The organism is Acidovorax sacchari, from assembly GCF_042847045.1.
Classification (GTDB): domain Bacteria; phylum Pseudomonadota; class Gammaproteobacteria; order Burkholderiales; family Burkholderiaceae_C; genus Paracidovorax; species Paracidovorax sacchari.
Window position 1 is genome coordinate 4197520 of the sequence record NZ_AP035783.1, and the last position, 113387, is coordinate 4310906.

At 68.2% G+C, this 113387-nt stretch carries 98 protein-coding genes and 2 tRNA genes (2 of these 100 only partly in view); 43 read left to right on the forward strand and 57 right to left on the reverse strand.

All coding sequences use genetic code 11. The features are described from left to right. The 5 genes from ACGHC0_RS18635 to ACGHC0_RS18655 form a co-directional block, all read right to left on the reverse strand. Window positions 1-512: the 5' portion of an EamA family transporter gene (locus tag ACGHC0_RS18635; RefSeq protein ID WP_368352386.1), read on the reverse strand. Its footprint begins 370 nt before the window's first position; only the first 512 of its 882 coding nucleotides appear in the window; the start codon lies at window positions 510-512; its stop codon lies beyond the left edge, outside the window. Window positions 513-587: 75 nt separating this feature from the next. Continuing rightward, complete coding sequence (locus ACGHC0_RS18640) at window positions 588-1010, reverse strand: BLUF domain-containing protein (RefSeq protein WP_368352387.1); 423 nt, start codon at window positions 1008-1010, stop codon at window positions 588-590. Window position 1011: 1 nt separating this feature from the next. Then, window positions 1012-1737: a GTP cyclohydrolase I gene (gene folE / locus ACGHC0_RS18645; protein ID WP_368352388.1), complete on the reverse strand. Its 726-nt coding sequence runs from the start codon at window positions 1735-1737 to the stop codon at window positions 1012-1014. A 122-nt stretch (window positions 1738-1859) separates the two neighbouring features. Next, a complete protein-coding gene (gene clsB, locus ACGHC0_RS18650; RefSeq protein WP_415268436.1) occupies window positions 1860-3113 on the reverse strand; it encodes a cardiolipin synthase ClsB in 1254 nt (417 codons plus the stop codon). 71 nt (window positions 3114-3184) lie between these two features. Beyond that, entirely contained in the window at window positions 3185-3943 is a 759-nt protein-coding gene (locus ACGHC0_RS18655) for an endonuclease/exonuclease/phosphatase family protein (protein WP_415266424.1), read from the reverse strand. A gap of 119 nt (window positions 3944-4062) precedes the next feature. Between ACGHC0_RS18655 and ACGHC0_RS18660 the strand changes: the two genes are divergently transcribed. Further along, the gene (locus ACGHC0_RS18660; RefSeq protein WP_415266425.1) at window positions 4063-5817 is read left to right on the forward strand and encodes a response regulator; all 1755 of its coding nucleotides are present in this window, start codon (window positions 4063-4065) and stop codon (window positions 5815-5817) included. Between the two features lie 16 nt (window positions 5818-5833). On the opposite strand, the gene nudB is transcribed toward ACGHC0_RS18660, so the two are convergent. The 11 genes from nudB to ACGHC0_RS18715 all read right to left on the reverse strand — a co-directional run bounded on the left by nudB (window position 5834) and on the right by ACGHC0_RS18715 (window position 16353). Further along, window positions 5834-6325 (reverse strand): dihydroneopterin triphosphate diphosphatase, encoded by a 492-nt coding sequence (gene nudB / locus ACGHC0_RS18665; protein ID WP_415266426.1) that lies wholly within the window; start codon window positions 6323-6325, stop codon window positions 5834-5836. A gap of 8 nt (window positions 6326-6333) precedes the next feature. Then, window positions 6334-7146: a CsgG/HfaB family protein gene (locus ACGHC0_RS18670; RefSeq protein WP_415266427.1), complete on the reverse strand. Its 813-nt coding sequence runs from the start codon at window positions 7144-7146 to the stop codon at window positions 6334-6336. Window positions 7147-7226: 80 nt separating this feature from the next. Next, on the reverse strand, window positions 7227-9041 hold the full coding sequence (gene aspS / locus ACGHC0_RS18675; RefSeq protein ID WP_368352394.1) for an aspartate--tRNA ligase: 1815 nt from the start codon (window positions 9039-9041) through the stop codon (window positions 7227-7229). 88 nt (window positions 9042-9129) lie between these two features. Further along, window positions 9130-9750 (reverse strand): DUF502 domain-containing protein, encoded by a 621-nt coding sequence (locus ACGHC0_RS18680; protein ID WP_019702129.1) that lies wholly within the window; start codon window positions 9748-9750, stop codon window positions 9130-9132. A 10-nt stretch (window positions 9751-9760) separates the two neighbouring features. Continuing rightward, window positions 9761-10078: an FmdB family zinc ribbon protein gene (locus ACGHC0_RS18685; RefSeq protein ID WP_415266428.1), complete on the reverse strand. Its 318-nt coding sequence runs from the start codon at window positions 10076-10078 to the stop codon at window positions 9761-9763. Between the two features lie 104 nt (window positions 10079-10182). Continuing rightward, window positions 10183-11628, reverse strand: a complete 1446-nt coding sequence (locus ACGHC0_RS18690; protein ID WP_368352396.1) for a sodium:solute symporter family protein — start codon at window positions 11626-11628, stop codon at window positions 10183-10185. Between the two features lie 68 nt (window positions 11629-11696). Then, complete coding sequence (gene ubiB, locus ACGHC0_RS18695; RefSeq protein WP_368352397.1) at window positions 11697-13265, reverse strand: ubiquinone biosynthesis regulatory protein kinase UbiB; 1569 nt, start codon at window positions 13263-13265, stop codon at window positions 11697-11699. Further along, window positions 13262-13852 carry a hypothetical protein gene (locus ACGHC0_RS18700; protein WP_415266429.1) on the reverse strand — a complete coding sequence of 197 codons (591 nt, stop codon included), beginning with the start codon at window positions 13850-13852 and terminating at the stop codon, window positions 13262-13264. Before ACGHC0_RS18700 ends, ubiB begins: the two co-directional genes overlap by 4 nt. Before the next feature lie 107 nt (window positions 13853-13959). Next, window positions 13960-14991 carry a Tim44 domain-containing protein gene (locus tag ACGHC0_RS18705; RefSeq protein ID WP_368352399.1) on the reverse strand — a complete coding sequence of 344 codons (1032 nt, stop codon included), beginning with the start codon at window positions 14989-14991 and terminating at the stop codon, window positions 13960-13962. A gap of 47 nt (window positions 14992-15038) precedes the next feature. Next, complete coding sequence (gene ubiE / locus ACGHC0_RS18710; protein WP_368352400.1) at window positions 15039-15770, reverse strand: bifunctional demethylmenaquinone methyltransferase/2-methoxy-6-polyprenyl-1,4-benzoquinol methylase UbiE; 732 nt, start codon at window positions 15768-15770, stop codon at window positions 15039-15041. Window positions 15771-15927: 157 nt separating this feature from the next. Next, the gene (locus ACGHC0_RS18715; RefSeq protein WP_368352401.1) at window positions 15928-16353 is read right to left on the reverse strand and encodes a gamma-butyrobetaine hydroxylase-like domain-containing protein; all 426 of its coding nucleotides are present in this window, start codon (window positions 16351-16353) and stop codon (window positions 15928-15930) included. A gap of 105 nt (window positions 16354-16458) precedes the next feature. Here ACGHC0_RS18715 and ACGHC0_RS18720 point away from each other — a divergent pair, with 105 nt between their 5' ends. Next, a complete protein-coding gene (locus ACGHC0_RS18720; protein WP_368352402.1) occupies window positions 16459-17532 on the forward strand; it encodes a GGDEF domain-containing protein in 1074 nt (357 codons plus the stop codon). A 35-nt stretch (window positions 17533-17567) separates the two neighbouring features. Here the strand turns inward: ACGHC0_RS18720 and ACGHC0_RS18725 are convergent, their stop codons facing one another. From ACGHC0_RS18725 to serA, 4 genes are all read right to left on the reverse strand, one after another. Then, a complete protein-coding gene (locus ACGHC0_RS18725) occupies window positions 17568-18014 on the reverse strand; it encodes an HIT family protein (RefSeq protein WP_368352403.1) in 447 nt (148 codons plus the stop codon). Beyond that, complete coding sequence (locus ACGHC0_RS18730) at window positions 18014-21925, reverse strand: DUF3683 domain-containing protein (RefSeq protein WP_415266430.1); 3912 nt, start codon at window positions 21923-21925, stop codon at window positions 18014-18016. Before ACGHC0_RS18730 ends, ACGHC0_RS18725 begins: the two co-directional genes overlap by 1 nt. A 120-nt stretch (window positions 21926-22045) precedes the next feature. Then, window positions 22046-23833, reverse strand: coding sequence for a methyl-accepting chemotaxis protein (locus ACGHC0_RS18735; protein WP_415266431.1), 1788 nt, complete (start codon window positions 23831-23833; stop codon window positions 22046-22048). Window positions 23834-23965: 132 nt separating this feature from the next. Next, window positions 23966-25195: a phosphoglycerate dehydrogenase gene (gene serA, locus ACGHC0_RS18740; protein WP_368352406.1), complete on the reverse strand. Its 1230-nt coding sequence runs from the start codon at window positions 25193-25195 to the stop codon at window positions 23966-23968. 313 nt (window positions 25196-25508) lie between these two features. On the opposite strand from serA, the gene ugpB reads away from it, so the two are divergent. The 7 genes from ugpB (at window position 25509) to ACGHC0_RS18775 (ending at window position 33560) form a co-directional block, all read left to right on the forward strand. Next, window positions 25509-26819, forward strand: a complete 1311-nt coding sequence (gene ugpB, locus ACGHC0_RS18745; protein ID WP_415266432.1) for a sn-glycerol-3-phosphate ABC transporter substrate-binding protein UgpB — start codon at window positions 25509-25511, stop codon at window positions 26817-26819. Window positions 26820-26964: 145 nt separating this feature from the next. Continuing rightward, window positions 26965-27846 carry a sn-glycerol-3-phosphate ABC transporter permease UgpA gene (gene ugpA / locus ACGHC0_RS18750; protein WP_208943004.1) on the forward strand — a complete coding sequence of 294 codons (882 nt, stop codon included), beginning with the start codon at window positions 26965-26967 and terminating at the stop codon, window positions 27844-27846. Window position 27847: 1 nt separating this feature from the next. Continuing rightward, window positions 27848-28699, forward strand: coding sequence for a sn-glycerol-3-phosphate ABC transporter permease UgpE (ugpE, locus tag ACGHC0_RS18755; protein ID WP_208943005.1), 852 nt, complete (start codon window positions 27848-27850; stop codon window positions 28697-28699). Between the two features lie 60 nt (window positions 28700-28759). Beyond that, a complete protein-coding gene (locus tag ACGHC0_RS18760; protein ID WP_415266433.1) occupies window positions 28760-29776 on the forward strand; it encodes a sn-glycerol-3-phosphate import ATP-binding protein UgpC in 1017 nt (338 codons plus the stop codon). Window positions 29777-29796: 20 nt separating this feature from the next. Further along, entirely contained in the window at window positions 29797-30156 is a 360-nt protein-coding gene (locus ACGHC0_RS18765; RefSeq protein WP_368352409.1) for a bleomycin resistance protein, read from the forward strand. A 40-nt stretch (window positions 30157-30196) separates the two neighbouring features. After that, a complete protein-coding gene (ugpQ, locus tag ACGHC0_RS18770; protein WP_415266434.1) occupies window positions 30197-30961 on the forward strand; it encodes a glycerophosphodiester phosphodiesterase in 765 nt (254 codons plus the stop codon). Between the two features lie 19 nt (window positions 30962-30980). Beyond that, on the forward strand, window positions 30981-33560 hold the full coding sequence (locus ACGHC0_RS18775; protein ID WP_415266435.1) for a DUF3772 domain-containing protein: 2580 nt from the start codon (window positions 30981-30983) through the stop codon (window positions 33558-33560). 36 nt (window positions 33561-33596) lie between these two features. On the opposite strand, the gene ACGHC0_RS18780 is transcribed toward ACGHC0_RS18775, so the two are convergent. Further along, window positions 33597-34565 carry a Bug family tripartite tricarboxylate transporter substrate binding protein gene (locus ACGHC0_RS18780; RefSeq protein ID WP_415266436.1) on the reverse strand — a complete coding sequence of 323 codons (969 nt, stop codon included), beginning with the start codon at window positions 34563-34565 and terminating at the stop codon, window positions 33597-33599. A gap of 91 nt (window positions 34566-34656) precedes the next feature. Continuing rightward, entirely contained in the window at window positions 34657-35562 is a 906-nt protein-coding gene (locus tag ACGHC0_RS18785; protein WP_415266437.1) for a LysR family transcriptional regulator, read from the reverse strand. A gap of 119 nt (window positions 35563-35681) precedes the next feature. On the opposite strand from ACGHC0_RS18785, the gene ACGHC0_RS18790 reads away from it, so the two are divergent. Continuing rightward, window positions 35682-37244 carry an MFS transporter gene (locus tag ACGHC0_RS18790; protein WP_415266438.1) on the forward strand — a complete coding sequence of 521 codons (1563 nt, stop codon included), beginning with the start codon at window positions 35682-35684 and terminating at the stop codon, window positions 37242-37244. Between the two features lie 7 nt (window positions 37245-37251). Here ACGHC0_RS18790 and ACGHC0_RS18795 read toward each other — a convergent pair whose 3' ends face one another. Next, a complete protein-coding gene (locus tag ACGHC0_RS18795; protein WP_368352415.1) occupies window positions 37252-37527 on the reverse strand; it encodes a hypothetical protein in 276 nt (91 codons plus the stop codon). 80 nt (window positions 37528-37607) lie between these two features. On the opposite strand from ACGHC0_RS18795, the gene hemA reads away from it, so the two are divergent. The 4 genes from hemA to grxD all read left to right on the forward strand — a co-directional run bounded on the left by hemA (window position 37608) and on the right by grxD (window position 41379). Beyond that, window positions 37608-38906 (forward strand): glutamyl-tRNA reductase, encoded by a 1299-nt coding sequence (gene hemA, locus ACGHC0_RS18800; protein WP_415266439.1) that lies wholly within the window; start codon window positions 37608-37610, stop codon window positions 38904-38906. Window positions 38907-39020: 114 nt separating this feature from the next. After that, window positions 39021-40103 (forward strand): peptide chain release factor 1, encoded by a 1083-nt coding sequence (gene prfA, locus ACGHC0_RS18805; RefSeq protein WP_368352417.1) that lies wholly within the window; start codon window positions 39021-39023, stop codon window positions 40101-40103. Beyond that, window positions 40100-40987, forward strand: a complete 888-nt coding sequence (gene prmC / locus ACGHC0_RS18810) for a peptide chain release factor N(5)-glutamine methyltransferase (protein ID WP_368352418.1) — start codon at window positions 40100-40102, stop codon at window positions 40985-40987. Before prfA ends, prmC begins: the two co-directional genes overlap by 4 nt. Window positions 40988-41055: 68 nt before the next feature. Further along, complete coding sequence (gene grxD, locus ACGHC0_RS18815) at window positions 41056-41379, forward strand: Grx4 family monothiol glutaredoxin (RefSeq protein WP_107178506.1); 324 nt, start codon at window positions 41056-41058, stop codon at window positions 41377-41379. A gap of 77 nt (window positions 41380-41456) precedes the next feature. On the opposite strand, the gene ACGHC0_RS18820 is transcribed toward grxD, so the two are convergent. Continuing rightward, window positions 41457-42428: a helix-turn-helix domain-containing protein gene (locus ACGHC0_RS18820; protein ID WP_368352419.1), complete on the reverse strand. Its 972-nt coding sequence runs from the start codon at window positions 42426-42428 to the stop codon at window positions 41457-41459. Window positions 42429-42890: 462 nt separating this feature from the next. Between ACGHC0_RS18820 and ACGHC0_RS18825 the strand changes: the two genes are divergently transcribed. The 4 genes from ACGHC0_RS18825 to ACGHC0_RS18840 all read left to right on the forward strand — a co-directional run bounded on the left by ACGHC0_RS18825 (window position 42891) and on the right by ACGHC0_RS18840 (window position 47811). Continuing rightward, window positions 42891-44138 carry an acyl-CoA dehydrogenase family protein gene (locus tag ACGHC0_RS18825; RefSeq protein ID WP_415266440.1) on the forward strand — a complete coding sequence of 416 codons (1248 nt, stop codon included), beginning with the start codon at window positions 42891-42893 and terminating at the stop codon, window positions 44136-44138. A gap of 20 nt (window positions 44139-44158) precedes the next feature. After that, window positions 44159-45070, forward strand: a complete 912-nt coding sequence (locus ACGHC0_RS18830; RefSeq protein ID WP_415266441.1) for a transporter — start codon at window positions 44159-44161, stop codon at window positions 45068-45070. Window positions 45071-45275: 205 nt separating this feature from the next. After that, entirely contained in the window at window positions 45276-46286 is a 1011-nt protein-coding gene (locus ACGHC0_RS18835) for an AAA family ATPase (protein WP_013595968.1), read from the forward strand. Between the two features lie 187 nt (window positions 46287-46473). After that, on the forward strand, window positions 46474-47811 hold the full coding sequence (locus ACGHC0_RS18840; RefSeq protein ID WP_368352422.1) for a hemolysin family protein: 1338 nt from the start codon (window positions 46474-46476) through the stop codon (window positions 47809-47811). 18 nt (window positions 47812-47829) lie between these two features. Here the strand turns inward: ACGHC0_RS18840 and ACGHC0_RS18845 are convergent, their stop codons facing one another. Continuing rightward, window positions 47830-48510 (reverse strand): lytic transglycosylase domain-containing protein, encoded by a 681-nt coding sequence (locus ACGHC0_RS18845; protein WP_368352423.1) that lies wholly within the window; start codon window positions 48508-48510, stop codon window positions 47830-47832. Then, window positions 48507-50252 carry a proline--tRNA ligase gene (locus ACGHC0_RS18850; RefSeq protein WP_368352424.1) on the reverse strand — a complete coding sequence of 582 codons (1746 nt, stop codon included), beginning with the start codon at window positions 50250-50252 and terminating at the stop codon, window positions 48507-48509. The genes ACGHC0_RS18845 and ACGHC0_RS18850 overlap by 4 nt, the downstream gene beginning before the upstream one ends. A 92-nt stretch (window positions 50253-50344) precedes the next feature. Between ACGHC0_RS18850 and ACGHC0_RS18855 the strand changes: the two genes are divergently transcribed. Further along, complete coding sequence (locus ACGHC0_RS18855; RefSeq protein ID WP_368352425.1) at window positions 50345-51025, forward strand: RNA pyrophosphohydrolase; 681 nt, start codon at window positions 50345-50347, stop codon at window positions 51023-51025. A 65-nt stretch (window positions 51026-51090) separates the two neighbouring features. Here the strand turns inward: ACGHC0_RS18855 and proB are convergent, their stop codons facing one another. From proB to rplU, 4 genes are all read right to left on the reverse strand, one after another. Continuing rightward, complete coding sequence (gene proB / locus ACGHC0_RS18860; RefSeq protein ID WP_368352426.1) at window positions 51091-52230, reverse strand: glutamate 5-kinase; 1140 nt, start codon at window positions 52228-52230, stop codon at window positions 51091-51093. A 78-nt stretch (window positions 52231-52308) separates the two neighbouring features. Then, the gene (gene cgtA, locus ACGHC0_RS18865; RefSeq protein WP_368352427.1) at window positions 52309-53382 is read right to left on the reverse strand and encodes an Obg family GTPase CgtA; all 1074 of its coding nucleotides are present in this window, start codon (window positions 53380-53382) and stop codon (window positions 52309-52311) included. Window positions 53383-53478: 96 nt separating this feature from the next. Beyond that, window positions 53479-53736, reverse strand: coding sequence for a 50S ribosomal protein L27 (gene rpmA / locus ACGHC0_RS18870; RefSeq protein WP_011796716.1), 258 nt, complete (start codon window positions 53734-53736; stop codon window positions 53479-53481). 12 nt (window positions 53737-53748) lie between these two features. Next, the gene (gene rplU / locus ACGHC0_RS18875) at window positions 53749-54060 is read right to left on the reverse strand and encodes a 50S ribosomal protein L21 (RefSeq protein ID WP_011796717.1); all 312 of its coding nucleotides are present in this window, start codon (window positions 54058-54060) and stop codon (window positions 53749-53751) included. 185 nt (window positions 54061-54245) lie between these two features. On the opposite strand from rplU, the gene ACGHC0_RS18880 reads away from it, so the two are divergent. The 8 genes from ACGHC0_RS18880 to ACGHC0_RS18915 all read left to right on the forward strand — a co-directional run bounded on the left by ACGHC0_RS18880 (window position 54246) and on the right by ACGHC0_RS18915 (window position 61281). Beyond that, window positions 54246-55226: a polyprenyl synthetase family protein gene (locus ACGHC0_RS18880; protein WP_368352428.1), complete on the forward strand. Its 981-nt coding sequence runs from the start codon at window positions 54246-54248 to the stop codon at window positions 55224-55226. Between the two features lie 29 nt (window positions 55227-55255). Next, a tRNA-Pro gene (locus ACGHC0_RS18885) sits at window positions 55256-55332 on the forward strand. 304 nt (window positions 55333-55636) lie between these two features. Beyond that, window positions 55637-57373 carry a type IV-A pilus assembly ATPase PilB gene (gene pilB, locus ACGHC0_RS18890; RefSeq protein ID WP_368352429.1) on the forward strand — a complete coding sequence of 579 codons (1737 nt, stop codon included), beginning with the start codon at window positions 55637-55639 and terminating at the stop codon, window positions 57371-57373. A 31-nt stretch (window positions 57374-57404) separates the two neighbouring features. Further along, window positions 57405-58622 carry a type II secretion system F family protein gene (locus ACGHC0_RS18895; RefSeq protein WP_415266442.1) on the forward strand — a complete coding sequence of 406 codons (1218 nt, stop codon included), beginning with the start codon at window positions 57405-57407 and terminating at the stop codon, window positions 58620-58622. Continuing rightward, on the forward strand, window positions 58622-59554 hold the full coding sequence (locus ACGHC0_RS18900; RefSeq protein WP_415266443.1) for a prepilin peptidase: 933 nt from the start codon (window positions 58622-58624) through the stop codon (window positions 59552-59554). Before ACGHC0_RS18895 ends, ACGHC0_RS18900 begins: the two co-directional genes overlap by 1 nt. Beyond that, complete coding sequence (gene coaE, locus ACGHC0_RS18905) at window positions 59551-60177, forward strand: dephospho-CoA kinase (protein WP_415266444.1); 627 nt, start codon at window positions 59551-59553, stop codon at window positions 60175-60177. The genes ACGHC0_RS18900 and coaE overlap by 4 nt, the downstream gene beginning before the upstream one ends. Before the next feature lie 64 nt (window positions 60178-60241). Continuing rightward, complete coding sequence (zapD, locus tag ACGHC0_RS18910) at window positions 60242-60997, forward strand: cell division protein ZapD (RefSeq protein ID WP_368352433.1); 756 nt, start codon at window positions 60242-60244, stop codon at window positions 60995-60997. A gap of 26 nt (window positions 60998-61023) precedes the next feature. Continuing rightward, window positions 61024-61281 carry a DNA gyrase inhibitor YacG gene (locus ACGHC0_RS18915; protein WP_368352434.1) on the forward strand — a complete coding sequence of 86 codons (258 nt, stop codon included), beginning with the start codon at window positions 61024-61026 and terminating at the stop codon, window positions 61279-61281. 25 nt (window positions 61282-61306) lie between these two features. Here the strand turns inward: ACGHC0_RS18915 and ACGHC0_RS18920 are convergent, their stop codons facing one another. From ACGHC0_RS18920 to ACGHC0_RS18940, 5 genes are all read right to left on the reverse strand, one after another. Then, complete coding sequence (locus tag ACGHC0_RS18920; protein WP_368352435.1) at window positions 61307-61762, reverse strand: NUDIX domain-containing protein; 456 nt, start codon at window positions 61760-61762, stop codon at window positions 61307-61309. Continuing rightward, the gene (locus ACGHC0_RS18925; protein WP_368352436.1) at window positions 61755-62627 is read right to left on the reverse strand and encodes an ATP-binding protein; all 873 of its coding nucleotides are present in this window, start codon (window positions 62625-62627) and stop codon (window positions 61755-61757) included. The genes ACGHC0_RS18920 and ACGHC0_RS18925 overlap by 8 nt, the downstream gene beginning before the upstream one ends. 14 nt (window positions 62628-62641) lie before the next feature. Next, entirely contained in the window at window positions 62642-63871 is a 1230-nt protein-coding gene (gene argJ, locus ACGHC0_RS18930; protein ID WP_415266445.1) for a bifunctional glutamate N-acetyltransferase/amino-acid acetyltransferase ArgJ, read from the reverse strand. 82 nt (window positions 63872-63953) lie between these two features. Then, window positions 63954-66722, reverse strand: a complete 2769-nt coding sequence (gene secA, locus ACGHC0_RS18935) for a preprotein translocase subunit SecA (protein WP_368352438.1) — start codon at window positions 66720-66722, stop codon at window positions 63954-63956. A 133-nt stretch (window positions 66723-66855) separates the two neighbouring features. Then, entirely contained in the window at window positions 66856-67842 is a 987-nt protein-coding gene (locus ACGHC0_RS18940; protein ID WP_415266446.1) for a M23 family metallopeptidase, read from the reverse strand. Between the two features lie 6 nt (window positions 67843-67848). Between ACGHC0_RS18940 and ACGHC0_RS18945 the strand changes: the two genes are divergently transcribed. Beyond that, window positions 67849-68148, forward strand: coding sequence for a hypothetical protein (locus ACGHC0_RS18945; protein WP_011796733.1), 300 nt, complete (start codon window positions 67849-67851; stop codon window positions 68146-68148). A gap of 49 nt (window positions 68149-68197) precedes the next feature. Here the strand turns inward: ACGHC0_RS18945 and ACGHC0_RS18950 are convergent. The 6 genes from ACGHC0_RS18950 to petA form a co-directional block, all read right to left on the reverse strand. Beyond that, window positions 68198-68273: transfer RNA gene (locus tag ACGHC0_RS18950), tRNA-Thr, on the reverse strand. A gap of 71 nt (window positions 68274-68344) precedes the next feature. Further along, window positions 68345-68875: a ClpXP protease specificity-enhancing factor gene (locus ACGHC0_RS18955; RefSeq protein ID WP_415268437.1), complete on the reverse strand. Its 531-nt coding sequence runs from the start codon at window positions 68873-68875 to the stop codon at window positions 68345-68347. 67 nt (window positions 68876-68942) lie between these two features. Then, window positions 68943-69554, reverse strand: a complete 612-nt coding sequence (locus ACGHC0_RS18960) for a glutathione S-transferase N-terminal domain-containing protein (protein ID WP_011796735.1) — start codon at window positions 69552-69554, stop codon at window positions 68943-68945. Window positions 69555-69659: 105 nt separating this feature from the next. Beyond that, a complete protein-coding gene (locus ACGHC0_RS18965) occupies window positions 69660-70415 on the reverse strand; it encodes a cytochrome c1 (RefSeq protein ID WP_013595990.1) in 756 nt (251 codons plus the stop codon). Between the two features lie 20 nt (window positions 70416-70435). After that, window positions 70436-71854, reverse strand: a complete 1419-nt coding sequence (locus tag ACGHC0_RS18970; protein ID WP_368352440.1) for a cytochrome b — start codon at window positions 71852-71854, stop codon at window positions 70436-70438. Between the two features lie 11 nt (window positions 71855-71865). After that, window positions 71866-72465: a ubiquinol-cytochrome c reductase iron-sulfur subunit gene (gene petA, locus ACGHC0_RS18975; RefSeq protein WP_013595992.1), complete on the reverse strand. Its 600-nt coding sequence runs from the start codon at window positions 72463-72465 to the stop codon at window positions 71866-71868. Window positions 72466-72599: 134 nt separating this feature from the next. On the opposite strand from petA, the gene mscL reads away from it, so the two are divergent. Then, window positions 72600-73031 (forward strand): large conductance mechanosensitive channel protein MscL, encoded by a 432-nt coding sequence (gene mscL, locus ACGHC0_RS18980; protein ID WP_107178517.1) that lies wholly within the window; start codon window positions 72600-72602, stop codon window positions 73029-73031. Here mscL and pdxA read toward each other — a convergent pair. The 3 genes from pdxA to ACGHC0_RS18995 all read right to left on the reverse strand — a co-directional run bounded on the left by pdxA (window position 73021) and on the right by ACGHC0_RS18995 (window position 76163). Next, window positions 73021-74100, reverse strand: coding sequence for a 4-hydroxythreonine-4-phosphate dehydrogenase PdxA (gene pdxA / locus ACGHC0_RS18985; RefSeq protein ID WP_415266447.1), 1080 nt, complete (start codon window positions 74098-74100; stop codon window positions 73021-73023). The genes mscL and pdxA overlap by 11 nt on opposite strands. A 44-nt stretch (window positions 74101-74144) precedes the next feature. Further along, on the reverse strand, window positions 74145-74837 hold the full coding sequence (locus ACGHC0_RS18990; protein WP_368352442.1) for an ABC transporter ATP-binding protein: 693 nt from the start codon (window positions 74835-74837) through the stop codon (window positions 74145-74147). A gap of 72 nt (window positions 74838-74909) precedes the next feature. Next, the gene (locus ACGHC0_RS18995; protein WP_368352443.1) at window positions 74910-76163 is read right to left on the reverse strand and encodes a lipoprotein-releasing ABC transporter permease subunit; all 1254 of its coding nucleotides are present in this window, start codon (window positions 76161-76163) and stop codon (window positions 74910-74912) included. An 84-nt stretch (window positions 76164-76247) separates the two neighbouring features. Here ACGHC0_RS18995 and ACGHC0_RS19000 point away from each other — a divergent pair, with 84 nt between their 5' ends. The 4 genes from ACGHC0_RS19000 to ACGHC0_RS19015 all read left to right on the forward strand — a co-directional run bounded on the left by ACGHC0_RS19000 (window position 76248) and on the right by ACGHC0_RS19015 (window position 80558). Continuing rightward, window positions 76248-77204: a phosphoglycerate mutase gene (locus tag ACGHC0_RS19000; protein WP_415266448.1), complete on the forward strand. Its 957-nt coding sequence runs from the start codon at window positions 76248-76250 to the stop codon at window positions 77202-77204. After that, window positions 77201-78916 (forward strand): single-stranded-DNA-specific exonuclease RecJ, encoded by a 1716-nt coding sequence (gene recJ, locus ACGHC0_RS19005; protein WP_415266449.1) that lies wholly within the window; start codon window positions 77201-77203, stop codon window positions 78914-78916. The genes ACGHC0_RS19000 and recJ overlap by 4 nt, the downstream gene beginning before the upstream one ends. Before the next feature lie 135 nt (window positions 78917-79051). Then, window positions 79052-79915, forward strand: coding sequence for a 3',5'-nucleoside bisphosphate phosphatase (locus ACGHC0_RS19010; RefSeq protein WP_415266450.1), 864 nt, complete (start codon window positions 79052-79054; stop codon window positions 79913-79915). Window positions 79916-79922: 7 nt separating this feature from the next. After that, window positions 79923-80558 (forward strand): L-threonylcarbamoyladenylate synthase, encoded by a 636-nt coding sequence (locus ACGHC0_RS19015; protein ID WP_011796750.1) that lies wholly within the window; start codon window positions 79923-79925, stop codon window positions 80556-80558. A gap of 8 nt (window positions 80559-80566) precedes the next feature. Here the strand turns inward: ACGHC0_RS19015 and ACGHC0_RS19020 are convergent, their stop codons facing one another. Continuing rightward, window positions 80567-81769 (reverse strand): methyl-accepting chemotaxis protein, encoded by a 1203-nt coding sequence (locus tag ACGHC0_RS19020; protein WP_415266451.1) that lies wholly within the window; start codon window positions 81767-81769, stop codon window positions 80567-80569. A 139-nt stretch (window positions 81770-81908) separates the two neighbouring features. Between ACGHC0_RS19020 and ACGHC0_RS19025 the strand changes: the two genes are divergently transcribed. Next, complete coding sequence (locus ACGHC0_RS19025) at window positions 81909-82577, forward strand: site-2 protease family protein (RefSeq protein WP_415266452.1); 669 nt, start codon at window positions 81909-81911, stop codon at window positions 82575-82577. Window positions 82578-82662: 85 nt separating this feature from the next. Next, complete coding sequence (locus ACGHC0_RS19030) at window positions 82663-83970, forward strand: tryptophan--tRNA ligase (protein ID WP_415266453.1); 1308 nt, start codon at window positions 82663-82665, stop codon at window positions 83968-83970. Between the two features lie 49 nt (window positions 83971-84019). Here ACGHC0_RS19030 and arsH read toward each other — a convergent pair whose 3' ends face one another. Genes arsH through ACGHC0_RS19050 form a run of 4 tightly spaced genes read right to left on the reverse strand, consistent with a single transcriptional unit; the run spans window position 84020 to window position 86801 of the window. After that, entirely contained in the window at window positions 84020-84739 is a 720-nt protein-coding gene (arsH, locus tag ACGHC0_RS19035) for an arsenical resistance protein ArsH (RefSeq protein ID WP_415266454.1), read from the reverse strand. Continuing rightward, the gene (gene arsC, locus ACGHC0_RS19040; RefSeq protein WP_415266455.1) at window positions 84723-85154 is read right to left on the reverse strand and encodes an arsenate reductase (glutaredoxin); all 432 of its coding nucleotides are present in this window, start codon (window positions 85152-85154) and stop codon (window positions 84723-84725) included. The genes arsH and arsC overlap by 17 nt, the downstream gene beginning before the upstream one ends. A 46-nt stretch (window positions 85155-85200) precedes the next feature. Further along, window positions 85201-86487 (reverse strand): arsenic transporter, encoded by a 1287-nt coding sequence (locus ACGHC0_RS19045; protein WP_415266456.1) that lies wholly within the window; start codon window positions 86485-86487, stop codon window positions 85201-85203. Continuing rightward, on the reverse strand, window positions 86469-86801 hold the full coding sequence (locus ACGHC0_RS19050; RefSeq protein WP_415266457.1) for an ArsR/SmtB family transcription factor: 333 nt from the start codon (window positions 86799-86801) through the stop codon (window positions 86469-86471). The genes ACGHC0_RS19045 and ACGHC0_RS19050 overlap by 19 nt, the downstream gene beginning before the upstream one ends. Window positions 86802-87074: 273 nt before the next feature. Between ACGHC0_RS19050 and ACGHC0_RS19055 the strand changes: the two genes are divergently transcribed. The 4 genes from ACGHC0_RS19055 (at window position 87075) to ACGHC0_RS19070 (ending at window position 92613) form a co-directional block, all read left to right on the forward strand. Continuing rightward, the gene (locus tag ACGHC0_RS19055; protein ID WP_415266458.1) at window positions 87075-91445 is read left to right on the forward strand and encodes an RHS repeat-associated core domain-containing protein; all 4371 of its coding nucleotides are present in this window, start codon (window positions 87075-87077) and stop codon (window positions 91443-91445) included. Continuing rightward, a complete protein-coding gene (locus tag ACGHC0_RS19060) occupies window positions 91446-91745 on the forward strand; it encodes a hypothetical protein (RefSeq protein ID WP_368352455.1) in 300 nt (99 codons plus the stop codon). Continuing rightward, window positions 91723-92139 carry a hypothetical protein gene (locus ACGHC0_RS19065; RefSeq protein ID WP_368352456.1) on the forward strand — a complete coding sequence of 139 codons (417 nt, stop codon included), beginning with the start codon at window positions 91723-91725 and terminating at the stop codon, window positions 92137-92139. The genes ACGHC0_RS19060 and ACGHC0_RS19065 overlap by 23 nt, the downstream gene beginning before the upstream one ends. Window positions 92140-92208: 69 nt before the next feature. Further along, window positions 92209-92613, forward strand: coding sequence for an Imm58 family immunity protein (locus ACGHC0_RS19070; protein ID WP_368352457.1), 405 nt, complete (start codon window positions 92209-92211; stop codon window positions 92611-92613). Between the two features lie 345 nt (window positions 92614-92958). Here ACGHC0_RS19070 and avs3b read toward each other — a convergent pair whose 3' ends face one another. From avs3b to ACGHC0_RS19105, 7 genes are all read right to left on the reverse strand, one after another. Next, window positions 92959-93642 (reverse strand): AVAST type 3 anti-phage proein Avs3b, encoded by a 684-nt coding sequence (gene avs3b, locus ACGHC0_RS19075; protein WP_368352458.1) that lies wholly within the window; start codon window positions 93640-93642, stop codon window positions 92959-92961. After that, window positions 93617-99871, reverse strand: a complete 6255-nt coding sequence (gene avs3a / locus ACGHC0_RS19080; RefSeq protein ID WP_368352459.1) for an AVAST type 3 anti-phage nuclease/ATPase Avs3a — start codon at window positions 99869-99871, stop codon at window positions 93617-93619. The genes avs3b and avs3a overlap by 26 nt, the downstream gene beginning before the upstream one ends. 370 nt (window positions 99872-100241) lie before the next feature. Continuing rightward, window positions 100242-100790, reverse strand: coding sequence for a hypothetical protein (locus tag ACGHC0_RS19085; RefSeq protein WP_368352460.1), 549 nt, complete (start codon window positions 100788-100790; stop codon window positions 100242-100244). Window positions 100791-100860: 70 nt separating this feature from the next. After that, on the reverse strand, window positions 100861-101106 hold the full coding sequence (locus tag ACGHC0_RS19090; RefSeq protein ID WP_368352461.1) for a hypothetical protein: 246 nt from the start codon (window positions 101104-101106) through the stop codon (window positions 100861-100863). 127 nt (window positions 101107-101233) lie between these two features. Beyond that, on the reverse strand, window positions 101234-101836 hold the full coding sequence (locus ACGHC0_RS19095) for a 4'-phosphopantetheinyl transferase family protein (RefSeq protein ID WP_415266459.1): 603 nt from the start codon (window positions 101834-101836) through the stop codon (window positions 101234-101236). 204 nt (window positions 101837-102040) lie between these two features. Further along, the gene (locus ACGHC0_RS19100) at window positions 102041-103399 is read right to left on the reverse strand and encodes a lysine N(6)-hydroxylase/L-ornithine N(5)-oxygenase family protein (RefSeq protein WP_368352463.1); all 1359 of its coding nucleotides are present in this window, start codon (window positions 103397-103399) and stop codon (window positions 102041-102043) included. Window positions 103400-103465: 66 nt separating this feature from the next. Further along, the gene (locus ACGHC0_RS19105) at window positions 103466-105160 is read right to left on the reverse strand and encodes a cyclic peptide export ABC transporter (protein WP_415266460.1); all 1695 of its coding nucleotides are present in this window, start codon (window positions 105158-105160) and stop codon (window positions 103466-103468) included. A gap of 202 nt (window positions 105161-105362) precedes the next feature. Here ACGHC0_RS19105 and fhuF point away from each other — a divergent pair, with 202 nt between their 5' ends. The 4 genes from fhuF to ACGHC0_RS19125 all read left to right on the forward strand — a co-directional run bounded on the left by fhuF (window position 105363) and on the right by ACGHC0_RS19125 (window position 110561). Further along, window positions 105363-106178, forward strand: coding sequence for a siderophore-iron reductase FhuF (gene fhuF, locus ACGHC0_RS19110; RefSeq protein WP_415266461.1), 816 nt, complete (start codon window positions 105363-105365; stop codon window positions 106176-106178). A gap of 85 nt (window positions 106179-106263) precedes the next feature. After that, complete coding sequence (locus ACGHC0_RS19115; RefSeq protein WP_415266462.1) at window positions 106264-107127, forward strand: formyltransferase family protein; 864 nt, start codon at window positions 106264-106266, stop codon at window positions 107125-107127. Between the two features lie 20 nt (window positions 107128-107147). Next, the gene (locus tag ACGHC0_RS19120; RefSeq protein WP_415266463.1) at window positions 107148-108248 is read left to right on the forward strand and encodes a GNAT family N-acetyltransferase; all 1101 of its coding nucleotides are present in this window, start codon (window positions 107148-107150) and stop codon (window positions 108246-108248) included. 111 nt (window positions 108249-108359) lie between these two features. Further along, window positions 108360-110561 (forward strand): TonB-dependent siderophore receptor, encoded by a 2202-nt coding sequence (locus ACGHC0_RS19125; RefSeq protein WP_368352468.1) that lies wholly within the window; start codon window positions 108360-108362, stop codon window positions 110559-110561. 78 nt (window positions 110562-110639) lie between these two features. Here ACGHC0_RS19125 and ACGHC0_RS19130 read toward each other — a convergent pair whose 3' ends face one another. Then, window positions 110640-113387, reverse strand: the 3' portion of a protein-coding gene (locus ACGHC0_RS19130; RefSeq protein WP_415266464.1) for an amino acid adenylation domain-containing protein. The gene runs 1347 nt beyond the window's last position; 2748 of the gene's 4095 nt are visible here — the last part of the coding sequence; the start codon falls outside the window, past its right edge — the gene reads right to left on this strand; it ends in the stop codon at window positions 110640-110642.

A 113387-nucleotide genomic window follows, 5' to 3' on the forward strand; every position in this document is an offset into this window, starting at 1 on the left:
TAGCTCGCGATGAAGGCGCCCGTGAGCAGCCCGTAGGCGATGCCCTTGTGCACGCGGGCGCGCGCGGCGGGATCGTGCGATGCCCGCAGCAGAGCCGGTCCGCCGGCGATGAGGAACACCCCGCCCACCACGCCCGCGATGCCGGCCAGGCCCAGCGCGCTGATGTGCTCGCCCAGGAAGGCGATGGCCACGAACGAGGACAGCAGCGGCCCCGAGCCCCGCGCCACGGGATACACCACTGTGAGGTCCGCCTTGCGGTAGCCGCGCAGCAGGATCACGTAGTAGGCGACGTGCAGCAGGCCGCTGGCGGCCACGAAGCCCCACTCCACGGCGCCCCAGAGCGGTACGGCCTCCCGGCCCAGCCATGCGCCGACCGGGGCCCAGACAACCATCATCACCACCGAGGTGAAAAAGGCGAAGCGCGCATCGCCCCCCGCCTTCTTGGCGACGATGTTCCAGCCCGCGTGGATGAGGCCGGCCAGCAGGATGAGGGCAAAGGCGGAAAGGGGCATGCGGGGCCCTGCGGCGGCAGGGCGGTAGCGGATCGGGAAGCGCCCGGCGGCCCGGGAGGCTGCAGGCGCGCCGCGTCAGGTGCGGCCGATGACCGACGCCGTGGCCATGAGCTCTTCCAGCAGCGCCAGGGAGACCCGGCCGGACACCAGGTACGGATCCAGTTCCGGCTTTTCGGAATACTTCAGCAGGGTCGAATGGTTGATGCGGCCGAGGTTCACCTGGCCCATGGTCCAGCCGCCGAAGCGGCGCTCCTCGATCTCCTCGAAATGCAGGAGCTCGACGTCCTTGTGGCGGGCGTCGCGCAGGATGTGGCCATAGAGCTCGTTCACGGCGGAGCGGCCGCCCTCGATGGCCTGCAGGAACACGCCGCCGCCATAGCACAGCACCCCGGTGATGCCGCTGCCCGGGTTGTGCTGGCGCGACCGGGCCAGGATGTCTTCGATGGCCGCGCTGGAGGTGTCCACCGCGCGGCTCGCATAGAGCAGGCGTACGAGCATGTCAGGTCCTTCCGGGGATGAGCGAGAGGAATTCCCGGCGCAGCGCAGCGTCCTTCAGGAAGACGCCGCGCATCACCGAGTTCAGCATTTTGCTGTCCATCTCGCGCACGCCCCGCCAGGACATGCAGAAGTGGCTGGCCTCCATCACGATCGCGAGGCCGTCGGGCTGGGTCTTTTCCATGATGAGGTCGGCCAGCTGCACCACAGCCTCCTCCTGGATCTGAGGGCGCCCCATCACCCAGTCCACGAGGCGCGCGTACTTCGACAGGCCGATGACGTTGGTGTGCTCGTTGGGCAGCACGCCGATCCACAGCTTGCCGATCACGGGGCAGAAATGGTGGCTGCAGGCGCTGCGCACGGTGATCGGCCCGACGATCATGAGCTCGTTCAGGTGCTCGGCATTGGGGAACTCGGTGATCGCGGGCTGCTTGACGTAGCGGCCCCGGAACACCTCGCCCAGGTACATCTTCGCCACGCGGCGGGCGGTGTCCTGGGTGTTGTGGTCGCCGGCCGTGTCGATGACCATGCTGTCGAGCACGCCCTGCATCTTGGCCTCGACCTCGTCGAGCAGCTGCTCGAGTTCGCCGGGCTCGAGGAAGTCGGCGATGTTGTCGTTGGCATGGAACCGCTTGCGGGCCGCGAGCAGGCGCTCACGGATCTTGGCCGAGACAGGCGCGCCTTCGGGCGGGGGCACACTGTTCGGATCGTCGGCGAGGTGTGTGAACATGCAAGCGATGGTACCAGCGATGCGCCAACCCGGCTCGACCAGGGTTTCGCCGTCTCCGGCAGCGCCGGACGGCCTCATCAAGCTACCAAATAAATAGCAACCACCCGTTAGCGAAGGCCGCCTCAATACCGGCTGCCGGTCACCCACAAGGCCAGGCGCATGAGCGCGAACGCCACCCGGTCGCGCAGCCGCTGCCCCCAGGGGCGCGCCCCGTAGGCCTGCGGGTCCAACTGCCGGCCGGCGTGCTCCATGGCGTCCACCAGCCGCGCGCGCAGCTCCCGCGCGAATCCCGCGTCCTCCACGACCACGTTCGCCTCGCGCGCCAGCAGCATGGACAGCGGATCGAGGTTGGACGAACCGACGGTCGCCCAGGGATGCTCGCCCTGCGCGTCGATCACCGCCACCTTGGCGTGCAGGAAGCTCGGCGCGTACTCGTGGATTTCCACCCCGGCCGCCAGCAGCGCGCCATAGACCGGGCGTGCCGCGTGGTACTGCATGAAATATTCGTAGCGCCCCTGCAGCAGCAGCCGCACGCGCACGCCGCGGCGCGCGGCCAGCACGAGCGCGTGCCGCAGCTTGCGCCCCGGCAGGAAGTAGGCGTTGGCGATGATGACTTCGTGGCGGGCGTTGCCGATGGCGCGGCGGTAGGCGCGCTCGATGCGGCTGCGGTTGCGCAGGTTGTCGCGCAGCAGCAGCCCGGCGCGCAGCCCGTGCGCCGCCGCGGCCCCGCCGGGCTCGGTCTCCCGGGCCATGCGCTCCGCCTGGCGCGCCTGCGCGGCGGCGCGCAGATCGCGCATCAGCTCGGCCAGCCGGCGCTGCCGCGCGTCGCGCGTGGCCTGCAGGCGCCACCAGACCTGCTCCATGGCTTCGCCGGCCTCTTCCACGAGGCGGCCTTCCACCCGCACGGCGAAATCGAACCGCGGGGACTCCAGTGCGCCATGGTTGGGGTCGTGCAGGTCGTCCAGCACATTGATGCCGCCGCAGTACAGCACGTAGCCGTCCACCACGCACAGCTTGCGGTGCAGCCGCCGCCAGCGCCTGGGCAGCAAGAGGCCCAGCGGGCCCAGCGGCGAGTACACCTGCATGCGCACGCCCGCCTCCTCGAAGCGCTCGGGCCACGGCGAGCACAGGCGGCCCGTGCCCACCCCGTCCACCACGAGGTGCACGCGCACGCCCCGGCAGGCCGCGCGGATCAGCGCCTCCGCGATGTCGGCGCCGGAGCCGGTGCAATCGAAGATGTAGGTTTCGAACTGGATGTCCGAGATTGCCGCATCCATGTCGGCCACCAGGGCGGAGAACAGCTCCGCCGAGCCCTGCAGCAACGCCACGCGGTGCCCGCCGGACAAGGCCGCCGGTGCCACGCGGCGCCGGCGCAGGGTGAAGCGCGGTACGCCCCGCTGCGGTGCAGGGGCGGCCGCCGGCGCGGCGGAACGCGGGGCCGGCGGCGTCACAGCCGGAATTCCGCGATCAGCGGCAGGTGGTCGGACATGCGCCACCAGATGCGGCCGCGCGGCACGTGCAGGCCCATGGGCTCCATGCCGCGCACGTACACGTGGTCCAGTTGCACCAGCGGCAGGCGTGCGGGATAGGTCAGCGCGCGCGGCTCCCCGTCGTATTCGCGCAGGCCGAACGCCGCCAGCGCGTGCTTGACCTGCTGGCCCCAGTCGTTGAAGTCCCCCGCCACGACCAGCGGCGCGCCGGGCGGTACTTCCCGCGCCACGAAACGCTGCAGCTGCGCCACCTGCCGCACCCGGCTGCCCGGGATCAGGCCCAGGTGGACCACGATGGCGTGCACGCGGCGGCCCTGCACCTCGACCTCCACATGCAGCAGTCCCCGCTGCTCGAACCGATGGTCCGACATGTCCTCGTGCTGGTGGCCGATCACCGGCCAGCGCGTGAGCAGCGCATTGCCGTGCTCGCCATGGCGCGTGAACGCATTGGTGCGATAGACGGCTTCATAGCCCTCCGGGGCGAGGAATTCGGCCTGGGACAACTCCGGCCAGCGCGGGAAGTGCAGTGCACCGCGCCGGTGCACCTTGCGCACCTCCTGCAGGCAGACGATGTCGGCGTCCAGCTGTTCGACCGCATGGCCGAGGTTGTGGATCTCGAGCCGGCGGGCGGGGCCCAGGCCCTGCACGCCCTTGTGGATGTTGTAGGTGGCAATCCGGAGAATGCCTGCGCCGTCGGAGACGTCCCATGGTTCCATGGCGCGATTGTGGCGCAGCCGCACGGCCTCTCGCACTTTCCCTCTCCCGCTTCCGGCCGCCAGGCCCTACACTGGTACGTCGCCTCTCCCACTCCTCCGACGCCGCGCCGCGGCCTTCCATGTCCAGCGCCAAAGCCGCCCACCTCGCCGAATCGCAGGCCCTGGTCATCGATGGCAATGCCACTTCGCGCAGCATCCTGGTGGCGCAGCTGCGGGAGTACGGCATCGCGCGCGTGGTGCAGTGCAGCAGGGTACAGGACGCACGCGCGCGGCTGGAGCACAACCTGTTCGACTACGTGCTGTGCGAGCAGTACTTCCCGGAGGCGGGGCAGTCCGGGCAGACGCTGCTCGACGACCTGCGCCGGGCGCAGTTGCTGCCTTTTTCCACGGTCTTCTTCATGGTGACGGCCGAGGCATCGTACGCAGCGGTGGCCGAAGCGGCCGAATCCGCCCTCGACGGCTACCTGCTCAAGCCGTTCACGCCCAGCGCCCTGTTCGAACGGCTGTCGCTGGCGCGGCTGCGCAAGAACCACCTCAGGCCCATCTTCGACGCGATCGGCGAAGAAGACTTCGAGGGTGCGGCAAAGCTCTGCGTGCAGCGCTTCGAGACGCGCCAGCCCTACTGGCTCTATGCCGCGCGCATCGGCAGCGAACTGCTGCTGCGGCTGGGCCGGCACGACGAGGCCCGCACGCTGTTCGAGGCCGTGATCGAGGCACGCGCCCTGCCCTGGGCCAAGCTGGGCGTGGCACGCTCGCAGATCGAGGCCGGCCAGGCGCCGCGGGCGGTCACCACCCTGCAGGGCATCATCAGCGACGATGCATCGTTCGCCGACGCCTACGATGTCCTCGGGCGCGCGCAGGTCGAGATGGGCCAGTTCGAGGAGGCGCTGGGCACCTACCGCACCGCGGCGCAGCTCACGCCCGACTCCGTCGTGAGGCTGCAGAAGCTGGGCATGATGGCCTATTACCTCGGAGACCACGATACCGCCACGAAGATGCTCTCCCGTGCTGCCGTGCTCGGCCTGGACTCCAAGCTCTTCGACTACCAGTCGGTGGTGCTGCTCGCGTTCAATTACTTCGACACGACCGACCGCAAGGGGCTGGAGCGCTGCATGGCGGATTTCGCCCGCATCCGCGAGCGCCATCCGGCCAGCCACCGCCTGCTGCGCTTCGAGAACGTGGTCCGCACCCTGCAGCTGATCCTGCAGCGGCAGTTCGCGCAGGCGGTGGCCGGCGTGCGCGGAATGGCCGCGGAGGCCGCGGCCCCGGATTTCGACTTCGAGGCCGCGTGCAACCTGGTGGGGCTGCTGGCCGTGCTGACACGCACCTCCATCGACCTGCAGGACGCCCCCGGATGGGTCGAATCGCTGGGCATGCGCTACTCCAACACGCGCAGCCTCTGCGAACTGCTGGCACGCGCGGGCAGCCTCTGCCCGGAGTACGCGGAAGCCCTTCGGGCCTGCCTGCCACGGGTGAACCGGGCAGCCGAGGAAGCCATCGCCCGCAGCCTGGGTGGCGATCCCGCGGGCGCGGTGGACCAGCTCCTCGTACATGCGGAAGCCACGCTGAACACCAAGCTGCTGGACCTCGCGCAGCAGGTGCTCACGCGCTACGCCGCCCGGCTGGACGCCGCCGTGGCCTCCGATCGCCAGGAACGCATCGACGCATTGCGCGCACGCTGCGGCCATGCCCCTGCCCGGGCCATGCTCGGCCAGGGAACGGAACGCAAGCCCGGGGAACTGGTGCTGCGCTCCGGCCGGGCCCCTGCCCCTGCGGCGGCCAGGGCGGACACGGCCACCCCGGCCCGGGAGTCCGGCGCGGACGAGGGTGGCGCGGAGGATGCCGCCGGCATGCTGCGCCTGCGCCCGGTCTGAGTCCCCGGCCGCACACTCACCCGGCGCTGCCCGGCCCGTGGCGCCCGGCGAACCGGGGCAGCCACAGGCAGGCCTCCGCATTCGATGGCGAGAAGCAGGCCAGCGCGGCCTGGCGCCAGGGCAGCCACTGCCAGGCATCGTGCTCCCGCGGGCTCAGCACGACCGGCGTACCCGCCGGCACGCACAGCCCGAACAGCCGCTCGCGGTTGCGCACCACGCCCGGCGCATAGCGGTGCAGCCACTGGGGCCAGATGTCGTACTCGTTTTCCAGGAACCAGTCGGTCAGCACATGCCCCGGTGCGCGCGCGTCGATGCCGGTCTCCTCGAACACCTCCCGGACCGCTGCGGCTTCGAAGGTTTCCTCCGGCCAGTCCTTGCTGCCCGTGACGGACTGCCAGTGCGGCTCGCCACCACCAGCGCGGCGGATCATCAGCACCTCGAGCGCGGGCGTATGGATCACCACCAGCACCGACTCGGGCAGCTTGAAGGTGGCGGGCAGCACCTCCATCGACCGCCTCAGCCGCCGACCGGGCGCGTGCGCACGGGCACCGCCGGCGGCAACTCCTTCGCCTGCAGCGCGCGCACCTGCGCCACGAGCTGGTTGTGCGCATCGAGGAATGCCGCGGCGATCACCTTGCCCTCGTTGGTATTGCTCCAGCCGGCCCCTGCGCCGCCGCCCAGGCGGCCCAGCACCAGCCCGCCCACGCCCAGGTCGGTGGTGCGGGCAGAGCCCGTGGCGGCGGCCACCTGCTCCGTCGTCTCGTTGTCCGACAGCAGCAGGGCCGTCTGGGCCTCCTTGAACTTGACCTGCTCCGCGAGGCCGATGAGGCCGGCCATGTCTCGCAGACCGGGGATCATCGCGAGGATCCCGCCCAGGCCCCGCCCGGCGTCCTGCTCGCTGAAAGTGACGCTCGGGGTCAGCGTGTACTGCGCCTCGTAGCCCCGGCCCTTGTGCACCGTGGTGTCCTTGCGCAGCACGCCCGCCTCGCGCAGGTCCTGCTCCTGCACCGTACCGCGCAGGCCGGCGGAGCGGTCCACCACGCGGAAACACCCGCTCTGCTGGGCGAGCAGCTTGACCAGCGGCACGGGCGAGGCCGGCAACTGGTAGGCCGAGCCCATCACGTAGCCGTTCGGGTTCTCGGCCAGCGCCAGCGTGGCGACCGGCGCGTCGCAGCGCACCAGTTCATGCGCCGCATTGCGCGCGCCCTGCGGGCCGGCCGAACCGCTGACCACGGAACCGCCCTCGCCCAGTTCCGTCTTCTTCTCGCCGCAGGCCGCGAGGGCCAGCACCGCCGCCAGGGCCGCGGCGCCCTTCGAGAAATTCCGCATGTGACAGGTTCCTCGCATAAAAAAATGGCAGAAGCCGCGAGGCCCCTGCCATGTCGGGTCCAACCGTTGCCGGCCTCCGGTCAGGCGGCCCTGGCGGCGTCCGGGTTGCGCAGGCGGATGTGCAGCTCGCGCAACTGCTTTTCGTCCACCGGGCTCGGCGCCTGCGTGAGCAGGTCCTGCGCGCGCTGCGTCTTGGGAAAGGCGATCACGTCGCGGATCGACTCGGCGCCCGTCATCAGCGTGATGAGGCGGTCCAGGCCGAAAGCCAGCCCGCCGTGCGGGGGCGCACCGTACTGAAGCGCGTCCAGCAGGTAGCCGAACTTGGCGCGGGCGTCCTCGGGCGTGAGCTTGAGGGCCGCGAACACCTTGCTCTGCACCTCGGCACGGTGGATCCGCACCGAACCGCCGCCCAGTTCCCAGCCGTTCAGCACCATGTCGTAGGCCTTGGCGAGGCACTTGCCCGGGTCCGTGTCCATCAGGTCTTCATGGCCGTCCTTGGGCGCCGTGAAGGGATGGTGCACTGCCACCCAGCGCGCGTCGTCCTCGTCGTATTCGAACATGGGGAAGTCCACCACCCACAGCGGCGCCCAGACGTTCTCGAACAGGCCGTTCTTCCTGCCGAACTCGCTGTGGCCGATCTTCAGGCGCAGCGCGCCGATCGCGTCGTTGACCACCTTGGTCTTGTCGGCTCCGAAGAACAGCAGGTCGCCGTCCTGCGCGCCGGTGCGCTTCAGGATCTCGGCGATGGCCGCGTCGTGGATGTTCTTCACGATCGGCGATTGCAGGCCGTCGCGGCCCTTCGCCAGTTCGTTGACCTTGATGTAGGCCAGGCCCTTGGCGCCGTAGATCTTCACGAACTCGGTGTACGCATCGATCTCGCCGCGCGACAGGCCGCCGTTCTCGCGTGCGCCGCCAGGCACGCGCAGGGCCACCACCCGGCCGCCCTGCATGTTGGCCGCGCCGGAGAACACCTTGAAGTCCACGTCCTTCATGACCTCGGTGAGTTCGGTGAATTCGAGCTTCACGCGCAGGTCCGGCTTGTCGGAGCCGAAGCGGAACGCCGCGTCCTGGTACGTCATGATCGGGAACTCGCCCAGGTCCACGCCCAGCTGGGTCTTGAATACCTCGGTGACCATGCGCTGGAAGATCGCGCGGATCTCTTCCTCGTCCAGGAACGAGGTCTCGCAGTCGATCTGCGTGAATTCGGGCTGGCGGTCGGCGCGCAGGTCCTCGTCGCGGAAGCACTTGGTGATCTGGTAGTAGCGGTCATAGCCGGCCACCATCAGCATCTGCTTGTAGAGCTGCGGCGACTGCGGCAGCGCGAAGAACTGCCCGTCGTGCACGCGGCTGGGCACGAGGTAGTCGCGCGCGCCCTCGGGCGTGCTCTTGCCCAGCATGGGCGTCTCGATGTCGATGAAGCCTTCCTTGTCCAGGAAGTTGCGCACCTGGATCGCCGTCTTGTAGCGCAGCATCAGGTTGCGCTGCATGTAGGGGCGGCGCAGGTCCAGCACGCGGTGCGTGAGGCGCGTGGTCTCCGACAGGTTCTCGTCGTCCATCTGGAACGGAGGCGTCACGGAGGGGTTGAGCACGTTCAGCTCGTGGCACAGCACCTCGATCTTGCCGCTCTTGAGGCTGTCGTTGGTCGTGCCCTCGGGGCGCGCGCGCACCAGGCCCTTGACCTGCACGCAGAACTCGTTGCGCACGCCTTCGGCCGTCTTGAACATGTCGGCACGGTCGGGGTCGCACACCACCTGCACGTTGCCTTCGCGGTCGCGCAGGTCGATGAAGATCACGCCGCCATGGTCGCGGCGGCGGTTCACCCAGCCCGCGAGGGTGACGGTTTGGCCCATCAGGGCTTCGGTGACGAGACCGCAATAGTGGGAACGCATGGCCATGGGTGCTTCTTCCTGCGCCCGCGAAGGGCGCCCAAACTGGAGGGAGGTATCGAGCGCGACCGTGCGGGACGCGCCGAAAGGGAAAGGGTTACTTGGAATCGGGGAGCGTGAGGTCCGGAGGCGCCACCACGCCCATCGACACGATGTACTTCAGCGCGGCATCCACGCTCATGTCGAGCTCGACGCAGTCGCTCTTGCGCAGGATCACGAAATAGCCGCCGGTCGGATTGGGCGTCGTCGGCACGTACACGCTGACGTAGCCGTCACGCAGGTAGGCGGCCACTTCGCCGCTGGGCGTGCCGGTGATGAACGCGACGGTCCAGACACCCTCGCGCGGCCACTGCACGAGCACCGCCGTGCGGAAGGCGTTGCCGCTTTCGGAAAACAGCGTGTCCGAGACCTGCTTGACGCTCGAGTAGATCGAGCGCACCACCGGGATGCGGCTCACGAGCGCGTCGCCCCACTCCACCAGCTTGCGGCCCGCGAAATTGCTGGCCAGCGCGCCCACCGTGAGCAGGATCGCGAGCGTGAGCAGCACGCCGAAGCCGGGGATGTGGAAGCCCAGCAGCCGGTCGGGCTGCCAGTTCTCGGGAAGGATCTGCAGCGTCTGGTCGAGCGTGCTGATGATCCAGTGCAGGACCCAGGCGGTGATCACGCCGGGCACGATCACCAGCAGGCCCGTGAACAGCCATTTGCGCAAAGCGGACATCGATGGGCGTTCAGCTCTTGGAGGTGGGTGCGGCAGGCGCCGCGGCGGAGGCTGCCGGCGCTGGAGCAGGTGCAGCCGCGGGGACGGGAGCGGGTGCCGCGGCACCTTCGGCGGCCGGCGCGGGGGCGCTGGTGCCGCCGCCGCTGCCGCCGCGGAAATCGGTCACGTACCAGCCCGAGCCCTTGAGCTGGAAGCCGGCGGCCGTGACCTGCTTGGAGAACGTCTCGGCGCCACAGGCGGGGCAGACCGTGAGCGGGGCATCGGAGATCTTCTGCAGCACATCCTTGGCATGGCCACAGGAGCCGCATTTATAGGCATAGATAGGCATTTTTTACCGTGCTATTGAAGGCGCGAAGGAGGGTTTGCAAAACCTTCAATTATAGGCAGGCGCTCCGGCGGACCTGCCGGCCCTCTTTTCGCGGCCCGCGCGGCTCACTCCGCTCCCACCACGCGGTGGTGGGATGCGTGGCGGTTGCCCACCCACTGGGGTGCCAGCGAACCGGCGAGCATGCCGGCGACGGCGGCCAGCAGGCCGGCCAGCTGCGCCGGAAACACCTCGCCCACCGGCAGCGCCATGAAGGCCAGCCAGAAGCCCAGGCCCAGCACGATGGCCCACAGCGCGCCCTGGGTGGTGGCACGCTTCCAGTACAGGCCGAACACCAGCGGCACGAAGGCGCCGACCAGGGGCACCTGGTAGGCGCCGGACACCAGTTCGTAGATGGACGTGCCCTGCATGCGGATCGAATAGGCCAGCACCAGCAGGCTGAACACCAGGGTGCTGATGCGCATGGTGCGCAGGTGCTCGCGGTCGGTCACGGAGGGGCGGAACTGGCGCCAGATGTTCTCGGTGAACGTGACGCTGGGCGCCAGCAGCGTGGCCGAGGCGGTGGACTTGAGCGCCGACAGCAGCGCACCAAAGAAGAGCACCTGCATCACGAAGGGCATCTTCTCGAGCACCAGGGTGGGGAGCACCTTCTGCGGATCGTCCTGCAGCAGCGCCGCCGTCTCGGTCGGCATGATGATGAGCGCGCTGGCCACGAGGAACATGGGCACGAAGGCGAACAGGATGTAGCAGATGCCGCCGATCACGGGCCCGCGCGTGGCGGCCTTCAGGTTGTTGGCGGACATCACGCGCTGGAACACGTCCTGCTGCGGGATCGAACCGAACATCATGGTGATGCCGGCCGCGATGAAGAACACCACGTCGTGGAATTTCGGCTCCGGCAGGAAACGGAACAGGTCGCGGCTCGCGGCGAAGTCGATCACCTTGCCGGCCCCGCCCGCCATTTCGCCCGCGAAGACCGCGATGATGGCCAGGCCCGCCACCAGGATGATCATCTGGATGAAGTCGGTCACCGCCACCGACCACATCCCGCCGAAGAGCGTGTAAGCGAGGATGGACACCACGCCGATCGCCATGCCCACCGGGACGCTGATGGCGCCGCCCGAGAGCAGGTTGAACACCAGCCCCAGCGCCGTCACCTGCGCCGCGACCCAGCCCAGGTAGCTCAGCATGATGATGAGCGAGCAGATGATCTCCACCGCCCGGCCGTAGCGCTCGCGGTAGTAGTCGCTGATCGTGAGCAGCGTCATGCGGTAGAGCTTCGCGGCGAAGAAGATGCCCACCAGGATCAGGCAGAAGCCGGCCCCGAAAGGGTCTTCCACCACGTTGCCCAGGCCGCCCTGGATGAACTTGGCGGGTATGCCCAGCACCGTCTCCGAACCGAACCAGGTCGCGAAGGTGGTGGTGATGATCATGTAGAGCGGCAGGTGGCGCCCGGCGATGGCGAAATCCGCCGTGTTCTTGACGCGCTTGGCCGCCACCAGCCCGATGGCGATGGTGATCAGCAGATAGACGATGACCAGGGTCAGCAGCACGGCATGCTCCTCGATGTCGCGAAGTGAGGTTGTGGATGGGGAGGATGTGCAGGCGGCGCTGCGGGGGCCTAGTGGAAGAACCGGATGCGGATCAGGAACTGCAACGCCAGCAGTCCCAATACAAAACCCATGCCACCGTAGATGATGCTTTGCAGCAGCCGGTTGGTGCGGCGCTGCTCCGCGAGCAATTCCTGCATCTCGCGCCGGTGATCGTGCGGCTTGTGGCGCAGGTAGTCGTGCAGCAGGCGCGGCAGCTCGGGCAGCATCTTCGCGAAATGCGGCGACTCGGCCTTCACTTCGCGCCAGAGCCGCTGCGGCCCCATCTGGTCGAGCATCCACTTCTCCAGGAACGGCTTGGCCGTGCTCCAGAGATCCAGCTCCGGGTCGAGCTGGCGGCCCAGGCCTTCGATGTTGAGCAGCGTCTTCTGCAGCAGCACGAGCTGCGGCTGGATCTCCACGTGGAAGCGGCGGGAGGTCTGGAACAGCCGCATCAGCACCATGCCCAGGGAGATCTCCTTGAGCGGACGGTCGAAGTACGGCTCGCACACGGCGCGGATGGCCGACTCCAGTTCGTTGATGCGCGTGTCGGCCGGCACCCAGCCGCTCTCCACATGCAATTCCGCCACGCGCTTGTAGTCGCGGCGGAAGAAGGCGGTGAAGTTCTGCGCGAGGTATTCCTTGTCGAACTCGGTGAGCGAGCCCACGATGCCGAAATCCAGCGAGATGTAGCGGCCGAACGAACCCGGCTCCAGGCTCACCTGGATGTTGCCCGGGTGCATGTCCGCGTGGAAGAAGCCGTCGCGGAAGACCTGGGTGAAGAAGATGGTGACGCCGTCGCGCGCCAGCTGGCGGATGTCCACTCCGGCCGCACGCAGCCGCTCGATCTGGCTGATCGGCACGCCCTTCATGCGCTCCATCACCAGCACTTCAGGGTGGCAGAAATCCCAGAGGATTTCCGGGATGCGCACCAGGCCCAGGCCCTCCATGTTGCGGCGCAACTGCGCCGCATTGGCAGCCTCGCGGATCAGGTCCAGCTCGTCGTGCAGGTAATTGTCGAACTCCGCCACCACCTGCCGCGGCTTCAGGCGCTTGCCGTCGGCCGACAGGCTCTCCACCCAGCCGGCCATGGCGCGCATGAGCCCCAGGTCGTTGTCGATCACGGGCAGCATGCCGGGCCGCAGCACCTTCACGGCCACCTCGCGCTCGACGCCGTGGCGGTCGCGCACGACGGCGAAATGCACCTGTGCGATGGAGGCGCTCGCCACCGGCACGCGCTCGAACGAAACGAACACTTCGCCCACGGGCCGGCGGAAGGCGCGCTCGATGGTGGCCACGGCCACGTCCGGGTCGAAGGGGGGCACGCGGTCCTGCAGCAGCGCGAGTTCGTTGGCGATGTCCGGCGGCAGCAGGTCGCGCCGCGTGGACAGCACCTGCCCGAATTTCACGAAGATGGGCCCCAGCCGCTCCAGCGCCTCGCGCAGGCGTTGCCCGCGCGGCGCATCCAGCTTGCGGCCGAAGGAGACGATGCGCGCCAGCAGCCGAAGCCAGGGCTTCTGGAAGCTCGTCAGTACCAGTTCATCCAGTCCATAGCGCAGCACCACCCAGACGATGGTGGCGCCGCGGAAAAGCCGGCTCATGGAACGCCGCGGTCGGAACCGGGAGCCGCCGCCTGGGCGGAGCCGTCCGCGGGAGGACGCCCTCCCATGCGCATGCCCACGAACTGCCTGAGCGCCTGCGCGGCGCGCCGCGCGGCCGTGCAGATCGCATGCGCCGGCGTGTCGCCCACCAGGCGCGACAGGTCTTCCTCGAGATCCCAGCGCACATGGTCCACCAGCCACTGGATCTCGGCCGCCAGCTGCACGTCGCCCTCGATGCGGATGGCCGGCTTGTCGCCGCGCAGGGCGGCCTGGGCGAGCGACAGCGGCGAGGTGTCGGTGATCTCCATGCGCAGGTCGGGCACGGCCGCCTCGCCTGCCAGGTCGAACAGACCGGCCGGGGTCACGCGCAGGGACATGGAATAGACGCGCCACTGCACGCGCGCCACCCTGCCGCTCTGGCGCACGAGCCGTTCCATGGCCTCGGGTTCCTGCATGAGCACGTGGTTGACGAGCAGCACCAGGCGGTGCTGCACCTCATGCACCAGCCATTGCGGGGGCTGGGGGCCGCTGGCCAGGCGCTCGAAGAGGCCGTCCAGGAACGAAAAAGGGGACTGTGGTGCTGCCATAGTCCCCGATTATTCCCCGAACTCGCCCGGATGCCCGAAAGCTTGCCCGTACACGGCCCGTGCCATTGGAGCCCGGCCCGCCGCGCGGCGGACCGGCCCCGCAGGTTTCACTGCAGCGCCTGCACGCCCGCCACCAGCCATCCGCTGGTGCCGCTCTTGGGCTTGGTCATGTTCCAGACCTCGCGGAACGGGCTCGGGCCTGCGGAGGGCTCCTCGCGGATCATGCCGGAGAACTCCACGCTGGCCATGTAGCCGTCGCCCAGGTCCTCGATGCCCAGCAGTTGCGCTTCCAGCATCACCACGTCGGTGTGGTTGGGCTGGCTGGCACCGCGCAGGGATTCGCGCTCGCCGAGCTGCGCGCGGATTTCATCGACCATGCTGTCGGTCATCATCGAGCGCAGCGTGGCGATGTCCGAGCGGTCCCAGGCGGCCTGCAGCGTCACGAAGTTGCGCTTGGCGGCGTCCAGGAAGCCCTGCGTGTCGAAGTCGGCCGGGATGCCCCAGTTCTGCGAACCGGACAGCGCGGAGCCGATCACCACGCCGCTGCCGGCGCCGGCGGCACGGGACGTGTCGAACGCCATGCCGCTGCGCTCGAAGGGGCGCGCGGAGGCATCGTTGCCCACGTTCTGCGGGCTGTACTGGCGCGGCACGGCCGCATCGGACGGCGATGCGGCGCCGGCACCCTGGAAGGCGAAGGGCGCGCCGCCGGCCGCTGCCGCGGAAGCCGGCCTGCGCGAGCGCATGACCATGCCGATCACCGCGAATGCCACGAGCGCGAGCAGCGCGATCAGCAGGAAATTGCCGAAGGCCGCGCCCAGCCCGAGGGAATGGGCCAGCCATGCCAGGCCCAGGCCCGCGGCAAGGCCGCCCAGCATCGCGCCCCACGGCTTCTTGGGGGCAGCGGCGGGCGCCGCGTTCGGTGCGGCCGCCGGCTTCGCCGCGGCTGCGTTGGCGGGGCTGGTGCCCACCGCGTTCTGTGCGGGAGCCGCCGGCGTGGCCGGCGGGGTCGCGGCCTCGCGCTGCGTCACGTTGCTCGACTGCTTGCCGACCGACTTGCCGCCGCCCATGCGGCGCGCGTCGGCGTCCAGGTGCACCACCGCGAGCATCGCCACCAAAGCCACAGACCAGAATTTCATCATGTCATCTCCATCCGTTTAGTTATCCGAAACGCGTGCTTCGTCCCAGTTCAGCACTTGATTCCAACATGCAGGGCCACGATGCCGCCAGTCATGTTGTGATAGTCCACATGCCCAAAGCCATTTTTCTGCATGAGGGATTTGAGTTCTTCCTGGCCCGGATGCATGCGGATCGACTCGGCCAGGTAGCGGTAGCTCGCGTCGTCGCCGGCCACGAGCTTGCCCAGCCGCGGCAGCACCTTGAAGGAGTACCAGTCGTAGGGTTTGCGCAGCGGCTTGGCCACCTGCGAGAACTCCAGCACCAGCAGCCGGCCGCGCGGCTTGAGCACGCGGCACATCTCGGCGATGGCCACGTCCTTGTGGGTCATGTTGCGCAGGCCGAAGGCCACGCTCACCACGTCGAAATGGTTGTCGGGGAACGGCAGCCGCTCGGCATCGCAGACCAGCGTGGGGAGCACGGTGCCTTCGTCGATGAGGCGGTCGCGCCCCACGCGCAGCATGGATTCGTTGATGTCGGTGTGCACCACCGTGCCGCTCGCGCCCACCTTCTTCGCGAAGGCGCGCGCCAGGTCGCCCGTGCCGCCGGCGATGTCCAGCACGCGCTGGCCCTCGCGCAGGTTGGCGACCATCACGGTGTAGGCCTTCCACGCACGGTGCAGGCCGCCCGACATCAGGTCGTTCATGACGTCGTACCTGGAGGCGACGGAATCGAAAACCCCGCGCACGCGGCGCGCCTTGTCGTTTTCGTCCACGGTCTGGAAACCGAAATGGGTGGTGCTCATGGTGGGGATGCTAAGAGCGCAGGGGCCGCGCAGACAGCGACAACCCCGCAAAGGGTTGGGGCATGTGTCGCGCGGCGGGTACGCGGGGCTTGAAGGAAAAGCCGGCGCCAGCGCTTTTGCGCATGGCCTCCGGCGCTATCAATATTAGAGCATACGATCAGTGCGTGCCGCATGCCCCGCCGCTGCCGCCGCCGCGTGCTGGCGGCATGGGCGCATCGCGATCGAGCCCGGCATCCGCCAGGCGCTGCAGGTACTGCTGCCAGAGCGATTCCTGCTCCCGCCCGAGCCGGTACAGGTACGGCCAGGTGAAGAGCCCGCTCTGGTGGCCGTCGGAGAACACGGGCTTGATCGCGTAGTGGCCCACGGGCTCGATGGCGGTGATCTGCACATCGCGCTTGCCCGTCTGCAGCACCTCCTGGCCCGGGCCATGGCCCTGCACTTCCGCGGAGGGCGAATACACCCGCAGCAGTTCGAAAGGAATGCGGAAGCTCGCGCCATCGTCGAAAGCGATCTCGAGCACGCGCGATGCGCCGTGCACGGTGAGCGATTGCGGCGCGGCGGCGGCCGCGTGCTGGTCTGCCATGGGAGGTCCTCTCATCCTGCCGCCGCACCTGGAACGCCGCGGTAGCAACTCTTACATTCGTGGACGAGAATTGTCCCACCAGCCGCCGTCCGATACAGGCTCCCCATGCCACGCAACGATGCCTCCGCCATCCCCGCTCTCCATCCCGCCCAGGAGGGGCGTCTGGCGCGCAAGGCCTTCTGGGTGATGACGCAGCGCGTGACGGTGATGGCCGCGGCGGTGGACGCGGCCTTCATTCCGCTCTTCCTGCTGCTCGGGTCGCCGCTGTTGACGTGGATCAATGTGGCGAGCATCGCCATGTATGCGGCGGCCTACGCGCTGCTGGGGCGGCGCCGCAACGTCGCCGCGCTGTTGCTGATCTGGATCGAGGTGGTGGGCCATTCATTCCTCGGGACCTGGCTGGTCGGCTGGAACAGCGGCTTCCACTACTACCTGCTGATGTTCATTCCCGCCATCGTGGTGGGCCGGGGCCGGCGCAGGATCACCCCGGTGATGCTGCTCGCGCTGTTCGCCTTCTACATCGGCATGTACGAGCTGTCGCGCCGCCACGGCGCGCAGGCGCCGCTCGACGACTTCGGGCTCTCGATCACGCATGCATTCAACGTGGCCGTGGTGTTCGCCATGGCGGCCTACACCGCGCGCTACTACTACGGTTCGGTCCTGCGCGCCGAGCGCCGGCTGGAAGCCCAGGCGGCCACCGATCCGCTCACGGGGCTGTCCAACCGGCGGCGCCTGGCCAGCCTCGCGCAGGAACGCATCGCGCAGGCGCGGCAGGCCGGGCAGCCGACGGCGGTGGTGATCGCGGACATCGATCACTTCAAGCGTATCAACGACACCCACGGCCACGAGGCCGGAGACCAGGTCCTGATGCACGTGGCGGAACTGCTGGCGCGCAGCAGCCGCGCGCGCGACCTGCTGGCGCGCTGGGGTGGCGAGGAATTCCTGCTGGTGATGCCCACGTGCGGCCTGGCGGACGCGCAGGCGCTGGCCGAGCGCATGCGCGCCACCGTGGCCGAACGCCCAGCCCGCTACCGGGCGCATGCCATCCCCGCGAGCCTTTCGCTGGGCGTGGCGCAACTGCGCAGCGGCGAATCGCTGGAGGCCGCGATCGCCCGCGCCGACGGGGCGCTGTATGCCAGCAAGCATGCGGGCCGCAACCGCGTGACGGCGGCGGATTGAGCGCGCGCCGCAAGCGTGCGGGCCGGCGCGCGGGTTCAGTCCAGCCCGGCCTGGGCCAGCCGCTCGCGCAGCAGTTGCGCGATGGCTTCGCTGCGTGCCTGCACGGCGGCTTCCTGCGCCAGGTCGCGCTCGCGCTGGGCCGGCGCCCAGACGGGTGCGGGAAAGTGGCTGTCCCACCCGAAGCGGGCGATCACGTGCCAGTGCAGGTGGGGCACCATGTTGCCCAGGGCCGCGAGATTGACCTTCGCGGGCTGCAGTTGCTCTCGCAGCACCTGCTCCACCACGGCCACGGCCGCCATGCAACGCTCGCGCTCGGTGTCGGACAGGTCCGAGAACTCCGCCACGTGCGTGTTCCAGATGACGCGGTAGAACGCCGGGAAGCCGCGCGCGGCCTCCTCGCCGGCATGCACGACGCGCATCAGCCGGCCACGCCAGACCAGCGTGCCGCCGTCGCCGCTGCACAGGGGACAGGTGGAAGCCATCACACCAGTACCCGCTCGATGCCGCCCGCGTTGGCGCGCTGCACGTACTCGGGCATCCAGTTCTCGCCCAGGATCTCGCGCGCCATCTCGACGACGATGTAGTCGGCTTCGAGCAGGCCGTTCTGCAGATCGTCCTGGTAGCGGTTCAGGCCCTGCAGGCAGCTGGGGCAGCTGGTGAGGATCTTCACGTTCTCCTGCGGGGCGACAGCGCCACTGGCGCGCAGCGCGGCCTCGCCCTTCCTGATCTCCTGCTCCTTGCGGAAGCGCACCTGGGTGGAAATGTCGGGCCGGGTCACGCCCAGCGTGCCGGACTCGCCGCAGCAGCGCTCGCTCTTCACCACCTGGTCGCCCACCAGCGCCTTCACGGTCTTCATCGCGTCCTGCTGCTTCATGGGGCTGTGGCAGGGCTCGTGGTAGAGGTAGGCGCCCTTGCCCTGCAGCTGGATGCCCTTTTCGAGCAGGTATTCGTGGATGTCGATGATGCGGCAGCCCGGGAAGATCTTGTCGAACTGGTAGCCCTGCAGCTGGTCGTAGCAGGTGCCGCAGCTCACCACCACGGTCTTGATGTCCAGGTAGTTCAGCGTGTTGGCCACGCGGTGGAACAGCACCCGGTTGTCGGTGATCATCTTCTCGGCCTTGTCGAACTGGCCGCTGCCGCGCTGGGGATAGCCGCAGCAGAGATACCCGGGTGGCAGCACGGTCTGCACGCCGGCATGCCAGAGCATGGCCTGGGTCGCCAGGCCGACCTGCGAGAACAGGCGCTCGGAGCCGCATCCGGGGAAATAGAACACCGCTTCCGTCTCGGCCGTGGTGGCGGCCGGGTTGCGGATGATGGGCACGTAGTCCTTGTCCTCGATGTCCAGCAGCGCGCGCGCCGTCTTCTTGGGCAGGCCCCCGGGCAGCTTCTTGTTGACGAAGTGGATCACCTGCTCCTTGACCGGCGCCGTACCCACCGTGGCGGGGGGATGCGCGGTCTGCTTGCGGCCGAAGCCGCGCAGCAGATCGACGGCCATGCGCTGCGCCTTGAAGCCCACGTCCACCATGGCCGAGCGCATCAGCTTGATGGTGTCCGGATTGGTGGCGTTGAGCATGCCCATGGCCAGCGCATTGCCCGGGCGGAAGGTCTTCTTGCCCATCTTGCGCAGCAGGTTGCGCATGTTCATCGTCACATCGCCGAAGTCGATCTTGACCGGGCACGGCGTGTAGCACTTGTGGCAGACGGTGCAGTGGTCGGCCACGTCCTCGAATTCCTGCCAGTGCTTGATCGAGACACCTCGGCGCGTCTGCTCCTCGTACAGGAAAGCCTCGACCAGCAGCGAGGTGGCCAGGATCTTGTTGCGAGGGCTGTAGAGCAGGCTGGCGCGCGGCACATGGGTGGCGCACACGGGCTTGCACTTGCCGCAGCGCAGGCAGTCCTTCACCGAATCGGCGATGGCGCCGATGTCGCTTTGCTGCATGATGAGCGACTCGTGCCCCATCAGCCCGAAGCTGGGCGTGTAGGCGTTGGTCAGGTCCGAGAACATCAGCGACTCGCGGGCCGCGGCGGCCGCCGGCGCCTGCTCCGTCCAGGCCGCGGGCTCCTGGCTCCGCAGCAGCTTGCCCTTGTTGAAGCGGCCTTGCGGGTCCACGCGGCGCTTGTAGTCGGCGAAGGGCCGCAGTTCGTCGTCGGTCAGGAATTCGAGCTTGGTGATGCCGATGCCGTGCTCGCCCGAGATCACACCGTCCAGGCTGCGCGCGAGCACCATGATGCGGGCCACGGCCTCGTGGGCCGTCTGCAGCATCTGGTAGTCGTCGCTGTTGACGGGGATGTTGGTGTGGACGTTGCCGTCGCCCGCATGCATGTGCAGCGCCACCCACACGCGGCCCTTGAGCACGCGCTGGTGGATGGCCTGCGCCTCGTCCATGATGGGCTTGAAGGACGCGCCGGGGAAGATCTTGGCGAGCGGCTCGCGCAGTTGCGTCTTCCAGCTCGCGCGCAGCGTGTGGTCCTGCAACTGCGGGAAGAGCGCTTCCACGCCCTGCAGCCAGCCGCTCCAGAGCGACCGCACTTCGCCGATCAGTGCCACGGCCTGGGCCACGCGGTCTTCCAGCAGTTCAGCCGAGGGAATCTCGTGCGCGTCGTCCTGGCGGCCCAGGGGCAGGTCACCGCGCTGGAAGAACGCCTCCAGCGCATCGCACAGCTGCAGCTTGTTGCGCAGCGACAGTTCGATGTTGATGCGCTCGATGCCGTCGGTGTATTCGGCCATGCGCGGTAGCGGGATCACCACGTCTTCGTTGATCTTGAAGGCGTTGGTGTGGCGGCTGATGGCGGCCGTGCGCTTGCGGTCCAGCCAGAACTTCTTGCGCGCCTCGGGGCTGATGGCGATGAAGCCCTCGCCCGCGCGCGAGTTGGCGATGCGAACGACTTCGCTGGTCACGCGCGCCACGGCATCGGCGTCGTCGCCCGCGATGTCGCCGAACAGCACCATCTTGGGCAGGCCGCCGCCGTGCTTGCGGCTCTTGGTGGCGTAGCCCACGGCCTTGAGATACCGGTCGTCCAGGTGTTCCAGGCCGGCGAGCAGTACGCCCGAGCGCTTCTGCTCGGCGAACATGAAGTCCTTGATTTCCACGATGCTGGGCACCGCGTCCTTGGCATTGCCGAAGAACTCCAGGCACACGGTGCGCGTGTGCGCCGGCATGCGGTGCACCACCCAGCGCGCGCTGGTGATGAGGCCGTCGCAGCCTTCCTTCTGGATGCCGGGCAGGCCGGAGAGGAACTTGTCCGTCACGTCCTTGCCCAGGCCTTCCTTGCGGAAGGTGCGGCCGGGGATGGCCAGCCGCTCGGTGCGGACCGGGGTCTTTCCGTCGGCCTCGAAATACTGCAGCTCGAAGGTGGCCGTCTCCACGTCGTGGATCTTGCCCATGTTGTGGTCCAGGCGTGTGACCTCCAGCCACTGCGCCTCGGGCGTCACCATGCGCCAGCTGACCAGGTTGTCCAGCGCCGTGCCCCAGAGCACGGCCTTCTTGCCGCCCGCATTCATGGCGATGTTGCCGCCGATGCAGGACGCCTCCGCGCTGGTCGGATCGACCGCGAAGACGAAGCCCGCGCGCTCGGCCGCATCGGCCACGCGCTGGGTGACCACGCCGGCCTCGGTCCAGATGGTGCCCACCTCGCGGTCCATGCCCGGCAGGCGGCGCATCTCCACCTCGGTCATGGCCTCGAGCTTCTCGGTATTGATGACCACGCTGCGCCAGGTCAGCGGGATGGCGCCACCGGTATAGCCGGTGCCGCCGCCGCGCGGGATGATGGTCAGTTCCAGCTCGATGCAGGCCTTGACCAGCGCAGCCATCTCGGCCTCGGTGTCGGGCGTGAGCACCACGAACGGGTACTCGACGCGCCAGTCGGTGGCATCGGTCACGTGCGACACGCGCGAGAGGCCGTCGAACTTGATGTTGTCCCTGGCGGTGTGGCGGCCCAGGCGCTTTTGCACCTGGCGGCGCAGCTGGGCGGCCTCCACGAAGGTGGCGTCGAACTGCGCGATGGCGCGGCGGGCGGCCTCCACCAGCTGTCCCACCAGGCGGTCGCGCTCGGCGTCCTCGCCGGGCGTGCGGCGCTTGCCGATCTCCGACAGCCGGTGCTGCAGCGCGTCCACCAGCATCTTGCGGCGGCCCGCGTTGTCCAGCAGGTCGTCCTGCAGGTAGGGGTTGCGCTGCACGACCCAGATGTCGCCCAGCACCTCGTACAGCATGCGGGCGGATCGCCCGGTGCGCCGCTCGCGGCGCAACTGGTCCAGCACGTCCCAGGAGTCGGAGCCCAGCAGCCGGATGACGATTTCCCGGTCGGAAAACGAGGTGTAGTTGTACGGAATCTCGCGCAGGCGAGTGGGCTCGGCGGCCTGCGTCAGGGCTGCCAACTCAGTGGGTGCATTCATCGGGGGGATCACCTGGGGAGCGCGGACGCTCCCAACCTTGGGAGGGGCCGCGATTTTAAGCCAGCGGCCCCGGGCGTGCCCGGGCCCGGAACCGCGGCCGGCCGCCCGGGCAGGCCGGCGTCAGAAACTCTCCCACTCGTCCTCTTTGGCGGCGGCGCGGGGAGCCGGCACGGGCGCGGCCGGAACCGCCGGGCCGGTGGAGGCGCCGATCCGGGCCTTCGGGACCGCGGCGCGGGCCGGGACACGGGGCTTCGCGGCAGGCACGGGCACTGGTGCCGGTGCGGCCCGCGCAGGCACGGGGACCGCCACCGTCGCCCGGGGGGCCACCGGTGCGCTGCGGGCCACCTCGGCCCCGGGGGCCGTGCGGAAGAACGACACGGCCTGCACCAGCTGTTCCGCCTGGGTGTTGAGGCTGCCGGCCGCCGCCGCGGACTCTTCCACCAGCGCGGCGTTCTGCTGCGTGGCCTGGTCCATCTGCGTCACCGCCGCGCCCACCTGGGCCACGCCTTCGCTCTGCTCGCTGCTCGCCGCGCTGATCTCCGCCACGATGTCGGTCACGCGCCGGATCGAGGTGACGACCTCGGTCATCGTGGCGCCCGCCTTGTCCACCAGCGCCGTGCCCTGCTCCACCCGTTCGACGCTGTTGCCGATCAGGTTCTTGATTTCCTTGGCGGCCTCGGCGCTGCGCTGCGCCAGGCTGCGCACCTCGCCCGCCACCACAGCGAAGCCGCGGCCCTGCTCACCGGCGCGCGCAGCCTCCACTGCCGCGTTGAGCGCCAGGATGTTCGTCTGGAAGGCGATGCCGTCGATGGTGCCGATGATGTCGCCGATGCGCCGCGAGGCCTCGTTGATGCCTTTCATGGTCTCGACCACCTCGCCGACCACCTCGCCGCCCTGGCTCGCGATGCCCGACGCGCTGACCGCCAGCTGGCTGGCCTGGCGCGCGTTCTCGGCATTCTGGCGCACGGTGGAGCCCAGTTGCTCCATCGACGCCGCCGCCTGCTGGAGCGAGGCCGCCTGCTGTTCCGTGCGCGCGGACAGGTCCCCGTTGCCCTGCGCGATCTGGGCGCTGGCCGTGGCCACGCTCTCCGCGTTGCGGCGGACCTCGCCGGTGATGCGCGCCAGCGTGTCGCGCATGCCCACGAGGGTGCGCAGCAGCCGGGACACCTCGTCGCGGCCATCGGCGTGCAGTTCGACGGCCAGATTGCCCTCCGCCACCTGCTGGGCCGCGTCGATGGCGCGGTTGAGGGGGTGGACGATGCTGCGGACGATGACCACGGCCAGCAGCGCGGCGATGGCGGCGGCAGCCACCATGGTCACCACGAGCCAGTTGCGGCCGTTGCCCAGGATCTTCATCGCCAGGGTCGAGGCATCCTTGGCCTGCTCCACGTTGTACTGGATCACCTTGTCGAGCTGGTCGCTGGTGGTGAAGTACAGGCCACGCGTGGTGTTCAGCATGTGGTTCAGCAGTTCCGCATGCTGGGCCGGATCCTGCGCGGAGGCGCGGATGCGCGACGCGGCGGCAATATAGGCCGCAAGGTCCTTCTTGAAGGCAGCGGCCAGCACGGCCTCGCCGGGACTGCCGATCAGCGTGGGCTCGACATAGGTGCGGTTGAGTTCCTCGAACCTGGCAGCCGTCTTGTCGAACGAGTCGCGGTACTCACCCTGCTCCTTGGCGGGCGTTTCCAGCAGCAGGAGGGCTTCCACGCGCCGCATCAGGTCGAGATTGCGGCGGTATTCCGACAGGATCATCACCGACGGCAGGTTGTTGTCCACCACGGTGCTGGTCTGCTCCTGCAGCTGCGACATCTGCCGCAGGCTGAAAAGCCCCAGGAAGACAGAGAGAACGACCATGGCGGCGAAGGCGAAGCCCAGCCGCGGAGCGAGCTTGATGTGGGAGAAATTCATGTTGTCTGGAGATGGCCCGGATGCAGATTCCGCTGGTCACCAAATGTATCAATTGATTCAAAAAGCTATTGTCAGCCATCTTCCCGTCCATACCCGCCATGGCCGGAGAAGCTGCGCCGCCCCGGCCAACACTCAGAACAGGACGCGGCTGCGGATGGTGCCCGGCACGCTCGCGAGCTTGTCCTGCGCCAGTTCGGACGACTGCGCGTCGATGTCGATCACCACGTAGCCCACCTTTTCGTTGGTCTGCAGGTACTGGGCGGCGATGTTGATCTGGTTGTCGGCGAACACCTGGTTGATGGCCGACAGCACCCCCGGCACGTTGCGGTGGATGTGCAGGATGCGGTGCTTGCCCGGGTGCGCGGGCAGCGCCACCTCGGGGAAGTTCACCGACGAGGTCGAGGTGCCGTTGTCGCTGTACTTCACGAGCTTCTCGGCCACCTCCAGCCCGATGTTGGCCTGCGCCTCCATGGTGGAGCCGCCGATGTGCGGCGTGAGGATGACGTTGTCCAGGCCGCGCAGGGGCGAGGTGAACTCGTCCTTGTTGCTGCGCGGCTCCACCGGGAACACGTCGATGGCCGCGCCGAGCAGTTTCTTGGCGCGGATCGCCTCGGCCAGCGCCTCGATGCGCACTACGGTGCCGCGCGCCGCATTGATCAGAATCGCGCCCGGCTTCATGGCCGCGATCTCTTCCGGCCCGATCATCCACTGCGTGGAGGGCAGTTCGGGCACGTGCAGGGTCACGATATCGCTCTGCGCCAGCAGGGCCTGCAGCGACGGCGCCTGCCGCGCGTTGCCCAGCGGCAGCTTGCTCACCACGTCGTGGAAGACGACGTGCATGCCCAGCGCCTCGGCCAGCACCGACAGCTGCGTGCCGATGGAGCCGTAGCCGACAATGCCCAGCGTCTTGCCGCGGATCTCGTAGGCGTTCTCGGCGCTCTTGAGCCAGCCACCGCGGTGCGCCACTGCGTTTTTCTCGGGCACGCCGCGCAGCAGCAGGATGGCCTCGGCCAGCACCAGTTCCGCCACGGAGCGGGTGTTGGAGTACGGCGCATTGAAGACGGCGATGCCACGCTCGCGCGCCGCTTCCAGGTCGATCTGGTTGGTGCCGATGCAGAAGGCTCCCACGGCCACGAGCTTGTGGGCGTGCGCGAACACCTCGGCCGTGAGCTGGGTGCGCGAACGGATGCCCAGGAAATGCGCATCGGCGATCTTGCGGTGCAGCTCTTCGCCTTCCAGCGCCCCCGGCAATGCCTCGATCTGGGTGTAGCCCGCGCCGCGCAGCACGTCGAGCGCGGAGGGGTGCACCCCCTCCAGCAGAAGGAACTTGATCTTGCTCTTGTCCAGCGATGTCTTGGTCATGGAACTACGGGAAGGAGAAGTAAGGAAGGGAAGGATGCATGGCGGACGCCTTGCAGGCAGCCGACCATTGTGCAATGAGAAGAAACCCTGTACCTGCCGGGTTTTTCGATCCGCGCCGCGGAATCCCGGTCACACAGGCGACGGACGAGCCCGGAAAACCGTCACAAAACAGACACAATTCCGCCACGCAGAGTCCTTCATCCAGGGAAGTTCCCGATCCGCGGAAATCCCTGTCCATGCGACAACGACATACCGATGACATGTAGCGCGCATACCATGCGCCGCTTTCGCATCGCCACTTTGAGGAGTTTTCATGCAGCCCAAGCACCTGGCCCTGGCAGCCGCCATCGCCGCATCCGCCTGCATTTCGGCCCAGGCACAGACCGAGATCCAGTGGTGGCACTCGATGACGGCCGTGAACGGCGAATGGGTGAACGACCTGGCCCGCCAGTTCAACGAGAGCCAGAAGGACTACAAGATCGTGCCCACCTACAAGGGCACGTATGACGAATCCATGACGGCCTCGATCGCTGCCTTCCGTGCCGGCAACGCGCCGCACATCCTGCAGGTGTTCGAAGTGGGCACCGCCACCATGATGGCCAGCAAGGGCGCGGTCGTGCCCGTGGGCAAGGTGATGCAGGACGCCGGCGCGCCCTTCGACCCCAAGGCCTACATCCCTGCCGTGGCCGGCTACTACACGGCCCCCAACGGCCAGATGCTGAGCTTCCCGTTCAACAGCTCCACCACCATCTTCTATTTCAACAAGGACGCCTTCAAGGCGGCCGGCCTGCCCACCGACAAGGCGCCCGCCACCTGGCCCGAAGTGGTCAACGCCGCCGCCAAGCTCAAGGCCTCCGGCCACAAGTGCCCGTTCACCACGGCATGGCAGAACTGGACGCAGGTGGAGAGTTTCTCGGCCTGGCACAACGTGGAGTTCGCGAGCAAGGCCAACGGCCTGCAGGGCCTCGATGCGCGCCTGAAGGTGGATTCGCCCCTGCATGTACGCCACATCGAGAACCTCGCGAACATGGCCAAGCAGGGCCTGTTCGTGTACAAGGGCCGCGGCAACGTGCCCGAGGCGAGCTTCGTCTCCGGCGAGTGCGCCATGATCAACACGTCGTCGGGCTTCTACGGCAACGTGGCCAAGAACGCCAAGTTCGCCTACGGCCTCGCTCCCCTGCCCTACTACCCGGACGTGCCCGGCGCGCCGCAGAACACCGTCATCGGCGGTGCCAGCCTCTGGGTGATGGCCGGCAAGAAGCCTGCCGAGTACAAGGGCGTGGCCGAATTCTTCAAGTTCATCTCGACGCCTGAAGTGCAGTCGGCCAGCCACAAGCGCACCGGCTACCTGCCCGTGACGACCGCCGCCTACGAACTGACCGAGAAGTCCGGCTTCTACAAGGAGCATCCCGGCACCGACGTCGCCGTGACGCAGATGATCCGCAAGGTGACCGACAAGAGCCGCGGCATCCGCCTGGGCAACTATGTGCAGATCCGCGCCATCGAGGACGAGGAACTCGAGCAGGTGTGGTCCGGCAAGAAGACCGCCAAGGAAGCGCTCGACGCCATCGTGAAGCGCGGCAACGAACAGCTGGAGCGCTTCCAGAAGGCCAACAAGGGCTGATTACCGGCGCCCCGGGACGGCCCACGGGCCCGGCCCGTCCGGCTTCCGCCCTCCCCCACCGGCCCTCCCCGCACCCGCGGAGAGGGTCTTTTCGTCATTCGACAGCCCGGCGGCGCACGCCGGGCACAAGGTAACTGCATCCGCCATGGAAAAACGCGTCCGATTCCAGTCCGCCTGGCTGCCCTGGCTGCTCATCGCGCCGCAGATGGCCATCATCGTGGTCTTCTTCTTCTGGCCCGCCAGCCAGGCGCTGGTGCAGTCGCTGCAGATGCAGGATGCCTTCGGCACCTCCACCGAATGGGTGGGGCTGGAGAACTTCCGGCGGCTGTTCGACGATCCCGGCTACATCGAGTCGTTCAAGACCACCGCGTTCTTCTCGGTGCTGGTGGCGGCCAGCGGCATCGTGCTGTCGCTGCTGCTGGCGGTGTTCGCCGACCGGGTGGTCAAGGGCGCCATGTTCTACAAGACCCTGCTGATCCTGCCCTACGCCGTGGCGCCGGCCGTGGCCGCCGTGCTGTGGGTCTTCATGTTCTCGCCCTCGCTGGGCGTGGTCTCGTACGCGCTGGGCCGATTCGGCATCGACTGGAACCACCTGCTCAACTCCGGACAGGCCATGGCGCTGATCGTGATGGCCTCGGTCTGGAAGCAGATCTCCTACAACTTCCTCTTCTTCCTCGCGGGGCTGCAGTCGATTCCCAAATCGCTGATCGAGGCCGCCGCCATCGACGGCGCCGGCCCGTGGCGGCGTTTCTGGAGCGTGCAGTTCCCGCTGCTCTCGCCCACCACCTTCTTCCTGCTGGTCATCAACGTGGTCTATGCATTCTTCGACACCTTCGCCATCGTCGATGCCGCCACGCAGGGCGGCCCGGGCAAGGACACGGCCATCCTGGTCTACAAGGTCTATTACGATGGCTTCAAGGCCATGGACCTGGGCGGCTCCGCGGCGCAATCCGTGGTGCTGATGCTGATCGTGGTCGCGCTCACCGTCGTGCAGTTCCGCTACGTTGAAAAGAAAGTCCAGTACTGAAATGGTCGAACGCAGCCTCACGCGCGGCATCCTCGCGCACTTCATCATGATCCTGGGCATCGCCATCGTGGCGTTCCCGCTCTACCTGGCGTTCGTCGCCTCCACCCACACCGCCCAGGAAATCGTGCAGGCGCCCATGCCCCTGCTGCCCGGCTCCAACTTCTGGGACACCTACAAGGCGGCCCTGTTCGGGCGCGACCAGGGGGCCGGTTCCACCGCGCCGGTGGCCCGCATGATGTGGGTGAGCTTCGTCTCGGCCATCGTCATCACGGTGGGCAAGATCGCCATCTCGCTGCTGTCGGCCTTCGCCATCGTGTACTTCCGCTTTCCGTTCAAGGGCCTGTGCTTCTGGCTGATCTTCATCACGCTGATGCTGCCCGTGGAAGTGCGCATCGGCCCGACCTACCAGGTGGTGTCCGACCTCGGCATGCTCAACAGCTACGCGGGCCTCACGGTGCCGCTGATCGCGTCGGCCACCGCCACCTTCCTCTTCCGGCAGTTCTTCCTGACGGTGCCGGACGAACTGGTCGAGGCCGCGCGCATCGACGGCGCCGGGCCCATGCGCTTCTTCAAGGACGTGCTGGTGCCGCTGTCGCGCACCTCCATCGCCGCGCTCTTCGTGATCCAGTTCATCTACGGCTGGAACCAGTACCTCTGGCCGCTGCTGGCGACCACGAGCGAGGACATGTACCCCGTGGTAATCGGCATCAAGCGCATGATCGCGGGTGGCGACGGGCAGAACGAGTGGAACATCGTCATGGCCACCGCCATCCTGGCCATGCTGCCGCCCGCCGCGGTGGTGATCCTCATGCAGAAATGGTTCGTGAAAGGACTGGTGGACACCGAGAAGTAGTCCTCCATCTCCTGAAACGCCCATTCCACCAACGCATCCAGCTAAGCATCCAATCGCAACATGGCATCTCTTTCCCTGCGCAACGTCGTCAAGCGCTACGGCCACGGCCCGAAGGCCAACCAGGTCATCCACGGCGTGAACGCCGAAATCGCCGACGGCGAGTTCATCGTCATCGTCGGCCCCTCGGGCTGCGGCAAGTCCACCCTGCTGCGCATGGTGGCAGGCCTGGAAGAAATCTCCGGCGGCGAGATCGCCATCGGCAACCGCGTGGTCAACAACCTGGAACCCGCCCAGCGCGACATCGCCATGGTGTTCCAGAACTACGCGCTCTACCCGCACATGACGAACTTCGAGAACATGGCCTACGGGCTGAAGATCGCCAAGGTGCCCAAGGACGAAATCAAGGCCCGCGTGGACAAGGCCGCGAAGATCCTCGAGCTCGGCCACCTGCTCGAACGCAAGCCGCGCGAGCTCTCCGGCGGCCAGCGCCAGCGCGTCGCCATGGGGCGCGCCATCGTGCGCCAGCCCCAGGTGTTCCTGTTCGACGAGCCGCTCTCCAACCTCGACGCCAAGCTGCGCGCGCAGACCCGCCTGGAAATCCAGAAGCTGCACCGGAGCTTAAGCATCACCAGCCTGTTCGTCACGCACGACCAGGTCGAGGCCATGACGCTGGCGCAGCGCATGATCGTGATGAACGGTGGCGTGATGGAGCAGTTCGGCACGCCCGAGGAGGTCTATCACACGCCTGCATCGACCTTCGTCGCGAGCTTCATCGGCTCGCCGCCCATGAACCTGCTGAAGAACGCCCCGGGCGGGCGGCAGGGCGCGATCCTCGGCATCCGGCCGGAGCACATCGACATCGCCCGCGTGGGCTGGGAGCTGCGCGTGGAGACGGTCGAACTGCTGGGCGCCGAGCGCCTCGTGTATGGCCGCCTGCAGTCGGGCAACGGGGACGAGTCGGTCATCGTGCGCATCGAGGAAGGCACCCACCATCCCCAGCCCGGCGACATGATCCACGTGGAGCCCCGCATGGACCGGCTGCACTGGTTCGACGCCGCCTCCGGCAAGCGGCTCTGAGCCGCGCCGGCACCGCCCGCATGGAACACAAAGCCCCGCTGCACGCCACCATCCCGGTGCTGGCGTCCCTCGACCTCGAGGAAAGCGCTGCCTTCTATTCCGGGCGGCTCGGCTTCACGGTCGCATTGCGCACCGCCGACTACCTCATCGCCGCGCGCGACGGCTGCGAGCTGCATTTCTGGCTCTGCGGCGAGCGCCACATCGCCGAAAACACCTCCTGCTACGTGCGCGGCGACGTGCGCGCACTGCATGCCGAATTCGCGCAGCGGGGGCTGGAGTTGCCACCGCCCGTGGAGCGCCCCTGGGGCATGCGCGAACTCTACGTGCACGATCCCCACGGCAACCTGCTCAAGTTCGGCGAAGCGATCCGGGCATCCTGAGCGCCACGTGCCGCCGCCAGCGGTTCTATAGTCCATCGCCATGACTGCCACCCCATCCACCACGACCCCCGCCGACTGGCCCTATCCCCGATGGATCGCCCACCGCGGCGCGGGCCGGCTGGCCCCCGAGAACACCCTGGCGGCCTTCCGGCTCGGCGCGCGCCATGGCTACCGCATGTTCGAATGCGACGCCAAGCTCAGCAGCGACGGCGTCGTCTTCCTGCTGCACGACGCCACCCTGGACCGCACCACCAACGGCCGGGGCACCGCCGGCGAGCGCCCGTGGGGCGAACTCGCGCAACTCGACGCGGGCAGCTGGCATTCCCGCGGCTGCGCGGGCGAACCCCTGCCGACCCTGGAGCACCTGGCGCGCTACTGCCTGGCCAACGGCTACCTGCTGAACATCGAGATCAAGCCCACGCCGGGCACCGAAGAGGAAACCGGCCGCGCGGTCGCGGCGCTGGCGGCCCGGCTCTGGCACCAGGCCGAGGTGCCGCCGCTCCTCACCTCCTTCAAGGTGGCCGCGCTCACGGGCGCGCGCGACGCCGCGCCCCTGCTGCCGCGCGGGCTGCTGCTGGACACCCTGGAGCCCGGCTGGCTGGACACGGCCCGCCAGCTCGGCTGTGCGGCGGTGGTCTGCAACCATGCGCTCTGGACGGCGGAGCACGTCGCCGCCGTGAAGGCCGGCGGCCTGCGCACGCTCAGCTACACGGTGAACGACGAATGGGCCGCCCGGCGGCTCATCGACCTGGGCACCGACGGCATCATCACCGACCGGGTGGATCTCTTCAGTCCGGCGCGGTGATACCCTCGCGGGTCCAGCCATGGACGCGACCATTCACTCCCTTTCCCTGACCCGTTTCCTGCGGCGCCTTCCGCACTCCGTGCGGGCGCTGGTCCTCCTGGCGGCATGCCTGCTGGCCTGGCCGCCCGGCACGGCACAGGCCGCCCCGCAGGCGCCCGCCTCCGCCCCGGCGTCCGCGAGCAGCGCTGCGGCATCCCGGGCCGCCGCAGCCGCTGCGGCGGCGGCCGCGGCAGACATCGTCGATCCCGACACCCCGCTGCCCTCCGTGGACGAGCTGCGCAAGCGCCTGGAGGCCATCCCGCGCAAGCTCGGCGACCAGGACGACGGCCGCAAGCTCGTGAACGACGCCTACGCCGTCGGCGCCACGGCCGAGCAGGTGGTGGCCCGCCGCACGGCCGACCTGGCGGACCTGGACAGCCGCCTCGCCGGACTCGGCCCCGCCCCCGAGAAAGGCGCGCCCGCCGACTCGCCCGACGTCGTCCAGCAGCGCAGCGCCCTCGCCAAGCAGCGCGCCACCGTCGATGCGGACCTCAAGCTCGCGCGCCTGATTGCCGTCGATGCGGAACAGCTCGGCGCCGACCTGCTGCGCCAGCGGCGCCAGCAGTTCCAGGCCGAACTCACCGCGCGCGCCGATTCGCCCCTGGGCGCCGCCTTCTGGCGCAACCTGCGCGCCGCATGGCCCACGGACACCGAGCGCCTGTCCGTCCTGGCCATCGAAGCCAAACAGGCCGCGCAGCGCGCCCTCGAACCCGAACGGCGCCGGACCTTCCTCGTCAGCCTGCTGGGGGCGCTGCTGCTCCTGGTGGCGGGCAACTGGGCCGGCGAGCGTCTGCTCGTGCGCCTCGCGCCGGCCAAGCTGCCTGCGGGCCGGCTGCGGCGCTCACTGCTGGCCTCGGCCTCCGTCCTGGCGAACGTGATCTTCACCGGCACCGCCGCGCAATGGCTGCTGAGCGGGCTCGACGCGGGCGACAACCTCGGCGAGCGGCTCGACGGGCTCGGGCACTCCGCCGTGGGCATGGCGGTCTTCGCGGCCTTCGCGATCGGCCTGGGGCACGCGCTGCTCTCGCGCAAGCGCAGTTCCTGGCGCCTGCCCGCGCTGCCCGACGACCTCGCCCGCCGGCTGAGCCCCTACCCCTGGTGGATCGCGATCATCGCGGCGCTCGGCGGCATGGTGACGGAGATCAACGCCGCCGTGGGCGCCAGCCTCGCCGCGGAAGTCACTGCCCAGGCCTTCTTCGCGCTGCTCGTGGCCGCCGTCGTCGCCGCGTCGGTGCGGCAGCTCAACGCGCCGCTGCCCGCATCGGTGCAGGAGCCGGCCAGCGACGAGGATTCCGCGCCGGCCCCGTCCGCCGCGCCGCCACGCCCGCTCTGGGTCGGCCTGCTGGTCGCCTGCGCCGGCATCGCCTCCCTGGCCGTGGTGCTGCTGGTCGCCTTCGGCTACATCGCGCTGGCCGGGGCCCTGGCACGGCAGATGGTCTGGAGCGGCGTCGCCTTCGCCACCGCCTACCTGCTCTACCAGCTGGTGGACGACCTGTGCGACGCCCTGCTCTCCTCGCGCAGCGGCTTCGGGCGGCGCCTGCACACGGGCATGGGCATCGACCCGGGCCTGCTCGACCAGGCGGCGGTCGTGCTGTCCGGCGCGCTGCGCGTCGTGCTGTTCTTCTATCTGGTCATCGCCCTGCTGGCCCCCTTCGGCACCGGGCCGGACGAACTGTTCCGCCGCGGCAGCGCGATGGACCAGGGCCTGAACCTCGGCAACTTCGCGCTGGCGCCGCAGGCCCTGCTGACGGCCCTGGGCGTCGTCGTGGCGGGCTTCATCGGCATCCGCATGATCAAGCGCTGGCTGAGCGACCGGTACTTCCCCAGCACCACGCTGGAGCCGGGCATGCGCAGTTCCATCACCACCCTGCTGGGCTACTTCGGCGGCGTGATGGTGATCGCGGCCGCGCTGGCGGCCCTGGGCATCAGCGTGGAACGCATCGCATGGGTCGCGAGCGCGCTGTCGGTGGGTATCGGCTTCGGGCTGCAGGCCATCGTGCAGAACTTCATCTCGGGCCTGATCCTGCTGGCAGAGCGGCCCGTGAAGGTGGGCGACTGGGTCAAGCTCGGCGACACCGAAGGCGACATCCGCCGCATCAACGTGCGTGCCACCGAGATCCAGCTGGGCGACCACTCCACCGTGATCGTGCCCAACTCGGAGTTCATCACCAAGACCGTGCGCAACATGACCTGGGGCGGCTCGCAGGGCCGCGTGCTGCTGCGCCTGCCGGCCCCGCTGGACACCGACGCCCAGCGCATGCGCGCCCTGATCCTGGACGCCTTCAAGGCGCACGAAAGCATCCTGGAGAGCCCCGGGCCCAGCGTGACGCTGGAAGACATCGTGAGCGGCACCCTCACTTTCCTGGCCATCGGCTACGTGAGCAACCCGCGCAACGCCGGCGGCGTGAAAAGCGACCTGCTTTTTTCCATCCTCGAATCGCTGCGCGCCGCAGGCCTGGCGCTCTCGCCCCCGGCCACCACCGCCGTGGCGCCGCTGTCCGCCACCGCCGCCCTCCAGCCCAGGGAGCCGGCCGGCACGCCGACGCCCGGCACGGCGTAAACCACCGCCGCGGGCCCGCCGGGGCTGCGGTTCAGTTCAGTCCAGCTTGGCGCCGGACTGCTGCACCGCCACGGCCCAGCGCGGCATCTCCGCCGCGAGGAAGCTGGCGAACGCATCGGCGCCCAGGAAGGCCGGATCGGCGCCCTGCGCCACCATGCGGTTTTTCACGTCGGGCGACTGCATGACCTGGCCGAACGCATTGCTGAGCTTCGCCACCACGTCCCTGGGCGTGCCGGCCGGTGCCAGGAAGCCGTAGAAGCCCACCACCTCGAAATTCTTCAGCCCGCTCTCGATCGCCGTCGGCACATCGGGCAGCGCCGGATTGCGCTCGCGGCTGGTGACGGCCAGCGCGCGCACCTTGCCCTGCTTGTGGTACGCCGCGGCCTGCGGAATGCTCTCGGCCATGAACTGCACCTGCCCACCCATCAGGTCGGTGAAGGCCGGCGCACTGCCGCGGTACGGGATGTGCACCATGAACAGCCCCGTGGCCGTCTTGAACATCTCTGGCACCAGGTGGCTGATGCCCCCGTTGCCCGCCGAACCGAAATTGACCTGCCCCGGCCGCGCCTTCGCGTACGCGATGAACTCCTGCAGGTTCTGCACCGGCAGCTTCGGATTGACCAGCAGCGCCAGGGGTTGCATCGCCGTGCGCGCGATGGGCGTGAAATCCTTGAGCGTCGAGTAAGGCAGCTTGCTGTAGAGCGCCGGGTTGATGACCATCACGCCCGTATTGGCCAGCATCAGCGTATGGCCGTCAGGCGGCGCCTTCATCACATCCTGCGCGCCCACCGTGCCGCCCGCGCCAGCCTTGTAGTCCACCACCACGGGCTGGCCCAGCACGGCCTGCAGCTTGTCGGTCAGCAACCGCGCATGCTGGTCCAATGGCCCGCCGGCCGGAAAGCCGACCACCACGCGGATGGGTTTGGAGGGGAAGGCGGGCTGGGCCAGGGCGGCGACGGATGTGCAGGCCAGGGCGGCGGCGGCAAGCCAGTTGCGCAAGCGCATGGGAAGTCTCCAGGACTGTTGGTGTTATGGAGACGGGAGCTTAAGGCGGGAGCAGTCGTAGAGGCAGGGGGCAATACCCGTGGGGTGGCCGCTACCGCGCCATCCGCCCGCGCTGCAGCCCCTTGGCAGGCACCTCCTGCGAGGCCCATTCGGCCTGTTCGATGAGGCGCCCCAGTTCCCGCACTGCCGCACGGCTGCCCTGCACCGGCTCATCGCTGTAAACCAGCATGTAATCCATCATGGGCAACGGAGGCAACCCATCGCGCTCGCCCAGCAGCACCATGCCGGGACGCAGGTTGTCGCTCGTGAACATGGCCACGGCCAGACCGCTCAGCACGGCGGCGCGCAGGTCGTGCAGGCTGTGCGAACTGAAGGCCTTGTGCCAGGCGATGCCCGCCCGCTCGAGCGCATCGATCCCGATCTGGCCGCACACGCACGGCAGCGGCGAATAGGCCAGCGGCAGCGAGGCGCCGGCCCTCCACTGCCAGCAATCGGCGGCGGCCCAGACCATCGGCAGGCGCTGCAGCAGGATGCCGCCGCTCACTGCAGATGTGCTGGTGATCACGGCGAGGTCCACATCCCCTTCGCGCACCATGGCCGACAGGTCGAGCGTGAGGCCCACGCTCACCTCCAGGCGGACATGGGGACAACTGCGCGCGAACTGGTGCAGCAGTTGCGGCAGGCCATCGCTCATGAAGTGCTCCTGCACCCCCAGGCGCACGGTGCCCTCGATGGGCGAGCAGCGGAAATGGCGCTCCAGCGCTTCCTGAGCCTGCAGCACGCGCTGCGCGTGGTGGAGCAGATCCTCGCCGTCGGCCGTCAGGTCCAGGCGCCGGGTCGTGCGGCGGAACAGCGGCCGTCCCACCAGCGCCTCCAGCCGCCGGATCTGGTGGCTGACAGCGGACTGCGTCAGGTGCAGTTGCCCGGCCGCACGGGTGAAGCCCTGGTTGCGATGCACCGCGACGAAGGTGTGCAGCAATCCGGTGTCGATGGTCATCGCGCCCTATAAATTAAGAAATTCACTGAATCCCAAATTATTTAATCATTTGCATCATGAAGCCAGGCTTTCCAGAATGACGCCAGCCTTTCCGGCCTTCTTTCTGCACACCTCTTCCCATGCCTGACTACCGCACTCCATCCCGGCCCCTGGCGCTGACCGCCATCTGCCTTTCCGCACTGATGTTCGGCCTGGAGATTTCGAGCGTGCCCGTGATCCTGTCCGTGCTGGACAAGGAACTGCACGCCGACTTCCAGGGCCTGCAATGGATCATGAACGCCTACACCATCGGCTGCACCACGGTGCTGATGGCTACCGGCACCCTGGCGGACCGGTACGGACGCCGCCGCGTCTTCATGCTCAGCGTGCTGGCTTTCGGCCTGGCTTCGCTCTGGTGCGGATGGGCCGGTTCCACGCCCGTGCTCGTCCTGGGCCGGCTCGTGCAGGGCATCGCAGGCGGCGCCATGTTCATCTGCTCCATCGCCCTCCTCTCGCACCAGTTTCCCGACGGCCGGGAGCGGGGCCGCGCCTTCGCGGTCTGGGGCGTGGTGGCCGGCATCGGGCTGGGTTTCGGCCCCATGGCCGGCAGCGCCATCGTCTGGGCTTCCAGTTGGCACTGGGTGTTCCTCGTGCACGTGCCGCTGTCCGCGCTCACGCTGGCGCTGATCCGTGCAGGCGTGGCGGAGTCCCGCGATCCCCAGGCACGGGAGCACCGGCTGGACTGGGCCGGCCTCTGCACTCTGACCCTGGCGGTGCTCGGTTTCACCGGCTTCCTCATGCAGGGGGAAAGCCTCGGCTGGAAGAGCCCTGCCACCCTCGGCCTGGCTGCCCTGGCCACCGTCAGCCTCGCGGCATTCATCGCGGTGGAGCGAAGCCAGCCCCGCCCGATGTTCGACTTCTCCGTGTTCACGATCCGCGACTTCTCGGGCGGCATCCTGGCCTGCGTCGGCATGAACTGCAGCTACTGGCCCTTCATGATCTATCTGCCCTTCTACTTCGGCGCCGGCGTGGGCCTGGACACCACCACCACCGGCCTGATGCTGCTGGTCTATACGGTGCCGTTCCTGGTCATGCCCCCCGTCGCACAGTGGCTGCTGCTGCGCTACCAGGCGGCCTGGGTGATCCCCTCCGGGCTCTTCATCATCGGGCTGGGCTTCATGCTGATGTGGGGAGGCAGCCTGCTGGCGCACCTCGGCAGTTGGACCGTGCTGCCCGGCGCGCTCGTCGCAGGCATCGGGCTGGGCCTGACCACGACGCCGGCCACCAACATGACCACGGCCTCGGTGCCACCACATCGCGCCGGAATGGCGTCAGGCATGGACGTGAGCGCACGCCTCATCACGCTGGTCATCCACATTGCCGTGATGGGCCTGGTGCTGGTGGCGGGCATCCAGGCCGCATTGCGCGGGCGATGGGGGCCGGCGGTGGAACCGGGCCTGCTGCAGACGCTGGCCCGGCGGCTTGCGGGTGGCGACCTGCCTGGCGCTCAGCACCTCCTGGCCGCCCACTCCCTGCCGGGCGCGAGCATGGTGCCGTTGCAGGAGGTGGTGGTTCAGGGCTTCGGCTGGGTGATGCTGTATGGCGGGCTCGCCGCCTGGATCACGGCAGGGCTCAGCCTCGCGGTGCTGAGGAGCCGCCCGGTGCAGGGAGGTCTTCAGCCCTGCGGTAGCGGCATGCATTGAGGGTCTCTCAGCGCCAGCCGCGCACCAGCACCCACTGCACCGTGCCGCAGGCCGCCACCAGGGCTGCGTAGGTCAGCATCTTCCCGTCCCGCCCGGTCAGCACCAGCCCGGCCACGCACACCCCGAGCCCTACGGCAAAGCCCACGCCCACCTGCCCCAGGAACCCGACGCTGCGGGGCGCCCCCCGAAAGAAGAGCGCGGCCATGCAGGCCAGCAACAGCGCCACGCCGAAGGCGGGCGCCATGAAATTCAGCAGGTGGAGTGCGGCGGCAGTCGGGTCCATAGCGCAAAGGCATGACGCAGATCAAGACCCTTGTACTGCGGGAAGCACACGGGCGGGATGGAAATTTTATAATCCGGGGCATGGCAGTCTGGGCCCTCGGCATCAACCACACGACCGCGCCGCTCGATCTGCGCGGCCGTTTTGCGTTCGCCATCGACCAGATCGCGCCCACGCTGCAGGGCCTGCGCCAGTCGCTGGGCGGCGCCACGCGCCATCCGCAGGTGGAAACCGCCATCCTCTCCACCTGCAACCGCACCGAGATCTACTGCGCCGGCCAGCAGCCTGCACTGGACCACACGCTCGACTGGCTCGCCCACAGCGGCGGCGTGAGCCCCTCGCTGCTGCGCTCGCACTCCTACACGCTCGAAGAAAGCCTCGTCGCGCGCCATGCGTTCCGCGTGGCCAGCGGGCTCGATTCCATGGTGCTGGGCGAGGCCCAGATCCTGGGCCAGATGAAGGATGCCGTGCGCGCGGCAGAGACGGCCGGCGCGCTGGGCACCACGCTCAACCAGCTCTTCCAGCGCAGCTTCGCCGTCGCCAAGGAAGTGCGCACCAGCACCGAGATCGGCGCCCACAGCATCAGCATGGCCGCCGCCGCCGTGCGCCTGGCCGGGCAGCTGTTCGAAGACCTGACGGAGATCCGCATCCTCTTCGTGGGCGCGGGCGAGATGATCGAACTCGCCGCCACCCACTTCGCGGCGAAGAACCCCAAGAGCCTCGCCATCGCCAACCGCACGCTGGAGCGCGGCGAGAAGCTCGCCTCCCGCTTCGGCGGCGAGGTCATGCGCCTGGCCGACCTGCCCGACCGCCTGCACGAGTTCGACGCCGTGGTCAGCTGCACGGCCAGCAGCCTGCCCATCATCGGCCTGGGCGCCGTCGAGCGCGCGCTGAAGAAGCGCCGCCACCGCCCCATGTTCATGGTCGATCTGGCCGTGCCGCGCGATATCGAGCCCGAGGTGAAGGCGCTGGAAGACATCTACCTCTACACCGTGGACGACCTCGCCAGCGTCGTGCAGACCGCGCAGGCCAGCCGGCAGGCGGCTGTCGCGCAGGCAGAGGCCATCATCGATGCGGGCGTGCAGAGCTTCATGCACTGGATGGACCAGCGCAGCCCCGTGGGCGGCGTGGTGCCGCTCATCCAGCAGATCCACGCCCAGGCCGACGAATGGCGCGCGCTGGAGATCGCTCGCGCCAAGAAGCTCATCGCCAAGGGCGAGGGCATGGACGCCGTGCTGGAAGCGCTCTCGCGCGGCCTCACGCAGAAGATGCTGCACGGCACCCTGGCCGAACTGCGCGCGGGCGATGCCGACACGCGCGCCCAGACGGCCCAGACCGTCTCCCGCCTGTTCCTGCGCTCGCAGTCCAAGAGCGGCCTGTAGCGGCGCCCGCCGCCCTGCCGCCAGGCCCACTACCGTCTCTGGCCCCCCGCATCCACGCCCCGGATGCCCAGGCTGCGAACCACCGCCGCAGCCGCCCTTCTCCCCCTTCCCAGAATGAAACCCTTCCTCAGAAGCCAGCTGGAGCGCTACGCCCAGCGCCTCGAAGAGCTCGACTTCCTGCTCTCGCGCGAGGACATCATGTCCGACATGGCCCAGTACCGCACCATCTCGCGCGAGCATGCCGAGGTGACGCAGGTCGCGGGCCGCTATGCGCGCTACCGCCAGCGCGAGGACGACCTGGCCGGCGCGCGCGAGATGCTGGACGACCCGGACATGGCCGACATGGCCCGGGAAGAGATTGCCGCCGCCGAGGCCGAACTGGTGCAGTTGGAGGATGAACTGCAGCGCCTGCTGCTGCCCCGCGACCCCGACGAGGCCCGCAACGCCTTCCTGGAAATCCGCGCCGGCACGGGTGGCGACGAATCCGCGCTGTTCGCGGGCGACCTGGCCCGCATGTACACGCGCTACGCGGCCACGGCCGGCTGGAAGGTGGAGATCCTGAGCGCCAGCGACAACGAGATCGGCGGCTACAAGGAAGTGGTGCTGCGCGTGGAAGGCGATGGCGTCTATGGTGCGCTGCGCTTCGAATCCGGCGGCCATCGCGTGCAGCGCGTGCCCGCCACCGAGACCCAGGGCCGCATCCACACCAGCGCCTGCACCGTGGCCGTGATGCCCGAGCCCGACGAGCAGCAGGCGATCACGCTGAACCCGGCCGACCTGCGCATCGACACCTTCCGCGCCAGCGGCGCGGGCGGCCAGCACATCAACAAGACCGATTCCGCCGTGCGCGTGGTCCACCTGCCCACCGGCATCGTGGCCGAGTGCCAGGACGGCCGCAGCCAGCACAGCAACAAGGCCAAGGCGCTGCAGGTGCTGCAGGCGCGCATCCAGGAAAAGGAACGCAGCGAGCGCGCCGCCAGGGAGGCCGCGCTGCGCAAGGGCCTCGTGGGCTCGGGCGACCGCTCGGACCGCATCCGCACTTACAACTTCCCGCAGGGCCGGCTCACCGACCACCGCATCAACCTCACGCTCTACAAGCTGCTCGCCATCATGGAAGGCGACCTGGGCGAAGTGCTGGAGGCCCTGCGCCACGCGCGGGAGGCCGAACTGCTGGCCGAACTGGAAGCGGACGCGTGACACCGCCCCCCGCACCCGCCACCCTCGCCCAGGCGCTTGCCGGCGCCATCGGGCAGGGCCTGCCCCGCATCGACGCGCAGATGCTGCTGCTGCACGTGCTGGGCCGCCCCACCGGCGACCGGGCCTGGCTGCTCGCGCACGACACGGACGCGCTGCCGCCCGGGGCGCAGGCCCGCTTCGCCGACATGTGCCGGCGCCGCGCGGCGGGCGAGCCCGTGGCCTACCTCACCGGCACCCGGGAGTTCTACGGCCTGCCCCTGGCGGTGGACGCCCGCGTGCTGGACCCGCGCCCCGACACCGAGACGCTGGTGGACTGGGCCCTGGAAGTCCTGGCGCCCCTGCCCGCCCCGCGCGTGCTGGACCTGGGCACCGGCAGCGGCGCCATCGCCCTGGCCGTGCAGCACCGGCGCCCCACCGCCGAGGTCACCGCCGTGGACGCCAGCGCCGATGCGCTGCAGGTGGCGCGGGCCAATGGCGCACGCCTCGGCCTGCCGGTACGCTGGCGTCTCGGCCACTGGCTGGAGGGCGTGGACGAACGGTTCGATGCCATCGTCAGCAACCCTCCTTACATCGCCAGCGGCGATGCCCACCTGGCCGCCCTCACCCACGAACCGCTACAGGCCCTGGCCAGCGGCCCGGACGGGCTGGATGACCTGCGCACCATCGTGGCGCAGGCGCCCGCCCACCTCGTGCCCGGCGGCTGGCTGCTGCTGGAGCATGGCTGGGACCAGGCCGAGGCGGTGCAGGCGCTGCTGCGCAACGCCGGCCTCTCGGACGTGCAGAGCCGCACCGATCTGGCCGGCCACGCCCGCTGCAGCGGCGCCCGCCTGCCTGTATCGTCCGGGGTAACGGCCTTGCCGCAGCCCGGGACACCTCTGCGGTGAAATAATCCCGTCCATCCCCATTTGATTTCTTGCCGCCCGCTGCGGGTGGACCCACCAGGAGAAAACCCATGAGCGACGTTCAGCAACGCATCGACCAACTGGTCAAGACCAACGACATCCTGCTGTTCATGAAGGGTAGCGCCAGCTTCCCGATGTGCGGTTTTTCCGGCCGCGCCATCCAGATCCTCAAGGCCTGCGGCGTGGATCCCAAGGCCGTCGCCACCGTGAACGTGCTGGAAGACCCGGAAATCCGCCAGGGCATCAAGGAATACAGCAACTGGCCGACCATCCCGCAGCTGTACGTGAAGGGCGAATTCATCGGCGGCTCGGACATCATGATGGAGATGTACGAGTCGGGCGAACTCAAGCAGGTGCTGGGCACGCCCCAGTGATCCTTCCCGCACGCCCGTGCTGAAAAGAGGCCGCCGCAGGGCGGCCTTTTTCCTGCAGGGGCGCCGGTGGCGCGCGCCTACGCCGCCGGGTCGAAGCCGCCGTGCTCACCGGCCGCGAATTCGCGCGGGCAGGCGCCGAAGCGCCGCTTGAACAGCCGCGAGAAATGGGACGCGTCGCTGAAGCCCCAGCGCAGGGCCACGGCCAGCACGCCGGGATGGTTGGCGCAGCGCAGATCGCGTGCGCTGCGCTGCAGGCGCAGTTCCCGGATCAGGCCGCTGACGGACAGCGGCGCCTCCTCGAACAGGCCGTAGAGCGTGCGGCGCGAGACCTTGAACCGCGCAGCCAGCATATCCGGCCCGAGGCTGGGCTCTTCCAGGTGGTCGCGGATGTAGGTCTCCACGGCCAGCCGGAAGGCGTCCCGCACCGGCAGCCGGTCCCGCTCCTGCGCGTCCAGCGTCGCCCCGAGCGCCATGGCGATGATGCTGTTGAGGGCGGCGCTGAGTCCATCCTGCATGGCATCGCCCACGCCGGGATCCACCTGTTCGAGCGAGCGGGCGAAGCGGGATGCCACCAGGCCCATGCCCGTGTGGCCATCCACGCAGCGTGCCGTGGCCTTGTAGGGAGCCGCCAGCCGCGACACCACCTGCTCCCTGGGAATGCGGAACGACAGCACGCGCCAGTCGTCCCGGAAATCCAGGAAATAGGGCCGCGTGCTGTCCACGATGGAGAAGTCGCCGGGCGACACCAGCGTTTCCTGGCCGTCCTGGCGCACCACGCACGAGCCCTCGAGCTGGAAGTTGGCGAAACAGAACTCGACCGGATTGCGGCGGATCTCCTCGCTGCGGCGCTCGACGCACTGCGCGCGCGAGAACACCTGCGTCTGCGCGCTCAGGGACAGCGGGCGGGAGCCCACTTCCCCCACGAAATCATGGACCGCCTGCCGGTCCGCGAGCACCGGGTTGAGCGAGACGAAGGCCTCGCACAGGACCTCGCGCCAGTAGCTGAAGCGCTCGTCCTGCGCGCAGGATTGCGTGGTCCAGGCCTGCATCGCGCATCAGGCCGGACCGGGGCGAAAGGCCGGGTGGTCCATGCGGTCCGCGTGCCCGCGCTGGATGCCATCCACGGGGCCGCGCGTGCGGTTTCCGGAGCGTGCCATGGGTTCTCTCCTGTCTGCACAAAGCGTCAAGTGGGCATTGCACGAAAAGACAACTCATCGAGGGCCGGGCAAGCCGTCGCCTGGCATGCCGGTCCGGCCCCAATCTGGGGACTGTGCGGCGAACGATGCAATGTGCCAGTGCAGGCGCCGCACCGCAATCCGTTCAAACGCGGCCACCCCGACGGCTCCGCAGGCCCACGCCGCGGGCCATGCAAAGTCTGCGCCAGCCACGGGATCGCAATGCCTGCGCAATTGGACAAACGGCCCTGCACGGTCCGGCGAGACCAGCCGGCGCACGCTGCCTACGATGAATTCGCTCGTTTTCATCCACCGTGCAAGAAAGGTTGTTGCCCCATGTCCATCGACTTTCAACCCTCCGAATCCCAGAAAGCCCTGCAGGCGGGCGCGCGCGCGTTCGCTGCCGACGTGCTGCGCCAGGTCGCGCCCACCATCGCGCCGCTCGTGAAACCGGACGAACGCTTCTACGCCACACGGCCGTTCTACCAGGCCATGGCCGATGCCGGCTTCATCAAGGCGCTGCTGCCGGAGTCGTTCGGCGGCACCGCGCTGAGCACATTGGACTTCGCCCTGGCCGCGGAGGAGCTCACCGCCGTGGACGTCAACGTGCCGTCGGCCCTGCTGGGCACCGGGCTGGGCCTGCATGCGGTCGTGCACCATGGAACGCAGGAGCAGAAACAGCGCTTCCTGCCGGACTTCACCGAGGATGGCTCGCGCCTGGCGGCGCTGGCCTTCACCGAGGTGACCGGAGGTGCCAACTACGACAGCACCGATCCCGCCGTGGGCGTGCAGACCTTCGCCCGCCTCGAAGGCGACGAATGGGTCATCAACGGCGCCAAGCACTACACCACCAACGGCACGGGCTGGGACGGCAAGGGCGCGCACCTCTACAGCGTCATCTGCCGCACCGATCCCGCGCTGCCGCCCCAGCAGTCGCTGGCGGTGATCATGGTGCCGGGCGACGCGCCGGGCATCGAGATCGTCAGCCTCCTCGACACCATGGGGCACCGCGCGACGATCTCGCCACGCATCCACTTCAACAACGTGCGCGTTCCCGCTACGAGCATCGTGGGCCAACCCGGCGACGGCATTTCCATGCTGGAAGGCGCCTTCTCCTGGACGGCGGCCCTGATCGGCGCGGCCTGCGTGGGCGTGATGCGCGCGGCCTTCGACATCGCGCTGAAGTTCGCGCACAGCGACAGGCGCTCCGGCACGGTCCCCGTGATCGAGCACCAGAACGTCGGCTTCATGCTGGCCGACATCAAGATGCGCATCGAGGCAGCGCGCTACCTGACCTGGAAGTCCTGCCACCAGCTGGACCTGACCGAAGGCCGCAGCCGCGAGCTGGCGATCATCACCAAGACGTATTGCTCCGAGTTGTGCGTGCAGGTGGTGTACGACGCGATGCGCGTCGTCGGGGTGGATGCCTACACCGACCTCTATCCGCTGGCCGGCCTCATGCAGGACGCCCTGTGCTTCCCCCTCTATGACGGCGGCAACATGGGTGTGCGCCGGCGGCAGCTCCACACGCTGCTGCGCTCCAAGGACTACGACGCGATGGCCCCCGCCGAGGCGCGCGGGTGAGGCACCCGGGGAGGAACACCATGACGACCACACCAGTTTCCATGGGATCCGGACCTTCCAGGCGCAATGCACAGGCCCTGGTGGTCCTGCTGCTGGCTGCGACGGCGCCGATGGCCGTGCACGCCATCGACGTGGACGTCGGCGACTTCGTCCCGGCGCCCGAAGGCACGACCGCCGGGCTGCTCTACTACCAGCACGCCGAACGCGACCGCCTCTACGCGCAGGGCCGGCAGGCCGCGGCCGACCCGCGGCTCGTCTCGGACGTGGGCATCGCCAGGCTGGTGCATTACACGAAGATCGGCGGATTCGCATTCGCACCCCAGATCCTGCTGCCGTTCGGCCGGCTCGATGCCGGACGCGACACGGCCGCGCTGGGCCGGACCAGCGGCGTAGGTGACATCATCCTGGCCGCGCCGTTCTGGCCGGTCAACGACGCCGCGTCCCGCACCTACCTGGGGATCGCACCCTACCTGTACCTGCCCACCGGCAGCCATGACCGCAACCGCGCGCTCAACCTGGGCGAGAACCGCTGGAAGTTCGACCTGCAGGCCGGCTTCGTCAAGGGGCTGACCGACAGGTGGTACGTCGATTTGACCGGGGACGTCATGTTCCACGGCAAGAACGACGACTACGGCGGCACGGGCGTCACCCTCCGGCAGAAGCCGCTCTACCAGGGCCAGGCTTACCTGCGCTACCAGTTCACGCCGGGCGCCAACATCTTCGCCGGCCTGTCGCAGACCTGGGGCGGCGAAACGCGGGTCGGCGGCGTGGACAGCGGCGACGCACCACGCCAGCGCAAGGCCAGCATCGGCGGCAGCTGGTTCATCCGGCCGACGACGCAACTGCTCGTGTCCTTCGGCCGGGACCTGCACGTGGACAACGGCTTCCGGGAGAACGCCCGCGTCAACGTGCGGCTGCTGCAGGTTTTCTGAGGCACATGCCGGTGGCACCGCTGCGCGAGCCTCGGGAGATCGTGAGCGGGCCACCGGCAGGCCATCGTGGCGCCAGGCATGGCCCCGGCATGGCGCAAAGCCGCAACACCTACGGGTTGACGGGGTTTTTCCGCCATTGAGAGCAGGCACACTGTGTGCTTGAATGATTGCGTGCCCTTTCACTCCAACGAACCAGGAGCGCGCCATGACGACGACACACAGCCTTGTCCCGCAATCGCCTTCGATGGGCCTGCCGGTGGCCCAATTGCGCAACGTGTTCCGGCCCGGCGACGTGGAGCGCAAGCTCGCCCGGCTCCAGGACGCCGGCAGCCAGCGTGAATACGAAACGCTGCGCGCCGTATATGAGCGCATGCTCGAACGCGGGCCCGAACGCTTCCAGGTCAAGCCCTCGGGCGTGCCCGACATGGCCGGGCTCTACGGGCAGCTTCCCAATTTCACCGATGTGCTCGACGACGTGAAGCGCCACGTCGCCCTCGCGCAGGACAGCCGCGACGGCCTGGAAGTCACGCCCATGCTGCTGCTGGGCCCGCCCGGCATCGGCAAGACCCACTTCGCGCGCCAGCTGGCCGAATTGCTGGGCACGGGCATGAACCTCGTGCCCATGAGCTCCATGACGGCCGGATGGCTGCTTTCGGGCTCGTCCTCCCAATGGAAGGGCGCGCGCCCCGGCAAGGTCTTCGAGGCCCTGGTGGACGGCGAGTACGCCAACCCCGTCATCGTGGTGGACGAGATCGACAAGGCCGCCCCCGACGCGCAATACGACCCGCTGGGCGCCCTCTACGGCCTGCTGGAACACGACACGGCCCAGAGCTTCACCGACGAGTTCGCGGAAATCGCCATCGACGCCAGCCAGGTGATCTGGATCACCACCGCCAACGACGAGCGCGGCATCCCCGACCCCATCCTCAACCGCATGAACGTATTCGAGGTCCAGGCGCCCTCGCCCGAGCAGGCCCGCACCATCGCGCGCAACCTCTACCAGGGCATCCGCGAAGGCCATGACTGGGGCCGGCTGATCGACCCCGAGCCCCAGGCCGACGTGCTGGACATCCTGGCGCAGATGCCGCCGCGCGAAATGCGCCGGGCGCTCATGACGGGCTTCGGCAACGCGCGGCTGCAGCACCGCTCCACCGTCGAGGTGGCCGACCTGCCGCGCGGCGCGTCCGGCAAGCCGCGCATGGGTTTCGTGCAGTAGCCGGCGGCCGTTCCCGTGCGGCGTGCGGACGCGGCGGAGGGGCCGCCGTACGCCGCATGCCCCGCTGATCCGCCGCGCAAGCCGGCTGGATTGCTCCGCACGGCCGCGCCTGCACGGCCCGCGTACACTCGGGACGCTGGCGCACGGCCCTTCACACGACAACTCCATGGCGGCGCCCGCCCGTCCCATGACCCTGTCGCAAAGCTTCTTCCTCATCGGCCTCCTCATCGTGGCCAGCGCCTTCTTCTCCGTCGCCGAGATCTCCCTGGCCGCCTCGCGCCGTCTGCGCCTGCGCCAGCTCGCCGACGAGGGGGAGGCGCGCGCCGAGAGCGTCATGCGCATGCAGGAGCAGCCAGGCGACTATTTCACCGTGGTGCAGGTGGGCCAGAACGCCGTGGCCATCCTCGGCGGCATCGTCGGCGAAGGCGCGCTCAGCCCCCACTTCACAGCCCTGCTCCAGCTCTGGCTCAGCGACGCGCGTGCCGAGACCTTCGGTTTCCTGGCATCGTTCCTGACCATCACCTCGCTCTTCATCCTGTTCGCCGACCTGTTCCCCAAGCGCCTGGGCATGGTCAACTCCGAGCGCCTCGCCGTCGTCGTCGCGCGGCCCATGGCGATTCTCATGGCGGTGCTGCGGCCCGTCGTATGGCTTTACAGCCGCGCCGCCGACCTGCTGTTCCGCGTGCTCGGCCTGTCGTCACTGCGCGACGACCGCATCACGTCCGACGACATCCTGGCCATGATGGAGGCCGGTACCCGGGCCGGCGTGCTGGCGGCCCGCGAGCAGCAGGTGATCGAGAACGTGTTCGAACTCGACTCCCGCCCGGTGAGCAGCGCCATGTCGCCGCGCGACCGGATCGCCTTCTTCCTGCGCGACGATCCGGACCAGCTCATCCGCGCACGCATCGCGGCGGAGCCCTTCTCCACCTACCCGGTGTGCGAGGGAGACATCGACCACGTCGTCGGCTACGTCGATGCCAAGGACCTTTTCCAGCGCGTGCTGAACAACCAGCCCATCTCCCTGAAGGACGAAGGCCTCGTGCACAAGGTGCTCATCGTGCCCGACCGCCTTTCGCTGGCGGAGGTGCTGGACCAGTTCCGCCAGGTGCACGAAGACTTCGCCGTGATCGTCAACGAGTACAGCCTCGTCGTGGGCGTCGTCACCCTGAACGACGTGATGAGCACCGTGATGGGCGACCTGATCGGACCGGACGACGAGGAGCAGATCGTCCGGCGCGACGAGAACTCCTGGCTGATCGACGGCGTCACGCCCGTGGGCGACGTGCTGCGGGCCCTGCACCTCGACGAACTGCCCCATGCGGGCGAATACGAGACCCTGGCGGGCTTCCTCATGGTCATGCTGCGCCGCGTGCCCCGCCGCACGGACAGCGTGAACTGGGGCGGCTACAAGTTCGAGGTGCTCGACGTGGACAGCTACCGCATCGACCAGATCATGGTCTCGCGCCTGCAGGAAGGCGGCGCCCATCCCGCGGGGCCCGGACCGGCACCGGCGCCGGGCGGCTGAACGCGGCGCGCAGCCCGCTCAGGCCGACCGGACGCGGTCCTCGAACAGCCAGTTGCGCTGCGCCGCGAACACCGCATCCGGGTACGGCGAACGCCCGCGGCTGCCGTTGTAGCGCCCGAGCGTCATGAACAGGTCGCCGCGCTCGCGGTCCAGGTAATGGCGCAGGATCACGCAGCCGAAGCGCAGGTTGGTCTGCATGTGGAACAGCTTGCTCGCATCGCCGTCGCCGATGACGCGCGTCCAGAACGGCATCACCTGCATGTAGCCGCGCGCGCCCACGCTGGAGACGGCGTACTTGCGGAACGCACTCTCCACCTGCACGAGACCGAGCACGAGCGAAACGTCGAGGCCCGCGCGCTTGGATTCGTACCACACGGTCTGCAGGAAGTCGCGGCGCACTTCCCAGTCCGGCTTGCGGCGCCGCAGGCGGTCGCTCATGGTGCCGAGCCAGCGCAGGTAGTGCAGCCGGGCTTCCGTGGTCGAAAAGTTCGGCTCAGGCGGCGCCTGGTTGGCGATCGCGGACGTGAGCGCGGTGCGCACCGAATCCATGAGCGGCTCTTCCAGCTGCCCGCCCGCGTGGGCGGTCACGGGCACGCCGAGCCACCCGGCCAGTCCTGAAGACGCACCGGCCAGCACGCACGCCCGCCGGGACAGGCCCCTGCCGGGCGTCCCGCCCCTCACCCCACCACCCCAGTTCATACCTTGATTCGATCCTTGATGAAGGCAAAGATATCGGCCGATGCCACCTTGGTCGCCGCCGCGTCCCGGCGGTGCTGGTACTCGACCTGGCCTTCCTTGAGGCCCCGGTCGGACAGCACCACGCGGTGCGGCACGCCGATGAGCTCCCAGTCGGCGAACATCGCGCCCGGGCGCTCGCCGCGGTCGTCCAGGATCACGTCCACGCCGGCCCCGAGCAGATCGGCATGCAGCTTCTCGGCCGCCGCGCGCACCTCGTCGCTGCGGTCCATGCCGATCGGGCACACCACCACCGTGAACGGCGCGATCGCGTCCGGCCAGATGATGCCACGCTCGTCGTGGTTCTGCTCGATGGCCGCCGCGGGCAGGCGGGTAATGCCGATGCCGTAGCAGCCCATCTCGAAGAAGGCCGGCTTGCCGTCCTCGCCGAGGAAGGTCGCGTTCATGGCACGGCTGTACTTGGTGCCCAGGTAGAACACGTGTCCCACCTCGATGCCGCGCTCGATCGCCAGCGCGCCCTTGCCATCCGGGGACGGATCGCCCGCCACGACGTTGCGCAGGTCGGCCACCACGTCCGGCTCGGGCAGGTCGCGGCCCCAGTTCACGCCGGTCATGTGGAAGTCCACCTCGTTGGCGCCGCAGATCCAGTCGGCCATGACCGCCACCTCGCGGTCCACCACGAGCTTCACGGGCTGGCGCAGGTTCAGCGGGCCCAGGTAGCCGGGCTTGCAGCCGAAGTGGTCCTCGATCTCGCCCACGGTGGCGAAGCGGAAGCCGGCGTCCAGGCCGGGCACCTTGCCCACCTTGATCTCGTTCATGTCGTGGTCGCCGCGCAGCAGCAGCAGCCAGACCTGGCTGCGGACGATCTCGCCGGATTCGTTCGTTGCATCGGTCGCCAGCACCAGCGATTTCACGGTCGCCTGCAGCGGCACGCCGAGCAGTTGCGCGACATCCGCGCAGGTGCTCTTGCCGGGCGTGGCGGTCCTGGCGAGCGCCTGCGACGCCGCGGGGCGCGCGCCCTGCGGCGGCAGCGCCTCGGCCTTTTCCATGTTGGCCGCGTAGTCGCTCTGCGGGCAATAGACGATCGCGTCCTCGCCCGTGGCGGCGATCACCTGGAACTCCTCGCTCAGGTCGCCGCCGATCGCTCCGCTGTCGGCGGCCACCGCGCGGTAGGTCAGGCCGAAGCGGTCGAAGATGCGGCGGTAGGCCTGCGCCATCACCTGGTAGCTGGCCTTGGCGGCGGCCTGGTCGCGGTCGAAGGAATAGGCGTCCTTCATGATGAACTCGCGGCCGCGCATCAGTCCGAAGCGCGGGCGGCGCTCGTCGCGGAACTTGGTCTGGATCTGGTAGAGGTTCTTGGGCAGCTGCTTGTAGCTGCGCAGCTCCTGGCGCGCGATGTCAGTGACCACTTCCTCGCTGGTCGGCTGCACGACGAAGTCGCGGCCGTGGCGGTCCCGGATGCGCAGCAGTTCGGGCCCCATCTTGTCGAAGCGGCCCGTCTCCTGCCAGAACTCCGCCGGCTGCACCACCGGCATCGTGACCTCGACGGCTCCGGCGCGGTTCATCTCCTCGCGCACGATGGCTTCCACTTTCCGGATCACGCGCAGGCCCATGGGCATGTAGTTGTAGATGCCGGCGCCCAGCTTCTTGATGAGCCCGGCGCGCGTCATGAGCTTGTGGCTCACCACCTCGGCGTCCGCCGGGGCTTCCTTGAGGGTGGAAACGAAAAATTGGGAAGCTTTCATTGCACGAGGGAATTCACCATCCGGGCCGGTACGCTTGCCGCGCACCAATGCCCGTGCATAATGGATACAGTTTTAAAAATTGGGGTTAGATTATGCTCGACCGGGACGGTTTTCGGCCCAACGTCGGCATCATCCTGCTCAACCAGAGGAACCAGGTGTTCTGGGGCAAGCGGATTCGCACCCACAGCTGGCAGTTCCCGCAGGGCGGCATCGATCGGGGGGAAACTCCCGAGCAGGCCATGTTCCGCGAACTGCACGAGGAGGTGGGGCTGCAGCCGTGCCACGTCCGCGTGGTGGCCCGCACAAGGGACTGGTTGCGCTACGAGGTGCCAGACCGGTACATCCGCCGTGACGCACGCGGCCACTACAAGGGCCAGAAGCAGATCTGGTTCCTGCTCCAGCTGGTCGGCCACGACTGGGATCTGAACCTCCGGGCAACCAACCACCCCGAGTTCGATGCCTGGCGCTGGAACGACTACTGGGTTCCACTGGATGTCGTCGTGGAGTTCAAGCGCGGCGTCTATGAAATGGCCCTGACCGAACTGGCGCGCTTCCTGCCCCGCAACGACCAGCGCAACCGGTACCTGCGCAGCGGCATGCGCCAGCGCGAAGGCGCTCCGGAGGTCTCGCTCGGCACCACGACGCAGCTGCGGACCAGTTCCCTGCTGGTCCACCCGGGCATGGAGCTGCCGCCAGGCGCCAGCTTCGACCCCGATCCCCGGACGGGGGACGGCGATCCGGGCATGCCCGGCATCCACAAGCCGGCCGGCTGACACGGCCGCACGCAAAAAAAGGGCGCTCCATGGAGCGCCCTTTTTGTTTTTGCGATGGAGCCGGTTCAGCCGCCGGACAGCACGAGGTTGTCCCGGTGCACCATTTCCGGCTCGGCGCTGTAGCCCAGCAGCCGCTCGAACTCCGAAGACGGCCGGCGGCACAGCAGCCGCGCCTCGGCGCTGGCGTAGTTCGCGAGCCCGCGGGCGATTTCCGCTCCCGCCGCGTCGCGTACGGCGATCACGTCGCCCCGGGAGAACTCGCCCTCCACCGCAACCATGCCGATCGGCAGCAGGCTCTTTCCCTCCTGCCGCAGCTTGGCCGCCGCGCCCACGTCCACTGTCACGGCACCGCGCAGCTGGAGGTGGTCCGCCATCCACTGCTTGCGGGCCTGCTTCTTGGCGGTCTGCGCCACCAGCAGGGTGCCGATGGCCTCGCCCTGCGTGAGCCGCAGCAGCACGTCCGGCTCGCGCCCCCAGGCGATCACCGTGGAAGCCCCCGAGCCGGCCGCGCGCTTGGCCGCGATGATCTTGGTGATCATGCCCCCGCGGCCGATGCTGGTGCCCACGCCGCCCGCCATCGCCTCCAGGGAAGGATCGCCGGCCGCCGCCTCGTGCACGAACTGCGCATGCGGGTCGCGCCGCGGGTCCGCCGTGTAGAGGCCCTTCTGGTCCGTCAGGATCACCAGCGCGTCGGCCTCCACGAGGTTCGCGACCAGCGCGCCCAGGGTGTCGTTGTCGCCGAACTTGATCTCGTCGGTGACCACCGTGTCGTTCTCGTTGATGACGGGCACCACGCCGAGCCGCAGCAGCGTGAGGAGCGTGGAGCGCGCGTTCAGGTAGCGCTCGCGGTCCGCGAGGTCCGCATGGGTCAGCAGCACCTGGGCGCTGCCCAGGCCCTGTTCGCGCAGCTTGGTCTCGTACATCTGCGCGAGCCCCATCTGGCCCACGGCGGCGGCCGCCTGGAGCTCATGGATCTCGCTCGGGCGCGTGGACCAGCCCAGGCGCTTCATGCCCTCGGCGATCGCGCCGCTGGACACCATGATGACCTCGCGCCGCGGGCCGCCGGATCCGTTCACCAGCGCGGCCATCTGCCGGCTCCATTCGGTGATGGCCGTCTCGTCCAGCCCCCGGCCCTCGTTCGTCACCAGGCTGGAGCCCACCTTGATCACGATGCGGCGCGCATCTCGCAATATGCTCGAAACCATGAATCCCCGTCTTTTTCCTAGCGCTGGCCGCCGCGGCGACCTCCACGCCGCCACCCACCAGGGATGGCGGCCCTGCCGTCAATCCGAAGCCGCGTCGCCCGCGAAACGCGGATCGACCACCTCCTGCACCTGCTCGGCCTGCTGCTGGGCGCGAACGTGCTGGTAGATCGCCTGGATCAGGGGCTCGCAGCCCTCGCGGGTGAGTGCCGAAATCTCGAACACCGGCCCCTTCCAGCGGAAGCGCTTCACGAAATCCTTGACGCGCGCAGCCCGCTCGTCGCCCGGGACCATGTCGAGCTTGTTGAGCACCAGCCACCGAGGCTTCTCGTAGAGTTCGGCGTCGTACTTGCGCAGTTCGCCGACGATCGCGGCGGCCTGTGCGACAGGGTCCACGCCCTCGTCGAACGGCGCCAGGTCCACCACGTGCAGCAGCAGCCGGGTGCGCTGCAGGTGGCGCAGGAACTGGTGCCCCAGCCCGGCGCCTTCCGACGCGCCTTCGATCAGCCCCGGGATGTCCGCGACCACGAAGCTCTGCTCGGGGCCGACGCGCACCACGCCCAGGTTGGGATGCAGCGTGGTGAAGGGATAGTCGGCGATCTTGGGCCGCGCGTTGGAAACGGCGGCGATGAAGGTGGACTTGCCCGCATTGGGCATGCCCAGCAGGCCCACGTCGGCCAGCACCTTGAGCTCGAGCTTGAGGTTGCGGCGCTCGCCCGGCCAGCCGGGCGTCTTCTGGCGCGGGGCGCGGTTGATCGCGCTCTTGAAGCGCATGTTGCCGAAACCGCCGTCGCCGCCCTTGGCGATGGTGATGATTTCGCCGGGCTTGAGCAGCTCGAACAGCACCTCGCCGGTGTCCGCGTCGGAGATGATCGTGCCCACCGGCATCTTGAGGGTGATGTCGTCCCCCGCCGCGCCGAACATGTCGGAGCCCATGCCGTGTTCGCCGCGCTTGGCCTCGTGCCGGCGGGAATAGCGGTAATCCACGAGCGTGTTCAGGCTCGGGTCGGCCACGGCGAACACGTGCCCGCCGCGCCCGCCATCCCCTCCGTTGGGTCCGCCGAATTCCTTGTACTTCTCGTGCCGGAACGATACACAGCCGTTGCCGCCATCCCCTGCGGCCACGTCAATAAAGGCTTCGTCGACGAACTTCATGAAGAGAGTTTACAAAAACGGGGATCGCGCCCCGGCGCTCAAAACGACGAAGCCCCGACAGGTCGGGGCTTCACTGCATGGTCAGGACGGAACCGCTCAGGCGGGCGTCACGCTGACCGTGTGCTTGGACATCGCACCCTTGGTGCCGAACGACACGTGGCCGTCCACCAGGGCGAACAGCGTGTGGTCCTTGCCCACGCCGACGTTCGTGCCGGGGTGGAACTTGGTGCCACGCTGGCGCACGATGATGGAGCCGGCGCTGATCAGCTCACCGCCGAATGCCTTCACGCCGAGCATCTTGGGCTTGGAATCGCGCCCGTTTCGCGTAGAGCCGCCGCCTTTTTTCTGTGCCATGGTGTCTGCTCCTTAAGCGGCGATCGCACCGATTTGCAGTTCGGTGAACTGCTGGCGATGGCCTTGGCGTTTCTGGTAGTGCTTGCGACGGCGCATCTTGAAGATGCGGACCTTGTCGTGCTTGCCGTGGGCGACGACCGTGGCCGTGACCGTTGCGCCGGACACCAGGGGCGTGCCGACCTTGAGTTCAGCGCCGTTGCCGACTGCCAGAACCTGGTCGATCACGATTTCCTGGCCTACGTCCGCAGCAATCTGTTCTACTTTGATTTTTTCGCCGGAAGCAACGCGATACTGCTTGCCGCCGGTTTTTATGACCGCGTACATGTAAACCTCTTGAGAAGTGATGATTCCGCAAAAACGCTTTTACGGAACCACGCACTATAGCATGAGGCACCCGTTGCTGTATAGGGGTGTGACGATGGGCCGCGCCGCTGGCGCCGGCACGCTTGCTCCGGGCGCTGCATGGCCGTTCCTATAATGACCCTTTCACCTCGCAGACCGCCCTCGCCTTGTCCGCCCAGCCCCATACCTCGGCCATCCTTGCACTGATTGCAGACGACATGCATGAGGTGGACAAGGTCATCGGCCTCCGACTGCAGTCCTCCGTCCCCCTCATCGGCGAGATTGCCCGCTACATCATCTCCGCCGGCGGCAAGCGGCTGCGCCCCGCGCTCCTGCTGATGATGTCCGGCGCGCTGGGCTACCAGGGGGACCAGCGGTTCAACCTGGCGGCGGTGATCGAATTCATCCACACCGCCACGCTGCTGCACGACGACGTGGTGGACGAATCCACGATGCGGCGCGGGCGCCCCACCGCGAACGAGAATTTCGGCAATCCCGCGAGCGTGCTGGTCGGCGACTTCCTGCACTCGCGGGCCTTCCAGATGATGGTGGACGCGGACGACATGCGCGTCATGCAGATCCTGTCGGAAGCGACCAACATCATCGCGGAGGGCGAAGTCCAGCAGCTCATGAACACCCATGACGCGACGCTCGACGAACAGGGCTACCTGGAAGTCATCCGCTCCAAGACCGCCAAGCTGTTCGAGGCCAGCGCACGCCTCGCGGCCGTGCTGGCCCGCGCCCCCGCAGCCATCGAAGAGGCCTGCGCCGAATACGGCAAGGCCCTTGGCACGGCCTTCCAGGTGATCGACGACGTCCTGGACTACGACGGCAACAGTGCCGAAATGGGCAAGAACCTCGGCGACGACCTGCGCGAGGGCAAGGTCACCCTGCCCCTGATCATCGCGATGCAGCGCGGCGACGCGGCCCAGCGCCAGCTGATCGAGACGGCGATCCAGCAGGGATCGCTCGACGAGCTGCCCGCCATCCTGGCGATCGTGAAGGCCACCGGCGCCCTGGAGGCCACGCGCGCGGCCGCCGCCGCCCAGGCACAAGAAGCCATTCGCGCACTATCCGCACTTCCTTCCAATAAGTACACCGAAGGTTTGCTACAATTGGCGTCTCAGCTATTAGACAGGCGCGTTTGAACAGGCGCTGCAGGTCTTGAAAACACATACGGGGTGTAGCTTAGCCTGGTAGAGCGCTACGTTCGGGACGTAGAGGCCGGAGGTTCGAATCCTCTCACCCCGACCAGATTCACTGCAGCAGCAGGAATCCACGAAAGCCGCGGCAACGCGGCTTTGTCGTTTCTGCCGGGCAGCGCGCACAGGCGCCAGTGACGCGAAAGCACGACACTCCCGCGCGTGCAGCCCGCAGGGCGAAAAAAGCGTGGAACGCCCACTGCCGGGGCATTTTCCTGGAAGCCCTGCGCAATGGTTGCGCAGCGGTTGCGCAACATGCCGCAAGCCATCCCGATTGCCGGCCATGCCATGCACGGAGCTTTGCGGTTGCGATGATAGGATGGTTCACTTTCCAACCTATCGACTCCCCTGGTTACATGGCTGACGCCGATTACGCCCTCAAGGATGCTTCCAGTATCGCCCTGCCCGGCCTGGGGCGGGCATTGATCTCGGCCGGGCAACTGAGCCAGAAGGTGGCGGAGGACATCTACCGGAAGTCCCAGGTCAACCGGAGCAGTTTCATCGCGGAGCTGACCGGATCGGGTTCGGTTTCCCCGATCAACCTGGCGCATACCGTGTCTTCGGTGTTCGGCGCCCCCCTGCTCGACATCGAGGCCATCGATCCGCTGCGCCTGCCGCGCGACGTGCTGGATCCGAAGATCTGCCAGGCGTACCGGGTCATCGTGCTGAGCAAGCGCAACAACCGGCTCATCGTCGCGACGGCGGACCCGACCGACCAGGAGGCGGCGGAGAAGATCAAGTTCACCACGCAGATGGGCGTGGACTGGATCATCGCCGAGTACGACAAGCTGGTGCGGCTGGTCGATGCGACCACCAAGTCCACGACCGAGACCATGGAAAGCATGGTCTCCGGGGGCGATTTCGAGTTCGACGACCTGCCGTCGCAGGAGAGTACCGAAGCCCAGGACACGGCCGCGACGGAGGTCGAAGACGCCCCCATCGTCAAGTTCCTGCACAAGATGCTGCTGGACGCGTTCAACATGCGCGCGTCCGACCTGCACTTCGAGCCGTACGAGCACCAGTACCGGGTCCGCTTCCGCATCGACGGCGAGCTGCGCGAGATCGCGTCGCCGCCCATCGCGATCAAGGAGAAGCTGGCCTCGCGCATCAAGGTGATCTCCCGCCTCGACATCTCGGAAAAGCGCGTGCCCCAGGACGGGCGCATGAAGCTCAAGGTGGGGCCGGACCGGGTGATCGACTTCCGCGTGAGCACGCTGCCCACGCTGTTCGGCGAGAAGATCGTGATCCGTATCCTCGACCCCAGCAGCGCCAAGCTGGGCATCGATGCGCTCGGCTACGAGCCCGAGGAGAAGGAGCGCCTGCTCCATGCCATCGGCCGGCCCTACGGCATGATCCTGGTGACGGGGCCGACGGGCTCGGGCAAGACGGTGTCTCTATACACCTGCCTGAACCTGCTGAACAAGCCGGGGGTCAACATCGCGACGGCGGAAGACCCGTCGGAAATCAACCTGCCCGGCGTCAACCAGGTCAACGTGAACGAAAAGGCCGGGCTGACCTTCGCCACGGCGCTCAAGTCGTTCCTGCGCCAGGATCCCGACATCATCATGGTGGGGGAAATCCGCGACCTGGAAACCGCGGACATCTCGATCAAGGCGGCCCAGACGGGCCACCTGGTGCTGTCCACGCTGCACACCAACGATGCTCCCACGACGCTGACGCGGATGCGGAACATGGGCATCGCGCCCTTCAACATCGCGTCGAGCGTGATCCTGATCACGGCGCAGCGCCTGGCCCGCCGGCTGTGCCCTGCGTGCAAGGCGCCCGCGGACATCCCCCACGAGACGCTGCTCGAGGCGGGCTACAAGGAAGAGGACATCGACGGCTCCTGGGTGACCTATCGCCCGGTGGGCTGCCCGGCCTGCAACAACGGCTACAAGGGCCGCGTCGGCATCTACCAGGTCATGCCCATCTCGGAAGAGATCCAGCGCATCATCCTGCGCGACGGCAGCGCGCTGGAGATCGCGGAGCAGGCGAAGGCCGAAGGCGTGCGCTCGCTGCGCGAATCCGGACTCCACAAGGCGCGGCTCGGGCTGACCTCGCTCGAAGAGGTGCTGGCCGTGACGAACGAATAACAACGCTGCAATCCATCTTCAAGGGGCCCGCATGGCAACCGCTGCATCGAGGGACATCAAGGATTTCGTTTTCGAGTGGGAAGGCAAGGACCGCCACGGCAAGGTCGTGCGCGGCGAGGTCCGGGCCCTGGGCGAGAACCAGGTCCAGGCGACGCTGCGGCGCCAGGGGGTGCTGCCCACCAAGATCAAGAAGCGCCGCATGCGCGGCGGCAAGAAGATCAAGCCCAAGGACATCGCGCTCTTCACGCGGCAGATGGCCACGATGATGAAGGCCGGGGTGCCCCTGCTGCAGGCCTTCGACATCGTGGGACGCGGCAATACCAACGCGTCGGTCACCAAGCTGCTCAACGACATCCGCGCCGATGTGGAAACCGGTACGTCGCTGAACGCGGCCTTCCGCAAGTACCCGATGTACTTCGACAGCCTGTACTGCAACCTGGTGGAAGCCGGGGAGGCGGCGGGTATCCTAGAAGCGCTGCTCGACCGGCTCGCGCTCTACATGGAGAAGACCGAGGCCATCAAGTCGAAGATCCGCTCGGCGCTGATGTATCCGACGGCCGTGATCATCGTGGCTTTCGTCGTGGTCACCGTCATCATGATCTTCGTGATCCCTGCGTTCAAGGAGGTGTTCACCTCCTTCGGCGCGGACCTGCCGGCGCCGACCCTGTTCGTGATGGGCGTCAGCGAGATCTTCGTGAAGTGGTGGTGGCTGATCTTCGGCGTGCTGGGCGGCGGTGCCTTCTTCTTCATGCAGGCGTGGCGGCGCAACGAGAAGATGCAGATGTTCATGGACCGGCTGCTGCTGCGTCTTCCGGTCTTCGGCGCCCTGATCGACAAGTCCTGCGTGGCACGCTGGACCCGCACCCTCTCCACGATGTTCGCGGCGGGCGTTCCGCTGGTCGAGGCGCTGGACTCGGTGGGTGGTGCCTCGGGCAATTCGGTCTATGCCATGGCGACCGAGAGGATCCAGCAGGAAGTCTCCACCGGCACCAGCCTGACGGCCGCGATGGGCAACGCGAACGTGTTCCCCTCGATGGTGATCCAGATGTGCGCCATCGGCGAGGAGTCGGGCTCGATCGACCACATGCTGGGCAAGGCGGCCGACTTCTACGAGGAAGAGGTCGATGAAATGGTCGCGGGACTGTCGAGCCTCATGGAGCCGATCATCATCGTGTTCCTGGGGACCATCATCGGCGGCATCGTGGTGTCGATGTACCTGCCCATCTTCAAGCTGGGACAGGTGGTCTGATGGGGTTCGAACCCTGGCTGCAGGCCGCGCTGTTCGGCCTCGTCGGCCTGCTGATCGGCAGCTTCCTCAACGTCGTCATCCACCGCCTTCCGCGCATGATGGAGGCCGACTGGGCCGCCGAGTGCGAGGAATACCTGCGCTCGCAGCCGGGTGCCGCCACGGCTGCGGCCACGGCCACTGCGAAATCGGAAGCGGAACCCTTCAACCTCGTGACGCCGCGCTCGCGGTGCCCGGCCTGCGGCCACGCGGTGCGGTGGCACGAGAACATTCCGGTGCTGAGCTACCTCTGGCTGGGCGGTAAATGCTCGGCCTGCAAGACCCGCATCAGCCCGCGCTACCCGGCCGTCGAGCTCGCGACCGGGCTGCTTTTCTGGTTCTGCGCACGCCACTGGGGCGCGACACCCACGGCGGCGGCCTGGTGCGCCTTTTCTGCTGCGCTGGTCACGCTGGCCTGCATCGACTGGGATACCACCCTGCTGCCGGACGACATCACGCTGCCGCTGCTGTGGGGCGGGCTGCTGGCTTCGGCCTTCCAGTGGACCTCGGTGCCGCTCTTCGCGTCGGTGGCCGGGGCGGCCGCGGGTTACCTCTCGCTCTGGACGGTGTACTGGGCATACAAGCTGATCAGGCACAAGGAGGGTATGGGCTTCGGCGACTTCAAGCTGTTCGCGGCCCTGGGCGCCTGGTTCGGCTGGCAGGCCCTGGTGCCGATCATCCTGATGTCGTCGGTCATCGGGGCGCTGATCGGTGTCGGCATGAAGTTCACCCGGGGCCTGAGGGAAGGGGGCTACATTCCCTTCGGGCCGTTCCTCGCCGGCGCCGGGCTCGCGGCCATGCTGTTCGGCCCCGACCGCATACTGAACACTATGCTGTCGGTCGTGGAAAGTCTTCTGGGGGCATTGTTCAGCGCCATGAGAGCCCTGGGCCTGTGACGAGTACGCCCCCCCGCACTACCCCGTTGCGGCTGGGCCTGACGGGCGGCATCGGCAGCGGCAAGACGACCGTCGGCCAGTGGCTGCAGGAGTTCGGGGCCGCGCTGGTGGATGCGGACCGGATCGCCCGTTCGGCGACGGCTGCCGGCGGCCTTGCCATTCCCGCCATCCGCAGTGCCTTCGGCGACGGCATGATCGATGCCGGAGGTGCCATGGACCGGGCCCGCATGCGGGAACTGGCCTTCCGGGACGCCGGGGCGCGGCAGCGGCTGGAGGCGATCGTCCATCCGCTGGTGGCCCAGGCCATCCATGCGGAGGCGGAGCGGGCCGCGGCAGGCGGCGCCAGGGTGGTGGTGTTCGACATTCCGCTGCTGGCCGAGTCGCCGCGCTGGCCACCGCAACTCGACCGCGTCCTGGTGGTGGACTGTTCCGAGGCCACCCAGGTGGCGCGCGTGCAGGCCCGCAGCGGGCTGGCCCCGGACACCGTGCGGGCCATCATCGCCTCGCAGGCGCCGCGGGCCGCACGCCGCGCCGTCGCGGACATGGTGCTCCACAACGATCGAATACCTTTGGATACCCTGCGGGCGGAGGTCCGGCGAATCGCCGATGGCTTCGGGCTATGATGCGGGCGATATGGGACGCGCGATGCTGGCGGCGCCCGCCGTGCGCCCCCAGGAACCCTGCAGCGTGATTCTTTACGAATACCCCTTCAACGAACGCCTCAGAACCTACCTGCGGCTGGAGCAGCTCTTCCGGCGCCTGGGCGAGCTGATCCCCCGCCCGCACCCGCTGGACCACCACTTCGCGCTCGTGACCCTGTTCGAGATCATGGACGTGGCGGCCCGGGCCGACCTGAAGTCCGACGTGCTCAAGGACCTGGAGAAGCAGCGCCACCAGCTCGACGGCTACCGGGGCAACCCCTCGATCTCGGAGGCCGTGCTCGACGGCGTCATCGCCCAGCTCGACCATTGCTTCTCGACCCTGAACGCACAGACCGGCAAGGCCGGCCAGGCCCTGACCGAGAACGAATGGCTGATGAGCATCCGCAGCCGCGTGGGCATCCCCGGCGGCACCTGCGGCTTCGACCTGCCCGCCTATTACGCCTGGCAGCACCACTCGCCCGAGAAGCGCCAGCACGACCTCGAGGGTTGGGCGAGCCATCTCGCGCCGCTGGCGGAATCGCTCTACGTGCTGCTCAAGCTGCTGCGCGATTCGGGCATGCCGCAGAAGGTGGCGGCCGACCACGGGCAGTTCCAGCAGACCCTGCCCCAGGGGCGCACCTTCCAGCTGCTGCGGCTGCGGATCGATCCCGCCTGGAACATGGTGCCGGAAATCAGCGGCAACCGGCTCATCGTATCCGTGCGGCTCATGCGGCAGGACACCGACGGCAAGCTGCAGCCCGTGCAGGAAGACGCAGCCTTCGAACTCACGCTCTGCGCCTGACGGGCAGCCCGCACGAGAGTTTGCCCATGACTTCGCGCCACGACGACGACTCCCGCCGGGCGGACACGCCGGCCCCGGCCTCCCGCCAGCTCTGGGTGGACTGCCCCACCTGTGGCGGCAGGAGCCTGTATGCACCCGAAAACCGGTTCCGCCCGTTCTGCAGCGAGCGCTGCCGGCAGATCGACCTGGGCGCCTGGGCGGCGGAGGATTTCCGCATGGCGGCCGATGCACCGCCCGACGAGGACGCCTTCGGCGACCACCAGCAGCGTCCGCCGGAACACTGAAGGCGCCCATCCCGCCCTGCCCCGGCTATGCCTTGGGCAGCAGGTCCGGGTCGAACGGCAGGCCGCGCTCTTCCGCCAGCCACTGCAGCACCGGATAGGCGCCGGGCAGCACCGGCGACACGTCCAGCGGCCAATGCTGCCAGGCCATGGACTGGCCCTCGCGCATCTCGAACTCGCCCGTCCATGCATGCACCTTGCACCAGTGCAGGCGCACCAGCGCATGGGGGTAGTCGTGCTCGGTGACTTTCCAGACGGACGCCGGGCCGATGGTGACGCCCAGCTCCTCGATGAGCTCGCGCCGCAGGGCCTGCTCGACGGTCTCGCCGGCCTCCAGCTTGCCGCCGGGGAACTCCCAGTAGCCCGCATAGGGTTTGCCGGGCGGCCGCGTGGACAGCAGCATGGCGCCATCGGGACGGAACAGGATGCCGACGGCCACCTCGGTGTGGGCGCGCTGGGCGCCGGATGCGCCGGACTCAGCCATCGGCACGCCCCGCGAAGTCCCGCGCGAACTGGTAGGCCACCCGGCCGCTGCGCGAGCCGCGCTCCAGCGCCCAGACCAGCGCGGCAGGGCGGGCCGCCGCGATGGCCGCGGCCGGCACGCCGAGCGCGGACAGCCACTGCGCGACGATGGCGAGGTATTCGTCCTGGCTGAAGGGGTAGAAGCTCACCCAGAGGCCGAAGCGCTCGGACAGGGAGATCTTCTCTTCCACCACCTCGCCCGGGTGCACCTCGCCGTCCGCGGTATGCGTGTAACTGAGGTTTTCCTTCATGTATTCCGGCAACAGGTGCCGGCGGTTGCTGGTCGCATAGACCAGCACGTTGGGCGCCGAGGCGGCCACGGAGCCGTCCAGGATGGACTTCAGCGCCTTGTAGCCGGACTCGCCCTCCTCGAAGCTCAGGTCGTCGCAGTAGATGATGAATTTCTCGGGACGGCCGGCCACCACCTCGACGATGTCGGGCAGGTCGGTGAGGTCGGACTTGTCCACTTCGATGAGGCGCAGCCCCTGGCCGGAATAGGCCTGCAGGCAGGCCTTGATGAGGGAGGACTTGCCGGTGCCGCGCGCGCCCGTGAGCAGCACGTTGTTGGCCGGGCGGCCTTCGACGAACTGCCGGGTGTTGCGATCGATCTTTTCCTTCTGCGCGTCGATTTCCTTCAGGTCTTCCAGCGCGATGCCCGCGACATGCCGCACGGGCTCCAGGGCGCCGTGCCCGCCGCCGCGGCGGCGGTAGCGCCAGGCCACGGAGGCGTTCCAGTCGGGTGCGGAAAGCGGCCGCGGCAGCACCGACTCGATGCGGTCGATGAGCTGCTCGGCGCGCTGCAGGAGGTGGTCGAAGCGATCGTTCATGGGATGAACAGGGTTCAGGAGCGGTAGTCGGCGTTGATGGTCACGTAGTCGTGGCTCAGGTCGCAGGTCCAGACGGTGTCAACGGCATCGCCGCGGCCGAGCCCCACGCGCACGGTGATCTCGCTCTGCTTCATCACGCGCTGGCCGTCCTCTTCGCGGTACTGGGGATGGCGGCCGCCCTGCACCGCCACGTGCACGTCGTCGAGGTGGAGATCGATGCGGGTCTGGTCGAGATCATCGATGCCGGCGTAGCCGACGGCGGCCAGGATGCGGCCCAGGTTCGGGTCGCTGGCGAAGAAGGCGGTCTTCACGAGCGGGGAATGCGCGATGGCGTAGGCGACCTTGCGGCACTCCTCGGCGGTGCGGCCGCCCTCCACGCGGATGGCGATGAACTTGGTGGCGCCCTCGCCGTCGCGAACGATGGCCTGGGCGAGCTTCTGCGCGACCTCGCGCAGCGCGGCGCGCAGGGCCCGGCCTTCGGCGCTGTCCAGCGAACCGACCACCGGATTGCCCGCCCGGTGCGTGGCCATCAGCACGAACGAATCGTTGGTGGAGGTGTCGCCGTCGATGGTGATGCGGTTGAACGATGCGTCGGCCAGTTCGCGCACCAGCGGCTGCACGAGCTCGGGGGCGATGCTGGCATCGGTGGCGAGGAAGCCCAGCATGGTGGCCATGTTGGGGCGGATCATGCCCGCGCCCTTGGAGATGCCGGTCACCGTGACGGTGGCGCCGCCGACCTGCACCTGGGTGCTGAAGGCCTTGGGCAGCGTATCGGTGGTCATGATGCCTTCCGCGGCACGCGCCCAGTGCGCGGGCTGCGCATCGGCGATCGCGGCGGGCAGGCCCGCGACGATGCGGTCCACGGGCAGCGGCTCCATGATGACGCCGGTGGAGAACGGCAGCACCTGGGCGGCCTGCACGCCCAGCTGGCCGGCGAGCGCATCGCAGGTGGCGCGGGCGCGCGCCAGGCCGTCGGCACCCGTGCCGGCATTGGCATTGCCCGTGTTGACCACGATGGCGCGCACGGAGCCGCCCTGCGCGAGGTGCTCGCGGCAGACCTGGACCGGTGCGGCGCAGAAGCGGTTCTGCGTGAAGACGCCGGCCACGGTGGCGCCCTCGTCGAGCAGGAACACGGTCACGTCCTTGCGTCCCGCCTTGCGGACGCCGGCTTCGGTGACGCCGATGCGGACACCGGCGACCGGGTGCAGGTCGGCGGCAACGGGAGCGGAAAGGTTCACGGGCATGCGGAATTCCTCGGAAAGCAGCAAAAGGGCGAAGGGAGATGTGGCGGCCCCTGAAGCGAGAGCGAAAAGGGTCAGCGCGGCATCATGCCAGCTTGCCGTGGCACTGCTTGTACTTCTTGCCGCTGCCGCACGGGCAGGGGTCGTTGCGGCCGATGCGCACGCCTTCGGGCAGGTTCAGGCCGTCGCCGCCGGCCGCGGCCGTGCGCGGATCGGGCAGGGTCTCGGGCTCGCCGGTCTCGGTGGGCGCCGTGTAGGTCACGTTGGCGATCTGCTCGGCACGGCTTTCCAGGGCCTCGGCGGCCTCGTCGAGCTCCGAGGGAGACTGCACCTGCACGGTCAGCAGGATGCGGGTGACCTCGTTCTTGACCTGGTCGATCAGCTGGCGGAACAGCTCGAACGCTTCGCGCTTGTATTCCTGCTTGGGCTGCTTCTGCGCATAGCCGCGCAGGTGGATGCCCTGGCGCAGGTAGTCGAGCGCGGAGAGGTGGTCGCGCCAGTTGGAATCGAAGCTCTGCAGCAGCACGGCCCGCTGGAACTGGTGGAAGTTTTCCGCGCCCACCATGTCCACCTTGGCCTGGAACGCGGCATTGCCCGCGGCGAGGACCTTCTCGAGGATCTCTTCGTCGGTGATCGCCTGGGCGCTCTCGACTTCCTGCCGCAGGGGCAGACGGATCTGCCATTCGTCCGCGAGGACCTTCTCCAGGCCGGCGAGGTCCCACTGCTCTTCCACGGACTCCTCGGGCACGTACTGGCGCACGATGTCGGTCAGGCAGGACTCGCGCATGCCGGCGATCACGCCGGACAGGTCGGCCGCGTCGAGGATCTCGTTGCGCTGCTGGTAGATGACCTTGCGCTGGTCGTTGGCGACGTCGTCGTATTCGAGCAGCTGCTTGCGGACGTCGAAGTTGCGGGCCTCGACCTTGCGCTGCGCGGATTCGATGCTGCGCGTGACGATGCCGGCCTCGATGGCCTCGCCGTCGGGCATCTTGAGGCGCTCCATGATGGCCCGCACGCGGTCACCCGCGAAGATGCGCATGAGCGAGTCGTCCAGGCTCAGGTAGAAGCGCGAGGAGCCGGGATCGCCCTGGCGGCCGGAGCGGCCGCGCAGCTGGTTGTCGATGCGGCGGGACTCGTGGCGCTCGGTGGCGATGATGCGCAGGCCGCCCAGCGCCTTGACCTTCTCGTTGTCGGCAGCCCACTGCTCGCGCAGCGCGGCGATGCGGGCCTGCTTCGTGGCCTCGTCGAGGGACTCGTCCTCCTCGATGGCGGCTACTTCTTTCTCGATGTTGCCGCCGAGCACGATGTCGGTGCCGCGGCCGGCCATGTTGGTGGCGATGGTGATCATGCCCGCCCGGCCGGCCTGGGCCACGATGTCGGCCTCCCGGGCATGCTGCTTGGCGTTGAGCACCTGGTGGGGCAGGCCGGCCTTGTTCAGCAGGTCGTCGATGATCTCCGAGTTCTCGATGGACGTGGTGCCCACCAGCACGGGCTGGCCCCGCTCATGGCACTCGCGGATGTCCTGGATGGCGGCGTCGTACTTCTCGCGCGTGGTCTTGTACACCCGGTCGAGCTGGTCGTCGCGCTTGCTGGGGCGGTTGGGCGGGATCACCACGGTCTCGAGGCCGTAGATCTCCTGGAATTCGTAGGCCTCGGTGTCGGCCGTGCCGGTCATGCCCGAGAGCTTGTTGTAGAGGCGGAAGTAGTTCTGGAAGGTGATGGAGGCCAGCGTCTGGTTCTCGGCCTGGATCTCCACGCCTTCCTTGGCTTCCACGGCCTGGTGCAGGCCCTCGCTCCAGCGGCGGCCGGACATGAGGCGGCCCGTGAACTCGTCCACGATGACGATCTCGCCGTTCTGCACGACGTAGTGCTGGTCGCGGTGGTAGAGGTGGTTGGCCCGCAGCGCTGCATACAGGTGGTGCATGAGCGTGATGTTGGACGGGTCGTAGAGCGACGCGCCCTCGGGGATCAGGCCCTGCGCGGCGAGCACGCGCTCGGCCGTCTCGTGGCCCTGCTCGGTGAGGAATACCTGGTGGGACTTCTCGTCGATGGTGAAGTCGCCGGGCTTGGTCACGCCCTCGCCCGTGCGCGGATCGGCCTCGCCCTCCTGGCGCACCAGCAGCGGCACGACCTTGTTCATGGCGATGTACATCGCCGTGTGGTCTTCCGCCTGGCCGCTGATGATCAGCGGGGTGCGCGCCTCGTCGATGAGGATGGAGTCCACCTCGTCCACGATGGCGAAGTTGAGGGCGCGCTGCACGCGGTCTTGCGCCTCGTACACCATGTTGTCGCGCAGGTAGTCGAAGCCGTATTCGTTGTTCGTGCCGTAGGTGATGTCGGCGGCGTAGGCAGCCTGCTTCTCCTCGCGCGGCATCTGCGGCAGGTTGATGCCCACGGCGAGGCCGAGGAAGTTGTAGAGGCGGCCCATCCAGCGGGCATCGCGGCTGGCGAGGTAGTCGTTCACGGTCACCACGTGGACGCCCTTGCCGCTGAGCGCGTTCAAATACACCGGCAGCGTCGCGGTCAGGGTCTTGCCCTCGCCGGTGCGCATTTCGGAGATCTTGCCGTAGTGCAGCGCCATGCCCCCCAGCAGCTGCACGTCGAAGTGGCGCATCTTCATCACGCGCTTGGAGGCCTCGCGCACGACGGCGAAGGCTTCGGGCAGGAGGTCGTCGAGCGATTCGCCCCTGGCGACGCGGCCCTGGAACTCCCCCGTCTTGGCGCGCAGGGCATCGTCGCTCAGCTTCTCGTACTCCGGCTCCATCGCATTGATGCGTGCCACCGTCTTGCGGTATTGCTTGAGGAGCCGGTCATTGCGGCTGCCGAATAGTTTGGTGAGGAAGTTGGAGGCCATGCGAACAGGACCGCGGCCCGCGTGCGCGGGCGGCGCGACCCGAATCCCTAGTGATGAAGTGGGTTCAGATGGGGGCCGCTACCACTGCTTGCAAGTTCTGCAACCAGGGGCAGCGATTCCGGAGCGGGGGATTTTACCTGCGAGGCGCAGCGGCCTTCGCCGCCACCTGCGTGCCGGGTGCGGCACCGGCCGCGCCGGCATGCAGGAATTTCTGCGGGTCCTGCGGCACGCCCTGCACGAGCACCTCGAAATGCAGGTGCGGGCCGGTGGAGCGGCCGGTGGTGCCGACCTCTGCGATCTTCTGGCCGCGCCGCACGAGGTCGCCGCGCTTGACGAAGGTACGGGAGGCGTGGGCGTAGCGGGTGACCAGCTGGTTGCCGTGGTCGATCTCCACCGTGTTGCCGTAGGCCGGGTGGAATTCCTGGGCCACGACCACGCCGCCGGCCGCGGCCAGGATGGGCGTGCCGGTGTCCGCCTGGAAGTCCAGCCCCGTGTGCAGGGCCGACTGGCCGGTGAAGGGGTCGATGCGCCAGCCGAAGGCCGAGCCGGCGGCCTTGCCGAGCACGGGCTCCTGCGTGGGCACCATGTTCTTGCGGATGTGCTGGTCGAACAGGCGCGACTCGACCACGGTGAGCAGGTCCACCCGGCGGTCGGTGAGTTCGGCGAGCGCGTCGAGGGTGCGCTGCAGTTCTTCCATCTCCATCGGCCGGCTGGAGACCAGCGCCCCGCCCTGCCCCGGCGGCCGGGAGAATTCCGCGGGCGACATGCCCGCCAGGCCGGAGACGCGCTCGCCGAGGGATTCCAGCTGCAGCATGCGCGCCTGCATCTCGCCGACCTTGCGGGCCATGGCGTCCAGGTTGGCCCGCATGAAGCGGTCGCGCTCGGCGGCTTCATCCCGCGTGGCCAGCCGCACCAGGGTGCCGACCACCGGCCAGCCCTCCCGGGCGCCCTTGAGGAACACCCAGTGGTAGAGCAGTGCCGCCATGAGCATCACCGCCACCGACAGCAGCAGCCCGAATGCGGCCAGGCGCAGGCCCGAGAGGTGGATGGCGCGGCTGCGCGCCAGCCAGGCGTCCGTGATAATCAACTGCACTTCGTTTCTCCGCGCCGCGCGGCGCATTGCCCCATGAACCGCCGTCACCACGCCGTCACGCTGCAGCAGGCCACCGAGGATTCCCCCACGCTGGCACGGCTGGCAAGTCTGACGCGCGACTCGAGCGAGCGGCTGCGGGCCGTCGAGTTGCTGATTCCCGCCACCCTGCGGCCAGCCATCCAGGCGGGGCCGATCGAGGGCGCGACCTGGTGCCTGCTGGTCCGCAACAATGCGGCGGCGGCGAAGGTGCGGCAGCTGCTGCCTGCACTGCAGGCGCATCTGCGCAGCCGGGGGTGGGAGGTTAACGCCATTCGCCTGAAAATCCAAACCTGAAGGCCGGCTTGCGGGTGGCCGGCGGCTGGAAGGCGAACGGTGGGAAAGATGGTGCCGATTGTCGGGATCGAACTGACGACCTACCGCTTACAAGGCGGTTGCTCTACCAACTGAGCTAAATCGGCGAAACGCGCATTCTAGCGCGCATGCCGGTCCCGGGCGGGAACGGCGGCTTGCCGGCCAGGGCCGGCCCGCATCACTTCACCCGCTTGAGCGACGGGCGGCCGCCACCGGCAGGGGCCGGGCCGCGCGGCGGCTCGTCCGCCGGGCCCGCGCCACCGTCGGTGGGCACCAACTGCACCACGCGGTCTTCATCGGCGGACGGCTCCGGCACGGTGCCTTCCGGCGCCGCGCCGGCATCCAGCAGCCCCGCGGGCAGGCCGCCCGCGCCGGGTGCCAGCATGTCCACCGGCGGCGGAAAGGCCATGCCCTGTCCGTTCTCGCGCGCATAGATCGCGATCACCCGGCCCACGGGGACCATGATGTCGCGCGGCTTGCCGCCGAAGCGGGCCTTGAACTCGATGAAATCGTTGCCCAGCTGCAGGGCGCTCGTGGCGTCGTAGCTGATGTTGAGCACGATCTCGCCGTCCTTCACGTACTCGCGGGGCACCTGGACGGAGTCGTCCACGCGCACCGCGATGTAGGGCGTGAAGCCGTTGTCGGTACACCACTCGTACAGGGCCCGTATCAGGTAGGGGCGCGTGGAAGTGGAGTCCTGGGCATTCATCATGTCGGCGTCTGGCAAAAAGGCTTCTGGAAAGCGGGATGCGGCGCGCGGGTGCGGCCGCGCCGCATTACTTGCGCATGACCTTCTCGGAAGGCGTGAGCGCCTCGATGTAGGCGGGGCGCGAGAAGATGCGCTCGGCGTACTTCAGCAGCGGGGCGGCGTTCTTGGACAGCTCGATGCCGTAGTAGTCGAGGCGCCAGAGCAGCGGGGCGATCGCCACGTCGAGCATGGAGAAGTTCTCGCCCAGCATGTACTTGTTCTTGAGGAACACCGGGGCGAGCTGCGTGAGGCGGTCGCGGATGTGCGAGCGGGCCTTTTCCAGCGCCTTCTCGTTGCCCTTGGTGGCGCGCGACTCGAGCACGTTCACGTGGACGAAGAGTTCCTTCTCGAAGTTGAGCAGGAAAAGGCGCACGCGGGCGCGGTCCACCGGGTCGCCGGGCATCAGCTGGGGATGCGGGAAGCGCTCGTCGATGTACTCGTTGATGATGTTGGACTCATACAGGATGAGGTCGCGCTCGACCAGGATGGGCACCTGGCCATAGGGGTTCATCACGCTGATGTCTTCGGGCTTGTTGTACAGGTCCACATCGCGGATCTCGAAATCCATGCCTTTTTCGAATAGCACGAAGCGGCAGCGATGGGAGAAGGGACAGGTCGTACCCGAATAAAGCACCATCATGGTGGGAAGCTCCTAAAAATCAAAAAGAGTGGGCGCTCGCGCGTCCACTCCGGAAAGCGAAATGCGCCGCACGAGGCGGCGCGATGCTGCAGGCGGCGGCCGAGCTTACTTGACGTCCTTCCAGAACGCCGCGTTGAGCCGCCAGGCGATCACCGTGAAGACGCCGAGGAAGATCAGCACCCACACCCCGACGCGAACCCGCGTATTTTGCGCCGGCTCGCCCATCCACTGCAGGTAGTTGACGAGATCACCCACGGCCTCGTCGTACTGGAGGGGCGACATCGTACCCGGAGTCAGCTGCTCCCACCCCTTGAAGACCTGGGTTTTGTGTCCGTGGCTCTCGTGTTCCTCGAAGACCGGGCGGCGGTCGCCCTGCAGTTGCCACAGTGCGTGGGGCATGCCGACGCTGGGGAATGCGAGGTTGTTCCAGCCCGTGGCCTTGGTGTCGTCGCGGTAGAACGTGCGCAGGAAAGTGTAGAGGTAGTCCGCCCCGGTGCCGTTGTGGCCGGCGCGCGAGCGGGCGATCACGGTGAGGTCGGGCGGGTTGGCGCCGAACCAGTCCTTGGCCTGCCGCGGATCGATGGTGGCCTTCATGGTCTCGCCCACCTTGTCGGTGGTGAAGAGCAGGTTGTCCTTGATCTGCTGGTCGGTCAGGCCGATGTCCTTCAGGCGGTTGTAGCGCATGAAGGCGGCCGAGTGGCAGCTCAGGCAGTAGTTGACGAAGATCTTGGCGCCGTTCTGCAGCGAGGCCGTGTCGTTCGTGCGCACCGGGGCCTTGTCCCAGGCGATGCCGCCTTCCGCGGCGTGCGCGCCCAGGGCGAACCCGAGCGAGGCGATCAGCGTGAGGATGATTTTTTTCATGGTCGTCGTTCCGGCCCGCGTCAGTGCGCGGCGAAGGTCACGCGGTCGGGCACCGGCTTGGGCTCGCCGAGGCGGCTCCACCACGGCATGAGCAGGAAGAAGCCGAAGTAGAACAGCGTTCCCACCTGCGAGACACGCTCGCCGATCGGGGACGGCGGCTGCACGCCCAGGTAGGCCAGCACCACGAAGTTGATCACGAAGATGCCGTAGAGGTACTTGTGCCAGCCGGGACGGTAGCGGATGGAGCGGGCCGGGCTGTGGTCGAGCCAGGGCAGGAAGAAGAGGATGATGACGGCGCCGCCCATCACCACCACGCCCCAGAACTTGGCGTCGATGGAGAGCATGAGCGCCACGGCAGCCACGGCCACGACCGCGATGGCGGCCTTGACGAAGCCGGGCAGCCGCCCCTTGACCACGCCGAAGCCGGCCGCCAGCACGACGCAGGCGATGAGGGCATACATCATCTCGCTGGTGATGGCGCGCAGCATCGAGTAGAACGGCGTGAAGTACCAGACGGGCGCGATGTGCGCGGGGGTCTTGAGCGGATCGGCCGGGATGAAGTTGTTGTACTCCAGGAAGTAGCCGCCGAACTCGGGGGCGAAGAACACCACCGCCGAGAAGATGAACAGGAACACGCTCACGCCGAAGATGTCGTGCACGGTGTAGTACGGGTGGAACGGGATGCCGTCCAGCGGATGGCCGTGCTCGTCCTTCGGGGCGTTGGGGCCCTTGATCTCGATGCCGTCGGGGTTGTTGGAGCCCACGTCGTGCAGCGCCAGCAGGTGGGCGACCACCAGGCCCAGCAGCACGAGCGGCACGGCGATCACGTGGAAGCTGAAGAAGCGGTTGAGCGTGGCGTCGCCGACGACGTAGTCGCCGCGGATCAGCAGGGCGAGGTCGGGGCCGACGAACGGAATGGCCGCGAACAGGTTCACGATCACCTGGGCGCCCCAGTAGGACATCTGGCCCCAGGGCAGCAGGTAGCCCATGAAGGCCTCGGCCATGAGCGCGAGGAAGATCGCGCAGCCGAAGATCCAGACCAGCTCGCGCGGCTTGCGGTAGGAGCCGTAGAGCAGGCCCCGGAACATGTGCAGGTACACCACGACGAAGAACGCAGAGGCGCCCGTGGAGTGCATGTAGCGGATCAGCCAGCCCCAGGGCACGTCGCGCATGATGTACTCGACGGACTCGAACGCCTTGGCGGCGTCGGGCTTGTAGTGCATCACCAGGAAGATGCCGGTGACGATCTGGATCACCAGCACCAGCAGCGCGAGCGAGCCGAAGATGTACCAGAAGTTGAAGTTCTTCGGAGCGTAGTACTCCGACATGTGCACGCGGTAGGCGTCGAAGGCCGTGGGAAAGCGGTTCTCGAGCCAGTTCGTGACCTTGGCGCCCGTGGAGGCGTTGGGGGAGATGTCCTTGAATTCGCGGTAAGCCATGTGCGTCTCCCTCAGGCCTTCTTGTCTTCACCGATCAGGAGCCTGGTCTCCGACAGGTACATGTGGGGAGGCACCTCGAGGTTGTCCGGCGCGGGCTTGTTCTTGAAGACGCGCCCGGCCATGTCGAAAGTGGAGCCGTGGCAGGGGCAGAGGAAGCCGCCCTTCCAGTCGTCGGGCAGCGAGGGTTGGGCGCCGGGCGTGAACTTGTCGCTCGGCGAGCAGCCGAGGTGCGTGCAGATGCCCACGGCCACGAGGATCTCGGGCTTGATGGAGCGGTTCTCGTTGCGCGCGTATTCGGGGGTGAGCTCCGAGGGCTTGCGCTCGGACTTGGGATCGGCGAGCTGGGGATCGAGCCCCGGCAGCGCGGCCAGTTGCTCGGGCGAGCGCTTGATGATCCAGACCGGCTTGCCGCGCCACTCCACGGTGATCTTCTCGCCGGTCTTGAGGCCGGCGATGTCCACCTCCACCGCGGCCCCGGCGGCCTTGGCTTTCTCGGACGGCTGGAAAGTGCTCACGAACGGCACGGCCGTCGCCACGCCGCCCACCGCACCAGCACAGCCCGACGCTATGAGCCACGTCCGCTTGCTGGAGTCGATTGGGGTTTCACTCATGGGGGTCCTCAATAGGTCGTCGCTGGGGAGCAATCACAAATTGTAGCGGCGCAAGTAAGGTTAATTCCAGGGGTTATCACCCCTCCGGCTCGGCAATACTGCAAGGGTTTTCAGCTATATCAAGGAGAAGCGAAATGGGTATTGCAAAGGAGTTCCGGGAGTTCGCGGTGAAGGGAAATGTGATAGATCTCGCCGTGGGCGTGATCATCGGCGGCGCCTTCGGGAAGATCGTGGACTCGCTGGTGAACGATGTCATCATGCCCATCGTCGGGCTGGTATTCGGGAAGCTGGATTTCTCGAATCTCTTTCTCGTGCTCGGCAGTGTGCCGCCCGGCACACCGGCCACGCTGGACGCCCTGCGCAAGGCGGGCGTCCCGGTGCTCGCCTACGGCAGTTTCATTACGGTCGCGGTGAATTTCCTGATTCTCGCATTCATCATTTTCATGATGGTCAAGCAAATCAACCGGCTCAAGCGCGAGGCGCCGCCCGCGCCTGCCGCCGCCCCGGTCCCGCCGCCGGAAGACGTCCTGCTGCTGCGCGAGATCCGCGACAGCCTCAGGCGCTGAGCGGGAACGCGTCCACCGGGGCCGCCAGCCGCCGCGCCATGCGCACGGCCTCGACGAGGCTCGAGGCGTCGGCGATGCCCTGCCCCGCGATGTCGAAGGCCGTGCCGTGGTCCGGGCTGGTGCGCACCAGCGGCAGCCCGAGCGTGACGTTCACGCCCTTGTCCACGCCCAGGTACTTGACGGGAATCAGGCCCTGGTCGTGGTACATGGCCAGCACCACGTCGAATTCGCCCGCACGCTGCGGCGTGCTGCGCGCGCGCATGAAGACCGTGTCGGGCGCGAAGGGGCCGTGCGCGGCGATGCCATGCGCGCGTGCCGCGGCGATGGCCGGGGCGATGGCCTCGATCTCCTCGCGGCCGAAGAGCCCGCCCTCGCCCGCGTGCGGGTTGAGGCCCGCCACGCCAATGCGCGGGTCGCGGCCCAGGCTGCGGCGCAGCGCCGCGTGCGTGATCTCCAGCGTGCGCAGCACGTTGCCCTGCGTGACCGCCGCGATGGCATCGCGCAGGGACACGTGGATGCTGACCAGCACGGTGCGCAGTTCGTCGCTGGCGAGCATCATGCGCACGGGCATGTCGGAGACCGGCACGCCGGCATGGCGCGCGGCCTCGGCCTGCAGCAGTTCGGTGTGGCCGGGATGGTGGACGCCGGCGGCGTGCAGCGCCTCCTTGTGCAGCGGGGCGGTGACCAGGCCCGCGATCTCGCCGCGCAGCGCGGCACGGGCGGCCCAGGTGACGCAATCCGCCGCCGCCCGTCCGGCCCCGGCATGCACGGCGCCGAACGGCACCGGCCCGGGCAGGCCCGGCAGGGGCAGCACCGGCAGGCAGCGCACCGGCGCGGACAGCGCCTCTGCGGGCGACTCCAGCACCGCCAGCGGCAGGGACGGCTCGCCCGGCCGGGCGATGCAGCGCACGGCGCGGCGCAGCGTCTCCACCTCGCCCACCACGAAGCAGCCCCGCATCGCACCGGGCACGTCGCGGAAGGCCTTGGCGACGATCTCCGGGCCGATGCCGGCCGGGTCGCCCTGGGTGATCGCCAGCAAGGGGAGTCCTTCTGCTGCAGCGCGGTCCATGTCCGTCCTCCTTCGCGCGGTGCGGAAACTGCCTGCCGGCGGCGTCAGGCCACCGCCAGCGCGCCGGACACCAGCCGCACGACGCGGTCGCAGCGCGCGGCCAGGGCCTCGTCATGGGTGACCATCACGAAGGCCGTGCCCTGCTCGCGGGCGAGCTGCAGCATGAGCTGGAACACGCCGTCGGCGGTGGCGCGGTCGAGGTTGCCGGTGGGTTCGTCGGCCAGCACGCAGGCGGGCCGCGTCACCAGGGCGCGCGCGATGGCGACGCGCTGGCGCTCGCCGCCGGACAGCTCCGCCGGCCGGTGGTGCACGCGGCCGGCCAGGCCCACCGCGGCGAGCATCGCGTCGGCCCGCTCCAGGCAGGCGGCATAGGGCTCGCGGCGGATGCGCAGCGGCATGGCGACGTTGTCGCGCGCGCTGAACTCGGGCAGCAGGTGGTGGAACTGGTAGATGAAACCCAGGTGGATATTGCGCAGGCGCCCCTGCTCCTGCGGAGAGAGGGTGTCGAAGGCCGCGCCCTGCAGCTGCACGCTGCCGGAGGTGGGCGCGTCCAGCCCGCCGAGCAGGTGCAGCAGCGTGCTCTTGCCCGAGCCCGAGGCACCCACGATGGCCAGTGTCTCGCCCACGTGCACGGACAGGTCCACGCCCTTGAGCACGGTGACGTCGAGCCGGCCTTCGGTGAAGCGCTTGGTGAGGCCGCGCGCGTGTAGCACCACTTCGTTGTTCCCCGCGTTCATCTCGATTCTCCAGCGCGAAAAGCGCTACCCACAGCCCATGCCACCGGCATGGCCCAGTCCAGTTGTTCCTGACTATTCATAGCGCAGCGCCTCCGCGGGATTCACGCGGCTGGCGCGCCAGCTCGGGTACAGGGTGGCCGCGAAGGCCAGCACGAGGGAGATGACCGCGATGGGGGTGATGTCGCTGCTCTGGGGGTCGCTGGGCATCTTGCTGATCAGGTAGATGTCTTTGGGCAGGAAACTGGCGTGCAGCGCATGCTCGATGGCCGGCACGATGACGTCGATGTTGAAGGCCACGAGCAGGCCGAGGGCCAGTCCGCAGGCCGTGCCGATCACGCCCACGAGCGCGCCCTGCACCACGAACACGGCCATGATGCTGCGCGGGCTGGCGCCCAGGGTGCGCAGGATGGCGATGTCGGCACGCTTGTCGGTCACGGTCATGACCAGGGTGGAGACCAGGTTGAAGGCCGCCACCGCCACGATGAGCGTGAGGATGATGAACATCATGCGCTTTTCGAGCTGCACGGCGGCGAACCAGGTGCGGTTCTGCTGCGTCCAGTCGCGGATCAGCAGGTCGCCGGAGAGGGAGCGGGCGAGTTCCTGCGTCACCTCCGGCGCCTGGTGCAGGTCGCGCAGCTTCAGGCGGATGCCGGTGGGGCCTTCCAGGCGGAAGATGCGTTCGGCGTCGGCATGGTGCATGAGCACCAGGGCGGAGTCGTATTCATAGTGGCCGGATTCGAAGAGGCCGGAGACCGTCATCTGCTTGAGGCGCGGCACCACGCCGGCCGGCGTGACCTGCCCGCCCGGCGCGATGAGGGTGACCGGGTCGCCCACGCGCACGCCGAGCGCCCGCGCCAGCTCCACGCCCAGCACCACATGGAAGCTGCCTGGCGTCAGCGTCTGCACGGCGTCGGCGTTCTTTGCTGCCAGATCGGTCACCTCGCCTTCGCGGGCCGGGTCGATGCCGCGCACCAGGGCGCCCTTCATGTCCTCGCCCCGCGCGATGAGCGCCTGCGAGCCGACGAAGGGCGCTGCGCCCACCACTTCGGGATTCTTGCGGGCCTCGGCCATGGTGAGCGCGGGATCGGGCAGCGCGGCGCCCTGGGGCGCGAAGATCTCGATGTGGGACACCACGCTGAGCATGCGGTCGCGCACTTCCTTCTGGAAGCCGTTCATCACGCTGAGCACGATGATGAGGGCGGCCACGCCGAGCGCGATGCCCAGCATGGAGACGCCGGAGATGAACGAGATGAAGCCGTTGCGCCGCGTGGCGCGTCCGGCCCGGGTGTAGCGCCAGCCCAGGGCCAGTTCGTAGGGAAGTTGCATGGTGGGGAAAAAGCGGCCCCGCGCCGCGACGGGATTGGCGGCAGCGGGACGGCGCCGATTGTGGCATCCCGGACAATACCCGCCATGTCGGAGATCCACCATTTGCTCATTCCCCTGGCGGCCAGCACGGCGCCGGGGTGCCGGCAGGCCCTGCAGGGCCTCGGCCTGCCCCACCTGGACCGGCTGCTCGCGCGCCTGTCGCCCGCCGGCACGGATGCCGGCGAAGAGTCCGACTTCACCCCGCCGCACGAGCGCGCGCTGGCGCGCCACCTGGGCCTGCCGGCCAGCCGCGCCGGCACCACGCCCTGGGCGGCCTGGGAGCGCCACGCGGCGCAGCCCGGCCCGGCCGACGGTTCGGCCTGGGCCTGGGTGACACCCTGCCAGTGGCAGGTGGGCGCCGACCAGGTCATGCTGGCGGACCCGGCCGCGCTGGGCCTGGACGAGGCCGGATCGCGCGCGCTGATGGACATCCTCGCGCCCTGGTTCGCGGAGGACGGCATCGAGCTGGCCTACCACGCGCCCACGCGCTGGCTGGCGCGATCGGCGCTGTTCGACGGCCTGGCCACGGCCTCGCTGGACCGCGTGGTGCAGCGCGACGTGCGTGCCTGGATGCCCGATGCGGCCCAGGCGCGGCTGCTGCACCGCCTGCACAGCGAGATGCAGATGCTGCTCTACACCCATCCTTTCAACGACGCGCGCGCCGGGCGCGGGCAGGCGCCGGTGAACGCCTTCTGGGTGCACGGCGCGGGCCGCCTGCCCGGCCAGTTACCGGCCGCCGCGGCACCGCCCGAGGTGCCGCAGGCCCTGCGCGATGCCGCGCTGCACGAGGACTGGCGCGCCTGGGCCGAGGGCTGGAAAGCGCTGGACGCCGGGCCGGTCGCCCGCCTGGCGGACCATGTGGAGCGCGGCGGCGCCGCACGCCTGACGCTGTGCGGAGAGCGCAGCGCCATGGCCTGGGAAACCGCGCCCGCCAGCCTGCTGGAGCGCCTGCGCCGCAGGCTGCGGCCGGTGCGCTTCCAGGCCGTGCAGGAGCAGCTATGAAGATCGTGGCCCGGGACATTCCGCCCCGCGCCGTGTGGGCGCTGGAGCAGGCGGGCGTGCATCCGCTGCTCGCGCGGCTGTACGCGGCGCGCGGCGTGACCGCCCACGACCAGCTCGACGACGCGCTGGCGCGGCTGCTGCCGCCGCCGGGTTTGCGGGGCATGCGCGAGGCCGCGGCACTGCTGGCCGATGCGATCGCGCAGGACCGGCGCATCGTCGTGGTGGCCGACTACGACTGCGACGGCGCCACCGCGTGCGCCGTGGCGGTGCGCGGCCTGCGGCTGCTGGGTGCCCGCCAGGTGGACTACCTGGTGCCCGACCGCATCGCCGACGGCTACGGCCTGAGCCCGGCCATCGCGCGCCGCGTGCGCGAACGCGGGGCCGACCTGCTGGTCACGGTGGACAACGGCATCGCCAGCGTGGAGGGCGTGGCCGAGGCCAAGGCGCTGGGCCTCTCGGTGCTGGTCACGGACCACCACCTTCCCGGCCCGGAACTGCCGCAGGCCGATGCCATCGTGAACCCCAACCAGCCGGGCTGCAGCTTCGAGAGCAAGTCCATCGCCGGCGTGGGCGTGATGTTCTACGTGCTGATGGCGCTGCGCGCGGAACTGCGCGAACGCGGCGTGTTCGACAAGGCCAGCCAGCCGAAGCTGGAGCCGCTGCTGCCCCTGGTCGCCCTGGGCACGGTGGCCGACGTGGTGCGGCTGGACGCGAACAACCGGCGCCTGGTGGCGCAGGGGCTCAAGCGCATCCGCGCGGGCCACATGCCGGCGGGCATCGCGGCGCTGTTCGACGCGGCGGGCCGCAAGGCGGCCGTGGCGACGACCTTCGATTTCGGGTTCGCGCTGGGCCCGCGCATCAACGCGGCCGGGCGCCTCGCGGACATGACGCTGGGCATCGAATGCCTGCTGACCGACGACCCGGGCCGGGCCGCGGAACTGGCGCGCACGCTCGACGCCATCAACCGCGAGCGGCGCGAGATCGAAGGCGGCATGCGCGAGCAGGCCCTGCTGATGGCCGAGAGCCTGTTCGGCGAGAACGACGAGCCGCCGGCCGCGGTGAGCGTGTGGGACCCGGACTTCCACGAGGGCGTGGTCGGCATCGTGGCCTCGCGCATCAAGGACCGGCTGCACCGGCCGACCTTCGTGTTCGCCACCAGCAGCGCGCCCGGCAAGGAAGACGAGATCAAGGGCTCGGGCCGCTCCATTCCCGGCTTCCACCTGCGCGACGCGCTGGACCTGGTGGCCAAGCGCCATCCGGGCGTGATCCTGAAATTCGGCGGCCACGCGATGGCGGCCGGCTGCACCGTGGCGAAGGACCAGTTTCCGGTGTTCGAGCGCGCGTTCGCCCAGGTGGCGCAGGAGTGGCTGGATGCCGCCACGCTCATGCGCCGGCTCGACACCGACGGACCGCTCTCGCCGGAGTACTGCCGCGCCGAACTCGTGGACACGCTGCACCGCGAGGTCTGGGGCCAGGGCTTCGCGCCGCCGACTTTCAGCGAGGAGGTGGAGATCGTGAGCCAGCGCCTCGTGGGCGAAGGGAAGAACCACCTGTCGCTCAAGCTGCTGCACCAGGGCCGACCGGTGGACGGCATCTGGTTCGGCCACACGGAGCCGCTTCCGGCGCGCGTGCTGCTGGCGTTCCGGCTCGACGTGAACGAGTGGAAGGGAGAGCGGCGGGTGCAGTTCCTGGTGGAGGGCGCCCAGCTCTGAACACGGGCGCGCGGGCTGGCCCGGCGCAGCCCGCTTGGGCAGCAGATACCGCGGCACGGGACAGTTGCCACGTTGCCATCCGCGTTTTGTGGCTCGGCAGATACGCCTGCGGGATCGCGGTCCTACAATGTCCCCGTGTCCATCCTGCTGAACGCCGACCTCCATTGCCACTCCGTGGTGTCCGACGGCACGCTCACGCCCGAGGCACTGGCACAGCGGGCGCGCGCCAACGGCGTCGAGCTGTGGGCCCTGACCGACCACGACGAAGTGGGCGGCCAGCACCGGGCCATGGCCGCCGCGGCCGCGCAGGGCATGGACTACCTCACCGGCGTGGAGATCTCGGTGACCTTCATCGGCACCACGGTGCACATCGTCGGGCTCGGCTTCGACCCGGACGATGCGCAGCTGGTGCAGGGCCTGTCCGACACGCGTGGCGGCCGCGGCCAGCGCGCGCAGGAGATGGCGCAGCAGCTCGCGCAGGTCGGCATCCGCGATGCCTACGAAGGCGCGCTGCGCTACGTGGGCAATCCCGAACTCATCTCCCGCACGCATTTCGCGCGCTTCCTGGTCGAGACGGGCGTGTGCCGTGATACCTCCGAGGTGTTCCGCCGCTTCCTCACCGAGGGCAAGCCCGGCTACGTGCCGCACCGCTGGGCCGCGCTGGGCGACGCGGTGCGCTGGATCACGCAGGCCGGCGGCATGGCCGTGATCGCGCACCCGGCCCGCTACAAGTTCTCCGCCACGCAAGAGTACGCGCTGTTTTCCGAATTCCGCCAGCACGGCGGCCAGGGCGTCGAGGTGGTGACGGGCAGCCACACGGCCGCCGAATACGGCACCTACGCGGCCATGGCGCAGGAATTCGGCCTGGCCGCCTCGCGCGGCAGCGACTTCCACAGCCCCGACGAATCGCACACCGACCTGGGCACGCTGCCGCCCCTGCCCGGCGCCCTCACGCCCGTGTGGGAGCTGCTGGCCGACCGCGTGCGGCGCGCCCACTGACACCCCCATGGCCCAGTATTTCGAAGTCCACCCCGACAACCCGCAGCCCCGGCTGCTCAAGCAGGCCGCGGCCCTGCTGGCCCGCGGCGCCGTGCTCGCGGTGCCCACGGATTCCAGCTACGCGCTCGTCTGCCAGCTCGACGACAAGGACGCCGTGGACCGGCTGCGCCGCATCCGTCAGGTGGACGAGAAGCACCACCTGACGCTGCTGTGCCGCGACCTGTCGGAAGTGTCGAACTACGCCCGCGTGGACAACCGCCAATACCGCCTCGTGAAGCAGGCCACGCCCGGCCCCTACACCTTCATCCTGGACGCGACCAAGGAAGTGCCGCGCCGCGTGAGCCATCCGCAGCGCAAGACCATCGGCCTGCGCGTGCCCGACCGCAAGGGGCTGCAGCTGCTGCTGGAACTGCACGGCGCGCCCCTGCTGGCCACCACGCTGATCCCGCCCGGCGAGACGGAGCCGATGAACGACCCTTCGGAGATCCGCGCCCGCTTCGAGCACCAGATCGATGCCGTGGTGGACGCGGGCGCCTGCCCGCTGGAGCCCACCACCGTGGTGGACCTGACCGACATGGCCACGGGCGGCGATCCGCGCGTGGTGCGCGAGGGCCGCGGCCCGCTGTCGGCACTGGGGCTGTAGAGACCGGCTCAATCCAGCTTGAACGCCCCCACCGCGCGCTGAAGATCCTGTGCGCGGTCGTTCAGCGCCGTGGCCGCGCGCGAGGCCTGCTGCACCAGCGCGGCGTTCTGCTGCGTGGTGCCTTCCATCTGGGCGACGGACTGGTTCACGTCGACGATGCCGTCGCTCTGCTCCTGCAGCGCGTGGGAGATTTCCGCCAGCAGGCCGCTGACCTGCCCCACCGCGCCGACGATGTCCTGCATGGTGCGCCCGGCCTCGTCCACCAGCCCGGCACCGCTGCGCACCTGTTCCACCGACGCGTCGATCAGGCCCTTGATCTCGCGCGCGGCCACCGCGCTGCGCTGTGCCAGGCTGCGCACTTCGGAGGCGACCACGGCGAAGCCGCGGCCCTGCTCGCCCGCGCGGGCGGCCTCCACGGCCGCGTTGAGCGCCAGGATGTTGGTCTGGAAGGCGATGCCCTCGATCACCTGGATGATGTCCACGATCTTGTGCGAACTGCCGCTGATGGCCTGCATGGTCTGCACGACCTGGCCCACCACGGCGCCGCCGCGCTCGGCCGTGCCCGAGGCCTGCACGGCCAGGCCGCTGGCGGACCGGGCGCGGTCGGCGTTCTGGCGGACGGTGGCGGTGAGCTGTTCCATGCTCTGCGCGGTCTCGGCCAGGGAGGCGACCTGCTCGCCGGTGCGGCGCTCCAGGTCACCGTTGCCGGCGTCGATCTCCCCGGCGCTCGCGCCGATGGCATGGGTGGACTGCTGAATGCGCGAGACGAGTTCGGTCAGCGTGTCCTCCATGGTGCCCAGCGCCCCGAGCAGGCGCCCGAAGTCGCCCTGCAGCTCGGAGCTGAACTCCTGGCTCAGGTCGCCGGCGGCGACGGTCTCGGCGATGAGGATGGCCTGGTCGAGCGGGGCCACGATGCCGCGGCGCAGCAGCACGAAGGCCGCGCCCGCCACCACGAATACCGCGCAGCCCAGGCCCAGCAGCCAGGCGCGCATGCCGGACAGCTCGGCTTCGGCCGTGGCGACCGCGCGCTCGATCGGTGCGCGCTGTGCCGCGTCCGGCAGGGCGGTCGCCGCCTGCAGCACGGCGCGATGGGCTTCCTGCGCCCGGCCGATGTCCGACAGGCCCACGCCCATGAGCCATGCCACCAGCAGCGCCACCGATCCAAAGGCCAGGACGAGCCGCGTCCCCGTTCTCCATCCATCCCAAGCCATTACATGTGTCTCCTGCTGTTGGTATTGTGGTTGCATTTGGCAACAATTGGACATCCTAACGCCGGCGCGGCCCGTCCGGTCCGAGGGGTTCCCCTGCCGCGTGCGGGGTGCGCAACGCGGCCTCTGAGACAATCGGCGGGTGGACTTCTCCAATCTCATCCAAACCATCCTCATCTACGCCCTGCCGGTGCTCTTCGCGATCACCGTGCACGAGGCGGCGCACGGCTACGCCGCGCGTCACTTCGGCGACAACACCGCGTTGATGATGGGGCGCATCACGCTCAATCCGCTCAAGCACATCGATCCGGTGGGCACGATCCTGATGCCGCTGCTGCTGTATTTCGCGACGTCGGGCACCTTCCTGTTCGGCTATGCCAAGCCGGTGCCGGTGAACTTCGGGCACCTGCGCAACCCCAAGCGGGACATGATCTGGGTCGCGCTCGCGGGGCCGGCGTCCAATTTCGTGCAGGCGGTACTGTGGGCCGTGCTGCTGGTGATGCTGGTGGGCTTCGGGATGGACGAGCGCTTCTTCATGGAGATGGCGCGCGCCGGCGTGCTGGTGAACCTCGTCATGTGGGCATTCAACCTGTTCCCCCTGCCGCCGCTCGACGGCGGGCGCATCCTCGTGGGGCTGCTGCCCTGGCGGCAGGCCAGCTGGCTCTCGCGCATCGAGCCCTATGGCTTCTTCATCGTGCTGGCGCTGGTGGTGGCGGGCATCGTGGGCACGGTGTGGCTGCGGCCGCTGATGTCCCTGGGCTATTCGGCCATCAACCTGCTGCTCACGCCGCTCACGGCCCTGCTGGGCTGAACCGGCGCGGCGCCCGCGGGCCATTCGGCGGCCCGGCCTGCTTTCCGTTTTGACGTTTCTCCTCCGGCCCCGAGCCGATTCGACCATGAGCACCACGCGCTTTCTCACCGGCATCACGACCACGGGCACGCCCCACCTGGGCAACTTCGTCGGCTCGATCCGCCCCTCGGTGGCGGCCAGCCAGCGGCCCGGCGTGCAGAGTTTCTACTTCCTGGCGAACTACCACGCGCTCATCAAGTGCGAAGACCCGGCGCGCATCCAGCGCTCCACGGTGGAAATCGCCGCGAGCTGGCTGGCGGCCGGCCTGGACCCGGAGCACGTCACGTTCTACCGGCAGTCCGACATCCCCGAGATCCCGGAGCTGAACTGGCTGCTGTCGTGCGTGACCGGCAAGGGCCTGCTCAACCGCGCCCATGCCTACAAGGCATCGCAGGACAAGAACGAGGCCGCGGGCCGGGAGCTGGACGACGGCGTGACGGCCGGGCTCTTCATGTACCCGGTGCTGATGGCCGCCGACATCCTGGCCTTCAAGGCGCACAAGGTGCCCGTGGGGCGCGACCAGGTGCAGCACATCGAGATGGCGCGCGACATCGCGTCGAGCTTCAACCACCTCTACGGCGAGCATTTCGTGCTGCCCGAGGCGGCGGTGGACGAGCACGTGGCGACGCTGCCCGGGCTGGACGGCCGCAAGATGAGCAAGAGCTACGACAACACGATCCCGCTCTTCTCGCCGCGCGAGCAGCTGCGCCGGCTGATCAACAGCATCCAGACCGATTCCCGCGCGCCCGGCGAACCCAAGGACACCGAGGGCTCCGCCCTGTTCCAGATCTACCGCGCGTTCGCCACCGACGCGGAAACCGAGGCGCTGCGCCGGCAGTTCGCCGAAGGCATTGCCTGGGGCGAGGCCAAGCAGGTCCTGTTCGAGCGCGTGGACGGCGTGGTCGCGCCGATGCGCGAGCGCTACGACGCGCTGATCGCCGATCCGGGCCGCATCGAGGACATCCTGCTCGCGGGCGCCGGGAAGGCCCGCGCGGAGGCCGGGCCCCTGCTGCGCGACCTGCGCCACGCCGTGGGCCTGCGCAGCCTGCGCGGCGGCGCGGTGGCGGCCAGCGCGCCGCGCGCGGCCGCGAAGGCCGCCGCCCTGCCCTCGTTCAAGCAGTACCGCGAGGCCGATGGCCGCTTCTACTTCAAGCTGGTCGCCGCGGATGGCCGCCTGCTGCTGCAGAGCACGGGCTTCACCGCGCCGCGCGACGCGGGCCAGGCGATCGCCCGCCTGCAGAAGGAGCCCGGGGCCCTGGCGGCCCTGGCGGCCCATCTGGCGCCCGTGGACGGCGTGGATACCGGCGACGTGGAAGCCGCCTTGCAGGCCCTGCTCCAGGCCGCCGAAGCCTGAGCGCGGTTTCACCGGGGCCCTGCGGCCGGGGCGCTGCCGCAGGCCCGGGTCAGATGCTCCGCAGGTTCACGCGGGCCGACAGCGCCTGCGCGCTCTCGCGGCGCTCGCTGTAGCGGTCCACCAGGCAGGGCGCGCAATCGCGCGTCAGCAGCGTGAACTTGACCAGTTCCTCCATCACGTCCACCACGCGCTCGTAGTAAGGCGAGGGTTTCATGCGCCCCGCTTCGTCGAACTCCTGGAAGGCCTTGGCGACGGAAGACTGGTTCGGGATGGTGAGCATCCGCATCCACCGGCCCAGCACCCGCAGCTGGTTGACGGCATTGAAGGACTGCGATCCGCCCGACACCTCCATCACCGCCAGCGTCTTGCCCTGCGTGGGCCGCACCGACCCCAGGGCGAGCGGGATCCAGTCGATCTGGATCTTCATGATCCCGGTCATCGCGCCATGGCGCTCGGGCGAGGTCCACACCATGCCTTCGGACCACTGCACCAGCTCGCGCAGCTCCCGCACCTTGGGGTGGTCTTCCGGCGCACCGTCCGGCAGGGGAAGGCCGGCGGGATCGAAGATGCGCGGTTCGGCGCCCAGGGCATGCAGCAGGCGCGCAGCCTCCTCGGTCAGCAGGCGGCTGAAGGAGCGTTCCCGCAGCGAACCGTACAGCAGCAGGATGCGCGGCGGGTGCGTCGAGCGTTCCGCAGGCCACAGGCGCTGCAGGTCGACCGGATGCAGCAGTTCCGGATCGATGTTCGGAAGGTCAGGACTGGTGGACACGCCGGCCTTTCGCGTCGATGACGGCTTCGCCGTCTTCCTTGGAGAACGCGCCCTGCTGCGGGCCGGGCAGGATGTCCAGCACCGTTTCCGAGGGGCGGCACAGGCGCGTGCCCAGGGGCGTCACCACGATGGGCCGGTTGATGAGGATGGGGTGCTGCAGCATGCAGTCGATCAGTTGCGCATCGCTCCACTTCGGGTCGGCCAGGCCCAGCTCCGCACAGGGTGTGCCCTTCTCCCGCAGCAGGTCGCGCACGGGCGCCCCCATGTCGGCGATCAGGCGCTCCAGCGTGGCCCGGTCGGGCGGGGTCTTCAAATACTCGATGACCGTCGGCTCCACGCCGCTGTTGCGGATGAGCGCGAGCACGTTGCGCGAGGTGCCGCAGTCGGGGTTGTGGTAGATCGTGATGTCGCTCATGGGAGGAATCCTCGCGGATGGAAACGGATGGCCGGGCGCATGGGCCTCAGCCCGCGCCCAGGCGGATGGCCAGGGCAGCCAGGGTGATGGCGAGCACGGGCAGGGTCATGGCGGTGCCCACCTTGAAGTAGTAGCCCCAGGCGATGCGGGTGCCCTTCCTGGCGAGCACGTGCAGCCACAGCAGCGTGGCCAGGCTGCCGATGGGCGTGATCTTGGGGCCCAGGTCGCAGCCGATCACGTTGGCATAGACCATGGCCTCCTTCACCGCGCCGCCGGCATGCGAGGCATCGATGGCCAGCGCACCGACCAGCACCGTGGGCATGTTGTTCATCACCGAGGAAAGTCCTGCAGAGAGGAAGCCGGTGCCCAGGGCTGCCCCCCAGATGCCCATGGCCGAGAGCCGGTCCAGCAGGGCGGCGAGCAGGTCCGTGAGCCCGGCATTGCGCAGCCCATAGACCACGAGGTACATGCCCAGCGAGAAGACGACGATGTGCCAGGGGGCACCACGCAGCACCTGCCTGGTGTCGATCACTTCGCCGCGCCACGCCACCGCCAGCAGCAGGGCAGCGCCCGCGGCTGCCACGGCGCTGACCGGCACACCCAGCGGCTCCAGCCCGAAAAAGCCTGCCAGCAGCAGGCCCAGCACCACCCAGCCCGCCCGGAAGGTCCGCGGATCGCGGATGGCATCGACGGGCTCCTTGAGCTGCGATGCCTCGTAGCGTGCCGGGACATCGCGCCCGAAGGCCAGCAGCAGCACGGCAAGGCTCGACAGCACGGCGGCGATGTTCACCGGCACCATCACCGACGCATAGCGGTTGAAGCCGATCTGGAAGTAGTCGGCCGAAACGATGTTGACCAGGTTGGAGACGATCAACGGCAGGCTCGCCGTATCGGCAATGAAGCCGGCGGCCATCACGAAGGCCAGCGTGGCCGCGGGCGAGAAGCCCAGCGCCACCAGCATGGCCATGACGATGGGCGTCAGGATCAGCGCCGCGCCATCGTTGGCGAACAGCGCCGCCACGGCAGCCCCCAGCAGCACGATGAGCACGAACAGCCGCCGCCCCCGGCCACCGCCCCAGCGCGCCACGTGCAGGGCCGCCCACTCGAAGAAGCCCGCTTCATCGAGCAGCAGGCTGATGAGGATCACCGCCACGAAGGTGGCCGTGGCATTCCACTCGATCCCCCACACCACCGCGATGTCCGCGAGGTGCACTACGCCCGAGAGCAGCGCTGCGGCCGCTCCCAGCGAAGCACTCCAGCCGATGCCCAGGCCGCGCGACTGCCAGATGACGAGAACGAGCGTGGCGACGAAGATCAGGACGGCGACGAGCATGGGACACCCAAGGGACGGGGAAGGCACGGCTGCCCCTGGCAACAGTTTTCGGTGAGGTAGGCCATGAGGCCGTTCATCCGGTCGAAGGCGGCACGGTAGATGAGGTGGCGGCCCTGGCGCTCCTGGGTCACCAGGCCCGCATGGGCCAGCTCCTTGAGGTGAAACGACAGGCTGGTGGCGGGCACGTCCAGCGCCTGGGTCAGGGCGCCGGGAGTCATGCCTTCCGGGCCCGCCACGACCAGCGCACGGAACACCCGCAGGCGCACGGCCTGGGCGAGTGCCAGCAGGGCCCGGACAGCATCATTTTCTTCCATATTTCAATTATTGTTGAATTATCAAACCATTGCAAGCGTGGACAACCACAGCAGCGAACGGCGGCCGCCGATGGCCGTCCTGTCTCTCGCCATAACGCTTCATTTGCCCCTCGATAAACGAAGACACTCCGACACAAAACAAATTTCCGCAAGCCCTTCCCTGCCCGAAATGCGCTTCCTATCATCGCGGCCGTTTTGAACTCCACCGTTCGGCCGCCGCGGGCCGGGCCGCACCGCATGACCCAGGGCAAGCCAGCCGCACGCCAGACAGAGTTGACGAAGAAAGGCGGGCCCATCGTGCAGGGCTCGCACACGGTGCTGATCGGCTCGGCCGGTGGCATCGCCTGCTCGGTGTGCCCGGGCGGCCTCACCGAAGGCCATCCGGTGAACCCGCTGCTGGGCGCCAAGGTGCTGCCCGGCGAGGAAGACTTCGGCCTGCCCGGCCCGTTGCCGTTCGCGCTGGTGCGCTCGTACTCCAGCTACCAGAGCCCCGACCCCGCCCCCGTGGGGCTGCTGGGGCCGGGCTGGTGGATGCCTGGAGAAGCCCGCGTGGCCCACATACCCGCAGGCGATGCAGCGCCCGGAGCCCTGCACCTGCACGACGGACGGGGCCGCCGCATCGCCTTCGAGGCCCTGGCGCCGGGCGAGATCGCCCACAGCGCAAGCGAAGGCCTCTGGCTCGTGCGCTGCGGCACCGAGCACCTGCCCGGCGCGCACCAGGGCGGCCATGCGGAGCGCCTCGCCCGCCTGTGGAGTGCCCTGCCGGCGCCAGTGCGCACCGATGCGCGCATCACCGTGGCCACCGCATCGCCGCTGGGCCCCTGGTGGGTCTTCGCGCCGGGGCCGGTGCCTGCTGTGCCGAACGGCCCCGCAGCGGACACGGGCGGCACGGACGACCACGCGGCCCCGCACGGCGTGCTGCACGGCATCTGCGACCGCTTCGGCCGCGTGCAGCGCCACGAGCGCCATGCGGACGGGCCCTTCGCCGGCCACCTGCGCAGCGTCACCGACGGCGCCGGCCGCCGCTACGGCTTCGAACTGGAACGCGTGGCCCCGGCCTCGCCGGCCGCGCATGGCTGGGGTGCGGACAGTGGCGTGCGCCTCGTGGCCGTGTGGCTGCAGGCCGATCCACACCAGGGCCAGGAAACCCTGTCCGAGTTGCCCGCGCCGCTCGCACTGGTGCGCTACGCCTATACCGGCCGCGGAGAATTGGCCCAGGTGACCGACCGCACGGGCCGCACCGTGCGCCGCTTCGAGTACGGCGACGCGGCGCACCCGGGCCGCATGACGGGCCATGCCCGCGCCGGCCGCCCCATGACGCGCTATGCCTACGACACAGAGGGCCGCGTAATCGCACAGACCACGCCGCACGGACTGGACCTGCGCTTCGACTACACCCCGCTCCCGGCGGACCCGAAGGCCTCGCCGCCGCAGCCGGTGCGCGCCAGCACGTTGGTCACCGACGGCCTGGGCCGCCGGCGCCGCTACGTGTTTGAGGGCACGGGGGGCCTCGCCCGCGTGGCGGAGCGCATCGAGGCGGACGGCGCCCGCTCCACCTGGAAGCACGACGCCGCAGGCCGCCTGCTGGAGCACACGGATGCGCTGGGCCGGCGCGTGCGACACACCATCGACGCGGCCACGGGCCTCGCCGTCGGCATCACCGATGCGGCCGGCCGCAGCCACCGCATCGCGCACGACGCGCTGGGCCAGCCCCTGCGCCACCAGGCCCCGGCACCGGAAGGCCCGATGGGCGACCCACTCGTCACCACCTGGGAGCACGACGCCTGGGGCCGCCTCGTGCGCCATACCGATCCGCTCGGCCACACCACGCACTACCGCTACCCCGAGACGACGGCAGCGCACCCCGACCTGCCCATCGCCATCACCGACGCCCGGGGCGGTACCAGCACGCTGGAGTGGAACGCGCTGGGCCTGCTGGCCTGCCGCACCGACTGCAGCGGGCGTGCCACGCGCTTTTACTACGACGCCTGGGGCCGCACGGTGCGCGTGCAGGGCGAGGAAGGGCTGGAGCTGCGCACGGCCTACGACGCCCTGGGCCGGCCGGCCGAATCCATCGACGCCCTGGGCCGTACCACCCGCTGGCGCTACACGCCGGAGGGCGATGACCTGACCGCCATCGACCACCCGGGCGGCCTGTGCGAACGCTTCGCGCACGATGCCTGGGGCCGCGTGGTCCGCTACGAATACGGCGGTGCTTCCACGCCCGAACCGCAGGACGGCAGCCCGGGAACGCTGGCCTCGCCGCACTGGCTCGCGCAGCACTACCGCTACGACCTCGCCGGCCGCCTCGTGGAACTGCACAACGAGAATGCCCGGGCCCACTGCTTCGCCTACGACGTGCGCGACCGGCTCGTCGCGGAAACCGGTTTCGATGGCCTCGTGACCCGCCATGCCTACGACCGGGGCGGCCAGCGCATCCGCACCGAGGACGCGCGCCACGCCATCGACTACGAGTGGAGCGACGCGGGGCAACTGCTGGCCCGCACCATCACGCCCCTGCCGGGCGCCACGCTGGAAGCCCCGATCACCGAACGCTTCGAGCACGACGGCGCCGGACAGCTGGTGGCCGCCCACCACCACACCGCCGTGCACCGCCACCGGGTGAGCGTGCACCTGCGGCGCGACCGCCTGGGCCGCATCCTGGGCGAGCGCCAGGAGATGTGCTCCGCCGATGGCGCCCTGCTCTGGAGCCATGAGAGCACGCACGCCCTGGACGCCGGGGGCGCGCCCACAGGGGCCGACCTGCCCGGCCTGCCGCCGCTGCAATGGCTGACCTACGGCCCGGGCCACGTGCACGGCCTGCTGCTGGATGGCGAATCCCTGCTGCACATCGAGCGCGATGGCCTGCACCGGCCCGTGGCGCTGGATTTCGGGGGCAGCCAGACCCACTGGCGCCGCGATGCGCTCTCGCGGCTGCAGGCGCTCTCCGTGCACGGCACGGCCGAAGCGGGCATGCCCCGGCCGTCCGGCGGCCATCCCGGGCTGCCCGCCCTCGCGCGCCAGCACCACTACGACGCTGCCGGCCGGCTCGCGCGCATCGACACCCCGCAGGGCACGATCCACCATGCCTACGACACGGCCGGCCGCCTGGCCACGGCGCACCTGCCCGGGCGCGAGCCGCTGCACTACCGCTACGACCCCGCCGGCAACCCCTGGCAGCCCGCCGCCGACGCCACGGGCGGCCCGCAGGGTGACTGGGCCGGCGAGGTGCGCCGCCACCTGCACGACCCGGCCTTCGACCTGCTGCGCCAGGACGGTGCGGCCCCGCCCGGCCACGCCCGCGACCGCTGGCCCGACAACCGCGTGCGGGCCCACGGCCCCTGGCGCTACCGCTGGGACGCCTGCGGCAACCTCGTGGAGAAAACGCATGCCGACGGCCGGCAGACCCACCGCCTGCACTGGGACCACGCCCGGCGCCTCGTCGCCCACGAGCAGATCAACCACGCCACGGGCGAGCGGATCCGGCGCATCCACCACTACGACGTTTTCAGCCGGCGCATCGCCAGCCGCATCGAGCGCTCGCAGGGCAGCGGCCCGCAACAACAACAACAGCCGACCGCCACCGTCACCGAGCGCTGCCACGGCTGGCAGGGCGATGCCCTCACCCTCACCGAACTGCGCGACCCGCTGCGCCCGCAGGACGCGCAGCGCATCCACACGCTCCATCACCCGGGCACGTTCGTGCCCCTGCTGCGCATCCAGACAGGGGCCTGCGCCGAGCCGCCCACCCTGGCGCAACTGCTGGGCGCCGCCGAACCCGGCGACCGCGAGCAGCACGCGCCCATGCAGGCGCTGCAGGAAGAACTGCTCCACGGCGCCAGCGACCACACGCGCCGCCACCTGCACAGCATGGGCTGGGACGCCGAGCGCCTGCAGCGGCAACTGCGCGGCGAAGGCACCGCCATCACGCACCTGCACCTCTACCACTGCGACCACCTGGGCACGCCCCTGGCGCTCATCGACGCCCAGGGCCGCATAGACTGGCAGATCGAACTGGACCCTTGGGGGAACACAGTGAAGGAGCACAACCCGCTGGGACTGCACCAGCCGATCCGCATGCAGGGGCAGCACGACGAAGGGGACGGGGCGGGGTTGTTCTATAACCGGCACCGGTACTATGACCCGGGGATGGGGAGGTATGTGTCGCAGGATCCGATGGGGTTGAAGGGCGGCCCCAACAATTATTCATACGCCCGGCAAAACCCAAAATCTTTCATTGATCCCACTGGGCTGGATGTCTATCTTTGCAAGCAACCGGCATTCGGCATATCGTGGAATCCGATTGATCATCATTGGATCAAGACAGACACAATTGAAGCAGGAATGGGGGCTATAAAAAGCGATTGCGGCAACGCAGGCAATGCATCTGGAGATTTACCTGGAGACAAGGTGCAAGTTTGCGATCACAGCGAACGAGATAAAACAGGGATGACTTGCACCCTCATCAAAGATGTGGATGAAAAGAAAGTCGATGAGCAGCTGAAACTTGGTAGGCCATTGGGCAGGTGGGGACCCACAAATCAATGCCAGACTTTTGCCAGTGAAGTTCTGGAAAATGCGAGAGTTCCACAACCCACACCTGATGTCTCTCCATTTGACAATCCATTTCTATGGGGGTTTTAAATGAGCAAAAAAGCGAAAGCCTTGACTTTATCCCTATTAGGCTTGTTTTTCTTCCTTGTCTTTTTATGGAGTGTCATGTGGCTGTTCTCTTCTGCCAGCCTGGCAAGCGGCCCCTGTCAAGGGAAATTCTCCCTCACTCATGAACTTTTTAGATGCCGCCAACCATTCATCGCAATGATTTTTATTGGAGCATCTTTTCTAATTTCGACATTTTTTTTCTGCCAATCCATAAAAATATTCCGCTCCCTTAAAATGGAAAATCATACTAGCCAGAAAAATGCGCATATTTCAAAACAATGAAATTTTTGCTGCGATTGTTTTGCTATTTATCGTTTGCCTTGCAGGATGGATCGGCCACAAAAATGACACCATTATCGAACAAAAAGCGTCTTCTATGACGATGATCCAAAATCTCTCCGCGACGCTGAAAGCGGTCGAAAGGTGTTGGTCAGATAATAGAATTGACATTGCCGAATGTGATTCCGCAAAAACCAGTCTTACCAAGATCACGGATAGCACTCGAAACTATTCTATAACCCCTCAAGGTTTGATAGGCATAGATTACAAACACCAGAACTTCGTTCTCCTGGCTTCTCAAAAAGAGGAAAAATCCGTGACTTGGAAATGTTTTGGCCATCCGAAAAAATCACTGCCAAAGTCGTGCAATGCTGTCACAAGCAGCGCTGAGGAATAGATCGACCACTCCCCGGAGGCCACATACTAACGGCGCTCAGTCCATCACCCGTGCTGGCGGCCAAAATACATGACATTGCAGCCAATGCTAATATTCCCAAAAGACAATCAAGGCGATGGATTAATGCAAAAGTCGGTGTTGATCTTGACAATCTCCTGCCTCACCCTTTTCACAAGCAATATTATTCTCGGCTATTTTTTGATCGACAGATCAATTACTCTTAGCTACGTTAGAGCCAGTGAAGCCAGCACAGCAAGATCGCTATCGATATTGCAACTCACGCTCTTACATGAATGGAAAGGCAAGAGCAAAATTGAAATCATAAAAGAAATTCAAAAAATTTCAGACAACAGTATGGTTTTTCCAATAGTTATAAAATATGAAGGAGACACGATCTGGTTCGACGACACGCCACTGGAATTTTCAAAAAATCAATTAGTTAAAATTGGCGACAAGGAAATTTCCAGGCGCTAGCGCCCTAATCGCGATTGCGCAGGAGAGGGACGAAAATAGCTGGCTTCAGCGAAGAGAATCTTTTCAATGCGCACATCCATGGAACGAAGGCTCGGGCGAGGAGCCCCAAGAGAGCAAATTGAAGCGTTCAACTGCCCTGTGCAACAGGGGGTAGAGGGACGCACACCGAACGACGGCTTCAGGCTGATACCAGTCGTCCGTCAGGGACTGCTTTGTGACTTCGAAGTTGGCGCACACAGGCTGGAAGAGTGCGACGCCTCTACCGACCTGGACGGAGTGATAATCCGCAGCTCTCGATAGGCGCCTCGACGCATGCCGCGGCGCCGGAGTTCGCAGCGTGCATCTTTACTCATCAGATATCTCTGAACCCGGCGGGAGCGTTTTTCTCATCTCACCAGCCAGAGACAAGGCCACTTTGGCAAAGCTCTCCAATTTATCGATTCTGTCGAGCATGGCCTGCTGGTTGGCCGCCTCCTGGCGCTGCAATCCTCCTTCGACGGCAAACTTGGCGATCCGCAGCTCTACGGTGGCGTCTAGGTTGCCTTTGACGGCCTCTTCCAGCCATGGGTTGACCAGCCCGACTGATCGTTCAGCTGCCGCACCAAGCGCGTAACGAATCAACTCTCTGGCTGCGTGATCGATGCCCAACGCGAACTGGAACAGCTTCTTCTCTTCGTCCGTAGCGCCCGCTAGCTCTTCGCTGTTCGGCCCCCGGGTGAAGAACCTCAACTCACCCGCCCCGTCCACGCCCAACGAATTGAGCGTGCGCAGCAGAGGGTCCAGTTCCCGCAGTGGTCGCATGTAAGGGGGTAACGTGTAGCGGTGCGCCCAAAGCTTCAAGATCACATCAGCGCACTCTGCCGTGGCGGCATCCCTCGTCGTCTCAGGCGCTTGCTCGGCAGCCAAGATCTTCTCAGCGACCATGTGAGACATCCACTGCGCAGTGACATCGTTGCTCAGTTCCAGCCCGGCAACGATCCTCTTGCCAAGCTCGATAACTGCCTTAGAGCGATCGAGTGATTCCATCATGTCCGATCAGGTAGTACCGGTTGTAAGGGTAGTTGTAGAAGCTGTAGTCATCTTTGCCGGTCTCGTCCTTGGGCGGCTTGCGTCGGACTATGACGCGAACGATGAGGGAGGAATTCGGGCGCACTTGCAATAACGCGCTGATGAACTTGTTGTCAGCGCTGAGGCGGGTGCCGGTCAGGATGCCGCGTTCTTGACCATAGCCCGTGCTGCGCGACCAGGTCTCGCTCCTCAAGGTGCCTCCGTCTGGCAGCGTCCATGATCTCGCATCGGGATCAGTCGTCAGAGTCAGGAGGTCAAGAATCTCCTGACATGGTCGTGGACCCGGGCTGCTAATCGTGCCGGCCCAAGGGTCAAATTCGTCGAGCCTCAAAGAATCACGGCCCGTCGCGACCCAGCCGGACATCCTCAACTCAGGGGCATCGACTTTCTCTCCGTAGTCGATGTGATCTGCATCTGGAATGTAGATTTCTCCGGGATCAGGGCTGGTCTGGAGGGCCGCCAAGAGCGTCGCCGCGTGCCGCGAGGGGACCAGCACCGATCCCACCGACACCGTTTCGCCGTCGGCTGACTCTGTGGCCGTCCAATGGCCCCACAAGGCCGTCATTCCATCGTCGGTTGTTAGTTGGTCATCCAGGTACTGCCTGCTGACTTGCCAGGACCATGAGGCGTCAGATCGTTCGCTGCTCGTAGGGACCTCCTTTAGGATTTCAGGATCACGCCGTTCCGCAAGCCAGCGGTTGTCTGTGCGAGTGAGCAACTGTTCGCTCAACCAGTCATCAAACGGATTCTCTTCCTCGTCCACGCGCCGGCGAACAGGTTTGGTCTCCAAGAGGTTTCCAGCGACAAGCATCATCGCGTGATAGGACTGATAGACCACGCTGTCCTCCACCTCCGGCATGCTGCCGTGACTGTGCGTTGTCACATTTCCTCTAAAGAGGCCCCGCTTGTAACGCTGATCATCATGGCCTCGATGCCCAAGCGACAGGCGCCCGCGCAAGACTGCCATCGCCCGCCATTCGATGGAATGCTCGCTCAGCCCAAAGACACGGCCCAATGGTGCGAACCAATACGGGCCGATATCGATGCCGAAGAAGTACTTGTCATTGTCGTCTATGGTCTCGCTGCTCGAGGGCTGGTCATCAAAGACGCCGTACTCGCCTCGGTCGAAGATCTGCGTTGGCAATCCAGGCTGGTTGGCTCTGTTCGCGATGTCAAGCAATTGTTTTGGCAATGCGCTGACTTCATTCAGCCGCCTCAGTGTGTCCGTAGCGAAATGTCGAATGACGACATGCGGCTCCTTCGCTGCGGCGTCTAGAAAGGCAAGGAAGGGCATGACCGCACGAGGTGCGTCCATCGCGCCTCGTGCCAACGCAAGGCATAGCCATTGGCGAGCATGCCACTCGTAGAACATCAGTCCGCGGTCGACGAATGGCTGCGGGTCGGCGTTGAGCGCACGAGCCGCCAGCGCGGACAACAACGGCTGCCAATCGAGTTCAAGGCAAATGCGGACGCAGTGGGCATGCTCCCAGCGTTCAGTAGTGGACGGACGCGCTAGACCTGCCCATAGGTAGCCAGCCAAGGTCTCCACACAAGACGTAGGTGGCTCGAGCGATTCGTTCCACCGGCCATCGCCATCCTCTCCCTCAAGAACATCTTCGAGCAAGTCGAAGCCGAAGTTGAGCACGTCATCGGCCTCATCACTGGTCAGGCAGCGCGCGAGTGGCTCCACTAGACGGAACAGGTCTTCGGCATCAAGCGTGTCGAGCTGCGATAAATATCCTTTGATCCTGGCTGATGCGACGTCCTTCTCTAAGACGATGCCTTCTGCATAGAGCCCATCAAAAGGGCCCTCATGACCCCAGCCTCGGCGCCCGACGCGGTTGGGGTTTTTCGTGGCCACCGAAAGGGCAGCCTTCCTGAGCTCGCTGCGAACGGACTGGATTCGCTTGCTCGGCTCGGGGAGGTGCCTGATGACGTCCATGAAGCTGTATACGCTGAATTCGTCATCCGCCTGGATTGCTCGGAGGTATCCATCGATCTCCGACAGCGCCGCACGCCTAAGGCCTTGCTCATAGAACTCGCGGATGTACGCTCGATGGCCAACCTTCTTCAGCGATCGTCTTGCCGCGAGTACAGCGGCTTTGTTGCGGAGATCGACTCCGCTGAAGACGGCGTCCCAATCAGGTTCCTGGATCTCTCTGTGCGGGGGTGTCCACGGCGCAGGAGCCGTCGATACCGGCGGGGTGGCGGCCTTGGTTTTGGAAGCTCGAAGCAATCTGTCCAAATCTGGCAATGACATCGCCAGCGAGTCGGCCAGCGCCTTAAGTTCGCGCCAGGCGGGTGCTTCGTTCGTTTGGATGCGAAGGAATCGGTAGGCGATATTTAGGATCAATCGTTTTTTGTTGATGTCCGACTCTGCGTTGATGGCCGATCTGGCATCGCTGATGCGTTTCCACCCACTCACGGTGCCGCTCAAGGCGACTGCGGCCATCGCTGGCAGCAGCCTGTGGTCGATCAGGCTGTAGACCGCGATCGGAAACAGCTCACCAGCGAAGCCAAAATTTCGATCCCGCCAGCGACTCAAGATTGCAAGACTGGATGAAGGGCAGAGGCCAACCAAGCCCTGAACCAATCGGTCCCAGTCCATGTACTTGTCCCGGGCCATGTGCTTGTAGCTGAGCTCCGCGATGCGCGCCAGCCGGTAGGCGGTCCGGGGTCTTGGTTCTCCCTGCCGATGCGCCGCGTCCGTTAGATCGAGGAAAGTTGTCCATCGAGAGAGATGCTCTTCTCCGATCTTGCTGGCGATGTCGATCGCTTTGTCGAAGTAGGCGGCCGCTTCTGACCTGCTCACGCAGAAGATGGCGCGGGCCAAATCCTTGAGGTTCTCGACGCGCGTCTCCGCATCGTCGTGCGATGTGGCGATCCAATCAAACGCTCTGATGCTCAGTTGCAGTGAGAGGTCGCCCAGGCCTGCTGTTCTTGCGGTCACGCGGCACATCATCGTGAGCGCTCTCGAGTGGAGGCGGTCGCTTTTATCCACCCACTTCAGCAGGGCGGCAATCTGAGGTGGCTGAATGGTGCCCGCGTTGCGCAGGATCTGCACCCACTCGATGGCAGCCACCTTCTCTAGATTGAAGATCCTCTGATAGTCTCGTGAAGATGCCGATTGCGTCTGCCTGAGTGCAAGCTCAATCTCGTGGTCTAGATTCAGCAGCACACGGCCGCAGGCAACATCGGCAGCCAGGATAAACCAAGCGAGGACACCCCCCGTGACATGTTCCAGCCGGGAGGCTTGCTCGCCCCTGACAGTAGATTTTTGCGATTCGAACTCAGATCGGACGTCTTTGGGCGCCAGATCAATCAGTTCAATCTGTCTGCCGCGAAGCGCAGCTTCCAACGCATATGCTCGGACGAACGTCGCACGTTCAGCGTCGAAATCATGGAACTGCCGGGGCGGTTCCACCGGCAGGTACCGGCGTAGCGTCACTGCCCAGGCCTCGTCATCGCGCGGAAGGCGCCGAAGCGCTTGGGTGATCGCGCACCGGACCCCATCAAGCACGCTGCTCCCAGACTTCCACGAGAGATCCTCTTCGGGTAACTTGACCTTGGGGTCGACCAAGATTCCCATCAGATGGCGCAGAGGCTCCATCGGCAGCAGGTGTCCAACCTGGCATGCTTCCGTTGCCAAGCCCAGCAACATCCAGACATCCCCTTCGGCGTGCTCGGCAAGCTCGTCAAGCTGCTTGACGTCCCCAACGTCAGCCAGTCGCGCAGCCACTAGCTTCGTCGTTCTCAACACGACGAACTTTGGAGTCCAACCTTTCAGGAAGCGCGCGGCCTCCGCAGCGCCACGCAATCTCAGTACACCGATGGCAAGTTCGGCGATATCCGTTTCCTCAATCTCGTTTTGTTTGCGACGCTTGGGTGGTAGCCTGCTCCAGGCGTTCAACGATTCTCCGGCCATCCTCAACCTGCTCGCGGCCTCGGGAATGAGGTCAGCGTTGCCTGCAAGCAGCACCGCCTCGTAGGCATGGTGCGAGCCATGGAAACCTCCGCCGAATGTGCGTCTAGAGACAATTTCTTCGATGCGATCTGGCGCAAGCAGAATGCTGGCAATGTCGGTGTTCTCCTGGATAAGCTTGATCTGGCGAGTCTCACCAGCTACCTCACCGCCGACTTTCAGAGCAAGCTTGGCGGCAGCAACATCCCGTCCCTGTTGCAGGCACGCCCTGAGAGCGAACATCAGTCGTTGCAGCTCGACGTCGCGGCGCTCGAGAGGGTTGTCGGGCAGGCTCTCGTTCGAGAGGGCCAGCGCGATTAACTCGTCCATCCGGCCTGCTGACAGCAGCAACTGCGGCAGCGCCGCCGCAACGTAGGAACTGGTCGCGGCGAGAGGCTTGAGCTTCAAAAGAAACCCATCAAGCGAGGCCGCATCTGGCTTGAACGTCTCGTTGAACCAAGTCTCCGCGGGCTCGTCCACGAAGTGCAGGCCCGATTCTTTGACGAACAGCGGCCGCCCAAACTCTGTTGCGAACGTTCGGACAGCGCTCTCCGGAACTCCTGCGATCTGAGCCAAGATGGAAATTGGCACAAGGGGCCGGAGCACTGCGAGCCCTTTGCAGATTAGGTCGATCTGATTCGACTCAGTTGGCCCCCACTCGGCTTTCAGCCGGTTGATGGCCTTGGTCAGCAACCCTCCAATCGCGTGTTGGACGGTCGTGGGTGTTGGCCCCAAAGCCCTGAGCATTTCTCCGATGGGCGGAGTGCCCTCCATAGCCAGCGCTTGAACTCGAGGGTTATCCGAGCTGAGAAACGCGAACTCCGCAGCTTCAGCGTCCGTCGCATCGGGGTAGCTCAGCCGAAGGTGCGTGGCAGTCTCAGCCTTCGAAAACGACTCCAGCTTGATCGCAATGGCGTCGGGTGGCGCTCCAAGGTAGTCCTGTCGATGTGATCGGCATGTGAATGCGAATCGCACCCCATCAGGCATGTCCGTGTTGATCAGGTCATGGACAAAGGCGCGCTCCCCAATCTCTTGCGCAGCCATGTATGCGTTGTCTGCCGCATCAATGATGATGCAAAGGCTCGCTTGGGGCGTGTTAGCTTGGAGAAGATCAATGGCCTGCTTGAGCCGTGAAACGAAGGCCCGCATGAATTGCTTGGGGTCTGTGCCGTGGGAAGGAATCAACGGCAGGCAAAGCTGCTGTGCCGCAAGCTCGTTTGCGATCTGGACGAGCGCATCACGGTATCGGTGGCGGTAATTCAGGGCCTGACGGTAGGTGCCGTCACCGAAGCAGTCGTACAGGATCGCTATCGATCCAGCAGGCATGGCACGGGTAAGGTGAGCTGAGAGCGTCGACTTGCCCACACCACCGTCTGCGTGGATGACCACGGGGCGCTGCGCTGAGAGGAGCGTGGTCAGGATGGCTGGCTGCTGCGCTCGAGGAAGTATGTGCTTCGGTTCCGAGATCAGCGAGGGCGCAGGCAGCAGATCGTTCTCGCTCACCCGTAGAGCCTGAAGCACGTCGTAGAGCCTGATGGAACGGTCCTTTTCGCCTTCGTCCGTCGCGCGGCGGGTGACCAGCTCTTTCAGTTGAAGCGCAGCCTCGGTATCGGATTCAGAGAGGTATGCACCCAAGTCCTGGCTCAGGAGGTTGCGCTGCTCCCACAGATCTGGCTCACCAGCTTCAACAGAGAAGGCGGCAAAGAAGTTCTGCACGCTGCTACCAGCGGACGCGGCATACCGTTTCAGCAATTTGTCAATTGCAGGGTGCCGCAGCTCTGCCGCCCCCGCAGCGAGATCGGCCAAAGCTTCCAGGACATCCGCAGCAATAGGTCTGTTCGTCAGAAAGACGAACCTAACCTTCTGCTCCAGGACATCCAGACCGAGCGACGCCTCCAATTTGTTGAAGCGCCCGGCGAAGCCTTCGATAGTTCCTTTGAGGCCGCTGGCCGTCCAGGGTTCGTGAGCGTGCTTGGACGAATGCTTGAGTTGCATATAGCGGATCGACGCTGCCGCTACGACGTCCTCACTCCCGTAATACAAGCCGACGTCGATGACCTCGTCGCCCACGCTCGTGGATGAGTCCCCCTCGTCGAGTGACGGTCCTTCGATCGTCACTGACACTAGGCCATCCGTGGAGCTAAGCAGCCATAGGCATTGCCGGGCTGCCCATTGGTAGTGAAACTGGTCGCCGCTCCTGGAGGGCCCTACAGAACCTTGCTTCGCCATAGCTTTGGCGCTCCCTGTATCAGTCTATTCGCGGAGCTTACAGCCCCCGGCTGTCGTCGGCGGATATGTTTGGGGTCGGCTCCTTACATCGAACGCTGTAGGGCCGCTTTCGTGCGTCGAGTTTGGCAAAGTGAAGGGCGGCATTCGCTGCAAAGGCGACGCCTGCAGGCCAATGTCCACGGTCGGAAGGAGCGATCTCAGCCGCTTGCTGGTGCGTTGGTAGCTAACGGAGCTCAACTAGGGAGCATGGCGCCCTTCTCTTTCGGTGAGACAGTTGCTGACCGAAACCTGTTTGCATCAGAGTTTTTGCTGTCTGCTTCAACGCAAATAGCTTAGCCCCGCAGGCCCAGCCCACAGCCACCCGCCCGCGCTACACGCCAGCACCGCCAACTTTCCTCCGCCAGCAATAGCCCATTACCCACCGTGATCGCCACGGCGCCCCCCCGAGCACGGGCCACGGGGGCAGTTCCGGTCGCATCCGCCAGCGCCAGTCCAGCACCGTGCCCCTGGCGCCCCCCTCCGGCACCGCCAGCCACGCCTCCAGCGCCGGCTGGCAGAGCAGCAGGACGCCCGCCAGGGGCAGGATCTCCATGAAGCTGTGGACCATCTGCTCCAGCGGGGTGATGGTGCGCGCGGGCGCGACCATGCGCAGTTCCAGCCAGGTGGCGGCCTCGTGCAGCAGCCACATGGCCAGCAGGAAGGCCACGAGCCCGGCGGTGGGCTCGAGCAGCAGGGCTGCCAGGACGGCGGCGCCCATCTGCAGGAACAGCGCCCAGTGGAAGGCCGATTCCGCGAGGCCGGTGGTGGTCGCTTCGATGCGGGTGCGCCGGTGGCACCACCAGTCCGCCGCGCCCGCGGCGATCCACAAGGCCATCAGGATGCCGAAGGGGAGCAGGGCCGCTGGCTGTTGTGGGTTCATTGGATCCGTGCGGCCGGGCCGGGCGGTCCCGGAGCCGATCTCGGTCCCAGTGCGGGTGCCGGCACCGGTGTCAACGCTTCGTCGCCTTCGGATCTTCCGCCGCCCCCTCGTCGGCGGAAACGGATTTGGTGCTGACGACGGATACCGGATCGCTCGCGGGGAAGGTCTCTTCCACGGCGCTGTCGAGCGTGTCTTCCTCGACGGCCTGCACCTGCAGTCCGCCGGCCGCGCTGTCGGTGCTGGCGCCAGGGGCGGGAGAGGGATGGGCGTCGGCCGTCGGGAAAGGCCAGGGGGTGCGGGGGGTCGTGGCGGGCATGGTCGCTCCTTGCTGCAAATTTGCCGATGCGCCTTCCCTCCCCCGGCATGGCGGGCAGGGCCGGCCCGGAGCGGGAGGCTCCTGCCAGGGGACGCGGCAAACGGTGTGCCCGCTCAGCGGGGCGTGCCTATCCCGCTTCGGCCCAGGCCAGGGCGGCGGCGTAGTCGGGTGGCGCGGCGAGCACGCAGGCCTGTACGGCCGAGTCCTGCAACGGGCCTTCCAGTACCACGCCCACCCCACCGGCCTCCCGCCGCTCCACGCAGACGTGCGGCAGGTGCTCGGCCACGCCGAGCCCCAGGCACTTGAGGACCGCTTCCTTCACGGTCCAGAGCGTAGGGAAATCCGGCCGTGCGGCGTGCGGCGCGGCCCGCTCGCGGGGGGACAGCACCAGGGATTCGAGCGCGGCCGGGTCCGCGAGGCCGTGCGCGCCGAAGGCATCGCAGCGCTCCACGTCCACGCCCACGGCCCAGGGGCCTTCCGCCAGGGCGATGAGCGCGTAGTCGCCGGAGTGCGAGACGTTGAAATCCAGTCTCTCCCGCCCATCCCGCTCCAACGGCCCCGCCAGCGCCGGCCGGCCGTGGGTGCCGGCCGCCAGGGGCACGTCCTGCGGGGGCAGGCCGAGGCGCTCGCCCAGCAGGCGGCGCAGCGCGGCGCGCGTGCAGGCGGAGCGCACGCGGTCGGCGGGCTGGCGCAGGCGCGCAGCGCGGTCGGCCTCGGCGGGGGAAAGCATGGCCCAGTCGTCCGCGGGGATGGGCGCATCCAGGTGGAGAGGGACACGCCAGGCGCGGAGGGCGGGGGGCACCTCCGGCGGCAGGGGCCACGGAACGGGCGGGGTCATCGACGATGGCGGCATGGCCCGGATTGTCCGCGTGGCGGGAGGGGCGCGGCGGCCCTGCCGCTGCAAGCACGGCAGCAGCGGGCCCGCATGCGGCGCTCAGGCCACATGCAGGTGGTGCGTCTCCCGCTCGACGTCGCCTGCGCTGCCGCGTGCCGGGGCGTCCGGGCCGCGCGTGCGCAGCGGCTCCCGGGCCGGGGGCAGCGCAGCGGCGAGCACCTGGCCGATTTCTCCGGTGCGCACGGCAGTGACGGACAGCAGCGTGTCGCTCAGGCCGTGGCTGGATTCGCAGGCGCCCTGCAGGAAGATGGCGGGCCGGAAGCCCGGGGCCGTCTGCACGCGGTAGTGACGATCGACAGTGAAGTCGCCCAGGTAGGGCGCCAGCGGCGCGAGCACGTCGCGGTGGGCGGCGCGTTCGTAGCCGGTGGCCAGCACGGCGGCGTCGTAGCGCACGGTGCTTTCCTCGCCCGATTCGCGGTCGTGGAAGGTGAAATAGACGCCGGACGCATCGGCGCGGGCGGCACGCACTTCGTGCTGGCGCAGCATGCGCAGGCGCCGGCCGCCGGTCACGCGCTGCTCGTAGAAGGTCTTGAAGACCTGCTGGATCAGCTCCAGGTCGGCCACGGCGTAATTGGTGTGGGCGTATTCGCGCAGCAGCGATTCGCGCTCCGGGGCGGAGCGGCCGAACATGTAGTCGGTGAAGTCGGCGTTGAAGATTTCGTTGACGAAGGGGCTGTCGTCGGAGGGGCGGATGGCGCGGGCGCGCATCACCCAGTCCACCTCGGGCGCGTGGGCGCGACCCTGCAGGTCCATGAAGATTTCCGCGGCGCTCTGCCCGGCCCCGATCAGGGCGATGCTGCGCGCCGCGCCCTGGCGGGCGATGTCGCGCAGGTAGGTGCTCGAGTGGAAGACGCGCGGGTCGCCCTGCAGGCCCCGGAATACCTCGGGAATGCGCGCGGTGCCGCCCACGCCGACGATGAGGTTGCGCGCCAGGCGCTCCTGCACGCGGCCGGCCGCATTGCGCGAACGCACGCGCAGCTGCTCGACGGTGCCGTCCGGGCCGGGCTCCGGCAGGACCTCGAACACCTCTTCGCCGTAGGCGCACTGGCCCTCGAACTGGCGCGCGGCCCAGCCCAGGTAGTCGTTGAATTCGTGGCGGCTGGGATAGAAGCTCTTGAGGTTGATGAAGTCCTGCAGCCGGCCCTGCTCGTGCAGGTAGTTGAGGAAGGTGAAGCGGCTTTGCGGATTGCGCAGCGTGGCGAGGTCCTTGAGGAAGGAAATCTGCATGTGCGCGTGGTCCAGCAGCATGTGCGGATGCCACGCGAAGGCCGGCTGGCGCTCGATGAAGAAGGCCTGGGGCGCGCGGCCGTGGGTGCCGCGGTGCTCTTCGAGCGCGATGGCCAGCCCCACGTTGGAGGGGCCGAAGCCGATACCGATCAGGTCATGGATGTGCTGCATGGGATGACAACTCCTTTGAAAAAGGGACGGGCCGGCCGGCTCGCGGCCGCACCGGGATTCGGACGGTCAGGCGGCCAGGGTTTCGCGGCCGGCGCGCACGCGGTTGTCGGCGATGCGGCCCGCGCTCATGTGGACGACGCGGTCGGCCAGGTGGAAGTAGCGGTCGTCGTGGGAGATCACGACCAGCAGGTGCCCCTTGGCGCGCAGCTCGGGCAGCAGCTCGGTGTAGAAGAGGTGGCGGAAGGCCGGGTCCTGGTCCGCGGCCCACTCGTCGAACACCATGACCGGGCGGCCTTCGAGGTAGGCATGCACCAGCGCGAGGCGCTTGCGCTGGCCGGTGGAGAGGTCCACGGTGCTGAAGGCGCCGTCCCGGATGCTCACCTTGTGGGCGATCTCCAGGCGCTCCAGGTAGGGGCGCGCGGCCTCGGGCAGGGCCGCCATGCCCGCCCCGCCCTCGCCTGCGCCGGCCAGGTCCTCGAAGAGGTAGAAGTCCGAGAGCACGGTGGTGAAGAGCTGGCGGTAGTCGTCGCGCGACTCGGCGGTGACGGCCACGCCGTCGATCAGCACCTCGCCCTCCTGCGGGGCATACAGGCCCAGCAGCAGCTTGATGAGGGTGGTCTTGCCCGAGCCGTTGTCGCCCACGATGAAGACCATTTCGCCGCGGCGCAGCTCCAGGTCCACGGGGCCGAGCGCGAAGGGCTCGCCGCCGTCGGCAGGCGCCTCGAAGGCGTAGCGCACGCCCTGCAGCGAGATGCCTTCGTGCAGCACGGGGGCGGGGGCCGGGCGGTCCTGGTGCAGGTGGGGTTCCGGCGTGGCGAAGCGCGCCGACAGGTCGGCGATGCGCAGGAAGGCCACCTTGGCGCGGCCCATGTGCGGCAGCGTGGCGGCGATCTGGTCGATGGGCCCCTTGAGGAAGAGCAGCACCAGCGCGAAGCCGCTGAGCACCGCCGGCTCGGTGGGCTGGAAGGCGGCCCAGCCGAGGATCATGGCGATGAGCAGGAAGAACAGCGCGGAGCCGAAGGCGGTGGCGGTGACGTAGGTGTTGATGGCGCGGCCGTTGACCTGGCGGATCTGGGCCACGATGCGCTCCACCTGGCCGTCCAGCATGCGGGCGCGGCGCTCGCGGTGCATGCGCAGTTCCTTGGCGCCTTCGCTGATGGCGCGGTAGGCCTTGTGCAGGCTGTCTTCGTGCTCGCGGGCCTTCCAGAAGCCTTTCTCGGCCCGCGTCTGGGCCACCACCTGCAGGCTGGCGCCGATGGCCAGCGCCAGCACCACCAGCCCGAAGAGCGGCAGGGACAACCAGGCCATGTACACGAGGCAGCCCAGCATCACGGCAGAGGCGATGAGCGCGGACGACAGCACGAAGGCCGCGTCGCTGATCATGTCCACGTCCTGCGACAGCACGGGCATCAGGCGGTGGGTGCGGTAGCGTTCCAGCGCGTCGATGGGGGCCGACAGGATCTTCTGGGCCAGGCCGACGCGCACCTGCGCCACCAGTTTCTGGCCGACGTAGTTGGTGGATACGTCGGCCACCAGGCGCCCGAAGAGCGCCGCGGCGCACAGGGCCACGAAGGTCCACAGCAGGCCGCCGGACATGCCGCCGTCGCGGTGCAGCACTTCGTTGACCGTGCGCAGCAGCAGCACGGTGGCGATGCCGGCGGCGAGGCCGCATACCGTGGAGAGTGCGATCCACGGAAGGAAGGGCCGGAGGAGCCGCGCCACCTCGGAAGCCGGGGCACGCGGAGCGGGGGCTGCAGTCATGCGCAAGATCTCTTTCCGCCCGTCGAGGGCTGGGTTGCAAGGCGGGACGCCTGCTCCAAAGACGCTGCGGGCGCGGGGATGTTCATGCGCAGGGGGTTTCACGCCGCTGCGCGGAGCGCGGATGAACAAGCGCCGCGCTGGATCGTCACCTTGGAATGCACTGCGCCTTCGCGCCCCTCTTACTCCCCGTCCGCCAAGCGCCATGATCGATTTGCTGCGGCCGCTTTTTCCCGGCGCGCTCGCGCCGCTCGCGCAGCGGCTGCATGCCGGACCTGCGCCCGGGGGCGCGTGGCCGGGGGCGCGGCTGCTCGAGCCGCTGCAGCTGGAAGACCTGTTGCGCCGGTACGCCGCCGCGGTGTGGGGGTTGCAGGGGCCTGCGGCGAAGGACCTGCGCGCGGCCGCCTCCGCCTGGGTGCTGGACACCCTCGGCGTGCTGGTGCCGCCGGTGGCCGCCGCCGCGAGCGTGCTGGGGCATGTGTTTCCCGTGGGCCTGGAGGGGCTGCAGCTGGACCTGGGCCCGGACGGGCGGGTGCGCGGCATCCACCTGGGCGGCATCGGCACCGCACTGCCGGGCGCCCCCGCCGCGCAGCGCTATGCGCCGCTGGTCTGGCAGCACTGGGCCCCCCTGTTCACGGCCCTGGAGCAGGTGGCGCGCGTGCCGCAGAAGGTGCTTTGGAGCAATGCGGCGCGGCACCTGGAAGCGGTGCTGGAGCAGGCGGTGCGGCTCGCGCCGCACCATCCCGCGATCGCTCAGGACGCCGCCGACCTGCTGCAGGCGCCCCTATGGCCCGATGCCGGCGGGCCGCGCGCCAATCCGCTGTGCCGCCCGCGCCGGGTGGTGGCGATGGCCACCGCGCAGGGCACCGAATCCGTGGCGCTGCACCGCGAGTGCTGCCTGTACTACCGCCTGCCGGGCGAAGGCTATTGCGGCCGCTGCCCGCTGGACCCGCGGCACCGCGCACCGCCTGCCGGGCGAAGGCCGGATGCCTGCGCCGGCGCGCCGGCCGCCCCGGGCTGAAGCGGCCTGCACGCACCCATCGCCGCGGCGCTGCGCGAACCCGCCCCATTTCCAGAACGTTCCGACCTCCAACCCCTGCCCTTCCATGCCACAGGCCAAGCTCGTTTACATACTGTCCCTGCGCAATGCGGCCGCCGACCAGGCCGGCCAGTTCATCGACTACCGCGGCGGGCGGCGCTACATGCCCTCCCCGCTCGAATACCTGGCGCACGCGCTCGACACCACGCCCCTCGGGGAAGCCTATTCCCTGGAGGGCATCGTCTTCGACGACGACCCGCAATCGCCGCGGGACCGTGCGGCGCTGAACGGCTACGGTTTCACATGCACGCCGGGGGAGCGCTGGATCTTTCCGCACGAACTCGCGACCCAGGACCGCAAGCTGCGCGACCTGCTGCGGCCGGTGCCGTCGGAGTACCGCCGCCTGCCGCTCGCTGACCCGGGCCGCGCGGCGGGCAAGCAGGCTTTCGAAGCCGCGCTGCAACGCACGCTCGAATCGCTGCAGGCCGACATCGTGGTGCTCGACGGCCTGCTGGTCATCCTGGATGCGCTGGTGCAGCCCGGCGCGCCGTTCCACCGCCGCATCGTGAACATCCATCCGGGCATCACCCGCCTGGAGTCGCCCTACCGGCGCCGCGGCGCGCACGCCACGCTGGACGCCCTGCACGGGGCCCGCGGCGAGCGCGTGACCGACTGGCAGCGCATGGCCACGGAGCCGGCCACGCCGATTCTGCGGACCGGCGCGTCGCTGCACTACGTCGATGACGGGATCGACTCGGGCGAGGTCATCTACGACGTGCTGGGCACGCCGATCGACCCGGCCGACACGATCCTGGAACTGCGCTGGAACAACTTCCACCGCAGCCTGTTCCCCGCGCTCCACCAGGGCCTGCAGCTGCTGGCCCCGCACCTGTCGGGTGTGCACCGACACGCTTCGCCATTCCACCCTTGAGGACGACCAGGAGACAGACCGTGAAATTCGCCACGCCCCATTCCCCGACTTCTTCCCCTTCCTCCGCTCCTGCGGACGCCCAGGCCGCCGCCGGCCTGCCCTTCCTGTCCTCTTTCCTGTCCTATGCAGGCGGACAGGCGCATGCGGTGCGCATCGACGGCGCCTCCCTGCAGGTGGCAGGCGGGCCGGCAGAGCCGGCATCGCACTGGACGCTGTCCGGGCACGGCGGCGACCTCGTGCTCCGGCCCGCCTCCGAGGGCGCGCGGCCGGCGCCGGCGGCGCACGGGCTCGCGGCGCTGGACGCCGCCTTTGCCGCGCATCCGGAATGCAGGGACCTGGCCATGCATCCCGCCGACCCGCAGGCCCTGGCCGCGCTGGCGGAGGCCGGCGTGGTGCTGCCGGCGGCGGACGGCAGCTGGCGCGCCTGCCGGGACACGCTGTGGCAGCAGCCCGGACTCTGGCGGCCCGGGGTGCCGCCGCCGATGGCCCAGCGCTTCGCGCTCACCGATGGCCGCTACCACCCCCGCCGCGCGCCCAAGCCGCAGGGGCTGCTCTACCAGCGCTACATCCCCTGGCTGGGGCGCACGTTCACCTTCCGCAGCCTGGACATCGACGAAGACCTGCCGCGCTTCAACCGCTGGATGAACGACCCGGACGTGGCAGTGATCTGGGAGGAGGAAGGCGACCTGCAGAAGCACCGCGCCTACCTGGAGGGAATAGCCCGCGATCCGCACATGCATTCGATGATCGCCAGCCTGGACGGCGAGCCGTTCGCGTATTTCGAGGCGTACTGGACCAAGGAGAGCCGCATCGCGCCGTTCTACGACGCGCACGACTACGACCGCGGCTGGCATGTGCTGGTCGGGGAGCCGGCGTTCCGGGGCAAGGCCTTCGCCACGGCCTGGCTCACCTCGATCTCGCACTACCTGTTCCTGTGCGATGCGCGCACGCAGCGCATCCTGGGCGAGCCGCGCATCGACCACCACCAGCAGATCCGCAACCTCGACAAGTCCGGCTACGCGAAAGTGAAGGAGTTCGACCTGCCGCACAAGCGCGCGCAACTGGTGATGCTGCTGCGCGAGCACTACTTCTACGACGGCCTGTGGATGCCGCGGACCTGAGCAGTCACGGAAAAAACGTAACTGCGCCCTGGTTAATAAGAAACATTCTCATTACAATTCGTATGCATTCCGCACTTTTGCACTTATTCCATTTCTGAAGGGGGTTTTCCGATGCGCCATGTTTCCGCCGCGAGGCCTGCGCGGCAGCGCCTGCTGCACGCTTCCATCACCGCGGCCTTCGGCACCGCGGCCGTGCTGTCCACCCCGCTGGCGGGGGCGCAGGAGGCCTCCGCCGGCTCCACCACGCTGCCCACGGTCACGGTGACCGGCGGCGCCGAGGAGAGCGCCACGGGCCGGGTGAACGGCTACACGGCACGCCGCAGCGCGACCGCCACCAAGACGGACACCCCCCTGATCGAGACGCCGCAGTCCATCTCGGTGATTCCGGCGGACCTGATGGAGGCGCAGGGCGCACGCACGGTGAAGGACGCGCTCAGCTACTCGCCGGGCGTGATCCCGACGCGCTTCGGCGCGGACTCGCGCTACGACTGGATCTCCCTGCGCGGCTTCGATGCCTACTCGCCGGGCTTCTACCTGGACGGCATGCCGCTGCGCAACAACGGCAACTGGGGCATCTGGCCCGTGGAGAGCTACGGCGCCGAGCGGATCGAGCTGCTGCGCGGCCCGGCGTCGGTGCTGTACGGCATGAGCGGCCCGGGCGGGCTGGTGAATGCCGTGAGCAAGCGCCCGACGGCCGAGCCGCTGCGCGAGGTGCAGGTGCAGATCGGCGACCACGGGCGCCGCCAGATCGCGGCCGATGTCTCCGGCCCGCTGGGCGAGGACGGCAAGCTGCTCTACCGCCTGACCGCGCTTACGCGCGATGCCGACCTGCCGGCGGGCGACATGAAGGATGACCGCACCTTCATCGCACCGGCCTTCACCTGGAAGCCCTCGTCCGATACCAGCCTGACCGTGCTGTCGCAGTTCGGCCGCACCCGTGCGGGGGTGTACTCGCGCACGCGGCCGGCCGTGGGCTCGCTGGTGCCGACGGCCATCGGCACCACCATCCCGAGCGACCTGTTCGCCGGGGAGCCGGGCTACAACCGCTTCGACATGGACACGTCGATGATCGGCTACCTGTTCGAGCACCGCATCAACGATGCCTTCACCGTGCGGCAGAACGCGCGCTACGGCCAGCTCGACGTGGACTACACCGCGGTGCAGGGCCGCAATTTCATTACCGTGAACCCGGCCAATCCGCGCGATCCGGCGAATTTCTCCACGCTGCGGCGCACGGTGTCGGGCAGCAACGAGCGCATCCACGCGCTGAACCTCGACAACCAGCTGGAAGCGCGCCTGCGCTCGGGCGACGTGCAGCACACCGTGCTGGCCGGGCTGGAATACCAGCGCACCCGCATCGACCAGGTCAGCTACAGCGGTGGCTCCGCGAGTCCGCTCAACATCTACAACCCCGTGTATGGCGGTGCGGTGCAGCTGCCCGCGCCGTGGTACGACGGCGTCGCCACGCTCGCGCAGACCGGCCTCTATCTGCAGGACCAGATCAAGTGGCGCGACCGCTGGGTGCTCACCCTGGGCGCCCGCTACGACCGCGCCACCAGCGATGCGGACAGCCGGCTGGACGGCAGCCAGACCAGGGTGTCGGAACACAAGGCGACGAAGCGCGCCGGCCTGACCTACCTGGCCGAGAGCGGCTGGGCGCCGTACGTGAGCTATACCGAATCGTTCGTGCCGACGGCCATGCGCAACCCGGCCACGGGCCAGCCGTTCAAGCCCGAGACCGGCCGCCAGTACGAGGCCGGTGTGCGCTACCAGCCCGAGGGCGGCAAGCAGCGCTACAGCGCCGCCATCTTCGACCTGCGCCGCAAGAACTACCTGACCGCGGACGACAACTTCGTGCCGCGCCAGACCGGCGAGATCCAGGTGCGCGGCCTGGAGCTGGAAGCCTCGGCGGAGCTGATGCCGCGCCTGAACCTGGTGGGCTCCTACACCTATACGCCCACGGCGAAGATCACGGCCAGCAGCACGGCCCGGGAGATCGGCAAGCCGCTCACGGCGGTGTCGCGCAACGCCGCGGCGCTGTGGGTGGACTACCGGTTCGCGAACCGCATCAAGGTGGGCCTGGGCGCGCGCTACACCGGCTCCAACCACGGCGACCTGGACGCCGCGCCGGCGAAGGTGCCGTCCTTCACCGTGTTCGACGCGATGATCGGCTACGACATCGATCGCTGGACCTTCGCGCTGAACGTGCGCAACCTGGGCGACAAGACCTATATCGGCAACTGCGACCAGTACGGCAACTGCTACTACGGCGATCCGCGCCGGGTGGTGGCCACGGCCACGTACCGCTGGTAAGGCCCGCGGCCTGCGGGAACGCGAAGGGGAGCGGCAGTGCGCCGCTCCCCTTTTTTCGTCGAGGCGCCCGCTTTCCGCTCAGGCGCGCGGGGAGCCGTCGGCCGCGCGCAGCGCCTCGCGCAGGGCCCCGATGAAGGCGGGCTGGCGGATGATGTCCAGGTGGCCCGCGCCTTCCACGACCTGCACGCCGCGCACGTCCGCGATCGCGGACCAGTCGCGCAGCGCCCCGCCCTCTTCCACCGAGCGGCCCGCCTGGAAGAGGTGGACCGGCAGCCCGTCGCTGGCGGGCGTGTGCCGGCAGGCCTGCACGCGCTTGTCGAGCGTGGTCCAGAGCAGGTATTCGTGGCTGTCCTCGCCTTCTCCGTCCAGCGGCAGGGACTGCCAGGCATCGACCAACTGCTGCAGCACGCCGTCGCGTTCGTCGGCATGCATGCGCTCCAGCAGCTCGCGCCACCGGTCGGCCATGGTGGAGGCGGCCAGCCAGGCATCCAGCCGGGCCTGCGCCTGCGCGCGCTCCGCCGCGGACAGCGGCCGGCCGGCGCGCAGGGGCTCCGTGCGGTGCACGTCCACCAGCGCGGTGAAGGCGACCTCCACGCGGCCCTGCAGGCGCCGTGCGGTCTCGACGGCCAGGTCGCCGCCGGAGGACCAGCCCAGCAGCGCGCACCGCCCGCCCGCGGCGGTCGCCGCGATGAAGTCCGCGTACTCGGCCGCGAGGGCCTCCACCGCGAATCCGCGCCAGCGCTGCCGCGTGTACACGTGGCTCACGAAGGCGTGCACGGTGCGCTCGCCGCGCAGCGCCTCGGCCAGCGGCAGGAACTCGCGCGTGTTCACCACCATGCCGGGCAGGCAGTAGAGCGGCACGCCGCTGCCTTCGTCCTGCAGGCAGACCGCGTCGTGCGCGCCCTCGAAGCGCTCGCGCAGCCGCTGCGCCAGGTGCGCGAGCGTGGGGGACTGCATGACATCGGCCAGGCTGGCCTGCGCGCCGCCCGGCACCTGCCTGCGCAGGCGGGCGACCAGCTTGAGGCACAGGATGGAATCGCCGCCGAGGGCGTGGAAGTTGTCGTCGCGGCCGACACGATCGACGCGCAGCACCTCGCTCCACACCTTCGCGATCGCTTCTTCCAGGGCGCCGCGCGGGGGCTCTCCGCGGGCAGCTTCCCCGGGCGCGGCGGCGGGCAGCGGCAGGGCACGGCGGTCGAGCTTGCCGTTGGGCGTGAGCGGCAGCGCGGCGATGGGCAGGATGTGGTCCGGCACCATCCAGGCCGGCAGCGCGGCCTGCAACTGCGCCTGTAATTGCGCTGGCAGCGCGCCGGGATCGGTTGGCGCACCGGCATCGGCGGGCACCACGTAGGCATGCAGCGCCATCGCGCCATCGGTTTCGCGGGCCCGCGCGACCACCACCGCATCGGCCACGCCGGTGCACTCGCGCAGGCGCTGGGCGACCTCCGCGGGCTCCACCCGCCACCCTCGGATCTTGACCTGGTCGTCCGCGCGACCGAGGAATTCCAGCGCCCCGTCTCCGCGCAGCCGCACGCGGTCGCCCGTGCGGTAGAGGCGCGCGCCGGCCTCGAAGGGCGAGGCGACGAACCGTTCCGCCGTGGTGCCGGGCCGGCCGGCATAGCCGCGCGCGAGCCCGCGCCCGGCCAGGTACAGCTCGCCGGGCATGCCGGGCTGCACGGGCTCCAGGCGGTCGTCCAGCAGGTGGGCCCGGATGCCCGGCAGGGGCCGGCCCAGCGGCAGCGCGGTGAACCCGCGCGGGCTCTCGTCGGGAGGCGCGGCGGGATGGGTGAGCACGCCCACCGTGGTCTCGGTGGGGCCGTAGTGGTTGAGGATACGCAGGCCCGGGCGCAGCGCGCGCACGGTGCGCAGCAGTTCGTCGTCGGCCGTCTCGCCGCCCAGCACCAGGGTATGGCGCGGCAGCGCCGCGGCGGGGTTGCGCGCATTCAGCAGGCCGCGCAGGTGGCTGGGAACGATCTTCAGCACGTCGGCGCCGCAGCGCTCCATGCCGGCCGCGAACGCATCCGGATCGAACGCCTCGGCCGAGGAAGGCAGGTACAGGCAGCCGCCCGAGCACAGCGCGCCGAACAACGCGGTGTGCCCCAGGTCCGCGCCCACGGTGGAGACCATCGCGAAGCAGCGGCCCGGGCCCACATCCAGGCGCTGGAGCACGCCCTGGGCGTAGTTCGCCAGCGCACCGTGGGGCACGACCACGCCCTTGGGCCGCCCGGTGGAGCCGGAGGTGTAGATCATGTAGGCACCCTGCGACGGGTGCAGCGGGCGGATCGAGGGCGACGCCGCGGTGGCCACTGCATCGGACGCACCGAACTCCACGCGCCACTGCGGCACGCCTTCCGGGGGTTGCTGGAGATCGCCGATCAGCAGGGCGGCGCCGCAATCGTGCAGCAATTCGTCGCGCCGGGTGCGCGGCAGCGCCGGGTCCAGCGGCACGCAGACGGCCCCTGCCCGCATCGCCGCGAGCCAGGCCAGCACGAATTCGGGGCCGCGCTCCAGGCACACGGCCACGCGGTCTTCCGCGCGAATGCCGTGGGCCTGCAGGCGCTGCGCCCACGCGGCGCTCGTGCGGTCGAGTTCCGCGTAGGTGATCTTGCGCACTCCCGCGGCGATGGCCGGGGCCGCGGGATCGCGCCGCGCGGCGGCGGCGAAGGCGTCCGGCACGTTCGCGCAGGGCCACGCCGTCTCCTCGCCGCGCAGCTCCGGCACGGGCGGCAGCGCAGCTTTCCCGATGGCCGGGATGCCACCGCCGGCCGCCTGCCGCGCCAGCGCGCGCAGCCCGTCGGCCAGGCGCACGACGGTGTCGTGGTCGAA

Excerpts from the sequence above, each read along its gene's own strand:
- ACGHC0_RS18920 (WP_368352435.1), bottom strand. The coding sequence starts at position 61,762 with ATGGCTGAGTCCGGCGCATCCGGCGCCCAGCGCGCCCACACCGAGGTG.
- ACGHC0_RS19095 (WP_415266459.1), bottom strand. The coding sequence starts at position 101,836 with ATGCTTTCCCCCGCCGAGGCCGACCGCGCTGCGCGCCTGCGCCAGCCC.
- ACGHC0_RS18720 (WP_368352402.1), top strand. The coding sequence starts at position 16,459 with ATGCCACGCAACGATGCCTCCGCCATCCCCGCTCTCCATCCCGCCCAG.
- ACGHC0_RS18795 (WP_368352415.1), bottom strand. The coding sequence starts at position 37,527 with ATGGACCCGACTGCCGCCGCACTCCACCTGCTGAATTTCATGGCGCCC.
- ACGHC0_RS19115 (WP_415266462.1), top strand. The coding sequence starts at position 106,264 with ATGCCACAGGCCAAGCTCGTTTACATACTGTCCCTGCGCAATGCGGCC.
- cgtA (WP_368352427.1), bottom strand. The coding sequence starts at position 53,382 with ATGAAGTTCGTCGACGAAGCCTTTATTGACGTGGCCGCAGGGGATGGC.
- ACGHC0_RS19105 (WP_415266460.1), bottom strand. The coding sequence starts at position 105,160 with ATGACTGCAGCCCCCGCTCCGCGTGCCCCGGCTTCCGAGGTGGCGCGG.
- ACGHC0_RS18725 (WP_368352403.1), bottom strand. The coding sequence starts at position 18,014 with ATGGCTTCCACCTGTCCCCTGTGCAGCGGCGACGGCGGCACGCTGGTC.
- ugpB (WP_415266432.1), top strand. The coding sequence starts at position 25,509 with ATGCAGCCCAAGCACCTGGCCCTGGCAGCCGCCATCGCCGCATCCGCC.
- ACGHC0_RS18855 (WP_368352425.1), top strand. The coding sequence starts at position 50,345 with ATGCTCGACCGGGACGGTTTTCGGCCCAACGTCGGCATCATCCTGCTC.
- ACGHC0_RS18845 (WP_368352423.1), bottom strand. The coding sequence starts at position 48,510 with ATGAACTGGGGTGGTGGGGTGAGGGGCGGGACGCCCGGCAGGGGCCTG.
- ubiB (WP_368352397.1), bottom strand. The coding sequence starts at position 13,265 with ATGAGCCGGCTTTTCCGCGGCGCCACCATCGTCTGGGTGGTGCTGCGC.
- arsC (WP_415266455.1), bottom strand. The coding sequence starts at position 85,154 with ATGAGCGACATCACGATCTACCACAACCCCGACTGCGGCACCTCGCGC.
- ACGHC0_RS18790 (WP_415266438.1), top strand. The coding sequence starts at position 35,682 with ATGCCTGACTACCGCACTCCATCCCGGCCCCTGGCGCTGACCGCCATC.
- ACGHC0_RS18965 (WP_013595990.1), bottom strand. The coding sequence starts at position 70,415 with ATGAAAAAAATCATCCTCACGCTGATCGCCTCGCTCGGGTTCGCCCTG.
- ACGHC0_RS18835 (WP_013595968.1), top strand. The coding sequence starts at position 45,276 with ATGACGACGACACACAGCCTTGTCCCGCAATCGCCTTCGATGGGCCTG.
- recJ (WP_415266449.1), top strand. The coding sequence starts at position 77,201 with ATGAAGATCGTGGCCCGGGACATTCCGCCCCGCGCCGTGTGGGCGCTG.
- ACGHC0_RS18960 (WP_011796735.1), bottom strand. The coding sequence starts at position 69,554 with ATGATGGTGCTTTATTCGGGTACGACCTGTCCCTTCTCCCATCGCTGC.
- ACGHC0_RS19050 (WP_415266457.1), bottom strand. The coding sequence starts at position 86,801 with ATGGAAGAAAATGATGCTGTCCGGGCCCTGCTGGCACTCGCCCAGGCC.
- ugpE (WP_208943005.1), top strand. The coding sequence starts at position 27,848 with ATGGTCGAACGCAGCCTCACGCGCGGCATCCTCGCGCACTTCATCATG.
- ACGHC0_RS18730 (WP_415266430.1), bottom strand. The coding sequence starts at position 21,925 with ATGAATGCACCCACTGAGTTGGCAGCCCTGACGCAGGCCGCCGAGCCC.
- ACGHC0_RS18830 (WP_415266441.1), top strand. The coding sequence starts at position 44,159 with ATGACGACCACACCAGTTTCCATGGGATCCGGACCTTCCAGGCGCAAT.
- aspS (WP_368352394.1), bottom strand. The coding sequence starts at position 9,041 with ATGGCCATGCGTTCCCACTATTGCGGTCTCGTCACCGAAGCCCTGATG.
- grxD (WP_107178506.1), top strand. The coding sequence starts at position 41,056 with ATGAGCGACGTTCAGCAACGCATCGACCAACTGGTCAAGACCAACGAC.
- ACGHC0_RS18900 (WP_415266443.1), top strand. The coding sequence starts at position 58,622 with ATGGGGTTCGAACCCTGGCTGCAGGCCGCGCTGTTCGGCCTCGTCGGC.
- ACGHC0_RS18945 (WP_011796733.1), top strand. The coding sequence starts at position 67,849 with ATGAACCGCCGTCACCACGCCGTCACGCTGCAGCAGGCCACCGAGGAT.
- petA (WP_013595992.1), bottom strand. The coding sequence starts at position 72,465 with ATGAGTGAAACCCCAATCGACTCCAGCAAGCGGACGTGGCTCATAGCG.
- ACGHC0_RS19085 (WP_368352460.1), bottom strand. The coding sequence starts at position 100,790 with ATGAACCCACAACAGCCAGCGGCCCTGCTCCCCTTCGGCATCCTGATG.
- ACGHC0_RS18700 (WP_415266429.1), bottom strand. The coding sequence starts at position 13,852 with ATGGCAGCACCACAGTCCCCTTTTTCGTTCCTGGACGGCCTCTTCGAG.
- ACGHC0_RS18940 (WP_415266446.1), bottom strand. The coding sequence starts at position 67,842 with ATGCGCCGCGCGGCGCGGAGAAACGAAGTGCAGTTGATTATCACGGAC.
- ACGHC0_RS19045 (WP_415266456.1), bottom strand. The coding sequence starts at position 86,487 with ATGCTCGTCGCCGTCCTGATCTTCGTCGCCACGCTCGTTCTCGTCATC.
- ugpQ (WP_415266434.1), top strand. The coding sequence starts at position 30,197 with ATGACTGCCACCCCATCCACCACGACCCCCGCCGACTGGCCCTATCCC.
- prfA (WP_368352417.1), top strand. The coding sequence starts at position 39,021 with ATGAAACCCTTCCTCAGAAGCCAGCTGGAGCGCTACGCCCAGCGCCTC.
- ACGHC0_RS18955 (WP_415268437.1), bottom strand. The coding sequence starts at position 68,875 with ATGAATGCCCAGGACTCCACTTCCACGCGCCCCTACCTGATACGGGCC.
- nudB (WP_415266426.1), bottom strand. The coding sequence starts at position 6,325 with ATGGAGGTGCTGCCCGCCACCTTCAAGCTGCCCGAGTCGGTGCTGGTG.
- fhuF (WP_415266461.1), top strand. The coding sequence starts at position 105,363 with ATGATCGATTTGCTGCGGCCGCTTTTTCCCGGCGCGCTCGCGCCGCTC.
- ACGHC0_RS18895 (WP_415266442.1), top strand. The coding sequence starts at position 57,405 with ATGGCAACCGCTGCATCGAGGGACATCAAGGATTTCGTTTTCGAGTGG.
- serA (WP_368352406.1), bottom strand. The coding sequence starts at position 25,195 with ATGACCAAGACATCGCTGGACAAGAGCAAGATCAAGTTCCTTCTGCTG.
- proB (WP_368352426.1), bottom strand. The coding sequence starts at position 52,230 with ATGGTTTCGAGCATATTGCGAGATGCGCGCCGCATCGTGATCAAGGTG.
- ACGHC0_RS18915 (WP_368352434.1), top strand. The coding sequence starts at position 61,024 with ATGACTTCGCGCCACGACGACGACTCCCGCCGGGCGGACACGCCGGCC.
- ugpA (WP_208943004.1), top strand. The coding sequence starts at position 26,965 with ATGGAAAAACGCGTCCGATTCCAGTCCGCCTGGCTGCCCTGGCTGCTC.
- rplU (WP_011796717.1), bottom strand. The coding sequence starts at position 54,060 with ATGTACGCGGTCATAAAAACCGGCGGCAAGCAGTATCGCGTTGCTTCC.
- ACGHC0_RS18995 (WP_368352443.1), bottom strand. The coding sequence starts at position 76,163 with ATGCAACTTCCCTACGAACTGGCCCTGGGCTGGCGCTACACCCGGGCC.
- rpmA (WP_011796716.1), bottom strand. The coding sequence starts at position 53,736 with ATGGCACAGAAAAAAGGCGGCGGCTCTACGCGAAACGGGCGCGATTCC.
- avs3a (WP_368352459.1), bottom strand. The coding sequence starts at position 99,871 with ATGGCGAAGCAAGGTTCTGTAGGGCCCTCCAGGAGCGGCGACCAGTTT.
- folE (WP_368352388.1), bottom strand. The coding sequence starts at position 1,737 with ATGTTCACACACCTCGCCGACGATCCGAACAGTGTGCCCCCGCCCGAA.
- ACGHC0_RS19125 (WP_368352468.1), top strand. The coding sequence starts at position 108,360 with ATGCGCCATGTTTCCGCCGCGAGGCCTGCGCGGCAGCGCCTGCTGCAC.
- ACGHC0_RS18685 (WP_415266428.1), bottom strand. The coding sequence starts at position 10,078 with ATGCCTATCTATGCCTATAAATGCGGCTCCTGTGGCCATGCCAAGGAT.
- ACGHC0_RS18775 (WP_415266435.1), top strand. The coding sequence starts at position 30,981 with ATGGACGCGACCATTCACTCCCTTTCCCTGACCCGTTTCCTGCGGCGC.
- ACGHC0_RS19000 (WP_415266448.1), top strand. The coding sequence starts at position 76,248 with ATGTCGGAGATCCACCATTTGCTCATTCCCCTGGCGGCCAGCACGGCG.
- ACGHC0_RS18705 (WP_368352399.1), bottom strand. The coding sequence starts at position 14,991 with ATGATGAAATTCTGGTCTGTGGCTTTGGTGGCGATGCTCGCGGTGGTG.
- ACGHC0_RS19070 (WP_368352457.1), top strand. The coding sequence starts at position 92,209 with ATGACATTGCAGCCAATGCTAATATTCCCAAAAGACAATCAAGGCGAT.
- hemA (WP_415266439.1), top strand. The coding sequence starts at position 37,608 with ATGGCAGTCTGGGCCCTCGGCATCAACCACACGACCGCGCCGCTCGAT.
- ACGHC0_RS18970 (WP_368352440.1), bottom strand. The coding sequence starts at position 71,854 with ATGGCTTACCGCGAATTCAAGGACATCTCCCCCAACGCCTCCACGGGC.
- ACGHC0_RS18765 (WP_368352409.1), top strand. The coding sequence starts at position 29,797 with ATGGAACACAAAGCCCCGCTGCACGCCACCATCCCGGTGCTGGCGTCC.
- ACGHC0_RS18680 (WP_019702129.1), bottom strand. The coding sequence starts at position 9,750 with ATGTCCGCTTTGCGCAAATGGCTGTTCACGGGCCTGCTGGTGATCGTG.
- argJ (WP_415266445.1), bottom strand. The coding sequence starts at position 63,871 with ATGCCCGTGAACCTTTCCGCTCCCGTTGCCGCCGACCTGCACCCGGTC.
- ACGHC0_RS18735 (WP_415266431.1), bottom strand. The coding sequence starts at position 23,833 with ATGAATTTCTCCCACATCAAGCTCGCTCCGCGGCTGGGCTTCGCCTTC.
- ACGHC0_RS18640 (WP_368352387.1), bottom strand. The coding sequence starts at position 1,010 with ATGCTCGTACGCCTGCTCTATGCGAGCCGCGCGGTGGACACCTCCAGC.
- ACGHC0_RS18715 (WP_368352401.1), bottom strand. The coding sequence starts at position 16,353 with ATGGCAGACCAGCACGCGGCCGCCGCCGCGCCGCAATCGCTCACCGTG.
- ACGHC0_RS18660 (WP_415266425.1), top strand. The coding sequence starts at position 4,063 with ATGTCCAGCGCCAAAGCCGCCCACCTCGCCGAATCGCAGGCCCTGGTC.
- pdxA (WP_415266447.1), bottom strand. The coding sequence starts at position 74,100 with ATGGACCGCGCTGCAGCAGAAGGACTCCCCTTGCTGGCGATCACCCAG.
- ACGHC0_RS18785 (WP_415266437.1), bottom strand. The coding sequence starts at position 35,562 with ATGACCATCGACACCGGATTGCTGCACACCTTCGTCGCGGTGCATCGC.
- mscL (WP_107178517.1), top strand. The coding sequence starts at position 72,600 with ATGGGTATTGCAAAGGAGTTCCGGGAGTTCGCGGTGAAGGGAAATGTG.
- secA (WP_368352438.1), bottom strand. The coding sequence starts at position 66,722 with ATGGCCTCCAACTTCCTCACCAAACTATTCGGCAGCCGCAATGACCGG.
- ACGHC0_RS19060 (WP_368352455.1), top strand. The coding sequence starts at position 91,446 with ATGAGCAAAAAAGCGAAAGCCTTGACTTTATCCCTATTAGGCTTGTTT.
- pilB (WP_368352429.1), top strand. The coding sequence starts at position 55,637 with ATGGCTGACGCCGATTACGCCCTCAAGGATGCTTCCAGTATCGCCCTG.
- ACGHC0_RS19100 (WP_368352463.1), bottom strand. The coding sequence starts at position 103,399 with ATGCAGCACATCCATGACCTGATCGGTATCGGCTTCGGCCCCTCCAAC.
- ACGHC0_RS18780 (WP_415266436.1), bottom strand. The coding sequence starts at position 34,565 with ATGCGCTTGCGCAACTGGCTTGCCGCCGCCGCCCTGGCCTGCACATCC.
- ACGHC0_RS19030 (WP_415266453.1), top strand. The coding sequence starts at position 82,663 with ATGAGCACCACGCGCTTTCTCACCGGCATCACGACCACGGGCACGCCC.
- ACGHC0_RS19020 (WP_415266451.1), bottom strand. The coding sequence starts at position 81,769 with ATGGCTTGGGATGGATGGAGAACGGGGACGCGGCTCGTCCTGGCCTTT.
- ACGHC0_RS18850 (WP_368352424.1), bottom strand. The coding sequence starts at position 50,252 with ATGAAAGCTTCCCAATTTTTCGTTTCCACCCTCAAGGAAGCCCCGGCG.
- ACGHC0_RS18670 (WP_415266427.1), bottom strand. The coding sequence starts at position 7,146 with ATGCGGAATTTCTCGAAGGGCGCCGCGGCCCTGGCGGCGGTGCTGGCC.
- ubiE (WP_368352400.1), bottom strand. The coding sequence starts at position 15,770 with ATGAGCACCACCCATTTCGGTTTCCAGACCGTGGACGAAAACGACAAG.
- ACGHC0_RS19065 (WP_368352456.1), top strand. The coding sequence starts at position 91,723 with ATGCGCATATTTCAAAACAATGAAATTTTTGCTGCGATTGTTTTGCTA.
- ACGHC0_RS18840 (WP_368352422.1), top strand. The coding sequence starts at position 46,474 with ATGACCCTGTCGCAAAGCTTCTTCCTCATCGGCCTCCTCATCGTGGCC.
- ACGHC0_RS18820 (WP_368352419.1), bottom strand. The coding sequence starts at position 42,428 with ATGCAGGCCTGGACCACGCAATCCTGCGCGCAGGACGAGCGCTTCAGC.
- ACGHC0_RS19015 (WP_011796750.1), top strand. The coding sequence starts at position 79,923 with ATGGCCCAGTATTTCGAAGTCCACCCCGACAACCCGCAGCCCCGGCTG.
- ACGHC0_RS19090 (WP_368352461.1), bottom strand. The coding sequence starts at position 101,106 with ATGCCCGCCACGACCCCCCGCACCCCCTGGCCTTTCCCGACGGCCGAC.
- ACGHC0_RS18990 (WP_368352442.1), bottom strand. The coding sequence starts at position 74,837 with ATGAACGCGGGGAACAACGAAGTGGTGCTACACGCGCGCGGCCTCACC.
- ACGHC0_RS18825 (WP_415266440.1), top strand. The coding sequence starts at position 42,891 with ATGTCCATCGACTTTCAACCCTCCGAATCCCAGAAAGCCCTGCAGGCG.
- ACGHC0_RS18655 (WP_415266424.1), bottom strand. The coding sequence starts at position 3,943 with ATGGAACCATGGGACGTCTCCGACGGCGCAGGCATTCTCCGGATTGCC.
- ACGHC0_RS18760 (WP_415266433.1), top strand. The coding sequence starts at position 28,760 with ATGGCATCTCTTTCCCTGCGCAACGTCGTCAAGCGCTACGGCCACGGC.
- avs3b (WP_368352458.1), bottom strand. The coding sequence starts at position 93,642 with ATGATGGAATCACTCGATCGCTCTAAGGCAGTTATCGAGCTTGGCAAG.
- ACGHC0_RS18925 (WP_368352436.1), bottom strand. The coding sequence starts at position 62,627 with ATGAACGATCGCTTCGACCACCTCCTGCAGCGCGCCGAGCAGCTCATC.